We start from the raw sequence: 108,954 nt of genomic DNA, 5'->3' as shown, positions 1-108,954 counted from the left end.
AGTTCGCTATCACGCGCACATGCATCGCGGTCCTGACAAGCCGCTACTTGCTGGGACCGGTTTTTTTGCTCGGTCCGGCACGGCGACGCCGCGCGTCCTTCGGATCCAGCAGCAGCGGCCTGAGCAGTTCGACCCGATCGCCGTCGCGCAGCACCTGATCCGCGCGCGCAATCAGCCCATGGATCGCCTGCGCCGCGGGCGGTCGGTCCGGTGCCAGACCGGACGCGGCAATCGCCTCGGCCACGGTGGCGCCCTCGGCCAGGTCCAGCGACACCGAACTGCAGCGGTCCGGCCAGGCCAGCACGACGTCGACGCGCATGCTCAGGTGTCGCCGCGATCGGCGACCCGCACGAAATCGTTGACCATGCGGTCGGCCAGGCCCTGAAAGCCCAGCGCCAGCGCCGGACCCAACAGCCGCGAGCTGGTTTCCACTTCCAGGGTCAGGCTGACCTTGCAGGCGTTCTCGCCCAGCGGCTGGAATTCCCACAGGCCTTCCAGCCGCTTGAACGGCCCGTCGCGCAGATGCATGACGATGCGCTCGGGGCGTTCGAGCATGTTTTCGGTGGTGAACCAGGTGCGGAACGATCCCAGCCCCAGATCCAGCCGCGCAACGATGTGCGCCTGGTCCTGTTCAAGCACCTGCGCAGCATCGCACCAGCCGAAACGGCGCGGATAGGCGGCAACATCATTGACCAGGTCGAACATGCGGGTGGCGCTGTGTTCGACCAGGGCGCTGCGACGGATGGTAGGCATTCGCTAACTTGTGAAAGACAGAAGATCGTTTGATGACGCCGAATCGGCGACAATAGCGGCATGAGCAAGAAACCAGCCAAGGATAAAGCAAACGGCGCGACGGCCACGAAAACCATCGCGCTGAACAAGCGTGCGCGCTACGAATACCACCTGGAAGAGCGCTACGAAGCCGGCTTGGCGCTGCAGGGCTGGGAAGTCAAGGCGATCCGCGCCGGTCGCGCCAACATCATCGACGGCTACGCCTACGTGCGTTCAGGCGAGATCTTCCTGATCGGCGCGCAGATCACCCCGCTGATCCAGGCCTCCAGCCACACCGTGCCGGTGGAACGCCGCGACCGCAAGCTGCTGCTGCACCGCCGGGAGATCGACAAGGTGTTGAGCAGCGTCGAACGCGACGGCTACACCCTGGTGCCCACCGCGCTGTACTGGAGCAACAACAAGGTCAAGCTGGAAATCGCACTGGCCAAGGGCAAGCAGAACCACGACAAGCGCGACGCCGCCAAGGATCGCGACTGGCAGCGCGACAAGCAGCGCGTGATGCGGCGGCATAACCGCGACGCGTGAGTGGGGAATCGGGAATAGAGAATCGCAAGAGCTGGGCAGGCTCACTGCGTTGATCTCAGCTGCGTTGACCTCACGTTAGTTAAAGACGCGGGCATTGCTGGATCCGTGAGAAGCATCGCGCTTTTACGATTCCCGATTCCCCACTCCCGATTCCTCACGTCGCCCCAAGCATCCGCATCAAATTCGGCACCCCCCTGCCCTGCACATAGCGATCGCGCTGCAGGTCGGTGCAGGTGTCCAGCATCAGTTGCTTGACCCGGTCCGGGAAGCCGATGAACTCGCGGCGTGCGGAGAGGAATCCGGCCAGCACGCCGGAGACGTGCGGTGCGGCCATGCTGGTGCCGCTCATCTCCACCATCAGGCTCGCCGGGTCGTCCGGGTCGAAGTCGTAATAGGCCGACAGGATCTTTTCGCCCGGCGCCACGACGTCCGGCTTGCCGCGACCATCGGCGGTCGGTCCGCGCGAGGAAAAATACGACACGCCGTAGTTGTGCGGGCTGCTTTTGTGCACCGAGCCGACCACGATGGCGTCTTCCAGATTGCCCGGGTCGCTGATCGACAGATCCATGTTGGCCGGATACGCATCGCCGTCGTTGCCCATCAACCACGCCAGGCCCTCGTTGCCGGCGGCCACCACCACCAGCACGCCTTGCCGCCATAGCCGCCGCAGCTCGTTGCACAGCGGCGTAAAACCGCAGCCATAGCTCTCCGGATCGAAGTAACCGCCAAGGCTCAGATTGACGCCGTGGATGACCAGCTCGCCGGCGCGCTCGTTGATTGCCGCCACCTGCTGCACCGCCTTGATCATCCACGAATCGCGGCCGTTGCCGGCGTCGTCCAGCACCTTGAAACCGTAGAGCTGGGTGTCCGGCGCCATGCCGGCGAACTCCAGCGGCTTGCCCGGGTTGCCCTGCGCGTCGGCAATCACCGCGCGGCTCTGGCCGGCGATGATCCCGGCGATATGCGTGCCGTGCCCGTGCCGATCCAGCCGGGCGAAGGCATCGCCGTCAGCGCGTGTCAGTCGCTTGGCTGCGCCGCGGCGCGTGCAATCCCATTGCGCCACCACCGTGTCGCGCTCGCCCTTTGCGAAGAAATGCGGATGACTGGCCGCGATACCGGTGTCCAGCACTGCCCAGCCGATCTGCTGGCCGCGTGCGCGATACGCGGTACGCGCCGCATCGGCATGCAGGACGTTGCCGGACACGTTGATCAACGCGCGCTTGCCGGCATCGCGCCACATGCGCCGGAATCCCAATGCCCGGTAGCGGTCCTGCAGCGATTCGATCTCGAACCGCGTCAGCCGTGCCGACACAAACCGCTGCAGGCCATCTTCCAGCGCGATCGCCTCGTCCAGCGCTTCGCCGCTCAAGCCGGTGGTGCCTGCAGCGGCCTGGCGCAGTTGCGCCAGCAGCAGCGCACGCGTGCCGGCCGGATCATCGCCCGACACCCGCCGATCCAGCTCGATGAGCACCTCGTGCCGGTACTCGGCGCCATGCGCTTCCAGTTGCTCGCTGAGATCCTTGATCAGCACGGCATTGGAGACCGGTTGATCGAACCCGACGCCCACCGCCTCGCGCACCGCCGCACGCACCTGCGGGATCGACAGGTAGCCCGAACCCGAATGCGCGTTGTGCTGCCAGTCCGGGTTCAAGCGCGCGCCTGAGAGGTTTTCGAACCGTCCCTTGGCATTGGCGATGTCGTCGCTGAGATCCGGATCCAGCGCGATCGGATCGCGCGTATCGGCGACGTTGATCCAGCGCCGCACGCACGGAGGAAACGGCAGCTTGCGCGTGCCGGTCCAGCGCTTGAACATGCTGCGCACCTGCGGCAGGCCCAGGGGCGAGCCCAACGTCAGGAACAGGCTGACCTCGCACTCGGCAGCCTGGAGCTGACGCAGCACGTCGAAAGCGATCATTGACCCTTGGCTGTGCGCGACCACCACGAACGGCCCGCCCCCCGAGCGCAGGCGCTGCATCAGGCTGTCGCGCATCAACGCTGCACGCTCGGGCACGAAGAACAAATCGTGCACGTCCTGCAGCAGTGCGGCGGAGATCAGCCGCAGCAGCACGCGGTTGATTGCATCGATCGGACCTTTGGCCTGCACCTCGCCGGCTGCCGGCATGGCGGGCGCGGCGTCCAGCTCGTCCAGCAACCGATGCAGATCGCTGCGCTCCTGCTCGCTCTGCGCCAGGGCGTCGGCGAGCAGATGCAGGTCCTGCTCGCCTGGCACCAGCCCAAGCGTGCTCAGGGCGCGCTGCACGCTCTGATTGAGTGCCGGGCCGACATCGCGCGCATCGCAATTGCCGGGTTCGGCAACCGGATAGCGCTCGCGATTGACCCAATACGCCAGGCGCGTGCGCTCGCCCATCGGCCGCCCGAACAACGCCTTGTCCCACTGACAGCGCAACACCTCGGCCGGCGGCTTGTTGCCGATGCCGTGGATATAGATCACCGTGCGCGCCTTGCCCTGCACGCGTGTCAGCGTGGTGTCCTGCGCCTGCTGCTGCGGGGCCGTGGCTGCGCGCCGAGGCTTGGCTGCGTCGACACCTGGTGCGCGCTTGCGGGGGACGCTACGTGCCTGCCGCGAACGGGGGGGCTTGCCTGTCGCCATCGCTCTCTCCTTGATTACCAGACCATTCCGTCCGATAGGACTGAAGCCACTGTAAGCGCCGCACGTCTCACCACTTGTGACAGGGCGCCCCGATCCCTACACTGATCAGGTCAGCGTTTTGATGCTTTCCCCGGGGGTGCACTGGTTTCGACGGGGGTCGCGAAGTCGCTTGGCGCATGCCGAGGGGGCAGCTTTCCTCGTTAATCCAGCAGCAAACTTTTAGTTGCCAACGATGACAACTACGGTTCGGACTTCGCTATCGCCGCTTAATTGGCTTTAGTTGTAGTTCTACAGCCGCCTAAGGCGAACCCCCGAACCTACTTGTGCCCGTGCTCGTAGGTGTAGGGTCATTATCACGGAACCATCGGTAGTGGCTGCCTGTCAGCTACCGGTTAGATAAAGCAGGCTGGTTTCCAGGTGCGCTTTGCCAACCGTGCTGCCTGGGAATGAGATCTAACGGAGGGCTAAGCATGTAGTGCTGGGGATGGAGTGCTTCCGGACGGCGGTTCGATTCCGCCCACCTCCACCAATGAGTGGACCGATGAGGTCCTGGAAAGGCCGGGAACCCCCGTAAAACAAGGGTTCTCGGCCTTTTTCATGTGCGACGCAGTGCGTACGTGAACGTATCAGGCCCTGCGACGTTGGGGGTACATATTGGGGTATCTCGCCATTCGGCTGACCTTGATACCCCCAATGCCCCTGACCGACCTCGCAATACGCCGCGCCAAGCCCTCCGACCGACCGCAGAAGCTCTCAGATGGCGGCGGCCTGTATCTGATGGTCGCCGTGAACGGTGGGCGCTACTGGCGCTGGAAGTACCGGTTCGCAGGCAGAGAGAAGCTGTTGGCTGTCGGTGTCTATCCCGAGATTCCACTGGCTCTCGCTCGGCAGCGCCGCGATGAGGCGCGCCAGCTGCTGGCCCGAGGTATCGACCCAGGCGAGCACAAGAAAGCTGCCGCCGCTGCGCGCGCAGTGCTCGGTGCCAACACCTTCGAGGTGATCGCCAACGAGTGGCTGGACAAGCGCAATTGGGTGGATGGGTACCGCGTGAAGGTCGTCGGATGGTTCACGAACGACGTGTTCCCGTACATCGGCGCGCGGCCGGCGGCGGAACTGGATGCCCCCGAGTTCCTGGCGGTGGCCAGGCGTATCGAGAAGCGCGGCGCCTTCGAGTCGGCGCATCGGATCATGCAGAACTGCGGCCAGGTCATGCGCTACGCCATCGCCACCGGGCGCGCCAGCCGCAACCCCGTCGCTGACCTGCGGGGCGCGCTGAAGCCAACGCCCGAGCGCCATCTGCCGGCAGTGACCGATCCGGACGAGCTGGGGCCGCTCCTAAGCGCCATGGACGGCTACAAGGGCAGCCATGTCACGCGCTGCGCGCTGGTGCTCGCTCCGCTGCTGTTCGTTCGTCCTGGCGAGCTACGGCAGGCCGAGTGGTCGGAATTCGACATTGAGGCCGCCCGGTGGAACATCCCCGCCGAGAAGATGAAGATGCGGCAGCCGCACGTCGTGCCGCTCTCACGCCAGGCGCTGACTGTCCTGGCTGACCTGCAGCGGCTCACCGGCGCCGGCCGCTACCTTTTCCCCAGCACCAGGACGAAGCTGCGGCCGATGTCAGACAACGCGGTGAACGCAGCTCTGCGCCGCATGGGCTACGAGGTGGGCACGGTGACCGGCCACGGCTTCCGCGCTACGGCCCGCACGATCCTTGACGAGATCCTGGGCTTTCGGCCGGACATCATCGAGCACCAGTTAGCGCATGCGGTGAAGGATCCCAATGGCCGCGCCTACAACCGCACCACCCATCTGACCGAACGTGTGCGCATGATGCAGCGATGGGCTGACTACCTTGACGAATTACGCATTAACCAAGTCGGCAGCACCAATCATGCTGGGCGGGATTTCAGCCGATGAAAGGTGCGTAGCATCTTTGGTGGCCTCTCGCTGCCACCTCACGCACCACCTACCCGCACCCATCTTTCAATGAACGACGCTTGCAGCCTCTGTATCCCATTTAAAATGCTTAAGCCTTTCCCAAGCACGCTCAATATGCTCAGTCTTCATAAGGCGAGCTTTTCTATTATTCCAAGACCAAACCTCTTTAACAGCCACCTCGGCCGACTCAGCAGCAAGAGGCGATTGCATCATGACCCAGTGCACCGAGCCCAGCAACTCAAGACCAAAAGGGTCTTCATAGCCCTCTATCAATGCAGCCACCCTTTCCATTCTTTCTTCGGTAGCCAACCTACCAGAGAGAAAACTGGAGGCCTCCTCCGCAGAGCCGGGAATCAATTCTATTTGCTTTAGCGGAGTTTCATCACCATCCCCAAATCCTTGAAGATAGTGCCCTTCAAGCTTATTGAGGACAAAGCGTAGATTATTGGAATAGGGGCCGTACGTTCCTTTCGTATATTTGAGCCTCAATGGCTCACCAGCTTGCTCAAGAAAGTACATCAGTTTATGCACTTCTACCAGACGCACCATCGGGTCCAGCAAAGCTGATCTATATTTGTCGACTAGAGCCACTACCGCAGCACCACCTGGCGTAAGCGGCTTCTTGATAGTACGGTTCGGCATGTCTTCTGCAGGAGGAGCCCCATCTGGAGAAAAGAGCTCAACACGAACGTTTTCAAGATGCCCCAAGGCGCGCTCTATCAAGGGGCGAACATCGCTCCATGCCAGCCCGCCATATCCACATCCGAGCGGCGGAACGGCGATAGATTTCAATTCGTAGCGCCTAATCACGTCCACCAAATCTACAAGGCCATTCTTGATGTCCTCGATCTTGCTCTTCGATTTCCAGTGTTTTTTCGTTGGGAAATTAATGACAAATCGCGGCCCGCCGCCCAACTCGCCAAGTTCGACAACTTGCATTTTACCGAGCTGCATTTGACCCAAGTCGCAAGCCGCCCTGTAATGATCATACATTTTTGGATACGCGCGCTTGAATTGAAGAGCAATGCCCTTGCCCATCACTCCTTCCGTGTTGACGGTATTGACAAGCGCATCAACGTTTGCCTTTAGGAGGTTGCCTGTCGCGATTGTAATCATTAGTAATACCAATTCGGAAGAACTTTAACTTCAGGCCGATGAGAATGCCGACCAACTTCTATGATTTTTCCAACCTTCGATGCTATCGATTTGTTTTGACAACCTATACCTATAAACGCTTCCCACGGCACCAGATCTCTAACTAAAAATTCAGCTGCCTTTTGGTGTTGCTGCCCACTCCAAGAGGTCGCCTTTATCGCTGCCCAATTTAGCTGCTTAAAGCCAGCTTTGCTATTGTAAAACAATGCATGAGCAGCTGAAGCATTCCCGTCGCTAATAGCCCATTCCCGTCCAAGGTTCATGAGAGCAGAGCTTCTAGTCACAAGATGCAAAATAGTCTCTTGACAACCTTCAGGACGCCCTGTTTTTCCTTTGTTTATGGTGTACAGCATCACTGACCTTGGGCAGTAGTAGAACGGCACGAACTCTCCCACGAAGGCCTGACCTTGAGCACAGCTCACTCTACATACCTCAAGCCGCCTTTGCTTGATGTGCGAGTATCCAACCACAGTAGGCTCGTGACCGTTGCGAGCCAGATATCCATCCGAGTACAGCGCGCCGGTCTGAATGATGGCGGGCAGGTTCTCGATATCCGTAATGTGATATGCAGCCGGATCATCAGGGATGAGATTTTCGTTTGCCATAAGTACCTTCGAGACCGTCTGCTATGTATAGTCGATTACACAGACAACGCAAGCTCGGCCCGTGCCCCGCGGTCGTGTCGCTTGGCCACTGAACTGGTCCAAACTCACAAACGTCAGCATCCGCACGTTTGCTAGAAGGTATCGTGACGGCTTCCAGCTGCCTGTTGCGCGCTCGGGCCGGGCGAACTAATTGGATGAGTCGCACGCAAACTCGGCCGCCACCTCGAAAGCCTGAGCGATCGGCAGCTTAACCGCTGGCAGAATCACTGGGCTTCCCACGGTCTTCAGCGACACATCGGCGTCACCCGCGCCGTTGCGCCTAACTCTTGCGAGGACATCTGCACCTCCCGGACCCACGCGCAGTATTTCCCAGTCGTCCCTATCGATTTCATGGCCGACGATCGGATTGTGCCAGTTCATGCCAGCAGGCAGATCCGGCAGCGTTAGGCCTTCGGGAGCAATGACGCTGGGCTCTTTGGAGCGCTGTAAAGCTGCGCGGTGTGCAGATCGTGACGGCATAGCCCGCTATTCCTGTTGTGGTTGTGGATGGGTCATGCGGCGAGCCGATGCTCATAGAACGGATGCCGCTTGTCGTCGAAGATGGCCTGCAATGCCTGAAGGTTGGCGGGATCCGGGTTGAGCCAGGCGTCGACGTGCTCGGGCTTGATGTTGATGATGGTCCGGTCGTGCCCCACAGCGGCCACCTCGGGCTCCGGCTCGTCGGTGATCGCGGCGAAGCTCAGCAGATCAGGCTGCTCGCCGCTCGGATCCGTCCAGCGCGACCATAGGCAGGCCACCAGCATCGGCTCGCGATCGCTGGGTTGGAACTGCACCACGCGATTCTTGCCGTCCGGCCCTTCCACGTTCTCGTAGAAGCGGCCGACAACCAGCAGGCCGTGGGTGTAGCCGAACTGCTCGCGCCAGAACCCCTGAAGGCTGTCCCGGCGGGCATTGTAGGTACCCGGGTATTTCGTGTCGTAGATCGGCGGCTTCCCGGCCGGACGGCACTGGTAGCGCATCGGCTTGATGACGCGCTGGCCGCCCTCGGAGATGATCACCGGCGCGTAGTAGCCGGGGAAGATGCGGTAATCCCGCGCCTTCGGTTCGGTCCGCTGCAGGTCAGCGATGCGGCCCTTGATCTGCTCGATCTTGGTCGTGGCGATGCGCTGGTCGTTCGCCGCCTTCTTGGTCGGCTTGGCGCTGGCCAGCACCCGCTCTGCATCTGCCAGGCGTCGGGCCTGCTTGAACAGTTCCTGCTCCAGGGCCTGACTGTCCTCGGCGTCCCATACGGCAAGCTCTGCGGCGATCGCGGCCACGCCGCCCTCCCCGCCCGCGCGAAATGCATCGTCCATTGCCTTCGGGGTCTTGGGCCGCTTCTCCGCCTCACCCTGCCGCAGCCACAGCTTGGAAAACTCCTCGATCGACATGATCGCCCCGAAGTTGCGCACCAGCTTTCGGTAGTCGGCCTGGATCTCAGCGGAGTAGCACATGGCGGACCCTCAGCAGTCGCGGTCGCTGTTCTCCAGGCCATGCCAGGCCAGGATCTCATCGAGCCGCCGGGAGACGAATTGGGCATCCTCCCCCGTGACGGCGCCGTCGCCGACGATGTCCGCCATGCCGGCGAACGCTTGCCAGAAGTGGCAACGGTCGGGGCTGTTAGCTAGCAATGACGGGACGGCCGCGTCCAGGTTGTCGAGGTGGGTTCGAAGCTCGGATCTGTCCATGCCTGCAGTATCGGCAGCACCGTCTCAGGGCATGAGACGGGTGGCCGTAGACTGCTGGCATGGACACCACCACCCCCAGCCTTTTCGAACAGCTGCAGCAGCGCCTGGCGGCCACGTCCGAACCGCTTGAAGTCCTCAACCAGTTCGAGGCGGAGCTGCTGTTTGCCTTCCCTGGCGAGGCGGCCGTGATCGTCGAGTTGGTCACATCCTGGGGTCATCGTCTGGGCGTACTTACACACGACGAGCTTGAGGGTTACGTCTAGGGTGCCGGCTGGGCGCTGCTCAGGCGCCCCCGGGTTGAGCGACCAGCGGTCCCGGGTCCGGCAGCTGCATATTGGCAGCGATGTCGGATTTCCGACATCGGCGTGGCCCCCACAGCCGCGTCGGATTTCTCCGACCGCGCGCGGCGTGCAGGCATAGCTCAAATGAACGTTTTTTTGCATGTGCGGGCCAAGCATCTTGGCGTTGCGCCGAGATGACCTCGCGCCGCCGGCAGCGACCGGCGCAGCACATTCGGAGAACCCAATGCACGCACTGCTGATCACCGCCGCCGCGGCGCTTCTTGGCGTCGCCCTTCCTGCCGCCGCCGGCGAACCCAGCCAGTTCGGCCACGCCGCCCAGCTGTATCAGGAGACGTCGGTCACCGGCGAGACGCTGGACGCCTTCGTCACTCGGATCGCGCCGCGCGCCTGCGCAGCCTCGGTGAGCAACAGGTCAGTTGTCTGCGGCGAGATCCTGGGCGCGGGGCCGTATAGCCTGACGCTCAAGACCGATGGGCGGCAGGATTGGTGCGAGGTCCCGAAGACGGCGGCCCCATACGTCCTGGTCAACGGCATCGCCAAGGATGCGCGCGCCGATCATTTCTCGATCGCCAACCGGTTCCGCCCCGGCTACCTGGTCACTCCCTGGAGCATCAAGTTCCAGGACCGTAGCGGCGTCCGCGAGGTTGCGGCCTCCGGCTTCTGATTCGCCTCACGCCGCTGCCGCATCGATGGCGGACAGGCTGGCGGCGATTGCACGGTTGGTTGCCGCCTTAATCAGCTCCTGCAGCTTCCACCCCTGAAGCTGCTGAGTGGTCGCGGCGTCCGGGTAACGGATGGCATATGTCGGCGCGATCAGGTCGGCGATAGGCGCCGCCAGCACGCCCAAGGCGGTGCCGCGGTCTTCGACCTGAAACGTAACGGTGCCGGTGTCGTTGGTCGGGTTCCAGACGATGGTGATCTGCCGCGCAATCGGGTCAGCATCTGCGTCAGGCGCGGCGACGTTGGAATCGTAGGCGGCGCGCGTGGCCGCCTTGATGCCCAGCAGCAGATGCACGCCGGGTTCGGTCACCGTGTCGCCGGGCACCTTGATCAATTCGCCTGTCGCCGGGTCTGGCTCGGTCGTTGCTGGTGCGGTGATGTCGTAGCTGCGGCCAATCAGGTCGCTGATCTGCACGGTCAGCACGAGCAGGAAGAAACGCTCCAGCGTCTGGGTCCAGCCGTCGGGGTGTGGCTTGGTGGTCATCTGCTCGAGGTGGAACTCGACAGGTCCGTCATTGGTGGTCGGGTCCCACCGGATCTCGATGCGCGGCGACACGATCCGGGTCTGTGTGCCGAAGGTTGTGTTCTCGTTGATGACCATTTCAGTATCCAGTGACGTCGAGGATGGGAGCGCGTACCCAGGCCTGGCCGTATTGGCCAGGAGCAGGGAATGGGGTGCCATTCGCGCCAGTCTGTGAAAATTCACCCGTGTTGATCGCACTAATGCTGGCAACGTTGGCGTTGATATTGACCACCCCCCTTCGCCACACGACGCTCACTAACCATTGCGGCCCACCGCCGACAACACCACCGGCGGCCACGATGGCGTTGCCTGCTGATCCGGCAAGCGACGCATACGTGCGTCCCGCCGGCAGCGTGATTGAACCACCTTGGTTGGCATTGCCCTGCAGTAGTCCGCGCACCCGCATGTATTTGAGAGTCGCGTCGAAAACGACCTGATTGTTCGCTGGATTGCGAATGACAAGGTAGTCGCGCCGCCCGAAAGTGGGCTCGTCGAAGACGTACGCTGTAAAACTTCCGCCAGTCGTGAAGCCCGTAAAGGTGAAGTTGCTGCCGCTCTGCGTCCGTTGCATCAGCGCGGCGTTGTTCTCGCCGAGAAATGCGAGCACCGGATTGGTGCCGCCGATCGTCAGGCTCCATGTCTTCAAAACGCCGGAGCCTGTTGGGTTGATCGTCTGCTTCGATGCTAGCGCCAAATTCTTCCAATCCTCCGAGATCGCAACGCGATTTGGGCCGGCGTTGATCCGCGCGAATGCCATCAAAACCTCCCGTAGTACAACGTTCCGCCGGCGCGCGGCTGGTTCGCCGAGTCGGGGGAACTCCAGCGGATCGCATTCCCGTTGTCGCTGAGGACCGGCAGCAACGTGGTGCCCGAGCCGCTATCGGCGACAAACCAGTAATACAGCTGGTTCGCACTGCCGGTAATTGGCACCGCCACCGATCCATTGGACCCGCTGGCGATGCCGATCGCTCCCATGTGCTGCGTAAGCAGATCCGAGTCGGGCTGGTCCGTCACTTCCAGCAACACCGCATTGGTCACCTCATCTCGAACGCGCAGAAACGTCGTCATACGCCTGGTCCCAGGGCGATCACCTGTACGCCGTTGGGCGCATAGCAGTAAATCTTGCCGTTGACGATCTCACTACGTCCCTGCCCGGCGTCCACACCGACAAATCTCACTTTGTCGAATGCGAAATCCAGGGTGGCACTTGTTCCATTGTTCAAGGAGCGCCAGCCGGCCACGCGGTTGTTTACGTCCAGTGCCAACGTGTAAGAAGCGGAGTAGCTCGCGAACCCGTTTTCGTTGACCGTCATCCGTGCTTCCAACGATTGCGTGACGGACGCCTGCTCCAAGACAGAGGTGTCATCGGTCCACAACGTAGCGACCAGCCCCGGCTCCACCTTGAGCTGCCTGAAGTACGTTGGACCCGGTGTTCCTTCGACGATCAGCCGCACCAATAGCCGAGTCGTGCCCGAAGGTGCGTTCACGCTTATTTGAAATCTTTTCCAGACAAGCCAGCTGCCAGAATCGGCAGCAACAGACACGGCTCCGATCAAGCCCGACGCGTTGTAGGCGCCAATCTCCAGTCTCGCAACCCCATTGCCGTTGGTTTTTAGGATGTCTCCGGACAATGTGTAGATGCCGGCCGGCGTGTCGTTTACAAACTGCTCTGCCGCGGCCCCGCCAGACGTGGCAGGCATCACCAGATAGGGACCGTTCAACGCGTTATTGAACAGGACCGCTCCCGCAGGTAGCACCCAGCTGGAAGACCCTCGGGCAAAGGTGGGATTCTTCAGCATGTTGGCGTTGATGTTGGTCTTCGCCACCACGGCCGTGACTGCGGTGCTGGTGGCGTTGGCCTGATTGCCCACCTGCTGCACCTGCGAGCTCAGCGCGTTGAGCGCCGCGGTCTCTGCTTTGCCAGCAACCGCGGCGTTGGTTGAGTCGATCCGCTGCCCCAGCGCCTGGTCACGGGTAACACTGGCCTGCTCCACAGAAGTGACGCTCGCGGAGGTCGCAAGCCCGCCGCTTCCGGCCGGCATGCGCCCCTCTACCACGCCGACCCGCTGCGCCATCGCCTCATTGCGTCGGACCGCCGCCTCATCCACTGCCGTGACTCTTGCCGCCGTCTCCAGGGCGCCGTTACCGGCAGGCATGCGGGCCTCTACAGTTCCGACGCGCCGGCCTAGCGCAGTGTCGGCGTTGGTCAGTGCCGCGAATCCCTCAGAAACCCATGCGGATGGAGCCAGCTGCCCGTCGCCCGCAGGTAGCCGGGCATACACCGCTGATAGCCGGGTGACCTCGGCCGCCAGGTCGTTCGCCGTCTGCGTTGCCATATCGACTGCGGCGGCCATGGCCTCGCCCGCGCTCGCGTAGTTGCCGACGTTCTGCCACATGGCGTCGTTGCCCGCTGGCACTACGCCGGAGTTTGGCACCCGCGCCCGGTACAGCCGCCCGTCGTGACGCACGAAGTCGCCCTTCGGATACTGCGAGGCCGCGTTCCATTCGTCAGCGTTGACCAGGTCGCCCAGGGTGGCATTGAGCGCGTCCGCATGTGCGATCGCGTCCTCACGTGCCTTGTTGGCTGCCGCCAGGGCGGCCTCGGCGATCTGGCGGTCGCGCGCCGCAGCTTCCAGGAAGCCCTGCCGGACCTCTTCGGTGGTCTGGTCGATCGCCTGCCTCATTTCCTCCTGCAGCTCGCCCAGGTTCTTGCCGAGCGACTTGGTGACGTACTTGGCCGCCACCGACAGCGTGCCGTTGGTGTTACGGGCGCGGATGGCGAACGTCCACTTGCCCGAGGCCGGGATGGGCGAGTCGAACGCACCGGTGTGGTAGCCGCCGTCACCAACCGGCGTCATGGCATCCCACGCTGGCACCGGCGCGCCCTGCTCCGGTGCCTGGGCATAGCGGATCTCCGCGCCGGCAAGGTTGGCGGAGCGGATGGTGTCGTTCCAGAAGCCCCAGGTGTAGCGCCGGATGCCGCCAGAGATCTCCTCCACGTCGAACAGGTCGTAATTGACCGGCGGTGCGTCGGCGCCGATGGTCGTGAAGATCAGCGAGGCACCGATACCCATCTGGCCCTCCGGGCCGAACGGGCGCACGTTGATCGTGTAGGTGCCGGCGCGCGGGATCCGCCACCGCGCCGTGCGGGTGCGCGTCTGCGCCACTTCCTGCAGCTCGCCGTTGCCGTCTGACGCCGAGGCATAGACCACCGCGTGATCGAAGGGGCCGGTGATATCGAAGGTGGCCACCAGGTCCGTCGCCGTGACGTCACCGGTGGTGATCTGGTCCTCATTGATCGCCAGGTTGCTGAGGATAGGACGCGTGGCCAGCGACGAGCCGCTCTCCGGCCGGATGTACTGGCCGGTCTTGACGAAAATCCAGAACTCTTTCGATTCCGGTACTACGTTGATGCTCGCGCCCTTGAGATCGCTCTCCGGCTGGATCACCACCACGCGCGCGCGCAGGCCCGGCGTGGCCTTGAAGTCGTAGATCCAGATCGTGTCGTGTGCGGGATTGTCCTGCCAGCCACTCTTTACCATCGAGTCCGCATAGGCTTCGCCAGGCAGCGGCGCATCTTCCGGCCATTCCTCGACCAGTTGGATGGTGTCGGTTGGTTCGGTAAAGCCCCGCACGCGGAACGTACGGTAGACCGCCTCGCCCGGAATACGCAGGCCGATGAAAGCGCTGCGCGCGTCCGGCGGTGGCACTGGCTCGTCCAGCGTCAGCGTGACCGTGCCCAGCAGCGCGCTCCGCTCTGCCGCGACGATGCGCCCGCCGAAGCCCCACTGCGTGAGATCGTGCGAGATCGATAGCATCGACATGCGGCGATAGGACAGGTACTGCAGATCCTGGGCGAAGCCGATGTCCTTGTACTGGAACAGGCTCTGCGCGAGGTGGTAGCGCGCCATCTCGGCCGCATGTGCCTCTCGACTGATGCCCTCACCGGTGAGCCGCGCAGGGCTGAGCATATCTTCGACCTTGATGCCAGGTGCCGGCACGCGCAGCATTTCGACCTTCTTGGTCGTGCTGTCGAAGTAGCTGTACTCGATCCCGTCGGCAGAGCTGGCCAGCGTGTAGTCCACGCTGAAGCTGCCCTTCTTCATCTCGGCCATGTTGACCACGCCGGAGAGCGGCTGCTCGTCCGCTGCCCACACCACCGAAAGGCGACCGCCGGCCCAAGTCGTCTGGCCCATGCCAACCAGAGCGATCGCCTGCAGCACCTCGTCGTGGTTGCGCTCTTCGGTGAGCAAGTAGTCGTAGGTGTAGCCGTTCGCCTCGCAGTGACCCATGAAGCCCTGTAGCGACTCGATGTCGATCTCCTCGTCGCTCTTGCCCATGCCGGCGATGAGCTTGCCGTTATGGTCGTAATAGCCGCGCACGTACTTGAGGATGTGCGCGCCTGGGTTGCTTGACTCTTCCGCCACCCAGCTGCCATCGCGCCAAACCGGGATCGGCTCGGCGATGTGCTCGGCCAGCAACTCATCGGGCTGGCCATTGAGCTGGCCGGTGGCCTTCATCAAGATGCCGGTGCGCGCCAAGCCGGCATAGGTAGCGGTGTCCGCCTGCACGCTGCCCATCGTCGACCACTGGAAGTCGTTGCGCTGGGTGTTGTCGCCCTCGTAGTTGCCCTGCCCCAGGATGCGCACGCGCACGTCGTACTGGCCCTTGGCCACATCCGCCGACACCGTGGCGCGCTTGCTGACGTCCAGCTTGTCGCCGGTGAACGTCTGCGTGACCAGCGTGGCCCAGATGCCGGTGCCGGCCGGCGCGTATTGGACCTGCACGGTTTCGGAGACGTTGTAGGTCTTGCCCGAGGTGCCCACGCCGCCCAGCACGTACTCCAGGTTGATCTGGATGCGCACGGTGTCGGCGCTGGTGGTGCGGGTGACGAAGTCGGCCGTATCCGGTAGCTCGCCGCCGTCGGTGGTGTCCACATTGCTGTAAAGCGGGATGGTTTCATCCGGCATCTGGCTATAGCCGGAGTGGTAAACGCTCACGCCCTCATAGCTGGACAGCTGCGTGCCTGCATTGGTGAAGGCGCCCACGCGGCCAACGCCGATGCCCGGCGTGAGCACCATGCCGATGTACTGATCGTCGCCCTCGTAGAAGGTGTAGGGCTTGCTGGCGAAGTCGGGGGCGATCAGCATGCGGCCGAACAGCAGGCCCACCGGCTCATTGGGGCGCAGACGGTTGCGCGGCGCTGCCAGGCTGTAAACCGTGCCGGCGGTACTCGGGCCGGTCGGACTCTCGACCTTCGGACCCAGCACCTTGTTGATCACCAGCGAGCCGGCCACGAAAACCGCAGACGCGGCTAAGCCGCCCCAGGCGCCCGCCACGGCACCGCCCGCACCGGCGATACCGAAGGTGAAATAGGTCAGCGCAACCATCGCCACGATGTACAGCGCGCTTCTGCCGACCGCGCCGCGCACCTCGATGACCTGGCCATCCTTCGGAAAGACATAGGCCCATAGGTGCCGCGGCACGACGCGCCCGCCAATCGACACCGACCAGTCGCCCTGGTCCAGGTCAATTACGTGCCGGTGCAGGAACTCGCACAGGCGCTCGCCCGGCTGAAGGTCCATCGCAATATGGCGCTGCCCTTCCAGGGTAACCGGGTGCGGCGTCAGAACCAGCTGGCCATCATTCGCAGGCGTGGTCATCAGACCCATGTGTAATACCCCTCGATCCTTGCGCCGAAGTCCGGCAGCTCGCGCGCCCGATGCAGCCAGCTGCTGCCGAGCGCGCTGGTTGTGTGAAGCACCCAACCCTCATGGGCCAGGTAGAAGAAGATGCCGACGTGCCCAGGCCGGCTCTGGCCCTTGTCGAACATCAGCACCATGTCGCCGTCGACCGGTGCAGCTGTCGGCACCGCATAGGAGCGCGACAGCTCGCCAAGGGCCGCCTGCCCGGCGGCACCGCGCGGGCGCCGCGCCGGCATCTGCACCTCGCGACCGAACAGCTCACGCTGTACCTGCACCACGAGGTCTGCGCAGTCGTAGCTGTCGGCGTCGTACGGGATGTTGAGGAACCGCTCAACCTCGCTGGCGCGCATCAGAAAATCCCCGGCAGCGTGTGCGGGTTGGCGCGGAGCTTCACTGCTTGCTGCCGCATGAAGAAGTCCGCGCCGATCTGCGCGGTGATCAGCGGGCCGGCAGCACGCACCCTCGTCATTGGCAGGTAGAACCGCCGAGCAATAACGTCGGGCTGGGTACGGTCGGTGATCAGGACGCGGCACATCACTACCTCATTGGGCTGCACGCGCTCCAGATCGTCGGTGATGCCGCGGCCCACGTTGTCCACCTCGAGCTGCGCCCGAGGCGTCTCGCCAGCTGATTCGGCCGGCGGCGCAAAGCGGAATGGATACCCCATATACGTGTTGCCATTGCTTACCCAATCCTCCGTGTCGTTGGCGATGCGCAACACGGCGCCCATGGATGGCGCCGTCATCTCCAGCAGCTCCAGCGGCCCGTCCGGATCCGTCACGCGCTGCCGGCGTTCAAGGAAATTGCTCATCGGCGGAACTCCAGAACAGCCTGACGCGTGCCCTGGGTGAACTCGGCGTTGGCGGACTGCAGGCGGCCAACGGCACCACCCTTGAAGCGTGCCGAGATCTGCTTACGCGTCCGCGGGTGCACCATGTCGAAGTAGCCGACACGGCCGATTTCGTCGAAGTAGAAGTCGTCGAACGCGGTCATCGATTCGGCCGTCAGGAACACCATGGTGACCGGCAGGTCCACCATGACGCGCGTGTTGATGATTGCCTGCTTGGCCGGCCCACGTTCCATCTCGGTGCGCTGCACGGACGGATCTGGCTCTTCGCCGAGATCGGTCGCAAGCAGCCGCACCCCTACGGGGAGACTGGCCATCAGCGCTGCTCCCTAAGTCCGAACCGAGACTTCGCAGCGACGGCCGTTCGTCCACCGCTTCCCATGTCATCAGCGATGATGTCGACGACGAGTTTCCGTAGCTCTCTGCCGTCAGGCGTCGTTGTCCGCTGCTCTCGCGTCTGCACCTGCCCACCTCCGTAATTGTTGATCTCGATCTTTGTCTCGGGGCTCGCAGAGCTGCCGCCTCCCGAAGCCATCGGCGCTGCCGGCACCACCTGGCCGCGGTTCCCCGGAATCAGGTAGCTGCGGCCTCCCTGCTGGAACAGCTCCGGATCCCCGCCTTCGCCCACCTCGTACAGCGAGCGCGGCGCAACCGGACCACCATTCGCGCGGCCGCCGCCGAAGCTCATCCAGCCACCGCCGGCAAACGACCCGGCATTGCTGCCGAAGTTGAGGTTGCTGCCGGCGCCTGCCGAAGTACCGGTCCACGATCCACCTGCACCGCCGCCAGTCAGCCCGCCCATGACGGTGCCGAGAAGACCGACCGCTGCCTGCTTCGCGGCATAGCGCGCGAGGTCGGCAATCATCGAGTCCACCAGGCTGCTGAAAGAGAACTTGCCGGTTTGCGCAAACTGCACAAAGGCGTCCTCCCACGAACTCAGGCTGTTGGCGAAGAACGACCCCGCCTGCTCCGATGCGTTCTGCGCGGCGAAGACGTAGTCCTCCCACACGCGGGTGAAGCCACTGCGCCAATCACCGAGCAACTGCATGCGCTGCTGCTGGTATTCGCGCTCAATGTCGAGCGAGCGCGCGAGACTCCCATCCAGTTCCGCGATTTGGGAGTTGTACGCACCGGGGCTTAGCGCAGTGTTCTTGTCCAGCTGTGCCTTTTCGAGCTTCTCCCGCTCGCGCAAGTACTCGCGCTGAATCTCCAACTGACGCTGCAGCATTTGGGTGGCGTCGGCGCCGCGGCCGATGCCCATGAGATCGACATTGGACTGCTCCTGTCGCTGCTTCTCAAGCTGTTTTAGTCGCTCGGTGAGAGCTGCCTGCGCTGCCAGCTCGCGCTGAGTGCGGAGCGATTCGTCGTTGATCTTCTCCTGCGTCACCAAGTGAGCAAGTTTCGCGTCGACCAGGTCCTTTTCGGCCCTCGTGGCTTTCCGGTACGTATCCCCAGCCCGTGTCCTTTCGGCAAACTTCTCTGCTGCAGTCAGCTTGTCCGTCGACAACGCCTGAGCATCTATCGCAGCCGTCTGCTGGTTGATCTGATTGATCAGCGTCGCGAACGACGTGTCCTTTCTTCCGATGCCCTCACGCTGGTTGAACTGCTTATCGATCTGCGCGTTGGATTGCGCGATGAGGCGTTGCATGGAGCCGTCGGACAACCGCGAATCGGGGTTGCCCTTCGCATCGCGCGCGCCTTCCAGCTTGTTGTAAAGCTCAATGATCTTGTTGCGGGCAGCGAGCTTGGCCGATTCACGGTCGAGCCCAGCCAATCGCGTGGTGAGCGCCTCCGATGCTGCCTTGGCCGCTACATCCTGCTCTTGGTAGACCTTTGCCAGATCTTCAATCGCTTTGCCTCCATTTACCTCCACCTCGAAAACCGGCGTGGGCATGCGGCCTCCGCTGATCAATGAGTTCAGGCGCTGCATCTGAGCCTTTGGCGACGCAAGCGTGGCGAGCATGTCGAACTGCAGGCCAGACGCTGGGAGCAGGTTCTTGAGCCTCCCGCCCAACTTCTCCAGCTCCGTGCTGAAGGTCATCACCTCGCCCCACGCGCCACCAACCTCGTCCTTTACATCACGCCACCATTTTACGAGGCTCGGCATTGCTGCCTCGGCCTGATTGGCGACATTGATCGAGCGCTCGTAGTAGATCTGCAGCGCTTCAGCAACAGCCTGCTGCTCGTTGCCCTCATCCTGCAGCGTGCGGATGCGCAGCAGCTGCGCCGCGGTTAGGAAGCCCTCCTGCTTATTGAGCTCGACCAACGCATCCACAGGATCACGCGCGATACGCTGGAACGCCTCGACGGTCTTGCTGCTGGCCTGGCCGGTGGATGACTCCATGCGGGCAGCCGCCTCGGCGACCATCAGGAACTGCTTGCCGGCGAACTGGCCGGATGCAGCAACGGCGGTGAGCGCGTCCACAGCGCCGCCGCGCGTCACACCGGCGAGCTTGTCCAGGTCCGACACCAGGCCGCGGAACTGCGTGCCGCTGATATCCGCATTGCGACCGGTGAGGATCAGGTTCTTCTGGAAGTCGAACAGCTCGTCCTGGCTCTGCTTCAGCGCGACCGCCAGCGCGACCGCGCCTGCTGCGGATAGCGTCAGCGGGTTGACCATGCCCAACACATACGAGGACACGGCCTTCGCCGCGGGGCCGATGCCGCCGAGCTGGTCCTTCAGCTGGCCGCCCTGCTGGATCGCCACCATCCAGATCGGCTGCCCGCTCACGATGCTGGTGACGATGTCCGTCATCTGCGCCGGGATCATGCGCATGGCCGCCGCGGTCTGGCGCGCGGTCATGCCGTACTGCTCGGTGGTGTTCTTCGACTTCAGCAGCGCCTGCCGGCTCGCCTCGATCTGCGCCTGGTACTGCTGCATCACCTGCGGCTTGATGAGGCCGAGGTCGCCGGCGCGCTCCAGCCGCTCCTCCATCTCGGCCAGGCGATTGAGGCCGGCCACGGTGGGATCGATCTGCGCGAGCAGGCGCTTGAGGTTGAGCTCCTGCACCTCTGCCGCACGCGCCGCCTCCCTGGCCTGATTGGTGGTGCGTGCCTCAGCCTCCTGCAGTGCGCGTGCCCGCGCGACCATGCGCTCCTGCTCGGTGCCAGCGCGGGCCAGTGCCGCCGCCTGGTGATCGATGCCGGCAGCCGAATCCCGCGCCGCCTCTGCCAGTGCACGGTCCGACACGTTGGCCGTGCTCTGCGCCTGCGCATACGCCATGGCCTGCTGCGCAACGCTGCGATAGCGCGCCTCCTGCTCGGCCAGCTGACGCTCCAGCTTCTCCGATGCGCTGGCGGTTGCCGTGGCACCGGCGGCGGCGTCCTTGCCCGCAGCGCTGTACGCCTGCAGGCCGGCAGCGGTACCGGTCAGCCTGCTCTCCATCGCTACCAGCGCGCTGACGATCTCGGCCTGGGCGCGGTTCATGCCCTGCAGCTCGGCAATGACCGTGCCGGTACCGGCGCCGATGCGATCCAGCGCGCCGCCCAGGCGGTCGCCCAGCACAACCGCAGAGCGGTCGATCGAGCGCGACATGGACTGGAAGTAGCGCTCCAGCCGGTCTGCCGATCCGCTGGCCTTGTCGGCTGCGGCGGCGTTCTGGTCCAGCGCTCTGGTGCTTTCGACCAGGCCGCTCGAATCGACCTTAAAGCCAAGTTCGGCGATATCCATCAATCAGCTCCAGGTGTTGCCAGGTTCGGGCGGCCGCTCGCGCGCCGCTGCTTGTTCTTCGCGCACGGCGCGCAGGTAGGCGTCGTCCATCGCCATGAGCATCTCCACCTCCTGCGGCAGCACGTCTCGGCATGCCAGCTGCTGCCACGCACTCAGCTCGGCGTAGGACAGGGCCTCGGGACCGCTGCGACGGCGGCCGGAGAGCAGCCAAAACCATTCCCATACGTGCGCGGCTTCTTCCGGCATGTCCACGTCCGGCGTCGGTTCCTCGAAGCGCGTGTTGCGCGCGCGTCGCGTCTCGCCCTTCGCGTCCGGCATGTCGTACCGGACGGTCAGATACGTGGCGTCAGAGATCCGCGTCTTCAGCGCTGCGAAAAAACTCGGCGCGGTTGCCCAGCTCCACCTCCAGCTGGTCGCCGATCCAGGGCAGCTCCTTCAGTACCTTGCGCAGGGATTCGTCGGTGAGCGCGGGCTTGTCACCATGGAATGTGAGGTCGCCCTGCCACTCCCAGGCGCCCACAGAGGCGACCAGCATGTCGGTGCGGCCCTGCTCCATCTTGGCGGCAGTGACCTTGCCCTTGCCCTGCAGGCGGTCGTCCAGTGCCTTGCGGCTGGCTGCGCGCACCTTCTGGTGGCTGTCGGGCAGCAGCGTGATGCGCAGGCCCACAGGGGCCTCGGTGGCGGGATGCTTGATGTCGATGGCGCGCTCGGCGGCAACGATGGTGGTCAATTCGGTCATGGGTGATCCTTTGCGATCGATCCGGGAGGTGGAGCAGGGGAAGCCGGCCGGATCAGATCCGGCTTATCAGGCGGCCGCCCTATCCCCTGCTGTTCGGTTACGGGGTGACGGGCGCCGGAACCTCGATCGGTTCCTGGTTCAGGGCCAGCGAGTAGACGTGCAGGACGAAGTCCTCATTGCGGCCGCCGGGCGTGCGTGGGCCGGCGACCAGGCCGCGCATGTACTCGGTTTCTCCGCTGGGGCGCTCGACCTTGAATGCGTAGGCGCTGGCGACATTCGGACGGCCTGCGGCGCGCATGGCGATCTGTCCCGGGTCCGCCAGATTGCGGGCCATCTCCACCTCGGGATCGCCGGCGTTCGAGATGCCCTTCCCCTTCAAGGCCACCGTGGTGTCCCAGGTGTCGTAGGTGACGATGTTGGTATTCAGACCACGCTCGCCGACGCTGCCGACCTTTGCGACAGGAACATAGGTCAACGCCTTGAACTGGGCCTCCGTGAGGTCGTTGTCCTGCGGCGTGACGCAGATGTAGAGCTTGGAACCGCTGTTGGTTTGTGCCTCAGCCATTGCTGATATCTCCTCGCGTTGGGCATAAAAAAACCCGCCACGGGGCGGGGTTGGGGAACTGCTGCTGGGCGGCTGCTACACGAAGCCGCGCCACATGATGGTGACCGGGTGCATGTGCCGCTCCGGGTCTTGGATGATGGTTGAGGTCCAGGGCATGCGGTACACGCGCATGCCGGCGAAGGTCGTGCCCTTGGCGAAGGCGGCGATGATCTGATCGGTGATGCGCGTGCCGGCCATGATCCCGCCGCCGGGGCGGTAGCACGCTGACAGCTGGCCGAAGCCCTGCAGCAGCGACGGGCCATCATCGGCCATGCCGTAGTTCTGCGTTTCGTTCGGGAACCACTGCAGCTCCAGCCATGCGCCAGCCGTCGGCGGGGTGAAGGCCAGGCCCGGGTAGGAGCACGGCAAGCCCTGCGCCGCGGCGAACGCACCGACCAGGCCCGCGAAGGCGTCGTAAATCTCGGTGTCGATCATGGGATGCGTGCCTTCACCTTCGCGGTGACCTCATCGACGATGAAGTCCCAGTTCTGCGCGGCGGCGCGCATGAAGCCCTTGCCGGCCTGCTCGTATTGCCTGCCCAGGCTGTCCTTGCCGCTGAAGCCGTGTTCCATGCGCAGCGCATAGGCTGCGGTCCAGCCGGCCCACACCGACTCGCCCAGCTGTAGGGCGGCGAAGACAAGCGCGGGATCGCCGCCCTCTGATGTGGCTGGGCCATCCTTCGACGCCACTGCCGAGTTGCGTAGGAAGCCGGTATCCACGGGCATGCGCCCGCCCCTGCCCTCGGGCGTGTTCGCTTGATCCATCACCGCCTGCGCGGACTCGCGAAAGATGGCCTCTTGCCGCTGCTTCGCCTTCTCCGCGAATGCCCGCACCTGGTCACCGAACTTGCTTGCCACGTAGCACCTCTGCCGTCATGTCGATCCGGTACTGCTTCGTGCAGCGGCAACCGACGATCTCGTCTGCGCCGGCGCCGAGGCTTGTGTCTCCCGGGTAGTTCATCCGCGCGCCGCTGGGCGATTCGAACGGCTCACCGAACATCCGCCGCTGCCCGTTCATGGCCTTATGCGTGTGTCGCGTGCGCTTGTCGCCGGTGTCCGACCAAGTGCCGATGACGTTCTCGGCAGCCAGCGCGCCCGATTCGATCTGCTGCCGGTAGGCCTCTTCGCGCCCAGCGTTCATGCTGCTGATCGATTCGGTGCGGGCGATCATCTCGCCGCGCAGCTGCAGCAGCCGGTCGGCATAGCGCCCTGCGATCTTGTCGATGTCGGCCTGCGACACCGGCTTGCCGGCGGCGATGGCGCGCTTGACGATGCCGTCCAGGCGTTTGTCCCTGCGCTGGCGCCTGAAGTACTTCGCCATTTCCCGTGGGTCGCCGCTGGCCAGCTGCTGCCGCATGTTGATGACGAACTGGCCCTGCTGCGCCGTCAGCCCGACCATGCCGCCGCTGCGCCTGCCGTTGGCGCCCACGCGTCCCACGATGTCCAGGGCGCTCTGCCGAGGGTTCTGCCCCGCCGTCATGCCCTGCACCAGTACGCCGCGTATCAGCTCCCGCTGGTCGTTGACGATGCCGGTGACCAGCTTGGACGACGCCTCACGCAGCCACCGCTCCGCTGCTGGGTTCCGCAGGTCGAACTTCGGGCGCAGCGCCGGCGACTGCACGGCTGTCCTCGGGCGGTAGTTGCCGGTGATGATCGGATCGAGCGACAGGCGCATCCGGGGCATCTCCGAAACGCCCTGCTGCCCGCCGGCGCTGTACGCGCTGCGCAACGCCTCGGCCAGATCGGCAAACCGCGGCTCGTCCAGCCCCATGACCGTCAGCACGTCATCTACCCGCCCGGCCTGCAGTAGGTCGGTGATGAGCTGGACGCCCGTCTGATTGGTCACCTCACGGATGGCACGCAGGAACGCATCGCGGATCGCCGGCTCCAGCCGCGTCGCCAGCTGGTCAAGTTGGCGGGCGGTCGTAGCAGCCATCAGCGTCTCGCATGGAATTCGTAGAGCAGCACCTGCCCACCAGGGGACAGAGGCTGCAGGTCAATAAAGGTAAACAGATCGTTACCCAGCACGATGCGGTCGCTCAGGGTGGGCACCGTATCGATCGCGGTGCTGATCAATCCCAGCTTGTCGCCCTTGAGCACCAGGGTGGCGTCCCGATTGGTGAGGCTGTATTCCAGCTCCACCACCTTGCAGTCGTGCTGCGTGGCTGGGCCCGGCTGCGGGTTGTGCGGCGGTCCCGTCGGTGCACCTGCGCGCTGCAGCTGGGCGGCGAAGCCGTAGCGATCGATCAAGCGCGTGGCCGTGGCCTGCAGCCGGTCATAGAAGGCGCTCATACGACGAACACCGCAGGGCCGATGGCTGGCATCCGCAGCAGTGGCGCCACGATCTCATCAATGGCCGGCACCAGCGGCCGGTTAGCAGGCTGCCCAGCAGCTCCGCTGTCGGCGTAGGTCACCTCGATCGGCCCCACCTTCTCCCGGGTCACCGCCTCGGATGCCACGAAGTCGGGGGATAGGCTCCCCGGCCTGGCCAGCTCCCGCAGTGCCGCCTCATACGTTGCCCGCTCCACCTCGCCCGGGATCTCCTCCGGACCGATGAGCGCGCCTGCGTTGTCGGTTGCACCGGTGCGGGGCCACTCGTTGGGCTGGCCCCGCCCTGCGGTACGCACGCCAGGGAACATGGACTGCCACCGGCCCGAAAGCAGCAGCACCCGGTACCGGCCGTCGATGTAGTCGGTCCCGCGCACCAGGGCTGCCGTGCGCGCAGCCTCGCTGCCTGCTGCCCAGGCGGAATTGCCCCGGGCCAGGTGATAGTCGTCTGCTCCTGCCAGCGTGCCGTACATGGTCAATCCTCGTCGGGAGCAGGCGCGGTTGCATCGGTGACTGCCAGAACGCCTTGGTCGATCCAGGCGCGCACGGCTGCGTTTTTGCTGTGCACCTCCCAATCCTTCACGGTGGTCGGCACGCCTGGCTCGAGCGGGGTTCCGTCAGGGAAGTGGAACATCGCACGAGACGTGTTTGTGATCTTGATCATGCCTTCTTCTCCTGTACGTTCTTCAAGGCGGCCTGCAGCGCTTCGACCGATGCCCGCCGATCCTTCTTGATACCAAGCGCAGCAAGTTCAGCAATCAGCGCATCCTTGTCGTCAGGCGCAGTGCCCTCCCCCGTGGATTCACCGGTGTTGGTGTCGCTGTCGGCATCCCTATCGGGCAAGCCCTCGATTCCTTCGCTGCTTGTCGCCAGATCTGCCTTCATCTGCGTGATCGAACCCAGCAGCCGCGCTTCGCGCTGGTCTTCCGGAAGAGCATTCCACTCGTCTGCAGTCAGATTGGAAGCCTCGAATGCATGGCGAACCACGTCGCCCAACTGGACGTTGTGCGCATCGTCGTCCGTCAGCGGGATGAGGGCGGGCAATTTGTCACTGGCATAGAGCATCGGTGGAACTACGGATTCGAGCTTGAGGAACCCACACCGCTGATAGAAAGGCAGCATCTTGGGATCCACGTCGAACTCACCCTCACCGCGCGCCGGCAGGCGGCCCTTGGATCCGTCGGCAAGCTGAATATGGTGCGGCGAGTTGGTGTGGTTTTTGATCTTGTGCACGTCTGTTTCCTTGTCAGGGGTGGCCCCGCGCTCAGCAGGGCCACCCGTCAGGTCAGGCGGCCGGAACCGGCGTGATGCCGTCCAGGTAACGGATACCGGGCTTCTTGATATCCAGCTGCCCGATACGGCCCATGCCCGGGACCACGAAGTTAAACGGGCCGTCCTGGTAGATCGGCCAGAACCGATACGCCATCGGCATCGGTAGCTCCAGCACGTCGGCGGTGTTGCGGTAGGCGACCAGACGACCACCGCCGGCAACACCGACCGTTGCGGCACGCGAAAGCGCCGGAAGCTCGCGCAAGTTCAGTGGACGACCGGTGCGCCGCGTGTAGGCGTTGCGCGTCTGGACGTAAGAGGCGATGGTCTCGTTCGGCGAGGTGACACCGTACGGAGTCTCCTCGATGTACTTCATGGCCAAGGGCGGCAGGAGCACCGTGTCAGCCAGGAGCGAGGTCAGGATGCCGTTGCCGGCGTTGACCGGACCGATCACCGCGTTGTTGATGTCCGCGACGATCTCTTCGGGAGTCTTGTTGCCGGTGCCGTCGTTCAACACCCATGCCGAGCTCGGTGCGCCAGTTCCGTTGGCCGCGGCCGCAATCGGTGTAACCGCCGCAGAGTTGATGAGACCCGTCCAGCCCTTGAGCTGCGCGCCGATCAGTGCCGATTCCCAGATAAAGACTTCCGAGGCGAAGCGTGCAGCTTCAGCGCGGCGCGCAGTCAGCGGGAAGTTGGAGAACTGGGCCTTGCCCACCTCGCCGATGTTCCACTGGTAGCCCACGGCGTATTCCGCGAAGGTGCTGGTGACGATGTTGAGGTTAACATCGGCCAGCGGGATGTCCTTGGCATACGTGGACTGGAACTTGGCCTCACCGACCTTGTCCATGATCAGCGTGTCCATGCCCGCCGCCCACTCGGGAATGTTGGTGTTGATAGGGATGAGCGAACCGTAGTCCATCTCGGCGTATTCGATCTCGTACACCTGCGTGTTGAGAACGTGCGACTGCTGGCGAGCGAAGCTGAGCACCGCCGCCTGATCACGGATATCCATTGTGTTCCTCCTGATTACGCGGCCGGAGCTGCGGGGGTGCGGCGCAGACGAATCTTCACCACGCCGTTGGCGGCAGCGGTGCTATCGAACTCAGCGCCAGGGATGAGGGTGCCGCTTGCGGTGTTGCTGTAGCCCTTCGCGGCGTCGTCCCAGTAGACGAGGCCGCCGGCCGTGCACGCACCGCTCGCCTTGGCCCAGATGGTGCCCATGTCACAGATGGGCAGGTTTGCACCGAGCGGGTATTCCTGAGCGGCGTCGACCGGGCCGTCCACCACGGTCACGTCCTGCTCGGTGATGCCAAGGAACTTGCCGGTGGTGAACTTGTTGGCCTGGTCGTCAGCAGTGCCGCGCTGTACAGGGTGGCCGAACCCGATGCCGGCAACCTGCGCAATGCGGGTGATGGTGTTCCACTCTTCCGAGTTGGCGCGGCGACCGGCGGTGCCGGGCAAGGGCTTTTCGGCCCAAGTGGTCTGGAGCATGGGCATGATTAGGCCTCCTTCTTGCGGTTGAAGCGGTCCAGGGAGCGCTGGTAGGCCTTGTCTTCGAGAGACTGGGCGTCGTTGGCGGAGATGCGTGTGGCGCCATCGCTCAGCGCACGCGCCACCGGGTCGGTGGCTTTAACGCCGTCCGCGAGGATGTCGAAGCGCGCCTCGATGTAGGCGTCACCCTTGCCGGCGATGGCGGCGTCGCCGAGCTTGCCGACGACGGCCGCCTTGCGGACGTCCGCATCGCTCTTGCCGCGATAGTCAGCGTCGTGGATCGACTTGGCCGTGGCCAGCAGGTCACCACGCGCCTGCACGCGTGCATCCAGGGCAGCGGCGTCCAGCACCTTGCCCTTCAGGTCGTCGATCGCGGCGTCGCGCTTGGCAATCTCCGCATCCTTCACCGCGAGGGCTGCGGTATGGTCGGTTGCCTGGCGCGCGGCAACTGCGTTGGAGTCGGAGAGCTGGCGCTGCAGCTTGTCGATGGCGATGGCGCTGGCGTCGGTGCATTCGACCGGCAGCCCATCGACCATGACGGTCCGGGTGTTGGTGTTGCTCATGGTGTTGTTCCTCGTTGGGTTGTCGGCGCGATCCTTTCCACCGGGGGCGCGCCCATCCCCGATGCGAAGCTCTTCCGCAGTGGGCGTTCCCCAATGCGCGTCCCCGATGCGGGTGTTGCCCGCCCGGGGGTTGTTGTCTGGCAGGTAGGCCACGTGGTTGAAGCGCAGTGGGCTGGCCTGGCGGTACTGGTAGGGCGTGCCGTCGGGAGCGATGCCCTGGTCAGCTACGACCTGCACCGAGTAGCCGGCGGACAGCGAGCGAGCGCCGGCGGACACCTCCTTCGCCGCGGCTGCATCCATGACTGCCATCGGTGCCACGACATGCTCGCCATCGCGCACGACCCGGCCGCCTACCTGGCCGACCGTCAGTTCCTTCCAGTTGTCCGCGGTAACGCCGTTCGGCGGATGGCCGCGGGTGACCGGGCGCCCGACGAGCGAGCGCATGCTGTCCTCCTCGAACACCGTGTTCGGGTCGCGGTAGACGCCGTACACAGCGGACGCCTCGTCGCCAGTGAGGCCAAGCTCCCGACCGAGGTAGTGCTGCACGTTGCCCGCCCGGCTGACCTTTGCGTCCCCGACCAAGAAACCGTCACGCGTGTAGGAAAGACCCGACGCGTCGAGCGTCAGGCTGTCGAAGATCTCCATGGTTCATTCCTCTTGCTGCTGCGACTGCTGCTTCGCGCTGCCCTGCTGCGCCGTCTCGGCGGCCAGCGTGGCGGCCGCCATCTCTTCCTCGGCCTGCTCTTCCTGCCAGTCGGGGTTCGCCTTGATGAAGTCGTCCATCGCCGATTCCAGGCCAGGCGCTACGCCCGCCTCGGTCAGCATGTTCACCGCCACCTCGGCCAGCACCTCGTCGGGAATGAGCTTGGTGTCGGCCAGGGTCTTGATCGTGTCGGCCGTGGTCTTGCCGTTGGTGGCGCGCTCGGTGTCGCTGGTCTGCCACAGGCTGCGCCAGCTGTAGAACACGTCCTTCGGTCGGCTGCCGAGCGCCGAGTAGATCAGGCACTCATCCAGCACCGACATGGCCGGCGTGTAGATGAGTTCCTGGCCTGACTTGATGCGGTCGTAGTAGTTGCGGATGTCGTTGTCGCCGGTGCTGTTCAAGCCACCGGGCGACTGCCCCAGCAGACGCGTCAACGGGATATCCGCCGCGCCCGAAACCTGCTGCAGGAAAGCCAGCATCACGTCGACCAATCCGCTAAAAGACGCCGACTTCTGCGTGTACGTCTCCTCCCCATCCAGCACCAGCATGCCGTTGATGCCCTTGGCCATCGCCGCGAGCTGAAGCCGCTGGAGCAGCTGCGCCTCATACGCTGGATCTGCCAGCTGCGACATAAGGTTCGGGATGTTCAACACATCGACCTTCGCCTCGAATACCAGGCTGGCGATGTTGGCGCTCGTGCCGTCCGCCTGCTTTACCGCGTCGCTGATCGACATCAGGACCGAGTCGCCCCAGCCGTCACCGTGATCGATATCCGGATCCGGCCGATGGGCACCGTGCAGGATGACCAGCCGCGAGGGATGAATCTCGACCTGGCCGGCGCGGGCTGAGGTGAGCCTGTAGAACGCAGGACGACCGAAGGTTGGCGACTCAGCGTCGCGATCCAGCTCGCCTGCGGTCAGGATGCGCTTGGTCAGCACGTTGAGGTGCTTGATGCCCTCCTTCCTCAAGCGCGCCGGGTCCAGGGGCTTGCTGACATCCGACTCGCCGGTGCCGATGTAGATCGCAGCGCCACCGAACAGCCGCGCCTTGGTGTGCGCCTCCAGCAGCTTCACCTGCAGGCCCAGGCGCTTCTCCTCCGCCTCGAGGTCGCTTATCTGAGTCTGATCGGCATTCCACGTCCGCCAGTTGCGGCAGCCGTCGAGCGCAGGGATGTCGATGATCTTCCGAGCGAGCCACGTGCCGCGGTAGGCGTTGCTGGCGTCCAAATCACTCAGCGGCGCGAGCGCGTAGTGGCTGTGCACCGCCTTGTCGCGCCCAGTGCCCAGGTTGGCCACGAGATTGACCAGCCCGTCTTTAAATTGTGCGAGCTTGCCCATCAGAGTGCGTTTCCAAGGTTGTAGGTGCTGCCGGTGACCAGCTCAGCGAATGCGCCAGAGAGCGCGTCCACCTGGTCGTCGTGTTTGGCGTTGGGGAACTCGGCGATCTCCTCGAGGAAGGCCGCAACCCAGGGGCCGCTCACCAGCTTGATGTTCCCGGCCTCGGCCTGTGCTTCCACCGGCGTCGCTCGGACCTCCTTCGATCCGGATTCGAGCGCAGCCTTGATATCCCAGCCCGCCAGCAGCTTGACCTGGTGCGCGGCATTCGACTTGCCGGCGGCGCCGGGATCCTGCGGGATGCGCACCTTGATCGTCCGACCGTCCTGCCGGGCCGTGTTCGTCAGCATCCGCTCCACGCCGGCGGGCGACACCTGGTCGCGGACGACATCGAGCACGTAGTAGATGCCGGCGACCTCCCCCAGCAGCAGGCCGACCGTGTAGTCCGGGTCGCTGCTGGTCTTCTCCTTCGGATCGGTCGCCGCGAAGTCCCAGCGCCGAACCTTGCGCGCCGCCGAGATAGCCGGCGCTGCTTCCACAACCTCGAACCATTCCCGCTTGAACGTGCCGCCATCGCGCGGCGTCGGCCGCTGCTGGTACTGGCCGGCATATGCGTAGCTGCCTTTCGCGCGCTTCAGTCGATCGACCTCGGCGCGCGGGAAGCGCTCCGGAAACAGCAGCTCGCCTTCCTGCGTGCGCGGATCCTCGAAGAACAGCTCCCCGTCGATGTACGTCCGGCACGGCCCGCCCGTCTTCTTGCCGTCCTTGTCTATCCGCTCCTCTTCGAACTCCATCGGGAGGTTGAGGTGGACGAAGCCCAGGTCCAGCTCCATCGCCACCGCCGCAATATCCCGCTGGTGCAGGCGCTGCATGATGATGACCATGGCCGACGACGTGATGTCGTTGAGGCGGTCGGTGATGCCCTCGCGGAAAATGCGGACTGCGGTCTTGCGCTCGGCCTCGCTTTCGGCGGTTTCGGTCGAGTGCGGATCGTCGACCTTGACCCGGTCGCCGCGGCCGCCGGTCATTGAGCTGAAGGGGCGAGCCTCGCTGAAGCCGTTGCCGGTGTTCTCGAACTTGCCCTTGGCGTTCTGGTCGCCGCGCAGCTTCATCGGCCAGGCGGCCTGGTACTGAGCGCTGTCGATGAGGCGCCGCAGCTTGAGGTTGTCGCGCAGGACGTTCGGCTGGCTGTAGGAGGTGGCCAGCGTCTGCAGGTCCGGGCGACCGCACGGCCCCCATTCCCACGCCGTCCAGAACACCAGCACCAGCGACTTCATCATGCCGGGCGGCACGGTGATCAGCAGGAACTGGATGCGCCCTTCGGTGACAGCCTCCAGGTGCTGGCACATCGCTCGCAGCGCCCAGCCGATCTTCAGCGGCCTGGTCGGCTCCAGCACCCGCCAGTGCTCGCGGATGAAACCCTCCAGCGACTGCGAGCGCGCCCTGATCCCCTCGACATCCTCGGCAATGCGCTGCCGCTCGCGCTCAGCTGCCCGCCTGGCCCGCTCCGCCCGGATCTCCGCCAGCGTCGGCAAGCGGACCGAGGATCTGTTCAAGGCGGTCGAGTTCATCGTCAGTGATCTTGCTCAGGTCGTAGGTGCCGATCGCGCCGGTGTGATGCCGCTTCTCGACCAACAGCCCGGCGAGCTTGCCCTTGCCCATGGTCGCGGTAACCGCGGCGCTCAGCTGCTTCTCCTTCAGCGCCATGCGGCGTGCCTGCTCAAGCTCAGCCATCAGGCTGTCGACGGTCACCTCGGCCTTGGCCGCCATCCGCTTCTGCCCCGCGCGCACGGCTGCAGCGACTGCAGGAAGCTTCAGCAACCGCGAGCCCTGTTGCTTGGCGGTCTTCTCGCTGTACCCGGCGCGGATGGCCGCCTGGGCTGCGTTCTGGTCTTTCAGGTACTCGGCGACGAAACGCTGGATCCTGGGCGTCAACTTGGCCGATGCACGCGTCTCGGGCTTGGGTTTCTTGTTGGGCATGGGTTTGGCCCTCCGGGTCGGGCCGAGATCAGGTGAGTCGATCGCTACCGCCGACTGGGCGCTCTGGGAGGATTCGGCGGTGGCGCAGGCCTGGCACCCTTGGGTGGTGGATTGCTGCCCTTGCGGCCAGCTTCCGGATTCCAGTAGGACAGGCTCACGGCATCACCTCGGCTGGTTGTCTGAGGGCTTGATATCGGTCAACGGCTTCGTCGCGCTCGGATTGGGCGAGCTCACAGGCTCGTACAACTCGCGCCGCGCTTGCCCCGCGTAGTCGGTCTTGTTCAGCAGCTTCTGCGGCAGCGGCGGCACCACCGGACAGACGGTCGGTTTCACAACCGGCCCACAGCCGCCGAACCCGGCCAAGCTCGGAGTCACGGCCAGCAACAGCAGCCGCAATGCGCGCGTCGTAGTCAGCATCGATCTTGTCCTCTCGGGTGGCGGCCTTGTCGCCGGCTTGCTGTGCGGATGCGGCCTGCTGGTGTTCGGTCGCCCGAGCTGCCTGCTCACCTTCCAGGGCGCCGAGGGCGGCCCCTGCCTTCTGCTCGCTGGTGGCTGCCTCGGCCTTATCACCGCGCCAGGCCCAGCCGGCGCCGATCATGGCGGCCGACCACAAGAGTGCGGCGATGATGGCGATCGCTATGCGATTCATGGCTCAACCGGCCAGCTTGTCGCGCAGCCGGAAGCCCAGCAGCGGCCAGATCTTCGCCACGGCGTTCTGGCGAGCGATCTTGCGGCCGATATCAGGGTCGAAGTTCTCCGGGCTGGCGCAGGCCGACTCACCGGTGACAGTGAAGCCATTGCGCAGCCGCAGGACGCAGAAGGTAAGCAGCCGCAGCTCACCATGCACCCCGGCTACGACAGCCTCCGGATTGCAGTGCGCGGCGGCCTGCACGCCTTCCTCGGCGGTGAAGAAGTACTGGCCGCTGATCTCCGCCTCGATATCGATCGGCGTCACGCGTGGCGCGGTCAGGCCCTTGGCCTGGATTTCCTGCTCGATGCTCTTGTCGTCCATCTCAAACCCTCGTGTTGGTGTAGGTGATCCAGATCCATGCCAGCGCGGCCAGCAGCAGGCCGCACAAGGTGGCGATCAGCCAGCCGGGTGGATCGCGTGGAGGCGGCAAGCCGCGGTCCCAGTGGTCGGCCATGTCAGGAGCCAGCCTCTCGCTGCGCCCGGTAGTAGTAGCCACCGATGGCACCCATCAACGGCCCCAGATTGCCCAGGAGCAGCATGAGCACGTCTTTATTGCCCGCAGGGATCTCAGAATTGACGAGCACAGCGATGGCCAGGCCGTAGAGCAGGAAGACGATCAGCGCGATACCCAGCCGGGCTGTGCCCATATTCCTGGTGATGAAGGTCATGGCGAACCCGCCGATGCTCCCATCACCAGCTTCATGACCAAACGGCTCACCGCCCGTTTGTCGCGGTCGGTGGACAGGCTGAAGTAGTCCCACCGGAACTCCTGGATGATCGAGCCGAATTCCACCCAGTCACCTTTGCGGGCCGCCGCCCATAGCTCGCTGCTGCCGCGCACTGCCTCGGCGCCGATGATGTCGGCGATCGCGATGATGTAGGGCAGCGAGGGGCGCATCTCCGGGTGGACCGTCAGCAGCTCGAAGAAGCGCCCGCGCAGCATGTGCTGCGCGACCATCAGATCCTCCGTCAGCTCCAGGGTGGCCACCTGCTCACTCTGGTCGCGCAGCTCGATCGCTCGGCCGTAGCCGAGCCGCATCACGTTGTGACCGTCGCGGCGCGGGCGCTGCGTCAGGCCCCACACCTCTTTCAGCAGCACGACCGCCTCGTCGCGCGATTCGCGCTCGACCTGCAGCAGGCCTGCATCGTCCAGGTCCGGCATCGTCATGCGCTCCCGACCTTGCCGCCTGCCTTCGTATACGCGGCGATGAGCTTTTCGATCTTGTGCTCCGGCTGGCCGTAGCCGGCGCCCGGCAGGCTTGCCCACAGGTTGCGGACCTTGGCCACCGCTTCAACGAAGCGACCGGCCTGGATGTCGGCGATCGCGCGGCGCTCCTTGATCAGCTGCAGCGCCCAACGGTCCTGCGAGAGCGGGCCGAAGTCCGGCAGCTTCAGCAGGTCGCGGTAGTGCGCGTAGTCCTTGAGCATGAACTGGTAGCGGCCGGACGCGTTGCTGGTCAGGCCCTTCGAGTTGATCGCCTTGGACTTCCGACCACTGGCGAACGGATGCCGGGAATAGTCGGTGAAGATCTCCGGCTTGCGATCGGCGCCGGTGACGATGACGTCATACCCGGCGTTCTTCGTGGCCGGGCTAGTGGACGTGCCCTCGGAATGCGCGAGCATGTCCAAAAAGGCCACGACATTGCGGCCACCAGCTTGCTCAGGCGTGATGACCGGCATGGTCACATCTCCAGGTTGAATAGTTGGCCGGTTACGGCTCCGGCAGCTGCCTTACACAGCCGATTCCCGGGCGTCTCACGACGATGCCGGCAGGCTGCCGCGCAGCCGGATGGCGGCGCAGCAAACGCGAATAGGTGCCCGTCCCGCGGTCCAGCGAGGCGCATTGCTTGATCTGGCGAGGGGATCGGGCGAACTGGCGCGGGCCACCGGCAGGTTCCGGTGCTTGCCCCGAATCAGCCCCCGTTTGGCTGATCCGGACCCGCAGAAACGCAAAAACCCGGCGCTTGGCCGGGTTTTCGAGAGGGAGTTTTTGACAGTTGCAGAATTAGGTCATTTGAGTGTGCAACTTGTCAAGCATCTTGATTCGGTTGGAAGTCAGCCAGCTCCCACTCACGTCGGATTATGTAGACCGCCGGCGTTCCATTCGAAAAGTTACGTCGCGCGCATTTGTACACCTGAGGCTGGACCGGACCCCACTCCCAAAACTCCGAAAAATAGTGCTCGGCGTCGGTGCCACTGAGCTCTAAGAACTTGTCCAACCTCATCAGAAGCGAGACGTGTCCCCCCTCGACTCGCCAATCGCCGATTGGCAGTCTGTTTAGCCAGCTGAAATCTGCCACCGCTGCTCTCCCTAGGCCGCCAATCGGCCGCCCATGAAGTCTATCCCGCGCTGCAGCTCCCGGCGGTACTGCCAGATCGAAAGCGAACCTTGGTACTGCTCAGCCACAACCCTGGCCTTCACCGCCTGGCTCGCCGCCATGGTGAACTCTGTGCGCACCACCAGCACGCGCAGTGGGAACTGCCGAGACATCGAGGCCAGGGCGCGGTCGATCCAGCGCAGGTCGTCGGGGATGCCGATGTCGACGGCAACCTCCGGATTGTCGTGCGGCCTGTCGGCGTCGTTCCTTGCCCGGATCGGATCGACCGCCCAGGACGGGATCTCGCCCAGCCCTTTCAGTCCAGCCTGTTCGGCCATGAAGCGCCGGCGCTGGCGACCGTCTCGCTCGACCAGCTCGCAGAATGCCTGCTCCACCGTCTTGGGTGCATAGTCCTTGGCGTTTTCAAGCACGTGCCGACTGCGGTCAGCGCGGCTCAGGGTGTACCGGTTTGCGTGGGCGTATCCCCAACGGCGCAGCTCATCGAGCAGCGGATCTTCATTACGCCGCATGGCGAAATTCCTCCAACGTTTCATCATCCAGCCGGAACTGGGGCAGCCTGCCGTCGTCCTGGCACATCCCCATCTGCCGGCTCTCGTTGCCCTTGCAGTGCACGATCGCCAGCGTGCGGTCGCGGCAGCTGCAGAATGCGCACAGGCCGCGCTTGCGCACCGCGGCGCTGTAGCGCTTGCGCAGCAGTTTTTCGTAATACGCCTCCGGCCGGCTCAGGTTGGTCGGGTTGAGGGTCATGCAGCCAGGGCTCCTGGCTGCGTCTTCTGCTCGTGCCACAGCGCCAGCAGCAGGGCTTCGGCGCGGCCGTCGTCCTTCTTTCGCTGCAGCTGCGCCGCGGCAGACGGGAACCGGCGGATAGCCAGCTGCCGCGATGCGTCCTTGTTCTGACCGATCAGCCCGAAATGGCGCTTCCAGCTCTGCGGCTCGGCCAGGCTGAAGGGGATGCCCATCACCTCGAGCACCGCCTTCGCCTTGGCGTAGCTCTCGCCGAAGTTCATCGACGACTGCGCGCCGGCCTGCCGGCCGTCCTTCGGCGGCATCGCGCGCACCCGCTCCACGCAGCCGGCGAATGTCGCGCCGGGATGCTGGCTGCGGATCTCTCGGATGAAGACCGCGATCGCACGCGCATCCACTTCCTGCTTCTTGCCGACCGCCATCGTCGGCATGTCGATGATCGGCCCAGCCTCACCATCGATCAGTGCGGCAACAGCGCCCGACATGCCGGGGTCGATCCCGAACACCACGCGCAGCGTCATCGTGCACCTGCCTTCAGCGCATAGGCCTGCTGCGCCCGCTCGCGTGTGCTGGCGATCGCCTTCTGCTTGCCGGCGGCGACGCGCCGCTCCACCTCGGCAATCGTCTCGGCGCCGTCGCGGATTGCATCCAAGCAGCGCGCATAAGCCGGATAGGCTCGCGAGAACTCGGCGGCGCTGGCAAACACCTTGCCTTCGAATCGGATCGGGGTTGCAGTCATGGCTGCTTCTCCAATTCGGTCAGCAGCGCGTCGCCCTGCTTCACCGACTCGTGCGCGATCCACTCGCTGACCTTCATGTCTTTCACGGCCGCGTGCCGCGCCAGACGGTTGTAGCCGTCCTCGCTCTGGATGCTGCCGACGATCCCCTGCATTGCCGCCTTGGCGAACTCCTCGCGCTTGGTCAGACGCTCCACGCGCTGATCGCCGTTCGAGATCAGCTTCGCTGATTGCTGGATGCTCATGCCGCCCTCCTCCGCTCTTCATCGGCTTCGTCCCAACCCTCGCGCCACGCTTCGCGGAGCAGCGCGCCCTCCTCGCCCATGGCGTACTTCGGTGAATCGTCTCGCCTCTTGCTGGCTTGACGTGCGCGGTGGCCGGCGAGCCGGGCGTTCTCGTACGTTTGCTGGTTCAATTTTCTGTCTCCTGACGTGGTACTGGCTGGAATTTGTGGTGGCATTGCTTCGCAGCTAGGTAGGCGTCTCGGGCGCCCTCCTCGCTGTCGAAGTAGCCGAGGTGGTGTGGCATCCCATCGACCCGAATCGAGGCGACCCATCTGCCGTCTCTGAAGCGGTAGACCCCAACAAACTTGGAGGAAACTCCGTTTCCACTTCGCTGGATCTGCTTGGCCCGGTTCTGCTGGTTTTGACCCGGAGATGCCTCGCGCAGATTGGCGACACGGTTGTTGCGTCGATCACCGTCGATGTGATCGATCTGCTGCGTTGGCCAAGCTCCGTGCACGTACAACCAGGCCAGCCTGTGAGCTAGATAAATGCGACCATCAACCTGGATCTGGATGTACCCGCGCGCCTGAGGGGTTCCGGCTCTCTTTCCGATCAGCTCTCGTCGTTTGGCAAATCGCCACACGAACTGGCCGGTTTCCAAGTCGTAGTCCAAGAGCTCCCGCAGTCGCAGCTGCGTCAGTACGCCTTCAGTCATGCCGCCCTCGTGATGTTGAGTAGTTGGTCCTGGTAGTCCTGCCAGGCTTCAGTGCCGCGGCCGCCCAGGACGTCGAACGTCCAGGCACGGAACTCGCGGGCGTGGTGCTTGAAACTTGGTCCGAAGACCTCGCGCATGCGGTCGCGGGTCATGCCGGGCATCTGGTCGCCGTCGTGGTGCCAGGCGCCGAGCGCGACGACTGCGTGCTGGCCGATCTGCTTCTGGCCGTGCAGGTCGCCGAGGTTGCGGTGGTGAATCTGGGTGTGGCCGCACTGGATGGCGCGCTGGAGGCCAGCAGCGATGCGCCAGCGGCAGACGACGCAGCCGAGTGCACGCGCGGCGTCCTGGTAGGCCTGCTCGGTTCGGGTAGCGGGCTTGATCGCACGGCGCATCAGCAGTCACGACAGTTGTGCGGCATGGAACGTCCGGGCATGCTGCGCAAAAAAGATTGAGGCACCATCGAATGGCATCCCGAGAGCTGTGCTTCCCCGCGATTTGGACATTCTGCGAACGGCCTGAGGCCTGGGCAGTCTGGGCCGCAATAATCCAGGCCATCCTCTCTGCAGCCGCTATTTTTTTCGCGGTTCGGATTGCTACAACCCAAGAGCGCCGAAATCTCAGCAGAAAAGCGGATGTCCTCGTTCATCTCATTGATCACGCTGAGGCAACCGCGGCCGCAGTGCTTAACGCTGGCCGCGATGGGTTCATCCAGGCTCGATCGCTTGCCGCAGCAGCCGGACAAAAATTTGGTCAGATCGGGCAGGCACTCGATAGTGTCCAACTCCAGGACCTGCCGGATTACCGACTTTTGGCACCAATCCAAACCACCGCTCGAACATGTCATCACCTCAATCGGGAGATGCAGAAAATCTCTGCTATGTCGACAACTCCTGAACCGACATCCGACTATCTCCACGCCGTTCGTCGTGCTAGGCCAGAACTTGAAAAGTTCTACGACGAGGCTGCGGAAGTTGCGAATGAACTCGTTGTACGCAGCCCAAAACAGTGGTTCTACTGGGCCTTTATGAAGCTCGGCTGGAGCGGGAGCGATCACTAGGCAGCCCTCATTGATTCTGTGCGCTGGACTCTCTGCCCCTGCGCCATCAACCAGAACTCGCCGACCACCTCGTCAAGCATTACGTGCGCATACGCCGCGCCGATATGGCGAGTGATGCCTTCGAACAGCCGCCGGAACTCGTCCTCTTCCATCGAATCGAACGCCAGCGACCGCGCGACGGTGACGGGGATCGTTTCGATCCTCGGCAGGACCTCGCGCAGCAGCTTCGCGGCACCAGGACCGAAGGCTGCATCTGACGCGGCAAGCACTGCGGCGACAACCGGCGTGGCGTCCATGTCGATCTGCTCGCAGCAGACGTTCGCTTCGCGCTGCAACTGCTTGATCGCCTCGTGGCTGTCCAGACCTTCCCAGCCTTCGACGTTCTCGACCATCAGCTGGCCGATCTTGTGCAGTAGCCGGTGGCGCCAAGCGTCGCGCGGCGCCTTGATTTCCAACCGGACCTCCTGCCCGCGCCGATAGCCGCGCTGCTTCATCAGCTCGCGGTCGACCGGGTGCTCGGCGAGCATGGCCAGCCTCTCCTCGCCGGTGTCCATCACCACCACGCGCTCGATCAGCGCATAGATGGGGCGCGATGCGCGCTTGGCGCGGATCTTCTTCGCTGCTGCGGTCATGGTCATGCGTCGACGTCCTGCCGCTGTGCGCGGGGCTTGAGACTGCGGTAGCCGCGTGCGCGTGGCGCCGGCTTGCCGTCGTCGCTCTCGATCGGCGCCGGCTCCCAGTACTCGGGCAGGTTCTGGAACTTGAAGCGCTCGGGCATGTAGAGCGCGCGCACCTCGCCAGGCGGTCCACTGCGCTGCAGCGGAACCAGCAGCTCGGCCGTGCCCTTCCAGCGGCTGTCGCGGTGGTACACCTCGTCGCGGTAGATAAAGATCACCGCATCGGCGTCCTGCTCGATCGATCCGGAGTCGCGCAGATCGGCAGGCTGCGGGCGCTTGTCCGGGCGGTCCTCCAGCTTGCGATTGAGCTGCGACAGCAATAGCACCGGCACGCCCAGCTCACCGGCCAGCAGCTTCAGCCCGCGGCTGATATCGCCGACGCCATTGGCGCGGTTGTCGCCCTGGATCTCCATCAGCTGCAGGTAGTCGATAACGATCAGCCCCAGCGGCTTGCGGGCGTGCTGCCGGCGTGCCTGCGAGCTGACGTGCTCGACGCGTGCGCGGCGCGGCCGGCTGACGAAGATGTCCGCCGCGCGCAGCTTGCGCATCGCGCTGGTGACGTTGGTCCAGTCCACGTCGTCCAGATCGCCGGAACGGATCCGGTTGCCGTCGATGCCGCCGACTGACGCCAGCATGCGGTCGCCGAGCTCCTCGGCCTGCATCTCGAAGCTGAAGACCGCGACCGCCTTGCGCAAGTGCAGTGCGACGTGCTCGGCGATGTTCTGGGCCAGCGTGGTTTTGCCCATCTTCGGGCGTGCCGCCAGCACGTACAGGCCACCTGGCTTCAGCCCGCCGAGCAGGTCATCGAGGCCATCGATGCTGGTGGTGATGCCGTGGATGCCGCCGCCGTCGCGTGAGCGCTCGCCCAGGCGCTCGAACACCCGATCCATGACCGGCGCCACCGCTTCGAGTTCGCAAGGCTGGCTGTCCATCAGCGAGCCGATGCGCGACTGCGCGGAGCCGATCAGCTCGATGCTGCTTTGCCCCTCCGGGTTGAAGCCAGCGTTGGCGATATCGGTGCCGACCTGGATCAGGCGGCGCAACCGCGCCTTATCCGCGACGATCTCCGCGTATGCGCGGATGTTGGCCGCCGACGGTGTCGTGTTGGCGAGCTCGATCAGATACGCGCCCTCGCCCACCTGGTCGAGCAGCCCCTGGGCCTCGAACCAATCGCCCAGCGTTACCACGTCAAAGGGGCGCCGCGGCTGTGCAACGGCCATCTCGCGAATGGCGCGAAAGATCAGCCCATGGTCACGGCGGTAGAAGCAGCCCTCCTCCACCAGGTCGGCAATGTCGTCCCAGGCCCGGTTGACCAGCATCAGCCCGCCGAGCACAGCCTGCTCGGCTTCCACGCTGTGCGGCGGCACGCGCAGCTGCTGGAGCTGATCAGCGCGGTCGCCGCGCTCTGCGCCGTATTCGGCGGCCATGCGCTCGATGTCGTCGTGCATGCTCATGCGGCCACCTGCCCTGCTTGCGCCTCAGCGTCGCGCACACGGCGGTATTGCTCGCCGATGGTGGTCAGCGTGTAGCCGGTCGCCGGGTGCAGGAACCAGATCTTCTGCCAGTTGCCGCGCACCGCGTTGCGGAAGACTGCGCGCCAATCGGTATAGCGCTTTGCTGCACCGCTGTAGCGGTCGGCGAACGACAGCCAGGCCAGCTCGATGAACTCCTCGGGGATAGCCGCCTTCTCCGCCCAGCTGAACACCGGGTCGTCAGCACAAATTGCGTCCTCGTCACCGAGCGATGCATTCCAGCTGTCGAAGGTCAACAGGCGGTTCTTCGGCGAAGCGCTGGCGGGTGCTTCGCTGTTGTTGCTTTTAGGTTCTTTACGGTTAGACCGCAGCTGCTGCGGGGGTGACTGCGGCATTTGCGGTGGTTTGTGCAAATTTTGCGGGGGTTCCCCCGCAGCTGCTGCGGGGGTGCAGCCACTGCGGGGGTGCAGCTGCTGCGGTGGTTGGTAGGCGTCCGGAGTGATGACGTACCGGGTGTGTCGGCCGTTCGCGCGGTCAGCGGTGACCAGGCCAGCCGACTCAAGCCAGCGGATGGCGCCGTGCACTGTTCGCTCGCTCAGACAGGTGCGCTCGCAAATGGTCGGAATCGACGGCCAGCAGTGGCCCTGGTCGTTCGCGTTGTCGGCAAGCGAGATGAGCACCGCCTTGGGCGACGGCGGCATGGTCATCGGCCAGCACTGGGACATGATCAGCGTGCTCATGCCAGGCGCCCTGCCCGCTCCATGCGCTTCACCTGGCCGGTGCTGCGGCTTTCGCATTCGCGCTTCATGTCGAGCCAATAGGCGCGCGCCAGGTTCGGCTTGCCGGCCTGGGTAGCCGCGCGCATGGCAGAGGCGATCCGCCGGATGCGGCGCTCCCGACGCCAGTCTTCGAGTAGCTGAAGGATCATGCCGCGGCCCTCTGGTTCGCCGCCGACCAGGCCTGCTGCGCTACCTCGGCCACCATGGCCTGCAGGTCACCGCACAGTTCGGCGATGCCTTTAGCCTCGTTCGGGGTGATGCGCCCGTCTTCCATGGCCTTGCAGATGAGCGCGGACAACATGCCCTTGAGCGACGACGCCTTGAGCATTGCTGCGATGACATCGCCTGCGACGGGTGAGTCGGCCCGCTGGACGATGAAGTCGTGCTCTGCGGCTAGCGCGTGCAGGATCCGGAAGTCGGCCGTCAGCCCCATGATCTCGCTGGCTTCGGCCAGGGTCAGGTGGTGCGTGCGCGTGTTCGGGTTGACCTTGCTGCGCAGAACGGCCGCAGACATCGGCTTCTCTTCGCCGCGGTCGTTGGTGGAGATGAGGCGGGTGGCCAGCGCCACGCTGCCACCTGGATAGTCGAGAACGGTTTTATGTGCTGCGTCAGCGATGTTCACGGGCGGGATACCTGAACGTGGTTTAGGACACCTGCCCTGGCCAGGATGTGCGCCATGGACGCACTACAGAAACGGCTCAGAGCAGCGAGGAAACGGGCGCCGAATGTCACAACGATCATTCGGTGGAAGGGCAGCGTCTTCGCGCTGCGGTGGGTCAACGAACGGATGGACGTTCGGCTGCTACGGAAGGTTTGAGACATGAAGCGAAGAGGCGTCGCCCCCCTTGCGGTAGGCTGCTGTTTCCACACGAGCAGCCCGCAAGGAGGGCGACATGGAAGAGGTCAAAACGACGTCTCATCCGTTGGAAATCGGGAAGGCGTACAACATCAACAACCACCATCCGATCGCAGTTGTGGTGCGTTTGACCTGCGAGCGAGGCTCAACCATCCGGGTTGTCCTCCCTCCCACCGGTACGGTCACGGTCGTCAGCCAGGGGGACATCACCAAATTCGATGTCGACATCGTTGGAGGCGATCCCCTCGGCCCCCGCGCGCTCGACTAAATCGACGTGGGTGGTCCCGTCGGCTGCTGTGTGCCGGCGGACTTCTACGCCCTCGGGCAGCGAGAAGTTGATGTCCGTGCCCCCAAGGAACCGGGTGCACACGGCACGGCCGCTGCACGGATCTACGGCTACCGTGAACCGGCTCCGGAGTACTGAATTGATGCGGCCGGCGACAGCGATGTCGTGCGCCACCGTCGAAATGATCACTTCTTGGAGCGACGGGCGCGCCGACTCTGCGCGGCTGGGCTTGTTGAGCCAGTCGCGCACCCGCAGGCGCGGATTGAAGCGGTCAGGCAGCATCGGCCACCTCCCCTTCGGGGTTGGCTGGCGGCCAGATGTCGGGCCGCAATTCGGTCAGGGAGACGGCCCCCTGGCTCTGAACGTGCAGCTGGCGCACCAGGCCGCCATCGAAGCGCTGGCCTTTGCTCATCGCCTTGCGGAGATAGCCAATGGAAGTGCCAGCGCGAACGGCGTAGTCGGCCTGCTCGGCTGGGGTCAAGGTCGTGAGGTAGCTGCGCAAAGTGTCCATGCGCAAACAATACCCTTGGGTAATCTTCAAATCAATACCCGCAGGGAATTTACTTATAGGTAAGTGACGGCTGCAATAGGCGCATGGACAAATACGAAACGCGTCGCCTCGCCCTCAAGGCCTTCATCGACTCACTGGGCCGTGGCGGAACAGCTCAGGTGGCATCGCGTATCGGCAAAGATGCGAGCTACGTGTCTCGCATGCTCTACGACGAAGGGAAGCCAGGAAGGAAGCGCATCGGCGAAGACACCCTTGAAGCCCTAGCCAGGGCGTATCCGGAAAAATTCGGCTCGTCGATTTCTGTCTCACCAGTCCCAGCGACTGAGACAGGTAGAGATTACGTTCGTGTCCAACACTTGGACGCAGAGGCAAGCATGGGCGAAGGACGCATCAACGACGACTATCCTGAAGTGATCCGCTCTATGGATTTCGAGCCAGCCTACATCCGCTCGGTCGTGGGATTCGTACCTCCGCCTGGCCGCTTGATTCTGATCACTGGTCGAGGGGATTCAATGATTCCGGTAATCCAGCCGGGTGAGTCGCTGATCGTTGACACAGGGGTCGAGGCGTTCGACGGTGACGGTATCTACCTCATCAACACCGGGAACGGGCAGCAGATCAAGGCACTTCAAGATAGAGGTGATGCCATATACGTCGTCAGCGCCAATGCCGGACTCTACCCCGCTTTCCCTCTTCCCGCTCATGCTCTGGTAGCCGGCAAGGTTTACCTGCGCAACCGCATTGATCGTTTGAACTAGGGGTGCAAGAGATGAAGCACTCATGGGTAACCGTCGCCCTGCTATCAATGCTGCCTTTACATGTAGCAGCAGAGGATCAACCTCCTGCGCGGACCTTTTTACAGGAGGTCAACGGCTCTTTTGTGAGCTGCCCCCGATTGCTGGGGGAAGATGAGCTCAGCCGGCGTCTGTATGGCCGAGCGGCTCCAAGCAATACAGAAGCAGTTGGCGACTGCGCAAACGAGGGGCGTGCGCGCTTACGTCAAGCCTATGACGCGTATGTCGCTTCCAACCCAGACGCTGAGGCCAAGTCCTCTGCAAAGAGCCTGTACGCGGCATCCCTCGCTTACGGCGAGGCGATCATCAAAGCCACATCTAGGCGCGACTTGGACAACGGCATTGCACAGGCGGAGCTGAGTAAGGCTAGGTCGATTTTCATCATCGACGCTGGGTTGTAGTCGGCCGTGGCGGGTACAGACGAAGCGTTTCAAACAGCGCTTATCGAAGTGCAGCAGCTGACAGCTTTTTTGAACAAGAAGCCCTTGGTTCCATTCGAGGTAAGTCTTGCGCTATCGCGGGAATACTCCCGATCAATGTGGGACAAGGTGCTTAATACGGGCTGCACCTCCGGCAAAGCATCGCGAACGCCGGGGACTGCAATGGTGGCCGGGGATCACGCGGACTTTGTTTCCTATATGCGGTCAATTTCGGATGACCTTGCGACGCAAATAGAGATCGTGAGGGAAGGCGTTGAGCATTATTTCGAGAATGGCGAATCTCCGGCGCCAGCGTATGCGTTGCGCGTGGGGGTGATCCTGCGAAAGCGCAGGCTTTACAGAATAGAGGCTGACTTCCTGGAGGCGTTCGCGGCGCACTTTAGCCGGGAGCGCAGTGGCAGAACAGAGATGCAGATCGCCGCGAGGGCGATCAAGGCAAGAGCGCTAGCGACGCGGGTCGAAGCGGGATAGCCCCTCCTCGAAGCCTTCCTGATTACCTAGACCAAGCCGCTGCCCCCGTGCAACGGCCATTGTCGTATGCATGCCGAAAATACTTACCCGCGGGTATTGACACTAAAGATACCTATGGGTAACGTACATCCATCGCAACGAAACACCCGGATCCCGCCGGGGACGTGCGACGGAGAACGCAGATGTCCAGCACCCGCTGCCACCCGTACCACCCGCAATGCGGCTGCGCCACCTGCAGCCGGCATGAGCTGTCGGACGAGCGCGCCGACGTCTTGGCCGGTGCCCTGCACCGCTCTGGCTTCGTTCTGAGCGAAGCGCTGGGCGAGCTGACGACCGAGCAGCTGGCTCTGATTGCCGGCCACCTCGCGGACGGCAACGATGCCGGCGCGGCAGAGATCCTGCGCAACGCCGTCGGCGACTACCTGTCGCAGCTGATCAGCGACCGCATGGACGACGTGGACTGCTCGCGCATCGAGGCGGTGCAGCACTACCTGACGGTGTACGAAGCCAAGCCGGCGCCGGTAGCCGTGATGCCGTGGCGGATGGCGGCATGAAGACCATCCCGCAGTGCGGCCCGAACGGCATTTGGGATCACCTCGGCTATTCGATCAACCGGTGTGCGCGTGGCGGCCGAACCATCACGCGCCCGGACGGATCGGTGGTCGACACCATCACGCGAGCACATGAGCGCGAGGACGGTTATGCGCGCGAGCTGCGTGCTGGGAAAGCCGAGCTGGCTTCTCATGGCTTCGAGATGGAGGCAGAGGCATGAGCGCCCCTGTCGATGTGCTGGCGGTGATTCGTCGGTTTGACATTGCGCACCACACCGCGCTGTGCGCATACCCCACACCGGCCGAGTGCGTAGTGGCCCACGCTGCCGTAGCCGAGCTGATCGAGGCAGCGTCAGGGATTGAGGGGCTTGCGCGCTTGCGAGCCGCCCCGCTCCGGGATTACCGAGCCGCGGTTGATCGGCTTACCACCGCCCTGGCCCGCGTAGGCGGTGCCGCATGAGCGCCGTCATCCCCTTCCCTGTTTCTGCCCGCGGCGCCGACTTGGTCCGCGCCATCGCCACGGAGCGCGGCTACGGCCCGGTGGTTGCCGGTCAGCTGGCGCGGACCTTCCGACCCGACAACTTGCGCCCTTTGCGGGTGCAGGCATCGCAGCACGTGCGCGAGCCTGACGAGTCGGCGACCGCGTTCGGCGACGGCCCGGAGGCTGCGTGATGGACAAGATGGACGAGAAGGAATTTCAACGCCACATGCTGCGCGAGGACGTGCCGTTCGCCCTGATCTGCATGGCCGTGGGCGCTGTGCTGACGCTGCTCGCCCAGGCGGTGTTCTCGTGACGGGCCGCCACTACTACCGCTTTCTGTTCCTGGTCGAGTCGATTCTATTTCTGGCCGCGCTGGCGATCTTTACTTACGAGCAGAGCGCGCACCAGATCTGCTCTGCCCTGCTGGTTGTCGTCTTCGTGCTGTCGCTGCACGTGCCGCAGAGCTTGCGGAACGCCCGTGCCCGAGCACGTGCACACCGCGCCCAGCCGCAGCCGGCCACCGACATCACGACTGATTTCCCGGAACAGCCGCGCCGCGGTATCCGCTGATCCCCGCCGGTACGCCGGCACCACCGACGAGGTACCCCATGTTTCATCTGGAATCCAACGACGCCGAGTACTCGCATCTGAATCTCCGCAAGGAGAAGCACGGCGAGGACAAGGTCCCGGCTGCAACTCTCACTTTCAAGCTCGGCGCGAGCGCGCTGATCCTGGACAGCATCGACCCGAAGCTGCGCCCCTCGTTCTATGAGAAGCCGGGGAAAGGCGCGCAGCAGGCACTTGCCATTGACGGCAACGACCTCACGGCCTTGAAGCTGCCCTACCTGAAGCCACAGAAAATCGGCCTCAAGGCAAAGGGCTACGAACTGACCATCGCGTCGCTGCTCGAGCACATCGAACCGCTGTTCTTCGCTGATAGCGAGTTGGTGCTGGAAACGGTGGGCTTCATTGAAGGCGGAAGCTGTGAGTTGGTGATCAAAGTCAACACGACTATCGAAAGCGAGGACTACCAGCCCCTTCTTGAGGCATGGGACCGCGAACAGGTGGTGTTGACGTTGACGCCGCCCAAGCGCGCCGCGCAACAGTCGGACCTCACCGAGGGCGACACGCTGGACGACCAAGACTCGGCAGATGCCGCCGCCGAACTCGCACGCCTGGCCGAAGCCGGCCAGAAGGCTGCCGCGTGAGCGCGCCTGCCCGCATTCCGCTGATTGATGTCGAGAGCCGCCAGATCGCGGCAATCGGCCACGACGCCGCCAGCCAGACGTTGGCCGTGCGCTTCAAGAGCTGGAAGGGCGAGATCACCTCGCTCTACCACTACGACAACGTCACCGCCGAGGACTACGCCGCGCTGCAGGCGGCCGAGTCGAAGGGTGGCCACTTCAACAAGGTGATCAAGGCCGACCCGGTGCGCTGGCCCTACCGCAAGGTCGAAGACCGCCCGCTCGCCGACGCGGCCTGATCCCGAACCCTGATCCGTGGCAGGTGTCCACGGACGCGATCGCACCGCGCATTGACCCTCGAAGGTCAGACGTTAAAGGCAGGAAGGGAACCGCCCGCACCGCCGATACGTGCGCAAGAAGGAGCGGGAGGCGAAAGCCTATGCAGTCGGGAAAGACCGGCCGTCCGGAAGCCCTTGGGTAGTTTCGTTGGACGTAAAAGCACAGCAAGGGACACGGTTGGCAAGGCGCTATAGGCCTTGTTTTCCCTGGACAACACGGCGGTGAGAGTCCCGCGCCGGAGACGTACCCGGCACCTATCCATCGCGGAGCGGCTTGCGATCAACGAGCGTCCATGTCTTGCGTATCGAAGACCAGGCCGCTCCGCAATGGAGGGAATGCGCAGGCTGATGCGCAGCTACGGTCCGCCTGATTTGCCCCCGGCAACAGATTGAGCCGGGCCACTGCCGAAAGGGTGACGTCCCTCCGGTCAGGACCAAGAAAACACTGCAGGCAAGTCGGAGATCAGCACCGGCCCCTCCACCACACACCGACGCGTAGGGCGCGAGCGAGCCCAGCGTGGCCCCGGCTTGACGGGGCACCTCATTCATCGCCAGCCGGCGGCGCCCATGCCGGCACCTCTTCAACCCAAGGACCGCCCATGAACGCAGTCGCCACCATTCCACAGCAGCAGGGCACGCAGATTGCCCAGCCGCGCCAGCAGTTCGACCTCAGCCCGCAGACGTTCGAGCAGGCGCTGACCTTCGCCGATTACCTAGCCGATAGCGACCTGGTCCCGAAGGACTTCAAGGGCAAACCCGCGAATTGCCTCATCGCCATGCAATGGGGCGCGGAGCTGGGTTTGAAGGCGCTCCAGGCGATCCAGAACATCGCCATCATCAATGGACGCCCAGCGTTGTGGGGTGACTCGGTCCTTGCGATCGTGAGGGCGTCGCATTTGTGCGAGTACGTCACTGAAACCGACAACGGCGACACCGCGACCTGCCGTGTGAAGCGCAAGGGCGAAGCAGAGGAGGTTCGCACCTTCAGCATGGCCGACGCGAAGACGGCGGGACTGCTCGGCAAGGCCGGCCCATGGACGCAGTACCCGAAGCGCATGCGTCAGATGCGTGCACGCGCCTTCGCCTTGCGCGACGTCTTCACCGACGTGCTGCGCGGCATTGCGATTGCCGAGGAGATCATGGACTTCCAGCCCGTGATCGCTGCCGCTAGTGAGCAGGGCCGAGCGGCGATCGAGGGCCAAGCCGACAAGCAGCTGCCGGCGTATTCGGAAGCTGACTTCGCAGCGAACCTGCCGAAGTGGTGGGACATCATCGCCAGCGGCAAGAAGAGCGCCGATGACCTCATCACGATGCTGCAGACCAAAGCGACCTTCACTGCCGAGCAGCTGAAGGAAATCCGCAATCCGCCAACTGATGTGGATGAGGGCGACTCGCAGAACGACGTCCAGGCCGCTGCTGGCGGCATCACCCAGACCGCAGTGGAGCGCTAATCATGGCAGAGAACATGCAATTCCCGATTCCGAACAGTGTGCTTGAGCCATACATCAAGCAGGCGGTCAGCACAGCGATTACGGCTGCGCTCGGCGACGGTGCAAAGCTCGTTCAGATGGCTGTGCAGCAAGCGCTCTCTCAGAAGGTCAATTCCGAGGGCAAGGTCGATTCCTACAACTCCTACAACACCCACCAGTTGGTTGAGGTAATCGCCCGCAACAAGATCCAGGAGATCACGCGCGACGTTGTAGGGGAAATGGCTGAAGGCATGCGCCCAAAGATCAAGGAAGCCATCGAGAAGCAGCTGAAAACCAAGCACACGGCGATAGCACAGGTGTTGGTGGACAGCCTCATTGGCAGCCTCGCGTCCAAGTGGAACGTGAGCGTCGCGATCGAAGCACCGAAGGAGCGCTGAGCATGAAGACCGTCAACCTGATCCAAGGCACGCCGGAATGGCATGCCCATCGCGCTCTCCACCTCAACGCCAGTGAGGCGCCAGTGATGCTGGGCGAGTTCCCATCCGTCACCCGTAGCGAGTTGCTGAAGGTCCGCTCGACCGGCATTGAATCGGAGATCAGCTGGTTCCTGCAGCAGATCTTCGACGACGGCCATCGCTTTGAGGCGCTCGCGCGTCCGCTTGCAGAAGCGATTGTCGGCGAAGACCTGTACCCGTGCGTCGGCGTGGATGGAAAGCTGTCTGCGTCGTTCGACGGCCTGACATTGCTTGGCGATGTGCTGTTTGAGCACAAGATGTTGAACGCCACGCTGCGCGCGTGCATGACCGACGGCTGCACCGGCACCGATCTGCCGCTCTATCACCAGATCCAGATGGAACAGCAGCTGATGGTATCCGGTGGCGAACGTGTGCTGTTCATGGCATCGGAGTGGGACGCGGACGGCAACCTCATTGAAGAACGCCACTGCTGGTACGTGCCCGACCTTGAACTGCGTGAGCGCATCGTGGCTGGCTGGGAGCAATTCGAGCGGGATGTCTGCGGCTATGAGGACAAGCCGCTGCCGGCACCTGTCGTCGGCCGTGCCCCGCAGCATCTTCCGGCCCTGCATATCGCGGTCACCGGCATGGTCACGGCATCCAATCTGGCCGAGTTCCGTGCATCGGCAATGTCTGTCCTCTCCCGCATCAACCGCGAACTGCAGACGGATGAGGATTTCGCCGACGCCGAGCAGACGGTGAAGTGGTGCAAGGGAGTCGAGGAGCGGCTGGAGGCAACGAAGCAGCAGATCCTGGGTCAGACCGCCGACATCGACGCGGTGTTCCGGACGATGGACGACGTCGCGGCCGAAGCGCGCCGCGTGCGCCTGGAGCTGGACAAGTTGGTGAAGGTCGAGAAGGACAACCGCCGCACGCAGATCGTCGCGAATGGCGTGCAGTCGGTGCGGGATCACTACGCGTCCATAAACGCAGGGCTCGACGCGCATGCGCTGACGGTACCTGCGTCGCTGCAGGCCGACATCGGGGCGGTGATCAAGGGCAAGAAGTCGATCAGCAGCATGCAGGATGCCGTCGGCACCGCTGCAGCCAACGCCAAGATCGCCGCCAGCCAGCAGGCCGAGCGCGTGCGCGCCAACGTGCGCGTGCTGGAGATGGAGATGGGCACCTTCGCCGGCCTGTTCCATGACCGCGTGCAGTTGTGCGCCACGAAGTCGCCGGAGGATCTTCGCAACCTGATTACCGCGCGCATCACGGAACAGAAGCGCGTGGATGAGCAGCGGCTGGAAGCGCAGCGCGAGAAGATCCGTCAGGAAGAAGCCGACAAGCTGGCACGCGAGCAGCGGGAACGTGAGGACGCACAACGTCGCGCCGATGCTCCGGCCGAAGCAGCACGTGTCGCCGCTGTTCCCCCGCCGGCGGCCATGTCGAAGCCAGCGCCGGTTGCGGCGGCTCCTGCTGCCCTCTCCCCCGCTCTGTCGCAGGCGGTGAAGTCGTCGGCTGCGCCAGCGCCGGCCCAGGTCGTGCGCATCAAGCTCGGCGACATCAACGCCAAGATCGCGCCGCTGACGATCACCGCCGATGGACTGGCGCAGCTGGGCTTCCTGCCGCTGACCATCGAGCGTGCCTCGAAGCTGTACGACGCCGCGCAGCTGCCGGCGATGTTCACCGCTATGCAGCAGGTGTTCGCGCGTGCCGCCAACAACAGCTATCAGCAGGCCGCCTGATGTCGCGCGTCTGCACCAGCTGCGAGAGGTCGCTCAGCGAGTCGGCGTTTCCGACTCAGAACGGCCGTGTGGTCAACGTCTGCTTGCTCTGCCGGAACGACATCAAGCGGGCGCAAACACGGTTCGCACCGATCCGGCGTGATCCCGAGCAGATCCATCTCAACAACGTCGCTGCGCTGTGGCATGGCCCGGTGCGGCGCACTCACCTGCTGAGGAATGCGGCTTGAATTTTCCGCACACACGCTCTGCGCAAAAGTATCCAACGAGCAGCTACCAAAGCGGTCAGACACTAATCCTTTTCGTTATATTTTCTTCCGCGATCTGCACGTGCACGATTAAGCAATTCAAAGTGCACATTTATTTGATGCGGGAGGGGCTCAGCCACGATCCCAGTAACGGATGGATGGCCTTCGTAATACACCGCGAGTCGGTTAATCAGCGACTCGATTGCGTCCAGAAGCTCGAAACCGAATTGGCTACGCGATTCCGCTGCCCGCATCCGTTGGACGCGACCCATTGCGGAAATCTCTTCGGCGTTGATGCCCGGTCCGCTGTTGTAAAAATCCCAGGACGCGAGCACGCCGAGAATCGCAAAAGCATCCTCGTCGGAAAAGCCTTCAAGCCGGCCGGAAAAAGACGTGAGAAGTCGCAAATCAGGGAATGGCTTTTCGCTTGCAAAGAACTGCATATCAATAGGCGTGGCGTCGCCAAACCGAGCGGGTTCCCAGTTTATGAGGGCAACAATCAAATGACGTCTTGCATAGCTCAGTTCACGCGTGAATGCGTGAGCAAGCCTGATGGCCCGCTGCTCCTCCATCTCGCGAGCCTGCCGATCCTGAGCTGCTTGCACTTGAAGAGCAGTTTCCCGCTCACTTGCTGCAGCATCACGTGCCACACCAATCTGCTCGTCAGCAATCCACAAGGCGGCTACCACCGCGACCGTAGTCGCGATTGCAGACGCCCATCCTGCGGCCTCCTGAGACCAGAGCTTAGGCACACCAACGATTGCTGCGGTCGCAGTGGCCCCGAAGCCAGCAGCGATGAGACACAACGGCACGGGCCGCTTAAGCGAGATGCCCTTCAGCATGATTGGGTTCTCTTTCCTTTTGGGACGATTCTGCCATGACCGATCTCCATCCGAACGACAAGCTCGCCGCGCTGGACTGGGCGCTGAGCCGCGCGCGCGAAGCAGCCGCAAGCGATGAACTGATCCGGCTCACCCATCTGCCGGCGCTGCAGCAGCTGCGCGATCAGGCACAGCGGGAGGCGCGTGGTGGCTGATGGCTCCTACCCCGCACGTATCGAGCTGCAGCCGCGCGGGCGCACGCGCCCACTGTTGGTGGCCGATCTGTTCTGCGGCGCCGGCGGCATGAGCAACGGAGTGGCGCGCGCGGTGCGCGAGCTCGGTCTGCGCATGAAGCTGGTGGGCGTGAACCACTGGGATGTCGCGATCGAGACGAACCGGCGCAACCATCCGGAGCATGCGGCGCGCATCGCCTGCGCGAATCTGGAAACGGCGCTGCCGCTGGATCACGTGCCCGAGGGCTATCTGGATCTCCTCATCGCTGCGCCGTCATGCGTGTTCCATAGCCGCGCTCGAGGCGGCCGGCCAGTGCATGACCAGCAGCGCATGGATCCCTGGCACGTGGTGCGCTGGTGCACCGAGCTGCGGGTCAAGCGCCTGGAAGTCGAGAACGTGCCCGAGTTCATGGATTGGGGTCCGTGCTCGCTGGTGACCGGCAGACCGATCCCGAGCCGGAAGGGCGAGTACTTTCGCGCGTGGGTAGCGGCGCTCGAAGCGATCGGGTTCCGCCTGGATTGGCGCATCCTCTGCTGCGCGGACTATGGCGACCCGACCACCCGGCGCCGGTTCTTCCTGATTGGACGCAGCGATCGCGGCCCGCTCGAATGGCCAGAGCCATCGCATGCCCGAGCAGCTTCTTCGGACCTGGTCGGTACACGTGCGAGGTGGCGCGGCGCGCACGAGGTCATCGACTGGAACATGACCGGCGCCAGCATCTTCGCTCGCAAGAAGCCGCTGAAGCCCAACACGATCCGCCGGATCCTGGCGGGCGCAGTGAAATACAGCTGGCCAGCACCCTACGTTGAAGCCCTCCAGACGTTGATCGACGGAGGCGTGCCGCGCCTGACATTCCCGCGCGCCGAGGCGATCGAACGCGGCTTGGTCGCGCCGGACGGCATGGGGATCGTGCTGGCCACGGCCAGCGGTGGCGTTGCGCGAGATCTCGATCAGCCCCTGCCAACCATCACCACGGGCGGCGCCGGCGGCGCGCGTCCAGGCTGCGCACGCCCCCAGCTCGTTGAGCCGTTGATCGTCATGCGCACCAACAGTGATGGCGGGCGCACCTCGCGCCCCATCGATGAGCCGCTGCCCACGATCTGCACTGCCGGTGGCGGCTTCCTCGCTGATCCGCTGATCGTGCCGCTGTCGAACAGCAGCAACAAGGCGCCGCCGCGCAGCGCCGAGGATCCGCTGCGCACAGTCACCACTGCGAAAGGTGGCGACCAGGCGGTTGCTGTGCCGCTGGTGGCGCCCTACTACGGCGGCGGCTCTGGACTGAGCGCTGCTGCGGTGAGCGAGCCTGTGCCCAGCGTGACCACGAAAGCGCGCTTCGGGTTGGCCGAGCCCGTCCTGATGCGCGCCGGCCACGGCGACAGCGATGGTCGCGACCCGGCCAGCCGCATCCTCAATGCCGACGCACCAGTGCCCGCTCTAACCGGCTCCAACGAGGTGGCCATCGCGCAGCCGATCGTCATGCGGGGCAACGTGGGTATTGGCCGCACGCGGGACATGCGCAGCGCGACAGATCCCCTCCCGACAATCACCACGCCGGAGTCGCTGGCCTTTGCACTCCCGGTCACGCATCACGGCGACACGCGCACCCACGACATAGACGCGCCGCTGCCCACCATCACCGGCGCCAACCGCGGCGAATTGGGCCTGGCCCAGCCAGCGGCGCAGTTCTGCGACGAGGTACGCATCGACATCAACTACCGGATGCTGCATTGGCGGGAGCTGGCGCGAGCAACTTCCTTTGACGACGAGGGCCAGGTGTACGACTTCGCCGGAAACGCCACCGAGATCACCAAGCAGATAGGCAACGCGGTACCGAACCGCACTGCGAAGGCACTTGCCATGACGCTATTGAGGGACGCAGCGTGACTCAGTCATCCCTTCTCAGCCTGATAGGTCGCGTAGTCATAGCCGGGAGGAAGCGTTTTTGCGACTGCACGTGCCGCATCAATGCCCCCTCGATACGCGGCTTCGCGGCTCGGGAACTCAGTGCCGGCGGCAACTTGAGCCACATGGTTGCGTTCTTGCCCGTGATGCACGGAGCCGGCGGCATGCCAATGACCAGGACGTCGGACGTCCTCACCAACGACTGCCTCAAGCCTGAACTCTCCCTCGGTTTCCATAAGACGTCTCCTCGATCTGGAGATGTGAGGTTAGCTCAATGAAGCCCCAACTGTTTCCCCGCGAGCCGCGCCGGATGAAGCAGCCGGCCAAGGATCTGCTCCGGCAGCAGCTGGCCATGGCCGCCGACCACATCGAGCGGGTCACCGCCGAGAACCACGCTCTGCGCGCGACGTGCGCAGACCTCATCAACACCTGCCAGGGCAGCGCCGACCAAATGCGCGCTGCCCTGGCGAAGACGGAGAAAGCAGCATGAACGAACATTCCGGCAATTCCGGACAGTTGCAGGGCGAGCAGAGGGCGCGAGAGCTGTTGGCGGCGGAGGTTGATTTGGACGCTGTGTTAATGCCAGAGCGCGAAGGCGCCAAAGAGGTCGCGGACAGTATCCGTGATGGCGGTGATGGCAATATTCCTTTTGTGTCAACCGCGCTACGCGCCATCGTTGCCACCCTCGCCGCCCGCCAGCCGGTGGGGCAGGAGCCGGTGGAGTTCGATTACCCGGAGTTTCATCACGAAGGCATGGGCTGTGGCCTGGAAGACCGCGGCATCACTGATCGATACGAAGCAATGCGCTACGGCTTCAACGAAGCGCTGGACCAGATGGCAAGCATTCTCGAATCCATCGGGCCGCTCTACACCGCCCCGCCGGGGCCTGCTGCTGTGCCGGTGGCGCTTGGTGCAGTCGATACGATCCCGTGCAATTGGTCTGACGAGGACGAATCAAGCCTGATCATGTTGCGTGATTCACTCAGCAAGATCATTGCGGGCACCACCACCAAAGACGCTGCGCATTTTCTGAAACAACCGGGGCAGAGGCGCATGACGATCAAGGACGCGCAAGAGTCGGCCGCCGCGCACCTGCCCTATGTTCAATCGCTGGTGCATCGCGCGACCGGGCTCGCCACCCAACCCCAGCCGGCAGCGGCGAACACTGGGCACTTCACGCCCGATGAGCTGCTGGAATGCACCCGATTGCTGCGTGCCCAGCAGGCGGCGAAGGATGGTGAGGCGTGAGCGACCACCTTGTCACTAAAGAGCAGGCGGAAAGCCTGGCTGAGCTGTACACGTGGGAAGCGGTTGTTTCGATCTTAGAGGGGTCGAACGCCCCACGCAGTGAATCAGGGCAGCAAGTGGCGTCCGAAGTGATTGGGCTGGCGAAGGCCGAACAGTCGAAGCTGATACGCATATACGACCAGCAGGCCAAGCCGGCAGGCGAGGTGCAGCCGTGACTATTCCCGCATCCCCTTTGTCCTGGCCAGCAGGCTGGAAGCGCACACCCGCTGGCAAGCGCGATAAATCCCGGTTCCGCAAGTCGGCGCGTGTGCGCTATACCGGCCAGGGCGAAAGTGCCCGTGTGCTGAGCGTCGCCGAGGGCGTTGATCGCGTGCGCCGCGAGCTGCGGCGCATGGGCATCGACGACGCCGACCTGGTGATCAGCACCAACCTCGAGCTGCGCCTCGATGGCCTGCCGCGATCAAACCAGCGCGAGCCGGCCGACCCTGGCGTGGCGGTGTACTGGCTGGACCGCTTCGACAGGACGCAGCCGCCCAAGTGCATGGCAATCGACCGCTACGACCGCGTGGCCGACAACCTGGCCGCGGTGGCGGCGACGCTTGATGCCATGCGCGCCATCGAGCGCCATGGCGGCGCCGCGATTCTGGAGCGCGCTTTCGCTGGCTTCACCGCCCTGCCTGCGCCGGCGGCGCCGTCATGGCGCGAAGTGCTCGACCCCGCAGACCCCGAGGGCAGCTACCGCCGGCTGCGCTCGCAACATCACCCCGACCGCGCTGGCGGCGATGAAACCGAGTTTCGGCGCGTGCAGCGCGCATGGTATGCATATCAGCAGGAGACCTCACGATGAACGACACGACAAACAGCCCGGCCCCAGCGCCTACGCCCCGCCGATTCCTGAGGATCCGCGATGTGATGAGCCGCACCGGCCTGTCCAAGTCGACGATCTATACCAAGATCCGACTGAAGCAGTTCCCCGCACACGTCCCCCTCGGATCGATATCGGTCTGGGTAGAGTCCGAGATCAGCGAGTGGATGGACGAACAGGTGGCCGCCCGAGACAAGGCCGCATGAGCTGGGGGTATCTGTGGGGGCATCTCGCGGCAGTCATGTAGCTCGACCTCTTGGGATTCAAGACGTTACGGCGGTCTGCCGGTAGAGCCCACCTCCACCAAACAACGGTCCTAAGACGACCGACTAAGGCCGGGACTCCTCGATGCAGAGGGCTCCCGGCCTTTTTCATGGGCGATACCGAGACCGCCGGCTCTGGAGACGCGTGATCTGCCGCCAACTGGCGCTGACAGGCTGCCGCGCCAGCCGTTGCCAGATGCGGACACAAGACAGGCCGAAAATTGCGCCGGTGCTGGTGCACGCGTCGAACGCCTGCGGCGTGCGCCTACCCTCCAGCGCGCGGGTCTTTCAGGCCTCCTCCCTACGCCCGCCGGGAACTTGCCACGCATCGGCCACGCGTGAGTGCACGCCGGCAGGATGCGTCAATTACTGACGTGGGCGGTCTGTTCGGTGCGCCCGGCAGGTCCGTCCGCAACGACGTTGACTGGCTCGTGTGCCGGTGCCGCATCGCCACGCAGTTGGTCGAAGAGCGCGAGCAGTTCGGTGGCTTCCTGTTGCAACAGGACCAGGGCACTTTTGTTGGGTTCTTGCATGTCGCCTCCGTCCAAGACGCTCCCCAGCGTTGTCCAGGGCTGGAGCAAACCGCATGCCAGCCTGTCTGGTGCTGGCTTGGCCGATGCGACCATGCGCACCAGCACCTGCGCTCAGGCGGGTTCGAGCTCTCGTTGCGCTTTGGCGTGCATGGCCTCCAGCGTCACCATGCCGGCGACGCGAGCGGCCGCCATGGCGCTGCGGTGGTCGGGAAACGTGGCAGAAAGTGCGCTGCCTGCCCGGTCGCCGGCGCTTCCGGCACCGATCTGGGCGATCTGCCAGTCGGCAACCCAGCCCGGGCTCGGGCCATCGCCCCGGGCAGCGCGGCAGGTCAATTGATAGCTACCTAGAAAAATGACCAATCTGTTGCCCGGCTCGATGACGAGCGTAAAGCATATCGCCGTGCCGCCGCCGGAGCGACCTTGAGCCCGTCCCGCAGCTGACTGGCAAGCGAAGTGAAGCATAGGCACGCGACTTGCATCGGCCTCTACTAGACAATCAGTGTCGGGGAAACACGGTGTTGACCAAGAAAGCAAAACGCCACGCTGCCGGCGCCTTGTTGCTCGGCGGGATGATCTTCGTCCTGATCGGCATAGGCGGGTATTTGACCACGCAGCGTTCGCTGTCCGACGCCGGCTGGGTGACGCACACGCAGGAGGTGATCGCCAGCATCGACGAGATCCAGGCCGGAATGCTGTCGGCGGAGTCGTCGGTGCGCGGCTATGTCTTGACCGACAACGAAGCGTTTCTCGGGGTGTACGCCGATGCGATCGGGCGACTGCCCGAGCGCATCGTGCGGCTGGATGCCCTGGTGCAGGACAACCCTGTACAGCGGCGCCATGTCGTGGAGCTTGGACGCCTGGTGGACATTCGCCTGACGCAGATCGACGACTTGTTGCACAGCTACCGCAAGCAGGGCCTGGATGGGGCGCGCGCCTCGATCGCACGCGGCGTGTTCCAGACTTCGTCCTCGCTGCGCCGCCAGGTGCAGGTCATGACGGAACTGGAGCGCCAGCAACTGGTGAAGCGCAATGACACCAACACGCGCAGTGCGCAGTGGGTGCTGTGGGTCACGGTGGTCGGGATTTTCAGCGGCTTGCTGGTGATGTTGCTGGCCTACCGGCTGCTGTCACGCGAACTGGAACGGCGCGTGCGCGCCGAGGACGCCGCCAGCACGACCAGCGAGCGCCTGATCGAATCGTTCGCCACACTCGAACGCACGTCGGCGGGACTGGAGGCGCTGGCGCGTTACTCGGGGTTGCTGCAGAACTGCCGCGATGCCGAGGAAGCACTGGAAATCACCGCACGCACGATCGCGCCGCTGGTGCCGGGCGCGGCCGGTGCGGTCTATCTGCTGCGCGCCTCGCGCGATCGTGCCGAACAGGTGGTGGCCTGGGGCACGATGGCCGACGACGACAACGCCAGCATCGCGCCGGACACCTGCTGGGCCTTGCGCCGCGATCGCACGCATGTGGTGCAAGACGCCAGCCAGGGCATGCTCTGCCAGCACGTCGGCGCCAATCTTCCGGCGCACGCGAGCACCGTCTGCATCCCGTTGTCGGCACAGGGCACGCAGTTGGGGATGCTGGCGCTGCGCAGCGAGGATCCGCGCGACCTGGCCTCGTTGACCGTGGCCGAGGCAGCGGCCGAACAATTGTCGCTGGCCCTGCACAACCTGCGTCTGCGCGAAACGCTGCGGCAACAGTCCATTCGCGATCCGTTGACCGGACTGTATAACCGCCGGTATCTCGAAGAGGCGCTCAATCACGAACTGGCGCGCTGCACGCGACGGGTACAGCCCTTGTCGGTGCTGATGCTGGATGTGGACCACTTCAAGCAGTTCAACGACCTGCACGGCCACAGCGGCGGTGATCGCGTCCTGGCGGCGATCGGCGAATTCCTGCTGGCGCAGACGCGCGGCGAAGACATCTGCTGCCGCTACGGCGGCGAAGAGCTGACGATCATCCTGCCCGAAGTGGACCTGGCGACCGCCTGCCGGATGGCCGAGAAGCTGCGCGCCGGCATCGAGTCCCTGCAGGTCATGGCCGATGGCGTCTCGTTGCCGAAGGTCAGTGCATCGTTCGGCGCGGCCAGCTTTCCCGAGCATGCAGGCAACATGGCGCAGCTGCTGCGGCGCGCGGACGAGGCGCTGTACCGCGCCAAGCAGGCCGGACGCAATCAGGTGGTCAGTGCCGGCGCGCCGGCCACACGGTAAGCCAGGCCGTTACCAGCATTGGGGCTGCGCCTGCAGCCCCACCTTCGCGCCGCCCCGGCCGGCTGCAATGCAGGCGGCTCGCCGGTTGGGCAGAGCAGCAATCACGTGCAGCTCTGCCCATCCTCATCGGTAGGAATCAGGCCGGCGCCCGCCAGCATGCCGTCCACACGGGTCCGCACATGGGCTGCGTCCTCGGCCGCGGCGCTGCTCAGCAGGGCCTGGGCACGCGCCTGGAAATCGAGGTAGTCGAAATCCGCGTCCTCATCGGCGGACAGCTGCGGCAGTTCGTCCTGCAGCGCATCCAGGCGCGTGTCGAGTTCTTCGCGTGTGGGCATGGCAGACTCCGACGACAAAGACGCTACGGTTGCGGCACGGCCGTCAAGGATGTGCGAAGCCCGGCCCGGCAACGCTTCATTTTCCTACCCGTTGCCGCGGCGCGTGCACGCTCAACTTTCGCAAGGCTCCGCCGATAATGATGCCGACTCCTATAGAACCTTCCCTGTGATCCTCCACCTGCGGCGGGATTTCCGCCTCGGCATCGTCAAGACGCTGGGGCCGATCACCGCGCTGTTGCTTTGCCTTTATGCGGTGTACCTGGCCATCACCGGTCAGGCGCTGGCCTGCCTTATCACCGCCTCGCTCGGTATGTTTGCGATATGGCGGGGCTGGAGGATGCGCGATGCCGAACGCACTGGCGCTGGTGGCGTGTGGCTGGCCTCCATCAACGTCGGTGGCTGTCTCGTGGCCTGCTGGACCGGCGGCGATGGTGCCCTGCCCTGGCTGTTTCCGGTGTTGGCCACCAACTACTTCCTGTGCGGCCCGCAACGCGCGGTGCTGCTGAGCCTGCCGCTGCTGGCGGCACTACTGCTGTTGCCTGGCCTGATCGTCAGCCCCGGCCAGGGCGTGTCGACGGTCGTGGTGACGGTGGTGACGCTGGCGGTGGGCTATGCGTTTTCGTTGCGCATGCAGGACGACCGCGTGCATCTGGAAGAACTGGCCTCGCTGGATGCGCTGACCGGCCTGCCCAACCGACGCATGCTCGAGCGTGCGCTCACCCACCAGATCGATCGGCGCCAGCCGCATGAACGCCTCAACAGCCTGATCATCCTGGATCTGGACCATTTCAAGGAGGTCAACGATCTGTACGGGCATGCCGCAGGCGATGCCGCGCTGTCGGATCTGGCCACCATCCTGCGTTTCGAAGTGCGCGAGCCGCATCAGGTGTTCCGCTTCGGCGGCGAAGAATTCGTGGTGCTGTTGCGTGCCGGCTCCTTGCAGGAACTGGAAGCGGCCACCGAACGCCTGCGCAAGGTGATCCGCAACGGTCTGCGCGGCCCGGGTGGCCGTATCACGGTATCGCTGGGCGCGGCGCGCCACGATGGCGAGACGCATTGGCAGGACTGGTTCTCGCGGGCCGATGCCGCGCTGTATCTGGCCAAGAACGGCGGCCGCGACAGCGTGCGGGTGGCCGACTGAGCGCAGGCCGTCCTCTCAGCGCCCGGGCAGTGGGCACACCGGCTCGGTGCTGAGATCCCGGCACCGCGTTGGCCAACAGCCGACAACGCGTCGGCGCTGCTTGTCGCAGGCCGGCGCAGCTGACAGCAGCTCACACGGCTGGCGAACAGCCGTCAGGTAACCCGGCAACCGGCGGACACCGGTGATGCTTGCCGATGGCGAGCCCTGGCCGCATTCGCCCGCCGGCGGTCCATCAGGGAGTCAGCCGCGCCAGACGGTTACGTCTCCGAGTGAGACTGCGGGGCGACCTGACCGCCGCCCCGCATGCCTGCCTAGCGATCGAGCACTGCCAACGGTGCTGCAGGCGCCTGGTCCTGCTTCCAGCCGCCCAAGGCCTTGTACACACCGACCACACCGACATTGACCGCTGCTTCGGCCTGCGCCAATGCATCGTCGGCGGCCAACTGGGTGCGTTGTGCGTCCAGCAGGGTCAGGAAGTCTTCCGAGCCCTCGCGGTAGCGGATCTGCGCCAGTTGTTCGGCACGCCGCGCCGCATTGGCCTGCTCCACCACGATCGCCAGGCGCGCCTGCTGGCGGCCGTAGCCGATCAAGGCGTTCTCGGTGTCTTCCAGCGCCAGCAACACCGTCTGCTGGTATTGCGCCAACGCGCCGTCGGCCTGCGCCTTGCTGGCACGCAGGCGTGCCCGTACGGTGCCGAAGTCGAATGCCGCCCAACTGATCGACGGGGTGATCGACCAGGCCTTGCCGCTGCCCTCGGTCAGCCTGGCCGCGTCGCCGGACAGGAAGCCGACAAAGCCGCTGACGCTGATGCGCGGAAACAGGTCGGCCGTGGCTACGCCGACCTGCGCGGTGGCCGCCGCCAGCCGACGTTCGGCGCTGCGCACGTCCGGGCGCTGACGCAGCAATCCGGCGGTATCGCCCAGCGGCAACGCACGTGCGAACGCCGGCGTGGTGCGCGCCACCAGGGTGGCATCCAGGGCATTGGGCGGCTGGCCGAGCAGCACCGCCAGGCGATGGCGGTACTGCGCTTCGGCGGTTTCCAGCAGCGGAATGTCCGCCTCGATCGCCTTCAACCGCGCCAGGCTGCTCTGCACATCCAGCTCGCTGCCCGCGCCCAGGTCCCAACGCGTCTGCGTCAGCCGCTGGGTGTCATGCAGGTTGGTCAGTGTGCGCTTGGAAACCTCCAGCTGCTTCTGCGTGCCGCGCAACTCGAAGTAGTTGCGCGCCACTTCGGCGGCGACGGTGACCTGCACGTCGAGCAGGCCGGCCTGCTCGGCTTCCAGATCCGCGCGCGCCGCTTCGGAGGCGCGCCGCTGACGGCCGAACAGATCCAGCTCCCAGGCCGCATCCAGCCCCAGGGTGGTCTGCTCGGTGAGGAAGCGCTGGTTGCCGGCGACCACCTGCTGTTGCTCGCGGCGATCGAAGCTGCCCTGCGCGGTGAGGTGCGGAGCCTGGTCGAGGCGACGCTCGACGAACACCGCACGCGCCTGCTTGACGCGCGACACGGCGATGCGCAGATCGTGATTGGCGAACAAGGCATCGCGCACCAACTGTTCCAGCACCGGGTCGTCGAACTGCGACCACCAGTTGCCGACCGGCGATTCGGCGCTGAAGGCCGCATCCTGCGCGCCCTGCAAGGTCACCGCGGCCGGCGGGTCGGGCCGGTAATCCGGCCCGACCGCGCAACCGCTGAGCACCAGCGCGGCCAGTGCCACGCTCAGAAGGTTTCTTACCATGGCAGCACTTCTCCCAGATGCGTAAAGCTGCCAGTGGCGCCGTGCGCGTCGAGCAGCGCCATCTGCACGCTGCTGTGCGCGCCCTGCTCTACCTCGATCTCGCCGCCACCGCCGTTCATGTCGGTTTTGACGTAGCCCGGATGCACGGTGTTGACCTTGATGGCGGTGTCGCGCAGCTCATGGGCCAGATGCACCGTCCAGCTGTTGACCGCGCTCTTGGAGGCGTCGTAGGCGGGAATTTTGAAGTCGTAGATCGGCGAGCCGGGCTGGGTATGCAGGGTCAGCGAGCCGAGCATGCTGGACACATTGACGATGCGTCCGGCCAGCGAACGACGCAGCAGCGGCAGGAACGCCTTGGTGACGCTGACGACCGCGAACAGGTTGGTGTCGAAGGTCCGCTTCCACACCTCCAGGCTCTGCTGCGACGGGGTGCGCTGCATGTCCTCGATCATGATGCCGGCGTTGTTGATCAGGATGTCCAGGTGGCCGTGACGCTGTTCCACCGTGCCGACCGCCGCGGCGATGCTGATGTCGTCGTTGACGTCGAGCTGGATGGCTTCCACCGGCAGGCCTTCGGCCTGCAGCTTGAGTGCGGCGGCGACGGCATCGTCGCGCTTGCGGCCTGCCAGCAGCGTGTGCACGCCGGCCTGGGCCAGCTGCCGGACGGTTTCCAGGCCGATGCCGCGGGTGGCGCCGGTGACCAATGCGATCTTGTGGTTGCTCATTTCAATGTCCTTCTACTGCGAATGGGGGTTGGGAATGACGCACTCACGCCTTGACGTGATCGTGCGCAACAGCGGCCGGTGCGGCGGGTTCGCGACGCGTCACCCACTTGCGCAGGGCCACGTAGAACACCGGGGTCAGGAACAGCCCGAACAGGGTCACGCCAAGCATGCCGGCGAACACGGTGATGCCGGTGACCGAGCGCACTTCGGCGCCGGCGCCATGCCCGAACACCAGCGGCACGGTGCCGGCGATGAAGGCGATGGAGGTCATCACGATCGGACGCAGACGCAGGCGGCAGGCTTCCAGCGCGGCCTCGACGATGCCCTTGCCGTGCATTTCGAGTTCGCGGGCGAACTCCACGATCAGGATCGCGTTCTTGCACGCCAGGCCCATCAGCACCACCAGGCCTACCTGCACGAACACGTTGTTGTCGCCGCCGGTGAGCCACACGCCGAACAAGGCAGACAGCAGGGTCATCGGCACGATCAGGATCACTGCCAGCGGCAGCGTCCAGCTCTCGTACAACGCGGCCAGCACCAGGAACGCCAGCAATACCGCCATCGGGAACACGATCAACGCCGAGTTGCCCTGGGTGGATTGCTGATAGCTCAGGTCGGTCCACTCGATGTTCATGCCGTTGGGCAACACCTTCGGCGCCATGCCAGCCAGCGTCTGCATCGCCTGGGTGGAGGAGAGCACGCGCGGGTCCGCCTCACCGATCAGGTCGGCGGCCGGATAGCCGTTGTAGCGGATCACCGGATCCGGGCCGTAGGTCTGCCCCAGCGTGACCATGCTGCCGATCGGCACCATCTGCCCGCGATCGTTGCGGGTGCGCAGGTTGGCGATGTCCTCGACGCTGTCGCGGAACTGTCCATCGGCCTGGGCGATCACCTGGTAGGTGCGACCGAAGCGATTGAAGTCGTTGATGTAGGACGAGCCCAGATAGGTCTGCAGCGTGTCGAACAGATTGGTCAGCGGCACGCCCTGTGCCTTGGCCTTGTCGCGATCGACCTTGGCATCGAGCTGCGGCACATTGGCCTGATACGTGCCGATCGGGAACTGCATGCCCGGCGTTTGCGAGATCGCACCGGACATCGCATTGACCGCACTCTGCAACTGGCCATAGCCCAGGCCGGCGCGGTCCTGGATGTACAGCGAGTAGCCCGAGCCCTGCCCCAGGCCCAGGATCGGCGGCGGCATGAACGCAAACGCAAAACCCTGCTGGATCTGGCTGATGCGCGCGTTGATCTCCGCGTTGATCTGCGCCGCCGTGCGGCTGCGCTGACTGAACGGCTTGAGCGTCAGGAACACCGTGCCGGTATTGGGCGTATTGGTGAACTGCAGTGGATTCAGGCCCGGAAACGCGATCGCGTGGTCCACGCCTTCGGTCTGCAAGGCGATCTGGGTGATCTGACGGATCACCTCGTTGGTGCGTTCCAGCGAGGCGCCTTCCGGCAACTTGGTGCCGGCAATCAGGTACAGCTTGTCCTGGGTCGGGATGAAGCCGCCCGGCACCACCTTGAACATGAAACCGGTGACCACCAGCAGCAGCACATACACCGCGAACACCGCGCCACGCTTGCCCAGGGTCCGCGAGACCGCGCCCTGGTACTTGTGCGAACTGCTGTTGAAGAAGCGGTTGAACGGACGGAACAACCAGCCGAACAAGCGGTCGATCAACCGCGACGGGCCATCCTTCGGTGCGTCATGCGGCTTGAGCAGCATGGCGGCCAGTGCCGGCGACAGGGTCAGCGAGTTGATCGCCGAAATCACCGTGGAAATGGCGATGGTCACCGCGAACTGCTTGTAGAACTGGCCGGTCACGCCCGACAGGAACGCCATCGGCACGAACACCGCGCACAGCACCAGCGCGATGGCGATGATTGGCCCGGAGACTTCGCGCATCGCCTGATGCGCCGCGGCCAGCGGGGCCAGGCCTTCTTCGATGTTGCGTTCGACGTTTTCCACCACCACGATCGCATCGTCGACCACGATGCCGATCGCCAGCACCAGGCCGAACAGGCTCAGCGTGTTGATCGAAAAACCCAGCAGGTACAGCGCGGCAAACGTACCGACCACCGACACCGGCACCGCCAGCAACGGAATGATCGAGGCGCGCCAGGTCTGCAGGAACAGGATCACCACCAGCACCACCAGCAGCACCGCTTCCAGCAAGGTATGCACCACCGCGCTGATCGAGTCGCGCACGAACACGGTCGGGTCGTACGCAGCCGACCACGCCATGTCCTGCGGGAACTGCTTTTCCAGCTCGGCCATCTTGGCGCGCACCGCATCGGACAACTCGATCGCGTTGGCACCGGGCGACTGGAACACGCCCATGCCGACCGCGTTCTTGTTGTCCAGCTGCGAGCGCAAGGTGTAGTTGCCGGCGCCCAGTTCCAGGCGCGCCACATCCGACAGGCGCACGATCTCGCCGCTGTTGCCGCTGCGGATCACGATGTTGCCGAATTCTTCTTCGGTGGTCAGGCGGCCCTGGGCATTGATCGAGAGCAGGAAATCGCTCTTGTTGGGCATTGGCTCGGCACCGAGCTGGCCGGCGGAGACCTGCACGTTCTGCTCGCGGATGGCCGCGACCACATCGCTGGCGGTGAGCCCGCGCGCGGCGACCTTGTCCGGATCCAGCCAGATGCGCATGGCGTAGTCGCCGGCACCGAAGATCTGGATCTGGCCCACGCCCGGCAGGCGCGACAGCTCGTCCTTGACCTTCAAGGTGGCGTAGTTGCTCAGGTACAGCGAGTCGTACTTGCCCTTGGGCGAGGTCAGATGCACGACCATGGTCAGCGTCGGCGACTGCTTCTGCGTGGTCACGCCCTGGCGCCGCACGTCCTCGGGCAGACGCGCCTGCGCCTGGCTGACGCGGTTCTGCACCTGCACCTGCGCCTGGTCCGGATCGGTGCCCGGCTTGAAGGTCACGGTGACCACCAGCACGCCATCGGAGCCGGCGACCGACTTCATGTACATCATGTCTTCCACGCCGTTGATGGCTTCCTCAAGCGGCGTGGCGACGGTCTCGGCGATGACCTTGGGGTTGGCGCCCGGGTACACCGCACGCACCTGCACGCTCGGCGGCACCACTTCCGGGTACTCGCTGATGGGCAGCAGCGGCATGGCGATCAGGCCGGCGGCGAAGATGATGATCGACAGCACCGCGGCAAAGATCGGTCGGTCGATGAAAAAACGGGAAAAGTCCATGGGGGTGGTCCTGAAAGAGGTTGCCGCCGGGCGGCGGCGCGGCACAGCGGGCCCGAGCCGGCCTGGTTGCGAGGCCGGTGGTCACGGGTGCGATGCAGCGATGAATCAGTTCGACGCGGTGCGCTTGTCCGGTGCGGTGGCCATGGCAACGGGCTTGGCATCGACCGGCATGCCGGGCATGAAGATCTTCTGCACGCCATCGACCACCACGCGGTCGCCGGCAGCCAGTCCCTTGCGCACGATGCGCAGGCCGTCGGCATTGCGGCCAAGCTCGATATCGCGCCGTTGCGCCTTGCCGTCCTTGTCGACCACGTACACGTACTTGCGGTCCTGGTCGGTCAGCACGGCCTTTTCGTCGACCAGCATGGCCTTGAACTGGCCGCTGCCCAGCAACTGCACGTGCGCATACAGGCCTGGCGTGAACTGGCGCTGGGCGTTGTCCAGCACTGCGCGCACGCGGATGGTGCCGGTGCTGCGGGTGACCTGGTTATCCAGGAAATCCACGCGCCCGGTGTGCGGGAAGCCCTGCTCGCCGACCAGGCCGATGCGCACCGGCAACTCGCCACCGCGCGCATCCGGGCGCTCGCCGTTGCGCGCCATCTGCGAATAACGCAGGAAGGTGCCTTCGTCGGCATCGAAGTACACGAACACCTTGTCCAGCGACACCAGCGTGGTCAGCACGCTGGCGCTGTCGCTGGCGGTGACCAGGTTGCCGGCGGTGACCATCGCACGTCCGGCGCGGCCATCGATCGGCGCACGCACGCGGGTCCAGTCCAGGTTGAGCTTGGCGGTATCCAGCGCGGCCTGCGCGGCCAGCAGATCGGCGTCGGCCTGATCGGCGGCAGCGCGACGCTGCTCCCAGGTCTCGGTGGAAATGGCCTGCTGGTCGGACAATTTGCGCGCGCGTGCCGCCTCGCTGCGGGCCAGCGTGGACTGCGTGCGTGCACGCACCAGCGCGGCGTTGGCGCGGGCGAATTCGGCACGGTAGCTGCGGTCGTCGATGCTGAAGAGCACATCGCCCTTCTTCACCTCGGCGCCTTCGACGTAATTGACCTTGTCGATATAACCGGACACGCGCGGGCGCAGCTCGACGCTTTCCACCGGCTCGATGCGGCCGCTGAATTCGTCCCACTGGCTGATCTCCTTCATCAACACCGGGGCGACGCTGACGCTGGGCGGCGGCGGCGCACCGGTCTCGGCAGCCTTGCTACCGCAACCGGCCAGCACAACCGCGAGTACGGCGCCCGTCAATACAGTACGCAAGGGGAAACGGAACGGGGTGGCGTTCGGGGTCATGGGGAGATCTCTCGGGTGGGGATGGGAAAATGCAGACCGGCAAGCCGGTCGGCCGATGGAGCGGCGTGCGGGCGACGGCTGACGGTCACGATGGCTTGCCCGGGCTGGCCAGGCCCGGCGATCAGCGAGACTGCGGCGCGGCCGACATCCACGGCGCGGATCCATTCCGGACACGCATCCTTGGCACGGCCCGGCGTGCACACCGGCTGCTCGACCGACAGCAGATGCACGCGGACGCCGAACGGCTTGGCTTCCTCGTGCAGGACCTGGGCGAGCATGCGCGTGGCCGCGGCGGCAACGGAGGTATCGCCGTGTGCAGCCCAGGCACGCAGTGCGCAGGGGCTGCCCAGCAGCAGGTAGCGACCGCCGCCCTCGGCCTCGGCCAGCAGCGGCAGCAGATGCCGCGCGGCCGCCAGATGCGGCAGCACGTCGCGCTCCAGGCGGCGACGCAGCGCAGTGACCGGGCGGTCCAGCAGCCGGCCGGCCTTCAGCGGGCTGCCCAGGCTGGCGATCACCGCCGCCAGCGGACGCGGGCGCTGGGCCAGTTCGCCGGCCAGCGCCTGCGCCGAGGCGTCGTCGGCCACCGAACCCCGCAAGGTCTCCAGCAGCGGTGTGTTGCCATGCTGCGCGCGCAGCGCGTCGAGCTTGGCGGTGTCGCGTCCAATCACCAGCACCGGCATCCCGGCATCGAGCAAGGCGGCGACGATCCCGGCGCCGACATCGCCCGTACCGCCAATGACGGCCGTCTCGGATTGGACCATCCCGGTCATGGGACTTTCACTCCCGACATCGGGACAATGCCACGCTGCGCCAGACGCGCCGACAGTCCGGTCCGCTGCGCAGGCGCCCCGCCGGCCTGACGCCTGGGCGGCGCCGAAAATGCACGTGAAACACTGGCACGCGGGCTTCTCGCCGCCGGAATCACGGGATCGAAGGCGCCTTCGATGGCGCTACGGGAGGCGGACGACACGCCGAACACATTGCACAACCACATGGCCGTGCTCCTGGATGGAGGGGATGGCGCATAAGTTAGGCCTCAAACCAGCACTTGATTAGTCCGGATTTAGGGGAATAATCGTCCCGTAAGCGGTCTAATCCCTCCTGACCCTGGAAGGCAGTCCCATGACTCACGATCTCAACGACACCCTGATCTTCGTCAAGGTGGTCGAACAAGGCAGCTTCATCGCGGCAGCCAACGCGCTTGGCCTGCCCAAGACCACCGTCAGCCGCAAGGTGCAGGAGCTGGAAACCCGCCTGGGTGCCCGCCTGCTGCACCGGACCACCCGCCGCATCGGCCTGACCGAAGCCGGCTCGGTGTACCACGAACACTGCCAGCGCATCGCGCGCGAACTGGAAGAGGCCGAGAGCGCCGTCGGGCAATTGCAGTCCGGCCCGCGCGGCTGGCTGCGTTTCACCGTGCCCTACTCGCTGGGCATCACCTGGATCGCACCACTGCTGGGCGAGTTCCATGCGCAGTACCCGGAAATCCAGCTGGACATGCATCTGGGCAACGAGAAGCTGGACCTGATCGGCGGCGAAGCCGATCTGGCACTGCGCGTCGGCGCCCTGCCCGATTCCAATCTGGTCGCGCGCAAGCTCGGCAGCCTGCGCACGCAGGTGTTCGCCAGCCCGTCCTACATCGAGCGCTATGGCGAGCCGTTGCATCCGGACGAGCTGCAGTTCCATCGCACGCTGGCGCTGCGCAAGAACCGCAACGTGCACAACAACCGCTTTTTCTGGTCGCTCAGCGACGGCAGCGATGTGCGCGATTTCCCGGTCAATCCGTTGATGGTTGCCAACGATCCGGCTGCGCTCAATGGCGCGGTGCTATGCGGCGAAGGCTTGCTGCTGACCGGCGACGTGATGGCCAAGCCATTCGTGCAATCGGGTCTGGTCCGCCGGGTGCTTGCAGGTTGGACCGGACCGGAAGTGGACTTCAACGCGGTGTTCGCCGGCGGCCGTCTGGTCTCGCCGAAAGTGCGCGCCTTCGTGGACTTCCTGGTGACGCGGATGAACTTCGACGCGGATTACATGATGGCGCAGTGCCCTGCGCGTCTGGCGGCACAGAAGGCCGACAACGATGCAAAGATCGAAATCGGCGCAGACGCGCAATTGCGTGCAGAAGGCAAGCGCATCCTGGAAAACGTCACGGCGTAGTCAGCACTCGAATAGTCGCCTAACGGAGCACCCTCGCCCCCCTCGGGACAAGGTGCCCGAAGGGCGATGGAGAGGCGTTACCCGTACAAGCGAAACGTCTTGGCTGCTACAAATCTCGAATCCCGAATCGCTGCAGGAGTGTCTGTGCAATCCGGCGCCGGTACTTTTTGTCGTGGCGAATCACCGCTGTCGACCGATGCAATCTTGAAGCGACCGAACGCGCGAGCTTTAGCGTGGTCTGGAGATCCGAAGCTGCGTTGGTCAACGCCTAGCGATAGCGTCTAACTGCAAGTCAAAAGACCAGTTGGTCGAGTGCGCGGTGCCCTCACCGCTTGCGGGACACGCCGTGAATGCGTCCATGGAGGCTCCTCGGCGGCATCCATGCCGCCGAGGGTCCCGCAACCGGCAAGGACACCGCACCAGAGAGTTGGTCGGCTGCTTTCTCGAAGGCATGTCGCTCGGCTTGCGCCAGACAGGTGAGAAGTTTGCAGGTCACGTGTTGAAAGCCTGTCGGCCGCCCCGTTTGCGATGGGAAGGCGATAAAAAGCTGATGGGACCCAGAGTGACCGCCCAGCGCACCTCGTGCCCTGCTTGCAACCACGCACACCGACCATCCCGACAGGTCCTTGCCCGCCCACCGTCGCGGGACCTTACGCGGCATGGATGCCGCGTAAGAGCCTACACGGACGTACTTGCGGCGTGTCCCGCGATGGTGGGCGGGCAAGGGCCCTGCAGAAAACCCGCAGATCGGCAGCTTTGCACCCGACGCGCGCTTGATAAAAAAATTCGCAGCGCAAAAAAACAGGCCGCTTTCGCGGCCCGTCTTGTTTACTCATCGCGGCTCGTCAATCGACTCGTCACGATTCAGTGCGGCACACTCAACGCATGCCGGTGTTGTTCCCGGCACCTTCGGAGCGCAGCGGGATCAGGCGGATTTCGACGCGGCGGTTCTGCGCACGGCCGGCATCGGTGCTGTTGTCGGCAATCGGGTAGCGCTTGCCGGCACCCATGGTTTCCATCCGCTCGCGCTGCACGCCTTGTGCGGTCAGGTACTGCGCGACCGCACCGGCGCGTTCTTCGGACAGACGCTGATTGACCGCGTCGCTGCCCACGCTGTCGGTATGACCGACCACTTCCACCATGGTCTGGTTGTACTCGCGCAGTGTGGAGGCCACACCATTGAGCGCGCTGTAGAACTGCGGCTTCAATGCAGACTTGCCGAAGTCGAAGGTGATGCCGTCGGGCAGATTCAGGGTGATGTTGTCGCCCTGGCGCTGCACTTCGATACCGGTGTTGGCGGTGCGCTCACGCAGCGCGCGCTCCTGGCGATCCTGGTACTGGCCAACCGCCGCGCCGCTGAGCGCGCCGATGCCGGCACCCACCATCGCATGCTGACGACGCTCGGTGGCGCTGTCGCCGGTCAGCAGACCAGCGGCCACGCCGATCGCAGTACCGATCAGCGCGTTGCGGCCGGTGCGATTCTGCTGTTGCGTCTGCTCGCCATATTGGTCGCGCTGCACATACGAGCCGCCGGTGGCGCAGGCGGACAACGCGATGGCGCTGGCCAGGGCAACGGCAAGGCTCTTGGTGGCTGCTGGGGACATGGTGTTCTCCTGTGGCCGGACCATCCGGCACTCAATCGTGTCGGCGAGGATAAACAGGCCAACGCGACTGGCGCATGATGAAACCGACCGCCGGCTGCATCTGGCTAGTGCTGCATTCAGGAAAACGTTTTCTGTTCGAACTTCGCCTTACATATCTGCATCGTCTTCGTGCGCGTGCCACGCAAGCGACGCAAGCGACGCAAGCGACGCAGCGCAAGCATGCGACGGTTCAGCCCTGCAAAAGAAACGCGCGAAACTTGGGTCTCAGGTGAGTACGCAGCACCGTTGGCCTTCGCGCTGGCGCGCGTGCTTATCCGCGCGTTTTCGCATAGGCCGCCAACGCCGCGTCGCGGCCCTCGGCCAGACCGATGACCGGCGTACGCGGGTACTCCGGTGCCAGACGCGCCAGCGACAACGGATGCAGCCACGGCGCGAAGCGTTCCTTCACCGCAAGCTTGCCGAGTTCCGGTAGCCAGCGCGTGATGTAGGCCGCCTGCGGATCGAACTTCTCCGCCTGCGTGACCGGGTTGAACACGCGGAAATACGGCGCTGCATCGGCGCCGGTACCGGCGACCCATTGCCAACCCATCGTGTTGTTGGCCAGGTCCGCATCCACCAAGGTGTCCCAGAACCAGCGTGCGCCCTCGATCCAGTGCACGCGCAGATGCTTGCACAACAGGCTCGCCACGATCATGCGCACGCGGTTGTGCATCCAGCCGGTGTGCCAGAGCTGGCGCATGCCGGCATCGACGATCGGAATCCCGGTGCGGCCGCGCTGCCAGGCCTGCAACGCGACCGGGTCCACCTTTGCCCAGTCGAAGCCTTCGAAGCGCGGGTTGAGATTCTGGTTGGTGGTATCGGGAAAATGGTGCAGCAGGTGATACGCAAAATCGCGCCAGCCCAATTGGCGGATATAGCCGTCGATCTCCGCCGCGTTGCGTGCGTTGCGATTGGCTTCCAGCGTGCTGGCGATCCGCCACGGCGCGATCTCGCCGAAGTGCAGATGCGGCGACAGCTGCGAGGTGCCAACCCGATCTGGCCGGTCGCGGTTTTCGCGGTAGCCGGACAGCGCACCGTCGATGAAGATCTCCAGCATCTCGTGCGCGCCGGCCTCGCCGGGCTGCCAGTGGTCCCAGAAGCCCCGGTCCCAGTCCAGCGTCGGCAGCAACCCGAGCGTCTCCACCGCCACAGTCTTCAATTGCGCCGGCAACGGCGGCAGGCTGCGCGGCGCCGGCGCGGCAGCAGCAGGCAATTGCAGCTGCGTGAGTGCGTTGCGCCAGAACGGGGTGAACACCTTGTACGGGCCGCCCTGCTGCGTCGCCAACTGCCAGGGTTCGAACAGCAGTGCGGAGTTGCAGCTGTGCACCTCGATCCCGCGCTCACGCAAGCTGCGCTTGATCTGCGCATCGCGCGGCTGTGTGGCCGGCTCGTACTTGCGGTTCCAGTACACCGCCACCGCCTTGGTCTGCGCGATCACCTCATCCAGTACCTGCGCGCTGTCGCCGGCGCGAATGACCAGACCGCTGCCCAGCGCGCGCAAGGCCGCATCCAGTGCCGCAAGCGAGCGATGCCGCCAGCTCCGCGAGGCCGCGCCCGGTGTCCACTCGCCTTCTTCGTGCGGCGCATCGATATACAGCGGAATCGGCTGGTGCCCCGCATCCAGCGCAGCCTGCAAGGCCGGGTTGTCTTCCAGGCGCAGATCGCGACGGAACCAGACGATGGCGTATGACATACAAGCTCGGCAGCGACGATGAGGCGCGCAGGATAAGCCAGCCGCTGCAACGATGGCGCGATGCCGCAGCGACGGATTGCCGCCCGGCACCACGCGGGACGCTTACTCGAAACTGCCTACCGAGTCGTGGGCCAGATTGTCGAAACGGGTGTATTCGCCGAAGAACTTGAGCTTGCACGAACCGGTCGGTCCGCCGCGGTGCTTGCCGATGATGATCTCGGCCAGACCCTTGTCCGGCGAATTTTCCTTGTTGTAATAGTCGTCGCGGTAGATGAACACGATCATGTCCGCGTCCTGCTCGATCGCGCCGGATTCGCGCAGGTCGGCCATCACCGGGCGCTTGTCGGTACGTGTTTCCAGCGAGCGGTTGAGCTGCGACAACGCGATCACCGGCACGTTGAGTTCCTTGGCCAGGCCCTTGAGCGAACGCGAGATTTCCGAGATCTCGGTCGCACGGTTTTCGCTGTTGCCCGGCACCGACATCAACTGCAGGTAGTCGATGACGATCAGCCCAAGGTCGTGCTCGCGCTTGAGTCGGCGGCACTTGGAACGCAGCACTTCCGGCGACACGCCCGGCGTGTCGTCGATGAAGATCTTGGTTTCCTTCAGCATCTTGATCGCGCCGGTCACACGTGCCCAGTCCTCGTCTTCCAGCGCACCGGTACGCAGCCGCTGCGCATTGATGCGGCCATTGGACGAGATCAGGCGCATGGCCAGCTGCGATGCCGACATTTCCATCGAGAACACCGCCACGCCCTTCTTGGATTTGATCGCGGCGTATTCGGCGATATTCAGCGCAAAGGTGGTCTTGCCCATCGCCGGACGCGCGGCCAGGATGATCAGGTCGGTCGGCTGCAGGCCGGAGGTCATCGCGTCGAAATCGTTGTAGCCGGTCGGCAGGCCGGTGATGTTGCCGCCGTTTTCGAAACGGCTGCGCAATTCTTCGAAGGCGTCCTTCAATGCGCCCGGCATCGCCACGAAGTCGGTGCGCCCTCGCGCGCCGGCCTCGGCGATCTTGAACACCGCCTTTTCCGCCGACGACAGCAACTCCACGCTTTCGCGGCCCTCGGGCTGGAAGCCGTCGTTGACGATGGTGGTACCCACTTCGATCAGTTGCCGCAGCACCGCCTTGTCGCGCACGATCTCCGCGTAGGCGGCGATATTGGCTGCCGAGGGCGTGGTGCTGGCCAGCTCGATCAGGTAGGCGCCATCGCCCACCTGTTCCAGCTTGCCTTGCGATTCGAACCACTCGCCCAGGGTCACCGCATCGAAGGGGCGGTCCTTTTCGTTCAGTTCGCGAATCGCGCGGTAGATCAGGCGATGATCGCGGCGGTAGAAATCGTTGTCGGTCAGCTGGTCGTTGACCCGGTCGAACGCCTCCGGCGCCAGCATCAGCCCGCCGAGCACGGCCTGCTCGGCCTCGACCGAATGCGGCGGCACCCGCAACTGGTCAAGCCGCGGCTCGGGACGATCGTAATCGTCGTCGCGATCGCGATTGCGCTTGGAACGGAAACCAGGACGAGCAGACATGGACAAACAGACCTGACACGAGGGAGACGGAGGCAGGAAGCATAGTCATCGGCGACGCCGACGACCATGCACAACTCTGTGGATAACTGGTGGACAGCCGGTGCATCACCGTTCTACGCGGCAGCTGTCGCAACCGCCGAGACGCCTGCGGTGCCTGGGTTTTCGCCGCACCACCGGCCGCCATCGGCGGCCGCCTCCAGGCACAACACCGCTGTGGTCAACTCAGCGCTTGAACTGTTCGGTCAGGCCCAGGAAGGCGTCGACAAAGCCCTGCAGGAACTTGCGGCTGTCGGCGTTGGCAATCTGGTTGTCGGCCCCGAACAGCCCGTCCTTGTACTGCAGGAAGACTTCCGGCTGGCCGAGCACATGCATGTCCAGATACGACAACACATTGCGCAGATGCTGCTGCGCGGTGGCGGTGCCGATCGCCCCGACCGAGATGCCGACCACGGCGGCCGGCTTACCCGCAAAGGCGCTGTCACCGTAGGGACGCGAGCCGGTATCGAGGGCGTTCTTGAGTACGCCGGGAATCGAGCGGTTGTATTCGGGAGTCACGAACAGCACCGCATCCGCCGCCCGGATCTGCTGCTTCAGCCGCGTGCCTTCAGCCGGAAAATCACCGTCGCGGTCCTGGTTGTACAGCGGGATGTCGCCGATTTCCAGGTACTCGAACACCGCCTTGTCGCCGGCCAGATGCTCCAGCGCGTGCGCCAGCTGGCGGTTGTAGGACGCTGCACGCAGGCTGCCGACCAGCACGGCGATGGTGATCTTGCTCATGGGAACGCTCCATTGGGGAATCAGCGCCCGACTTTAGTCAGCCTGGCGCTCATACCCGGTGAAGCGCGGCCGCCTCAGCGGCCGATTGCGGCGCGTTGCGTGCGCCAGTGCGCCTGCCAGGCCTGAAACATCAGCACCGTCCACAGATGGGTATGCCATTTGCGCTCGCCGCCATTGAAGTCGCGCCATAGCCCGGCCACGGTGTCGGCGGCGAACACGCCGTCGCGCTCCAGCGTGGCGTGCGCCAGCAGATCGTCGGCCCAGCCATGCAGATCCCCGCGCAGCCAGGCGCTCACCGGCGCGCCGAAGCCGCGCTTGCCGCGGTAGACCATCGGCTCGGGCAGATAGCGGCACAGCACGCGCTTGAGCAGGTACTTGCTCACCCCGTCGCGGTACTTCAGCGACAGCGGCAGCGACCAGGCGAACTCGGCCACGCGCCAGTCCAGCAACGGCGCGCGCGCTTCCAGCCCCACCGCCATGGTGGTGCGGTCCACCTTGCACAGCAGGTCGTCAGGCAGATAGGCGGCAAAGTCGGCCAGCATCATCGCGTCGGCCGGGGTACCGGAGCCGTGCAGCGGGTCGGCCAGGCTGTAGAAACTGTCGGGCTCGGTCGCGCCCAGCACCACCGCGGCCGGATCGCGCCAGCGCGAAATGCGGTTGCGGTAGATGTCGCCGATGCCGCGTGCGCCGGCCTCGGCCACCAGCGCGGCCAGGCCACCGGTGCGCGAGGACTCGCCGTTGCGGCGCGCCGCCAGCGCCATCAGCCGCCGCAGCGGCCCCGGCACCAGCCCATGCATGCGCCAGTTGCGCAGCGCACGCTGGTAACGGCCGTAGCCGAAGAACAACTCGTCGCCACCATCGCCGGACAGCGCCACCGTCACCCCGCCACGCGCCAGCCGTGCGACCAGCGCGGTCGGCACCTGCGAGGCATCGGCGAAAGGCTCGTCGAACATGTCCGGCAGGGTCGGCACCACCGCCAGCGCATCGGCGCCGCTGACGTACAGCTCGGTGTGGTCGGTGTGCAGATGTGTGGCCACCTCGCGCGCCAGCGGCGCCTCGTCGTGATGCGAGCCTTCGAAGCCGATGCTGAAGGTGTGCACCGGCTGGGTGCTCTGCGCCTGCATCATCGCGGTGACGATCGACGAATCGGTGCCGCCGGACAGGAACACGCCCACCGGCACGTCGGCCACCATGCGCAGCGCCACCGCATCGCGCAGCACCGCATCGAGCTGTTCCTCGGCCTGCACGTCGCTGCCGGTGAACGGCGCCGCCAGTGCGCGCTGCATCGCCTCGCGCGCGTTCCAGAACGGCTGCTGCGCCTGGTCCGGCCGATGCGCCGCCGCGCCGGCCGCCACCATTTGCGCATCCAGCCGCAGCACGCGCCCGGGCATCAACTTGAAGGTCCGCTCGTGGATGCAGGCCGGCGCCGGGATGTAGCCCAGCCGCAGCAGCAGGGTCAGCGCATTGCGATCGACGCCGTTATCGAACTCCGGGTGCTGCCACAGCGCCTTGAGTTCGGAACCGAACACCAGCGTGTCGCCGGCCCAGCCGTAGTACAGCGGCTTCTTGCCGACGCGGTCGCGGGCCAGAGACAGGCAGTTGTCGCGCTCGTCCCATAGCGCCAGCGCGAACATGCCGTTGCAGCGGGTCAGGGTGTCGTCCAGCCCCCACTCCACCACCGCCGCCAACAGCACTTCGGTATCGGAATGACCACGGAAGCGGTGCCCGAGCGCGGACAGGGCCGCGCGCAACTGCGCGAAGTTGTAGATCTCGCCGTTGTAGGCCAGCACATAACGGCCATCGGCCGAGCGCATCGGCTGATGGCCGAGCGGCGACAGATCCAGGATGCTCAGGCGTTGATGGGCCAGCGCCACGCCGGCCTGCGCATCGCACCAGGTGCCGGCATCGTCGGGGCCGCGATGACGCAAGGCGGCGCCCATCGGCCGCACCAGGGCATCGAGTTGTTCGCCATGCATGCGTGGCGAGGCCAGCAGCAGTCCAGCCAATCCACACATCGTCAGTGCTCCTGCCGGCAGCGCATGCCACTCATGCCGTCACCGCGCCGGGTGCCGGTGCCGGCATTGCGATGAAACCAGGTACTGCCTGCACACGCTGCAGCCAGGCACCGATCGCCGGCCAGCGCTCCAGATCGAAGCCGCCGTCCTCGGCGCAATGGGTGTAGGCAAACAGCGCGATGTCGGCGATGCCGTAGTCGCTGCCGGTGAACCAGCGGTGCTGCTGCAGATGCTGTTCCATCACCGCCAACGCCTGCTCGCCGCGTGCACGCAGCTGCGGCAGTTCGGCGCGGCGCGCGGCATCGCGCGGCGTCCACAGGCTGATGAAACGCGCCACCGCCACATACGGCTCATGGCTGTACTGCTCGAAGAACATCCAGCTCAGGGCCTGCGCACGCTGCCACGCGTCGGTGGGCAGATACGGGGTGCCTTCGGCCAGCCAGAACAGGATTGCGTTGGATTCGACCAGCACGCGGCCGTCGTCGCGCTCCACCATCGGTACCTTGCCATTGGGATTGATGGCCAGATACGCGGGCGTGCGGGTTTCGCCGGCGACGCTGTCGACCTCGACCCAGTGATAGCGGCTGCCCAGTTGCTCCAGCAGCAGGCGCACCTTGTAGCAGTTGCCGGAACTGGACATGCCATGGACGGTCAACGGGGGACGCACGCTCGACATCAGGCTGGCTCCGCGGCAGCAACGAGGGGCTGGCAGTGTCACAGCCCCGGGAGTCTTTGCAAAGCCCTGCGCCGATTCTGCCGCAAGGCGTGGCCGCGGCTGCGTGCGCCGCGGGCGGCGCGCCTCAGCGCATCGCCACCAGCGCCACCGGCACCCCCAGCACGGCAATCAGCATGCCCAGCACCGACAACGTCAATGCCAGCGCACCAAAGGCACGCGCCCGTGTACCGCCGGTCGCACCGCCGACCGCCTGGACCGCCGCGATCGACCACCACAGCCCGCCCAGCAGCATCAGCAGCACCGCCATGGCCAACTGCGCCAGCCTGGCTGGATCATGCACGCCGGTGCCGAACAGGACGCTATCGCCGCCGAGCGCAGCCAGCGCCGCCAGCAGGCAGACCAGCCATGGCAATGCGCTGCCCAGCAGCGCCGGCAGCAACGCACCGACCTGTGCGACACCGCCCATCCAGCGCAATATCCGCTGCAGCAGCACGCAGCCCACCAGCGCGATGGCCAGCATGATCACCACGGCGATGGCGTGCACCCACAGCGGCCGCGGAGACACCCACATCCAGCTCGAGAGCACGACGACCAGGCCGAATACACACCACGCGCTCCAGCGCGCACCGGGCTGCGCGTGCAAGCGCTGCGCAACGGTGTGCGGATCGAACAGCATCCCGCCCAGGCCACCGCCGCGCCACCAGGCCAGGCATGCCAGCACCAACACGACCAGCGCCAGCAGCCCGGCCAGCGGATAGACGAAGACGTGCATCTCCAGCGGCTGTCTGCGCGGGTACGGCTTGAGATCGTGATTGAAGTACAGCAGGTCGCGGGCACGCTCCATGTCGGCGGCCGCACGCTTCACGCCGCTGGCGGGGATGCGGTCGGACAAGCGCTGCCACTCGCCGACGATGACGATGCGTCCCTGGTGCATGGAGACCGTGCGCGAGAAGCGGAACCAGGGGTTGGCGACCACCTGCGTATCGGCCTCCACCTGCACCGCCGGATCGACCCGCACCCGCACGGTCTGCCGCGCCCGCCGCGGGCCGTCCAGTGCCAGCGGGCTCTTGCGCGCCGCGGCGGGCAAAGTGTCCATCCATTCACCGAGCTGGAACAGCGGGAAGCCGACTTCGTCGCCCTCGTCGGCCGGCCACTCCAGGCGATAGGCCTCGTGCGTGCGTACGTTCAGTCGATCGGTCGCGTCGATGGTCGGCACGCCGACCTGGGTCAGCGCGGTGTAGTACTGCTGCATGAATTCCAGATAGTGTTCGCCAACCGTCTGCGCACCGTTGTCGTCGAAGCTGGTCGCCACGCGCTCGCCGCGCCCCTGCCGGTACGTCGTGTCCACGCTGAAGGTCGCCACGCGCTGCGGCTTGCGCAGCGACACCGCGATCTCCTCGTCCACCTCGATCTGCGGCAGCGTCGGCATCGGCGATGGCACCGCCACCAGGTCGCGCTGGCCGGCCATCACCGGCAGGCCACGCACGAACGGCAACGGCAGCCGTTGCGCAAGCGGGCCCTCTTCGCGATCGCGCGTGGCATCCACCCATACCTCGCCCTGCGGCAGGTGCGCGCGTACCACCACATGATCGAAGGCATACGGACTGGGCAAGCGCAGATCCAGTCCCTGGCCCTTGTCGCTGCTGACCAGCACCGGCTCGGCGCGGATGCTGGCCAGCTGCAGCAGCGCAATCAGCAGCGTGGCCTTGTCCTTGCAGTCGCCATAGCGGTTGCGCAGCGTCACCTCCGGCGTATGCGGCGCGTGCGAGTTCTCGCCCATGTCCAGGCCGACGTAGCGGATTTCGCCCTGCACGAAGGCCACTGCACGCAGCAGTGCGCCCTGCGGGTCGTCGCTGCGCAGCTGCAGGCTCTGCACCATGCCCTCGGCGGCGCGTGCGTCCTTGAACGCGCGCGGATACAGCTGCGCTGCCCACACCGCCACCGTTTCCCAGTTGCCGGCCGTGGAGACTTCGATCAGGCCATACGGATCGACATCCTCCGGGGCGTCTTTTTCCTCCTGCACCGCGGGCAGGTCGTGCGCTGCAATGTCCAGCGTCGCCACGTCGCCGGCGCGGCTGACGTTGCGGCTGAAGCCTGGCGCGCTCACCCGCCACTGCAATCCCATCCCGGCGGGATACCGCACGCGCACCCGGCGCTCGCCCAGCGATACGCCGTAGCGCGCATCGAACACGTCGTAATAACCCTTGCCGAACACCGGATTGCTGCCAGTGATGGTCACCCCATAGTCGACCCGGTCGCCCACGCGCAGGTCCGGCAAGGTGATCGACAGCGTCAGCGCGCCATCGATCAGGCCCTCTTCCAGTCCGCTTTCGCGGCGCAACCTGGCGTAGTGCGCCTGTGTGCGCATGTCGATGCGCCTGCCGTCGCGCCAGACCTCCAGGCTGTTGAGCGCCAGCTGCTGGTATTGCGGCTGGTAATCGATGGAGATCTGCCCGGCTTCGTCCAGGCTCTTCGCACGCTGCACGGTGTAACTGAGGCGGCGATAGGCCTGCGGCGCCGCGCCGGTCAGATCGACCTGATCGGATACCAGCTCATAGCGCAGCCCGCTGGCACCGGGCACCTTGTCGGGCACCGCATCGGCGATGACCCAGGCCGGTGGCGGCGCCATGCGCGGCGCCTCGCTGGCCTGTGCCGGTGCGATCGCGCTCGCAACCACCGCCAGCACGCAGAGCATCCAGGACACGCCACGCAGGCGCCGCCTTCCATCCTTGTCGATCAACACCCACCCACTCCTCGTCAAAACGCATTGAGTCCCGTCAACGCACGCCCGACCACCAACTGATGCACGGTCTCGGTGCCCTCGTAGGTGATCACCGATTCCAGGTTCAGCGCATGCCGGATCGCCACATGCTCGGTGGTGATGCCGGCCGCGCCGAGCAGATCGCGGCACTCGCGCGCCACGTCCAGGGCCATGCGGCAATTATTCCATTTTGCCAGCGAGATCTGTTCGGGCCGCAGCTGGCCGGCTTCCTTCAGGCGTCCGAGCTGCAGCGCCAGCAGCTGCGCAGTGGAAATCCGCCGGGCCATGTCGGCCAGCTTGATCTGCGCGCTCTGCGTGGCCGCCAGTGGCCGGCCGAACAGGATGCGCTGCCCGCTGTAGGCCAGCGCCTCGCGCAGGCAGGCCACCGCCGCACCGATCGCACCCCAGGCAATGCCGTAGCGCGCCTGATTGAGGCAATTCAACGGCGCCTTCAGACCGGCCGCGTTCGGCAACCGCATTTGCTCGGGCACATAGACATCGTCCAGGAACAGGCCCGAGGTCACCGACGCGCGCAGGCTCATCTTGTGCCCGATGTCCTGCGCACGGAAGCCGGCGCAGCCGGTCTCCACCAGAAAGCCGCACACCCCGTCATCGGTATGCGCCCAGATGATCGCAATGCCGGCGATGCTGCCGTTGGTGATCCACATCTTGGACCCGTTCAAGCGCCAGCCATCGCCCTGCCGTACCGCGCGCGTGGTCATCGCGGCCGGGTCCGAGCCACCCTGGGCTTCGCTCAACCCGAAACAGCCGATCAGACGCCCCGCTGCCATCTCCGGTAACCAGCGCTGGCGCTGTTCGTCGCTGCCGTAGGCATGGATCGGGTACATGCACAGCGAGGACTGCACGCTGACGAAACTGCGCAGGCCGCTGTCGCCGCGCTCCAGTTCCTGGCAGATCAATCCGTACGCCACCGCGCCCAGGCCCGCGCCGCCATCGCGTACCGGCAGGCTGGCACCCAGCAGGCCGAGCTCCGCTAGTTCCGGCACCCATTCGCGCGGGAAGCGCCCTGCATCGAAGGCGTCGCCGATCGCCGGCAGCACCCGCGTGTCGGTGAAGCGCGCCACCGCATCCTGCACTGCCCGCTCTTCATCGGTCAGCAGCGCGCGTACATCGAACAGGTCATCGGGGCGTACCGGCATGTCGGCTTCCACTGCAGGAGAAGCGACGATTATCAGCCAGTTGCCGGCCGGACATGGCGGCGCCCGTGCAGCGCATGGAATGCACCGCTGGCGCCTGGAAACGAAAAGAGCCGGCAATGCCGGCTCCTTTCTTGCTACTGCAGCGATCCCGGGTGGGTGGCTGCCAGCGATTTACTGGCGCGTGCTGCCCGCATCCACACGGACGCCGCGGTCACCGGCCGTCGAGGCGGTCTGGGTCACCAGCTGACCATCGACCACCGGCAGGCGGTCGCTGGCCGGCTTGTCGTTCATGCGTACGGTCTTTTCGAAACCGTCGTAACGGTAGGTCACGTCGTAGGCCACCACGTTGTCGGCATCGCCCAGCGAGATGCGCTCGCCCGGCTTGCTGTCCATGCGCATGGTGCCGGTGGTGCCGTCGGCATTGCGGTAGGTCACGTCGTAGCCCACCACCCGCGAGGACTGCGAATTGGCGTTTTCGGTATGGCACTGGCGCTCGGTGCGGTCCACCACGCGGCCACCGACATGGTTGCGGTCCACACGGTTACCGACCATGCCGCCACCGACCGCACCGGCCACCGTGGCCAGCTTGCGGCCGTTGCCGCCGCCGACCTGGTTGCCGAGCAGGCCGCCGATCACCGCACCGGCGACCGTGCCGCCGACATTGCCATCGCGCTCGGGCAGACGTTCCTGCACCACCACGTCGCGGCAGACTTCACGCGGCGAGGAGCTGGTGGTGGTTTCGCGGATGGCCGCGCTGTTGACGACCTGCGCGTACTGCGGCTCGCGCTCGGTGATCGGTGCCACCTTGACCACGTCGGCGTATTCCAGACCACGCGGTGCCGGCTCGCCGTTGGCGACGAAATCGCCGGATGACGGGCGATTGTTCATAAAGGCAGCAGTGGCCACGCCTCCGACCAGCAACGCACCAGCAGCGACCAGTATAGTTGTCGTATTGCTCTTCATGATCCAGCTCCGTGCGGACACGCCGCGTTGTTGACGGCGTGATTCCAGCACGTGAACCCTGAACAAAAACGCCCTCGCTCATGAACGCCGCAGTTAAGTTCAGCTAGCGGTTACTTCATGCGCTTCTAACAGCCGGAGCATTCGCATGCGCAACCCCATCACCTCGCGCGCCCTGGACTGGGCCAGCAAGCTGCGCTACCCCACCTTGTTCAAGCTGGCTGCGGCGCTGTTTCTGGTCGACCTGGTGCTCCCGGACCCGATCCCGTTCCTGGACGAGCTGCTGTTCGGCCTGACCACTCTGCTGCTGGCCAACTGGAAGACGCGCAAGGCGCCGCTGCCCGCGCCGGTGCGCCGCGATTGATGCAGCTGGTCGATAGCCATTGCCACCTGGATGCCGGCGAGTTCGAGCACGACCGCGCCGCGGTGATCGCGCGCGCGCAGGCGGCCGGTGTCGTGCAGCAGGTGATCCCGGCGGTCACCGCCGCCAGCTGGCCGCAGCTGCGCAGCGTCTGCACCCAGGCCCCCGGCTTGCACCCGGCCTACGGGCTGCACCCGATCTTTCTCGAGCAGCATCGTCCCGATCATCTGGAACTGCTGGCCGAATGGATCGAGCGAGAGCGCCCGTGCGCCATCGGCGAGTGCGGGCTGGATTTCTATCTGGACGGGCTGGACGCGCAGGCGCAGCGCGCTTATTTCGACGGACAACTGCAGCTGGCCAGGCGCTTCGAGCTGCCGCTGATCGTGCATGCGCGGCGCGCCACCGAAGAGGTCATCGCCCGCATCAAGGCCGTGGGCGGCCTGCGCGGTGTGGTGCACAGCTTCGCCGGCAGCCCCGAACAGGCACGGCAATTGTGGAAGCTGGACTTCCTGATCGGCCTGGGCGGCCCGGTGACCTACCCGCGCGCCAACCGCCTGCGCGGCCTGGCCGCGACGATGCCGCTGGAGTGGCTGCTGCTGGAAACCGATGCGCCGGATCAGCCCGACGCCAGCATCCGCGGACAACGCAACGAGCCGGCCTACCTGCGCACGGTACTGGACTGCATCGCGCAGCTACGCGACGAGCCGGCCGAGCGCATCGCCGCGCAGACCACCGCCAACGCGCGGCGGTTGTTCGGATTGCCGGGCTGATACCGGTGCGCGCTGCAGGCGAGGTGACGCAGCGCGGGTGACGTCATCAGCTTGCAGCGGCCTCGGCCGCCGGCGACGCGGTGGTGGCCCGCTTCGGCTTGAGCAACATCTCCAGGGCCTTGCCCACCGCGACAAACGCAAAGGTGCCGGTGATATGCGTGGCCGCGCCCAGCCCGGCGCCGCAATCCAGCTTGAGCGTGGCGTCGGCATCCAGCTGCGGGCGGATGCCACAGACGCTGCCATCGGCCTGCGGATATTTGACGTTCTCCAGCGAGTACACCGCCGGCACGCCGAAATAGCGCTGCGGATTCTTGGGGAAGTTGAACTCGCTGCGCAGCTTCTTGCGGATCAGCGCCAGCATCGCGTCGTGCTCGGTGCGCGAGACATCGCGTACACGCACCAGGGTGGGATCGGTGCGCCCGCCAGCGGCGCCCACCGTCAGCAAGGGCAGCTTGCGTCGGCGGCACCAGGCGATGGTTTCCACCTTCACCCGGAAGCTGTCGCAGGCATCGATCACCAGATCAAAGTCATCGCCGAGCAGCTGTTCGATATTGCCGGCGGTGAGAAACGCCTCCACCGCATCGGCATGGATCTCCGGATTGATCGCCAGGCAGCGCTCGGCCATCGCGCGCGCCTTGTTGCGTCCGTACTGCCCTGCCAACGCCGGCAGTTGCCGGTTGGTGTTGGACACGCACAGGTCGTCAGCATCAATCAGGCGGATATGCCCGACGCCGGTGCGCGCCAGCGCCTCGACCACCCAGGAACCCACGCCCCCCATCCCGACCACCGCCACGCGGCAGGCGGCCAGGCGCTCCACCGTGCCGACTCCGTACAGCCGGTCGATACCGGCAAAGCGTTCACGCCATTGTGCTTTCATATGTCTATTTTACGCGCGCCGCTCAGCGCGCGCCCATCGACATATTGATGTCCGCGTCCACCGGAGTTCCGTCCATGCCCGCCCCACCCACCGAACAATCGCGCGCCTCCCGCTATGCGTTCCTGCTGGTGCTGGGCATCCTGATCGGGCTGGTCGGCACGGTGATGGTGGCGCGCGTGCTGCAGGCCACACGCAATCCGGTGCCGGACAGCCTGATGCAGGTGATGGCTTACCAGCTGCGCGCCTTGCAATCCGACGCCAATGCCAGTTGCGATGCCACACGCCAGCGAGCGCGGCTGCAATCGCTGCGCCTGCTTGCCGACGAAGTGGAACCGGCGTTTCCGGACATCGGCGAAGACCGGCGCTTCGGAGCGCATGCCAGCGCCCTGCGCACCGTCCTGGACCAGGCACGGCGCACGCCCCCAGCCGATTGCGCCGCGCTTGCCGCAGTCAGGACACAGATCAATGACGCCTGCGAGGCCTGTCATCGCGACGTCCGCTGACCCGCCAGCGCGCGCCCAGGAGATACGCATTGCCGCGATGGTGAACTGGACGCTCGGGTTCGTTAAGCCTGGAGTGATGCAGTTGGCAGACCGTTCACCCAGACCAACACAGGATGACGTCGCCGCGGCCCTGACCGCTTTTTCGAACCACCCCGGAGAGACCTCATGAAGACCCGACTGCTCGTCATTGGCCTGGCTGCAACCGCGACGCTGGTTGGCTGTGCCACCTCCCAGCCCCAGTACGGCAGCTACCGCGGCGACCGCGGCTACGACCAGGGCTACTCGCAGCCGCAGGCACGCTGTGTGGATTGCGGCATCGTGACCCGCATCGATGAAGTCGGCCCGACCCGCAGCGCTCCCACCGGCACCGGCGCGGTGCTCGGCGGCATCGTCGGCGCGGTGGCCGGGCGCCAGATCTCCAAGGAGACCGGCGGCAGCAAGGGCAACAAGAACGTCTCGGCCGTGGCCGGTGCCGCCGCCGGCGCGGTGGCGGGCAATGCGATCCAGAACAACGTCACCAGCGAGAGCTTCGATGTGCAGGTGCGCATGGACGATGGCCGCGTCATCGTGGTGAACCAGCGCGATCTGGCCGGCGTGCGCGAAAACGCCTATGTGCGTGTGGTCAACGGCAAGGTCGTGCTGCGCTGATCGACGCAGGCAGCCGGAGCGCCAGCACAACGACGGCGCTCATCGTCAGGTGGGCGCGGTTGGCCGCCGGAACCGGCATGGACCACGCGTGCAATGCGATTGCTCCGCACCTGCCTGACGACTGCTCGCTACATTCGATTCGCCAGCGTTGGCGAGACGACAGAAAGGCCCGGCAACGGGCCTTTCTGCTGTCTGCACGATGGCCTGGCGTGTCGCGCTTCGCTCAGACCACCTGCACCGCGTCGGCCTGCAGGCCCTTCTGTCCCTGCACGACGGTGAAGCTGACCTTCTGGCCTTCCTTGAGGCTTTTGAAGCCCTGGATCTGGATCGCACGGAAATGGACGAAGACGTCCTCGCCGTTTTCGCGACTGATGAAGCCAAAGCCCTTGGCATCGTTGAACCACTTCACGACACCATTCTCGCGTTCGATATTGGACATCTCGACTGACTCCCTACGACACTGTGATGGACTGACGGTGGTGGCTGTGATTGCAAGGAGGAAGCGAGGTACAAGGATGTAGCGGATCGAACGATCTACCGCATCAGGCCACGATTCACGGTGACCGTTGCAAACAGCAGCGCTGGCAACTTAACCCGCACAAAACGAATTTTCAAGCAGGTCTTGCACAATTTTGTCAAGCCTGAAACGGGACATTTTTGAACCTCATGGATACGACCGTCGTCTACTACATCCTGGCTGGCGTGCTGGTACTGATCGGCCTTGCCGGGGTCGTCCTGCCGGCGCTCCCGGGCCTGCCGCTGGTGTTCGCAGGACTGCTGGTGGCCGCCTGGGCCGATGGCTTCGCCCATGTCGGCTGGGTGGCGCTGGTGATCCTGGGCCTGATGACGGCGTTGTCGTTTGCGATCGACTTCCTCGCCACGGTGTACGGCGCCCAGCGGGTGGGTGCCAGCAAGGCGGCACTGTGGGGATCGGTGATCGGCTCGGTCGCCGGCATCTTCTTCATGCCGATCGGCCTGTTCGTCGGCCCGTTCGCCGGCGCGTGGCTCGGCGAATACTGGCAGACCCGCAGGTCCGACCAGGCCACCAAGGTCGGCATCGGCACCTGGCTGGGCATCGTGTTCGGCACCGCGACCAAGCTGGCGCTCGGCCTGTGCATGCTGGGCGTGTTCGCCATCGCCTGGTTCTTCTAGCGGCTCGCGACGGCCCGACAACGAGCACTTGTTTGCGTGCAGGCTCGTCCTGACGAGGACGGCGCAAGCGTTCGTCGGCTGCCGACGTCCTTCAATTGCAGCACCGCCAGGATGTTATGCCACCGTGTACACATCGCGTATGCAGGCGCGACCGTTAAGCTTCGCATCTGACGCGCCTGCCTGGCGCCTTTTTCGGCCAGACTGCCCATGTCCAAGCACCGCACCCGTCCCCTGATGCTGATCGCCCTGGTGGCCGCGCCGCTGGCGCACGCCCAGGAAATCGCCCCCACTCCGGCTTCGCCGCAGGCCTGCACCTCCGTCACCTCGGATGCGGCGCGGCTGGCCTGTTACGACCAGGCGCTGGGCTACACGCCGCAATTGACCGCCGAGGCCGACGCCGCCGCGCAGATCGCCAAGCAGAAGGAGTCCAAGCCGCAGGATGAGCGCGCCATCAGCCGCGTTGGCGATTTCTTCCGCGCCGATGGCCAGGACCAGCCCAAGGCCGAGGCAGTTGCCAATGCCGGCCGCGGCTCGTTGCTGGATCGCCGCTGGGAGCTGGCCAAGGATTCCAAGCTGGGCACCTTCCAGCTGCGCGGTTACAAGCCGGTCTACCTGTTGCCGGCGTTCTGGACCAGCGATTCCAACCGCACCCCGCAGTCGCCGAATCCGGCCAACTCGGTGTCCACCCCGCAGCAACTGGACAGCACCGAACTGAAGTTCCAGCTCAGCTTCAAGACCAAGGTGGTCGAGGATCTGTTCGGCGACAACGGCGACATCTGGATGGGCTACACCCAGAGCTCGCGCTGGCAGGCCTACAACAGCGATGCCTCGCGCCCGTTCCGCGAAACCAATTACGAGCCGGAAGCGATGCTGGTGTTCCGCAACAACTACAGCCTGTTCGGCTGGAAGGGCCGCATGAGCGGCATCAGCATCAACCACATGTCCAATGGCCGCGAAGATCCGTTGTCGCGCTCCTGGAACCGGGTCATCCTCAACATCGGCCTGGATCGCGAGAACTGGGCGCTGACGTTGCGCCCGTGGTTCCGCATCAAGGAAGACCGTGCCGATGACAACAATCCCGATATCGAGGATTACATGGGCCGTGGCGATGCCACACTGGTCTACAACAAGGACGGGCACGAAGTGGCGTTGATCGCGCGGCATTCGCTGCGCGGCGGCGACCGCTCGCACGGCTCGGTGCAGCTGGATTACGGCTTCCCGATCACCAACCTGCTGCGCGGTCACGTGCAGGTGTTCGACGGCTACGGCGAAAGCCTGATCGACTACAACCACAAGGCCACCTACATCGGCCTGGGCGTGTCGTTGCTGGAGTGGTTCTAAGCAGGTCGCGTTGCTGCAGTGAGCAACGTCCAGCCTCATTGAAAAGCCGGCATGCGCGCATGCCGGCTTTTTACTTATGCGATTGCGGGTAGACAACAGCGCAGCAGACCATCCTGCGCCATGTACATGAAACGGCTTTGCTGGATGACGCGGTGTTGGCGGCGATCAGACGTCGAAGAAATCGACCTTGCCATCTTTCAAGGTGTAGTACGCACCGACCACGCGGACATTGCCTGCACGCAGCGGTTCGAGCAGCGCCGGTTCGGACGCGCCCCGCAGGCGGTCCACGGTGCGCTTGACGTTGGCCTTGACCGAGGCCGCCAGCAGGTCGCCGCCGCCCTTTCTCTTGGCGGTCAGTACCGCCGGGACGATGGGCTCGATCATCGCGCCGATCGCACCGGGGAAGAAGGCGTTCTGCTCCACCACCGACACCGCCGCAGCAACCGCGCCACAGCTTTCGTGGCCCATCACCACCACCAGCGGCACGCCGAGCTGGCTGACCGCGTATTCGATCGATCCCAACGCGGTGGTGTCGACGGTGTTGCCGGCATTGCGGACGATGAACATCTCGCCCAGGCCACGCCCGAACAGCAACTCCGGCGGCACCCGCGAATCCGAGCACGACACCAGGATCACGAACGGGGTCTGCCCCAGCGCCAGTTCCAGACGGCGCTTGCTGTCGGAAATGACCTTTTTGGGGCGGTTTTCCACGAACGCGGCATTGCCGTCACGCAGGATCTGCAAGGCCTGCTCGGCATTGAGATCGGTCTTCTTCGACGGCGCCGCGCCCGCGGCAAACGGCAGTGACGCGGCGGCGGCGGCAATCGGCGCACAACAGGCGCATTGCAGCAGTTTTCGACGGGATGCGGAATGCGACATGGACGAGCCCCTGCTCTCTGGTTGTCTCGCGATCGTACACCGGGCCAGGCGCGGCACCATGGCCCGGCGCGGGCTTATGTCGACACGATTTCGCAACCCGCGCCCCCGGGTTCAGGTCCAGTCCGTCAGACCCTCGCGGCGATAGGTTTCCTGAAATGCCGGGCGGACTTTCATTCGCTGCGCATGCGCCTGCAGGGCCGGCCAGGTGTCGCTGGGCCGGGGCATGTTGCGCGACCAACGCATCAGCATGGTCAGCATGAAATCGGCCGCGGACAGGGTCTGGCCCAGCAGATAGGGACCATTGGCCTGCAAGTGCGCGTCGACCTGGGCCCAGGCCGCTTCGAGCCTGGCGCGTGCCTGGGCCTGCACGGCATCGGCATGCGCGGCGCCGGCCGGCTCGTCCGGATAGAACCAGGCCCGGTAGGCCGGCTGCAAGGTGTTGGCGCAGAAGAACATCCACCGGTAGTACGCCGCCCGTGCCGGCGTCCCCGGCGGCGGTGCCAAGCCAGCCTGCGGATGCAGGTCGGCCAGGTGCAGCACGATGGCCGCCGCTTCGGTCAGCACCTGCCCATCCATCACCAGCGTCGGCACCACGCCGGCCGGGTTGAGTGCGAGATACGCGGGGGATTTCTGCTCGGCGCGCTCGAAATCCAGCGGATGCAGCACGTGCGGCACATCGAGTTCGATCAGCAGCCAATGCACGACCAGTGCGGCAGTGCTCGGGGCGTGGTACAGCGTCGTGGTCATGCAGACTCCCTCGTTAGTTGGTGCAGGACTAGTTGGTACAGGAACGCAAGCAGGCGAGCTTGTGCGGTTCACAGCGATTGACATCGCTCTGCTGGGTGCAATCGAACACCTGGGCCATGCAATTGGCCCGCTGCGCCGGATTCTGGGTGGCGTCGCAGCTCTTTCCGCGTGGTGCCACCGCCATGCGGCAGCTGCTTTCGCTGGGCCGGTCGGCGGCGCACTGCGCGGCGCGGCGGTTGCACTGCGCGATGCAGCGCTCCATCGCCGAGGGGCCGTCGAAGCGCGTTGCGGTGTCGCTGGGCTTGAGCGGCTTTTTCTCGGCAAACGGTACTGGTGCGGTGGCTTGCGGCGCATAGTTGCCGGACGGAAACAGCACGGTGGGCGGGGTCCTTTGTTGCGCTGCCAGCGGCAGGCTGGCGCACACCAGGACGGCGAGGCAGATGAGACGGAGCATTCCTGTTCTCCTGAGGGTGCCGGCATGTATGCCCCGAGCATAGCCCGTTCCTGCCGGGCCGTCCGCGACCGACGTGAGACACGCATGCAGGCGTTTTTCCAGGACCCAGGCACCGCGTGCGAACAGCAGGCACGCGCAGCGCCCAAACCGAAAACGGCGACGCAGTGCACGTGCGTCGCCGTTCCAGGTTTACTTATTCCACCACCACCGGAATCTTGCCGATGCGCGATTGCCACTGGCGCGGGCCGGTCTTGTGCACCGACTCGCCGGTGGCATCCACCGCCACCGTCACCGGCATGTCCTTGACCTCGAATTCGTAGATCGCCTCCATGCCCAGATCTTCGAAGGCCAGCACGCGTGCGGTCTTGATCGCCTTGGAGACCAGATAAGCCGAGCCGCCGACCGCCATCAGGTAGACGGCCTTGTTGTCGCGGATCGCATCGATGGCGGCATCGCCGCGCTCGGACTTGCCGACCATGCCCAGCAGGCCGGTCTGCTCGAGCATCTGGCGGGTGAACTTGTCCATGCGCGTGGCGGTGGTCGGGCCGGCCGGGCCGACCACTTCGTCGCGCACCGGATCGACCGGGCCGACGTAGTAGATGAAGCGGTTAGTGAAGTCGACCGGCAAGGTTTCGCCGCGATTGAGCATGTCGATCATGCGCTTGTGCGCGGCGTCGCGGCCGGTCAGCAGCTTGCCGTTGAGCAGCACCACTTCGCCCGGCTTGAAGCTGGCCACGTCCTCGCGGGTGATGGTGTCCAGGTTGACCCGGCGCGCATTGGTCGGGTTGTAGGTGAGCTTGGGCCAGTCCTCCAGCGACGGCGGATCCAGCATCACCGGGCCGCCGCCGTCCAGGGTGAAGTGCGCGTGCCGGGTGGCCGCGCAGTTGGGGATCAACGCCACCGGCAGGTTGGCGGCGTGGGTCGGGTAATCCTTGACCTTGATGTCCAGCACCGTGGTCAGGCCGCCCAGGCCCTGCGCGCCGATGCCGAGCGCGTTGACCTTTTCGTACAGTTCAAGCCGCAGTTCCTCGGCGCGGTTGGAGGCGCCGCGCGCCTGCAGGTCGACGATGTCGATCGGCTCCATCAGCGCTTCCTTGGCCAGCAGCATGGCCTTTTCCGCAGTGCCGCCGATGCCGATGCCAAGCATGCCCGGCGGGCACCAGCCCGCGCCCATGGTCGGCACGGTCTTGAGCACCCAATCGACGATGGAGTCGGACGGGTTGAGCATGGCGAACTTGCTCTTGGCCTCCGAGCCGCCGCCCTTGGCCGCGACGATCACCTCGACATGGTGGCCGGGCACGATCTTGGTGTTGACCACCGCCGGGGTATTGTCGCGGGTGTTGGTGCGCTTGCCGGCCGGGTCGGCCAGCACGCTGGCGCGCAGCTTGTTGTCGGGGTGGTTGTAGGCGCGGCGCACGCCTTCGTTGACCATGTCCTCCACGCCCATCGTGGCGTCGTCCCAGCGCACGTTCATGCCGATCTCGAGGAACACGGTGACGATGCCGGTGTCCTGGCAGATCGGGCGGTGGCCTTCGGCGCACATGCGCGAGTTGATCAGGATCTGCGCGATGGCGTCCTTGGCCGCCGGCGACTCTTCGCGCTCGTAGGCAGCGGACAGGTTCCTGATGTAATCGACCGGGTGGTAGTAGCTGATGTACTGCAACGCGTCGGCGACGGACTGGATGAGGTCTTCCTGCTTGATCGAGGTCACGGCTGGCTCTACGGCTGGCGGGGGCAATCCGGCCATTTTAGTCGAAACTTCCGGCGCGTCCGGGCGTTGCGTCAATCGAGGCGATTGATCGGGCCATCGATCGCGCAGGGTCGGCCCGCGGCACGGGTGCGCCGCCAGACACCGATCGCGTTGCCGTGCAAGCGTGCAGCCAGCGCCGCAGCAGCGATCGCGCGCCACTGCCGCAATGCGCACTGCTGCGCTCCACACCCCGCGCCCACGCAAAGCGCTGCACACTGTTGCGATGTCAGCTTCCCGTTCCGGCGCCACCGCGCCCACCGTTCCCCGTCCCGGCCCCACCCTGCGCGAGCGCCTGGATGCGCTGCGCAACCTGCCCCCGTTCCTGCGCCAGATCTGGCAGACCAGCCGCTGGCTGAGCGCCAGCAGCATCGGCCTGCGCGTGCTGCGCGCGTTGATGCCGGTGGCCTCGTTGTATATCGGCAAACTGATCATCGACGAGGCGATCCACCTGGTCGGCCAACCACCGGCCTTCGACTCGCTGGCCCAGGCGCTGGGCAGCGGGCGCCTGAACCGGCTGCTGGAATTGCTGGCGCTGGAACTGGCCCTGGCGATCGGGTCGGACCTGCTCGGCCGGCTGGTCGGCTATGCCGATGCATTGCTGTCGGAACTGTTCAACAACGCCGCCAGCGTGCGCCTGATGGAACACGCCGCACAGCTGGATCTGGAGGATTTCGAAGACCCCGACCGGCAGGACAAGCTGGATCGCGCGCGGCGCCAGACCATGAACCGCATGAACCTGATGAGCCAGCTGTTCGGCCAGGTGCAGGACGCCATCACCGTGGTCAGCCTGGCGGTGGGCCTGGTGGTGTATGCGCCGTGGTTGATCCTGCTGCTGGCGATCGCCCTGATCCCGGCCTTCATCGGCGAGGCGCATTTCAACGCATTGGGCTATTCGCTCAACTTCCAGTGGACGCCGGAGCGGCGCCAGCTCGACTACCTGCGCCAGGTCGGTGCCAGCGTCGAGACCGCCAAGGAAGTCAAGATCCTCAACCTGCACCGGTTCCTGATCACGCGCTATCGCCGGCTGGCCGACAAGTTCTTCCAGGCCAACCGCGCACTGGCGCGCAAGCGTGCGTTGTGGGGCGCGTTGCTGGCTGCACTGGGCACGCTGGGCTACTACATGGCCTATGGCTACATCGCCTGGCGCACGGTGCGCGGCGATTTCAGCATCGGTGACCTGACCTTCCTGGCCGGCAGTTTCCTGCGCCTGCGCCAGTTGCTGGAAGGCCTGCTGATCGGGTTCTCGCAGGTCGCCGGCCAGGCCTTGTATCTGGACGATCTGTATTCGTTCTTCAACATCGTGCCGGAGATCCGCTCGCGCCCGAATGCGCTGCCGGTGCCGCGCCCGATACGCCAGGGCTTCGTGTTCGAGGACGTGGGCTTCCGCTACCCGGATGCCGAGCAGTGGACGGTGCGGCATCTGGATTTCGAACTGCGTGCCGGCGAAGTGCTGGCGCTGGTTGGCGAAAACGGCGCCGGCAAGACCACCCTGGTCAAGCTGCTGGCGCGGCTGTACGACCCGGACGAAGGCCGCATCCTGCTCGATGGCCAGGACCTGCGCGATTACGACCTGGACGATGTGCGCGCCAACCTGGGCGTGATCTTCCAGGACTTCGTGCGCTATCACCTGAGCGTGGGCGAGAACATCGGCGTCGGCCAGGTCGATGCGATGGACGATGCGCCGCGCATCCGCGCCGCTGCGCAGCGTGCGATGGCCGGCGAGCTGATCGACAGCCTGCCCGATGGCTACGACCAGCTGGTGGGGCGCCGTTTCAAGAACAGCGTGGACCTGTCCGGCGGGCAATGGCAGAAGATCGCCATCGCGCGCGCCTACATGCGCGATGCGCAGCTGATGATCCTGGACGAACCCACCGCCGCACTGGATGCGCGCAGCGAGTTCGAGGTGTTCCAGCGCTTCAAGGAGCTGTCGGACAACCGCACCGCGGTGCTGATCTCGCACCGCTTCTCCAGCGTGCGCATGGCCGACCGCATCCTGGTGCTGGCCGCCGGCCGCATCGAGGCCAACGGCACCCACGCCGAACTGATGGCGCAGGGCGGGCGCTATGCGGAACTGTTCGAGTTGCAGGCGGCGGGGTATCGGTGAGGCTGGGAATGGGGAGTCGGGAATGGGGAATCGTTAGAGGCGGCTTCGCGGCTGCTGACAGGCACTCAACCTCCCGATCCTGAAGGGGCCCAGATCTTTCGGCGCTGCACTCCATTCCCGATTCCCGGTTCTCCATTCCCAGCCAAATGAGAGTTCATCTCATTTGGCCGGCTTGAGGTAGAATTGGCCGGTACTCTTCCCACGACACTTACCGGTATGTCTTCCGCTTTCGGCGCCGAAACGGTGCTTGAGGTCCGTCACTGGACCGATGCCTACTTCAGCTTCACCACCACCCGCGATGCCGGTTTCCGCTTCGAGAACGGGCAGTTCGTGATGATCGGCCTGGAGACCGAGACCCGCCCGCTGCTGCGGGCGTACTCGATCGCCAGTGCCAATTGGGAAGAACATCTGGAGTTCTTCAGCATCAAGGTGCCGGATGGCCCGCTGACCTCGCGGCTGCAGCACATCCAGCCCGGTGACAAGGTGCTGGTCGGCAAGAAGCCCACCGGCACGCTGCTGATCAGCGACCTGCACCCGGGCCGCAATCTGTACCTGCTGGGCACCGGCACCGGCCTGGCGCCGTGGTTGTCGGTGATCAAGGATCCGGAAACCTACGAGCGTTTCGACAAGGTGATCCTGACCCAGGGCGTGCGCTTCGTGCAGGATCTGGCCTACCGCGACTACTTCGAGCGCGAGCTGCCGCAGCACGAATTCCTCGGCGACCTGCTGCGCGAGAAGTTGCTGTATTACCCGGCGGTGACGCGCGAGGCGTTCGCCAATCAGGGCCGCCTGACCGAACTGATGGCCGATGGCCGCATGCAGCACACGCTGGGCTTGCCGCCGCTGGATCCGGCCAACGACCGCTTCATGATCTGCGGCAGCCCGCAGATGCTGGCCGACCTGCGCACCCTGCTGGACGCGCGTGGCTTCCAGACCTCGCCACGCATCGGCACGCCGGGGCATTACGTGTTCGAGCGCGCCTTCGTCGAGAAGTGATGCGACCGGCGTGAAACGCCAGCGCAATGCGGCGTTTCACATCACGCCTTGGCGAAATCCGCTGCCGTAGGAGCGCACCCGGGCGCGACGAGGCATTACCGGGAATGCCTCGTCGCGCCCGGGTGCGCTCCTACGGTTCCAGCGCCATGCCCAGTGCGCGTTCGATGTCCGTTGCCAGGGCGTCCGGCTTGGTGGTCGGTGCGTAACGCTCCAGCACCGTGCCATCGCGGCCGATCAGGAATTTGGTGAAGTTCCACTTGATCGCTTCCGATCCCAACACGCCACGCTGTTCGTGCTTGAGCCACCGCCACAGCGGATGCGCGCCGCTGCCGTTGACCTGAACCTTCTCGGCCAGCGGAAAATCCACGGCATAATCGAGTGAGCAGAACTGGCGGATCTGCGCGGCATCGCCCGGCTCCTGGTGACCAAACTGGTCGCAGGGAAACCCGATCACCACCAGCCCACGGTCGCGATAGCGCTGCCATAGCGCCTGCAGTCCGGCGTATTGCGGGGTAAAGCCGCATTTCGACGCGACATTGACCACCAGCACCACCTTGCCGGCGTAATCGCGCATCGACTGTGTACGACCGTCCAGGTCGGTGAATTCAAACGTGGAGATGTCGCTCATGGCCGCCCCGCTGTGTGCAAGCAGGGCAGCGTAACGCAACGGCCCGCAGCGCGGCATCGCGATCGCAAGCGTGTCAGCCGGGGAAAAAGGCGGTTTTCGACGGACCCGTTGCCGCAGCCACCTGGCCCTACCCGATGATCCCGACCGTGGCCGGCCGCTGGCACGGCGCGCTAGCGGCCAGCATCGGCCAGGCAGGCAGATCGGCAGCTCGCCGGGCAGCCGGCATGCAGCCGAATGAAAAACGTGCCGCAGCGCGTATCGGCAGCGCCCGTCCGGCGGCGGCGCACGCACGGCGGCAGCGGTCCTGGGCCCGCAAGGCCCGCACTGCTCGCGCCCGCCTGATGGCAAGGCGAAGACCTTGCAGCCATGCCTTTTGTCACACGCCTGTCCGGCCTGGCTGGGGTAGCCTCGGCGGTTCGCACTTTGGAGCAACCCTCTTGACCACCCGTCTCGCCTTTGCCCTGGCCGCTTCCCTGGGACTTGCCATGCCGTCCTACAGCATCGCCGCACCTGCCACCACGCAGGCCGCCACCCACGCCAATCCGTTCTTCGCAGACAGCACGCTGCCGCTGCACTACCCGCAGTTCGACAAGATCACCGACAGCGACTTCGCACCCGCCTTCGACGCCGGCATGGCCGAGCAGTTGAAGGAAGTGGACAAGATCGCCAACCAGAAAGCCAAGCCGAGCTTCGACAACACCCTCATCGCGCTGGAAAAAAGCGGCGCCACGCTCGATCGCGCCACCACGGTGTTCTTCAATCTGGTCGGTGCCGACACCAACGACGCGCGCAAGAAACTGCAGGCCGACTACTCGGCGAAGTTCGCCGCGCACCGTGACGCGATCTCGCTCAACGGCAAGCTGTTCGCGCGCATCCAGACGCTGTACGACCAACGCAACCAGTTGGGCCTGGACGCGCAAGGCGTGCGCCTGGTCGAGAAGTACTACAGCGACTTCGTCCGCGACGGCGCCAAGCTCTCCGATGCCGACAAGACCACGCTCAAGGCGATGAATGCCGAGCTGGCCAACCTGGGCACCACCTTCAGCCAGAACGTGCTGGCCGAAGTCAATGCCGCTGCCGTCGTCGTCGATGACGTCAAGCAGCTCGACGGCCTGTCCGAGGAACAGATCGCCGCCGCCGCCGAAGCCGCCAAGGCGCGCAAGCTCGACGGCAAGTACGTGATCGCGCTGCTCAACACCACCGGCCAGCCGCCGCTGACACAGTTGAAGAATCGCGAACTGCGCAAGAAGATCTACGATGCCTCGGTGTCGCGTGGCAGCCACGGCGGCCAGTACGACAACACCGCGCTGGTGTCGCGCATCATGAAGCTGCGCGCCGACAAGGCCAAGCTGCTCGGCTTCCCGACCTACGCGGCCTATTCGCTGGAAAACCAGACCGCCAAGACGCCCGAAGCGGTCAACGCGATGCTGGGCAAGCTGGCACCGGCGGCGGTGGCCAACGCCAAGCGCGAGGCGGCCGACCTGCAGGCGATGATCGACAAGGAACAGAAGGCCGCACGCAAGCCGAGCTTCAAGCTCGAGGCCTGGGACTGGGCCTACTACAGCGAGAAGGTGCGCCAGGCCAAGTACAACTTCGACGAATCCCAGCTCAAGCCGTACTTCGAGCTGAAGAACGTGCTGGAAAACGGCGTGTTCTACGCGGCCAACCAGGAATATGGCCTGACCTTCAAGCAGCGCACCGACCTGCCGACCTACCGCGACGACATCACCGTCTATGACGTGTTCGACGCCGACGGCAAGCAGCTGGCGATCTTCATCGCCGACATGTACGCACGCGAATCCAAGCGCGGCGGCGCCTGGATGAACTCCTACGTATCGCAGTCGGCGCTGACCGGTTTCAAGCCGGTGGTCGCCAACCACCTCAACATCCCCAAGCCGCCGGCCGGCCAGCCGACGCTGCTGACCTGGGATGAAGTGACCACCATGTTCCATGAGTTCGGCCATGCGCTGCACGGCATGTTCTCGGACGTCAAATACCCGTACTTCTCCGGTACCAGCGTGCCGCGCGACTTCGTCGAGTTCCCCTCGCAGGTCAACGAGATGTGGGCCGACGAGCCGTCGATCCTGAAGAACTACGCCAAGCATTACCAGAACGGCACGCCGATGCCGCAGGCCCTGCTGGACAAGGTGATTGCCGCGTCCAAGTTCAACCAGGGCTTTGCCACCACCGAATACCTGGGTGCGGCCATGCTCGATCAGAACTGGCACCAGATCAGCGCCAGCCAGGTGCCCGACGCCGCCGGCGTGATGGCCTTCGAGGCCAAGGCCCTGCAGCAGGACGGCATCGCCTACGCGCCGGTGCCGCCACGCTATAAGACCCCGTATTTCAGCCACATCATGGGCGGTTACGCGGCCGGCTACTACGCCTACATCTGGTCGGAAGTGCTCGACGCCAACACCCAGCAGTGGTTCAAGCAGCACGGCGGGTTGAGCCGCGCCAACGGCGACCGCTTTCGTCAGACCCTGCTCTCGCGCGGCGGCAGCGTCGATGCGATGGAGCTGTTCCAGAACTTTGCCGGCCATGCACCGCAGATCGAGCCGCTGCTCGAGAAGCGCGGCCTGAGCGCGCAAGGTGGCGATGGCGCCACACCGGAAGCGCCGCAGTCCAAGCCGTAATCGCACTGCAGTGAAATGAAGACGCCGCCCGGAGCGATCCGGGCGGCGTTTTTGTTGGTCGCCATCAGAAGACCTGCTGCAGTCAGCGCAAACGCCGCGCTCAGAGCTCGACCGAATCCACGCCGTCGAGCAGTTTCCTCAACAGCTTTTCCAGCCGCACCTGCTCGGCATCGCTGATGCCGGACGTCTCTGCATTGAGCAGCGTGCAGGCATCGGGCAGCAGACTGTTGATCAACGCCAACCCCGCAGGCTGCAAGGTCAGCATGATCTTGCGTCGATCGTCCGGACTGCTGCCCCGCGCGATCAATCCCTTCTCGCACAACTGATCGGTGAGGCGGGTGATGTTGGCCGGCTTCTCGCTGGCAGCCTCGGCCACCTCGGTGGGCGTGATCGCCTGCTCCGGGGTGCCGTAGAGCATCATCAGAATCTCGTACTCCGGCGGGCTGATGCCATAGGGCTTCAACCGCACACACCCTTGCGTGTGCAGCCGCTTGTAGAGATGCTTGATCAGCCTCACCAGGACGGCCGGTTCCCGCGGAAACGCCGGATAGCGCACACAGGTGTGGTCCACGCGACGTGCGGTTGGATCGAAACTACTCATATCACCCGTTTGATTACATTACTGAATGGCCAAGCCATTCAATCACATCGTCTGCCGGGTGACACCTCAGCGTGCGAAGAGATGTACATATTCCGGCGCGACCCACGCCAACAACGTCGAGGCAGCGACCTCGGCCGTCTGCGTGCCATCCGAGTACGGCCCCACCTGGTACGGCGGAAACACGAACCGAAGCGCGGTGATCTGCCCGGCAGCATTGAGCACCGGCACGAACTGGGCAAAGTTGTCGACCTGCGCCGCAGTGCCTTCGGCAATCATGCGATCGGCCGAGGCCACTTGCGCGGCCTGCTCTTCGACCGGCACACGCTCGGCTTCCACGCGTTGGGCGGCGGCGTTGTGCAATTGCACGGCAACCTCGCGCCCGATCGCTTCCCAGCCTGCCGGGTCCGGAATCAGGGCCTGCGCGGTCAATTGCCTGCGCTCCTTGACCAGCCAGACGACGCGCGCCACCAACGGTTCGCCATGCGCACCACCGGTGTAGCGGCTGCCGTCGGCGGACACGACGATCAGGTCCGGGGTCTGCAACACGGTCTCGAACGCCAGCGACAATTCGTAGGGCGCAGCCGGCTTGTCGTTGCCGAGCCCGGACACCGCCTGCATGAGTTCGGCACGCGCTGCCTGCGCATAGCTGCGGATCAGCGCGCTCAGTTCGGGAAATGCGTCCAGCCCGCGCGGATAACTGATACCCACCATATAGGCGGGCGCGTGCTCGATCACGTCTTCCAGCGGTCCGCTTTGCACAAGCACCGGCTCTGCCGGCGGTGCCGTCGCAACGCTCGCCTCGGCGGCCGGCTCTGCCGATTCGGCCGTCGTCGGCGCGCGCTGGCTACAGCCTGCCAGCACCGCCAGCACCGCCAGCATCAGCAAGCCCCGGACTGCATTCACTCCTGACAACCGCCCCATTCCCGCCTGCTCCCTTCGATACATCTGCAAAGACTCGCCGCCGCCGCTCAGGCCAGCAGATCCTGAAACTGTTGGTGCCGCCGGATATACGCCTCGGCGTAGCTGCAGGCAGGCACGACCGTGTAGCCCCGCTGCCGTGCATGGGCCAATGCTGCCTCGACCAGCGCTGCGGCGATGCCGCGGCCGGCGATCGCGTCCGGCACCTGCGTGTGGGTGATGGTCATGCGCTCGCCTTCCAGGCGGTAGGCCAGCTCGGCATGTTGTCCATCGGTGTCTACGCTGAAAAGCTGCTGCGCGGAATCGTGATCTGCCTGCACTTTCGCTGCCTCCATGGTGGTCTGCACGAGGCAGTGACGATGACGATCAGTGTGACCAGCGCGGCGCCGCGCCTGCGTGAAAATGAATCGATGCCGTGACTGCCCGCGCAGCCTGCCGAGCAGGCACTTAAGTTCGCTCGCGCCGCGCCGATAGCTCAGCCGAAGGCGCCCGTTGCCACTGGGGGCGGTACGACCTGCCAAGGCCTTCGCCTTACCTACGAGGAGTCACCGCATGCACAACGATTCGGCAGGACACAGCGCAGACAGCGATAGCTCGCTGCTGGAAGGCCTGTTCCAGTTCGCCATCAAGGGCGACACCCACAACCCCGACTTCGCGCAGCTCAACGACACGGTGTACCAGCGCCTGCAGCAGGCCTACGGCGCGGTGCCCACCAGCAGCGTCGGTAACGGGCAGAAGCGCGACGCGGCCTGAGCCGGCATCGCATCACTCGCCAGGACCCATCGCGCGTTGGCGCTGGTCCTGGCCCGGTCGCCCAAGGCGACCCGCTATTGCCACCACTTCGACCTAGCGCGCATGCCCGCCTGCGGCCAGCGGCGCGTGTGCCCGCCGCTATCAGCCGAAGCGCGGGTTGGACAGCTGCTCCAGGAATACCTGCAGCACGCGCGGCTCCATGATCAGCATGAACATCACGCCGAACGCGGCACCGGCCAGGTGCGCGCTGTGGTTGATGCGGTCGCCGCCGCGGCGGTCCATCCACAGGCTGTAGCCGACGTAGAACACCGCGTAGATGATCGCCGGCGCCGGAATGAACAGCACCAGGATGATGGTCCACGGCTGCAGCAGGATGAAGGCGAACAACACCGCCGACACCGCGCCGGAGGCGCCCAGGCTGAGATAGTTCGGGTTGTTCTGGTTCTTCAGATAGCTGGGCAGGATCGAGACCACCAGCGCCGCCAGATAGAACAGCGGATAGGTCAGCACGCTGCCGGTCAGCTGGGTCATCACGTTTTCGATCACCCGGCCGAAGAAGAACAGTGTGATCATGTTGAAGACCAGGTGGCCCAGGTCGGCATGGATGAAGCCGTAGGTGACCAGGCGGTCGTACTGCTTGTGCTTGTCCAGCGCCGGCGGCCACAGCACCAGCCGGTCGGCCAGCTTGCGGTTGTTGAACGCCATCCACGAGACGATGCCGGTGATGGCGATCAGGATCAGGGTAATCATGCGGACCTCAGGCAGAACGGTAATTGTCGACCATGCGATACCGGCGCGCGTACAGGCCGAAGGCCAGTGCCGCCAGAAACGCGAAGGCCGCGAAGAAGAACATCAGAAATGCCGCCTCACTGAGTCCAGTATCGGCGATGTGGGAGGTCACCGTCGCATTGCGTACCGCCACGTTCGACAGCAGCACCCATAGATTGCCCACCGTGGTGGTCAGGTACCAGAAGCTCATCACCACGCCCTTCATCGACGGCGGTGCCTGGCTGTAGGCGAACTCGATCCCGGTGGCCGACACCAGCACCTCGCCGAAGGTCAGCAGCGCATAGGGCAGGATCTGCCAGGCGATATGCATCGGCTCGCCGCCGTCCATGCTGATCTGGATGGCACCGACCGCGATCCAGGCCAGGCCGCCGAAGGCGATGCCGCAGGTCATGCGACGCAGCGCAGTCGGCTCCCAGCCGCCACGCCGCAGCAGCGGATACAGCACCAGATTGTTGAACGGGATCAGCAGCATCACCAGCAGCGGATTGAGCGCCTGCATCTGCGAGGCGGTGAACCAGGCCGGCATCGTCATCTCGCGCCCCTGCAGCACCCAGGTGGAGGCCTTCTGGTCGAACAGCGAGAAGAACGGCGTCACCAGCGCGAAGATCACCAGCACCCGCAGCAGCGCGCGCACGCCTTCGACCGCGGTATCGGGATGGACGCCACGCGCACGCTCTAGCTGCCACCAGGTGCCGCCACCGATGCCGGCCAGCAACAGCACCAGCGCCATGCACAGGCAGATGACGATGCCCAACTGGTCGACCAGCGCGACGCAGGCCAGCGCCAGCAGCACCGAGACGATTGCCAGCATCAGGCCCGGACGGCCCTGCCCCGGCGCCTGGGCCAGCAATGCAGTGCGCACCACCGTACCGAAGCCGTGCGGATCCTTCGGCGGCAACGGCACCCGCACATAGCGCCTGCGGCCCAGCCAGAACACCAGCGTGGCCACGAACATCAGGATGCCGGGAATGCCGAACGCCCACGCCGGGCCGAGATGCTTCAGCGCCAGCGGGATCAACAAGGAGGCAAACAACGAGCCGAAGTTGATGATCCAGTAGAAGCCGTCGAACACCACCTTGGCCAGGTGCTTGTTGGATTGGTCGAACTGATCGCCCATGAACGAGGCCACCAGCGGCTTGATGCCGCCCGCACCCAGCGCGATCAAGCCCAGCCCGAGGAAGAATCCGCTGCGGTTGCCTTCGAACAGCGCCAGGCAGGCATGGCCGGCGCAATACACCAGGCTGAACCACACAATGGTGTTGTATTTGCCGAAGAAGCGATCGGCCAGCCAACCGCCGAGCAGCGGGAAGAAAAACACCCCGATCATGAAACTGTGCAGGATGTGCTTGGCCTCGGCCTCACGGCCGGGCCCGCTGACTTCCTGCAACAGCAGCGAAGTGATCAGGAACTGCACCAGGATGTTGCGCATCCCGTAGAAGCTGAAACGCTCGCAGGCTTCGTTGCCGATGATGAAGGGAATCTGGCGCGGCAGCCGCGCACCGGCAGTGGGGCCCGGCAAGGTGGAAGTGGTCAAGGGCAGTCCGGTCGAGCGAAAAAACACGCGCTATCGTACCGGCGGCTGCCGGTTGGCCGCCATCGCGACCATGGGATAAGGCCACGGGCGCGCCGCTGCATGCGTCGAGCGCCGCGCCTGGCAGGCGTTGATTGCGGACCCGGCGGGCGGGTGGCTGCCGTTGCGGCACACCTGGCCAGTGACTCGGCCCAGGCGTGCCGTCCCCGCCGTCGATACACCGCAACCACGCCGATCACACGCAAGTCATGACGCAGTGCAGATTGGCCTGCTGCGCCGGCTCGGCTACATTGCAAACGTTTTCCTGGAACACTGGACCGCTGGATGCCCCGCTTCACCCGCCTGGCCCTGAGCCTGCTGCTGACCACCTGCCCCGCCGCACTGGCCGCCGAACCGCTGACCACCCAGGCCGAACGCAGCGGGTTCGCGCAAACCGGACGCTACGATGAAGTCATCGCACTCTGCGATGCCTTTGCACAGCGCTACCCGCAGGCGGTGCGCTGCATCGAATTCGGCACCACCCCGGAAGGCCGGCCGATGAAGGCGCTGGTCGTCTCCACCAGCGGGGCACTGGATGCCGGCAGCGCTGCGCAACGCACGTTGCCGGTGGTGCTGGTGCAAGGCGGCATCCATGCTGGCGAGATCGACGGCAAGGACGCGGGGTTTCTGGCCCTGCGCGAATTGCTGGACGGCAAGATCGGCAAAGGCGTGCTCGACAAACTGGTCTGGGTGTTCGTGCCGGTGTTCAACGTCGACGGGCACGAGCGCTTCGGCGCCTGGAACCGGCCCAATCAGCGCGGCCCCGAACAGATGGGCTGGCGCACCACCGCGCAGAACCTCAACCTCAATCGCGACTACCTCAAGGCAGACGCACCGGAAATGCAGGCGATGCTGCGGCTGGTGCAGCAATGGGATCCGCTGATGTATGTGGACCTGCACGTCACCGATGGCGCCAAGTTCGAACACGACGTGTCTGTGCAGGTGGAGCCCGTGCACGCCGGCGATGCCACGCTGCAACGCGACGGCACGCGCTGGCGCGATGCGGTGATTGCCGACCTGGCCAAGCAGGGCTCGCTGCCGCTGCCGTATTACCCCTCGTTCGTGCACGAGGACGACCCGACCTCAGGCTTTGCCGACGACGTGTCGCCGCCGCGTTTTTCGCATGGCTATTTCCTGCTGCGCAACCGCTTCGGCATGCTGGTGGAAACGCATTCGTGGAAGACCTACCCGGTACGTGTGCGCGTCACCCGCAACGCGATCGTGTCGGTGCTGCAGCAGGCCGCGCGCAACGGTGCCAGATGGCGCGCCGATGCACTGGCGGCCGATCAGCGTGCAACCAAATTGGCTGGCGAGATGGAGCCGTTGAGCTTCGCTGCCGGCCCCGCCGCACGCACCGTGGCCTTCCGTGGCTACGCCTACACGCGCACGCCCTCGCCGATTTCCGGCGCGTTGATGACGCGCTACGACGAGACCAGGCCACAGATCTGGAAGGTGCCGTTACGCGACCAGATCAAGCCCGACGTGGTGGTCGATGCGCCACGCGGCGGCTACCTGGTGCCTGCCGCGCAAGCGGCCCTGGTGGCGGAGAAACTGCGCCTGCATGGCATCGCCTTCGACACCATCGCCACCGCCGGCCCCCATCCGGTACAGAGCTTCCGTGCCGACACCGCCACGTTTGCCGCGCGCTCCAACGAGGGCCACCAGAACCTGGCAATCACCGGGCAGTGGCGCGATGACACCCGCACCGTGCCGGCCGGCTCCTTGTTCGTGCCGATCGCCCAGCCCAGGTCGCGCCTGGTGATGGCGATGCTGGAACCGCAGGCGCCGGATTCGCTGCTGCAATGGGGCCAGTTCAACACCGCATTCGAGCGCAAGGAATACATGGAGGATTACGTGGCCGAAGAGGTCGCGCGCGACATGCTCGAACGCGATCCGGCAGTGAAGGCGCAATTCGAACAGCGCCTGGCCAGCGACGCGGCCTTCGCGGCCGACCCGAAGGCACGCCTGGAATTTTTCGCTCGCCTGCACGCCTCCTGGGACGAGCGCTACCGCCTGTATCCGGTGTTACGCACCGCGCAGACGCAGTTCTGACGCGGCACCGACTCCGGCCAACACCTCGGCGCGCACGCGCGCCCTTCGAACACGGGCAGTGCGCTGCCCTCCCCTGATTGCAACCGCACCACAAGGACCACTCGTGCCACATCCCGATATGAAACCGTTTACAAATTCCCGGCCACGCCGTCTCGCGCTCGCCATCGCCGTTGGCGCCAGCGTCGCGTTTGCCGCCCCGCTCGGCGCACAGACCGCCGCTGCAGCGCAGCCGTGGATGGACACCGCCCTGACCGCGGACCAGCGTGCCGACCGCCTGCTCGCGCAGATGAGCGAAGACGAAAAATTCCAGATGCTGCGCAGCTACTTCGGCCTGGGCACCGACAAGATTCCCAAGCCCGAAGGCGCGCTGGGCTCGGCCGGCTATGTCCCCGGCATCCCGCGCCTGGGCGTCCCGGCGCAGCAACTGGCTGATGCCGGCGTGGGCGTGACCAATCCCGGCGGCATCCGCAAGGGCGACTTCGCCACCGCCATGCCGTCCGGCCCGTCCACGGCATCAAGCTGGAATCCGCAGCTGGCGTATGCCGGCGGCAAGACCATGGGCCGCGAATCCTGGCAACAGGGCTTCAATGTGCTGCTGGCCGGCAGCGTCAACCTGCAGCGCGACCCGCGCAACGGGCGCAATTTCGAATATGCCGGCGAAGACCCGCTGCTGGCCGGCACCATGGTCGGCGAGTCGATCCGCGGCGTGCAGAGCGAGCACGTGCTGTCGACGATGAAGCACTACGCGCTCAACGACATGGAGACGCGCCGCAATTTCCATAGCGCGGAGATCGGCGAGCAGGCGATGCACGAATCGGATCTGCTGGCGTTCGAGATTGCGCTGAAGATCGGCGACCCCGCCTCGGTGATGTGCTCCTACAACAAGATCAACGGCATCTACGGCTGCGAGCACGATTACCTGCTCAACCAGGTGCTCAAGCAGGAATGGAAATACCCCGGCTATGTGATGTCCGACTGGGGTGGCGTGCACAGCGGCTCCAAGGCGGCCCTGGCCGGACTGGATCAGCAATCGGCCGGCGAAGTGTTCGATGCGGCGGTGTTCTTCGACGCGCCGTTGCGCATGGCGGTGTCGGCCGGCGTGGTGCCGCGCGCGCGTTTCGACGACATGGTCAGGCGCGTGCTGCGCAGCCTGTTCGCGCATGGCGCGTTCGATCATCCCACCCAGCGCCAGCCGATCGATGGCAAGGCCGGGCTGCTGTCGGCGCAGCATGTTGCCGAAGAAGGCAGCGTGCTGCTGCGTAACGAGCAGGCCACCTTGCCGCTGTCCACGGACGTGCGCCGCATCGCGGTGATCGGTGGCTACGCCGACAAGGGCGTGATGTCCGGCGGCGGTTCCTCGCGGGTGGACTACACCATCAACGGCGGCAACGCCGTGCCCGGCATCACCCCGACCACCTGGCCGGGCCCGGTGATCATCCACCCGTCCTCGCCGCTGCAGGCACTGCGCGCCGCGTTGCCGAACGTGCAGATCGATTATGTCGACGGCAAGGATCGCGCTGCCGCGGCACGTGCGGCCAAGGCCGCCGATGTGGCGATCGTGTTCGCCACCCAGTGGTCGGCCGAATCGGTGGACCTGCCGGACATGCAATTGCCCGACAACCAGGATGCCCTGATCGAGGCGGTGGCCAGGGCCAACCCCAGGACCACCGTGGTGCTGGAAACCAACGGCCCGGTACGCATGCCCTGGGCCGAGCGCGTGCCGGCGGTGCTGCAGGCGTGGTATCCGGGCATCGGCGGCGGCGAGGCGATCGCCAACCTGCTGACCGGCAAGGTCAATCCCTCCGGCCATCTGCCGGTGACCTGGCCGGTGGACGAATCGCAGCTGCCGCGCCCGTCGATTCCGGGCCTGGGCTTCAAGCCGGCCAAGCCGGGCGAAGACACGATCGACTACGCCATCGAAGGCGCCAACGTCGGCTACAAATGGTTCGCCGCGCGCAAGCTGACCCCGCGCTACCCGTTTGGCCATGGCCTGTCGTACACCCAGTTCCGCATGGGCGGGCTGCGCGTGGACGCCAACGGCAGCCAGCTCACGGCAAACTTCGAGGTGGAAAACATCGGCCCGCGCGAAGGCGCCGCCGTGCCGCAGCTCTACGTCACCCTGCCCGACGGCCACGCCACCCCGCTGCGCCTGATCGGCTGGCAGAAGCTCACGCTCAAGCCGGGCGAAAAGCGCAACGTGCAGGTGATCGCCGAACCCAAGACGCTGGCCGACTTCGATGCCAAGGCACGCCACTGGACGATTGCCGCCGGCACCTATCGCGTGCAGCTGGCGCGTTCGGCAGGCGAACCGGTGCAGAGTGCGGAGGTCACCTTGCAGGCGGCGCAGCTGCCGTGATCGCGTGCCGCGGCGGGCATGCAGTGCGCGTGTCTGCCGCGCCGTCTTCTCCCGTGGCCGGCAGGCACCCGCCACCACGAAGAATTTGTGCCAGATGCGTTGACAGCGTCGCGCGTAACTTGCACAATTCTCCTCCTGAGTCGCCCAGGTGGCGGAATTGGTAGACGCACTAGCTTCAGGTGCTAGCGGGGGCAACTTCGTGGAGGTTCGAGTCCTCTCCTGGGCACCACGACTCACGGTAGATCGTAAAAAACCCCGCTCAGGCGGGGTTTTTTGCGTCTGGACCATGCGATGGGACGATGGGCTGTCGGTGGTGGCGCGCATGCCGATCGGCTGCGCTGCAAGCGTGCGCCGCGCGTGACTTTCGACACGCGACCACGTGTTGCGGCTGTGGCGACCATGTTCGACGCCTCCACGACGGCAGCACGCCCCATGCGCATCCTCCTCTGGCTTGCCCTGCTGCCGGCCGTTGCCAGTCTGCATGCACAGGCACAGCAGACCGACAAACAGGATGCCCCGCGCCATCGCGCGCAGGTGTCTTCGCAGCAATGCGGTCTCGGCACACCATTCAACGTGCTCGCCGACAGCGGCGGCATCTGGCTTTACCGCGACAGCGATTGGCCACGCGAAATTTTCTTCCACGGCGGCGAACTGAGCATCGACCACAAGCTGCAGCAGACCAGCACGGCCGATGCACGACGCCTCTGGGAGATGGAACAGCGCACCCGCGCACTGATGCCGCAGGTTGCCGGCATTGCACATCAGGTAATCGACCTCAGTTACGACGCACTCGGCGGTGTCATCGAGGTCATGACAGGCAGTG

The 108,954-nt window shown here is 65.1% G+C and carries 125 protein-coding genes, 1 tRNA gene and 1 other RNA gene (1 of these 127 cut by a window edge); 43 read left to right on the top strand and 84 right to left on the bottom strand.

The features are described 5' to 3' along the window. Positions 1-43: 43 nt before the first annotated feature. Entirely contained in the window at positions 44-319 is a 276-nt protein-coding gene (locus EO139_RS01375; protein ID WP_104583339.1) for an RnfH family protein, read from the bottom strand. Between the two features lie 2 nt (positions 320-321). Then, positions 322-753 carry a type II toxin-antitoxin system RatA family toxin gene (locus EO139_RS01370; protein WP_126969080.1) on the bottom strand — a complete coding sequence of 144 codons (432 nt, stop codon included), beginning with the start codon at positions 751-753 and terminating at the stop codon, positions 322-324. Between the two features lie 60 nt (positions 754-813). Between EO139_RS01370 and smpB the strand changes: the two genes are divergently transcribed. Then, a complete protein-coding gene (smpB, locus tag EO139_RS01365; protein WP_039520446.1) occupies positions 814-1,317 on the top strand; it encodes an SsrA-binding protein SmpB in 504 nt (167 codons plus the stop codon). Between the two features lie 154 nt (positions 1,318-1,471). Here smpB and EO139_RS01360 read toward each other — a convergent pair whose 3' ends face one another. After that, the gene (locus tag EO139_RS01360; protein ID WP_126969079.1) at positions 1,472-3,928 is read right to left on the bottom strand and encodes a S8 family peptidase; all 2,457 of its coding nucleotides are present in this window, start codon (positions 3,926-3,928) and stop codon (positions 1,472-1,474) included. A gap of 132 nt (positions 3,929-4,060) precedes the next feature. Here EO139_RS01360 and ssrA point away from each other — a divergent pair. Together ssrA and EO139_RS01350 are read left to right on the top strand one after the other, a co-directional pair. Next, positions 4,061-4,457: a transfer-messenger RNA gene (ssrA, locus tag EO139_RS01355) on the top strand. Between the two features lie 104 nt (positions 4,458-4,561). Further along, complete coding sequence (locus tag EO139_RS01350; protein WP_126969078.1) at positions 4,562-5,845, top strand: integrase arm-type DNA-binding domain-containing protein; 1,284 nt, start codon at positions 4,562-4,564, stop codon at positions 5,843-5,845. Positions 5,846-5,911: 66 nt separating this feature from the next. On the opposite strand, the gene EO139_RS01345 is transcribed toward EO139_RS01350, so the two are convergent. From EO139_RS01345 to EO139_RS01325, 5 genes are all read right to left on the bottom strand, one after another. Next, complete coding sequence (locus tag EO139_RS01345; protein WP_126969077.1) at positions 5,912-6,982, bottom strand: macro domain-containing protein; 1,071 nt, start codon at positions 6,980-6,982, stop codon at positions 5,912-5,914. Then, positions 6,982-7,626: a DUF4433 domain-containing protein gene (locus tag EO139_RS01340; protein WP_126969076.1), complete on the bottom strand. Its 645-nt coding sequence runs from the start codon at positions 7,624-7,626 to the stop codon at positions 6,982-6,984. The genes EO139_RS01345 and EO139_RS01340 overlap by 1 nt, the downstream gene beginning before the upstream one ends. Before the next feature lie 186 nt (positions 7,627-7,812). Next, positions 7,813-8,046: a hypothetical protein gene (locus tag EO139_RS01335; protein WP_126969100.1), complete on the bottom strand. Its 234-nt coding sequence runs from the start codon at positions 8,044-8,046 to the stop codon at positions 7,813-7,815. Between the two features lie 131 nt (positions 8,047-8,177). Further along, positions 8,178-9,116, bottom strand: a complete 939-nt coding sequence (locus EO139_RS01330) for an SOS response-associated peptidase family protein (RefSeq protein WP_126969075.1) — start codon at positions 9,114-9,116, stop codon at positions 8,178-8,180. Positions 9,117-9,125: 9 nt separating this feature from the next. Further along, on the bottom strand, positions 9,126-9,350 hold the full coding sequence (locus EO139_RS01325; protein WP_126969074.1) for a hypothetical protein: 225 nt from the start codon (positions 9,348-9,350) through the stop codon (positions 9,126-9,128). Between the two features lie 59 nt (positions 9,351-9,409). Here EO139_RS01325 and EO139_RS01320 point away from each other — a divergent pair, with 59 nt between their 5' ends. Together EO139_RS01320 and EO139_RS01315 are read left to right on the top strand one after the other, a co-directional pair. Then, positions 9,410-9,613 carry a hypothetical protein gene (locus tag EO139_RS01320; protein WP_123137206.1) on the top strand — a complete coding sequence of 68 codons (204 nt, stop codon included), beginning with the start codon at positions 9,410-9,412 and terminating at the stop codon, positions 9,611-9,613. A 262-nt stretch (positions 9,614-9,875) separates the two neighbouring features. Next, positions 9,876-10,316, top strand: a complete 441-nt coding sequence (locus EO139_RS01315; protein WP_126969073.1) for a hypothetical protein — start codon at positions 9,876-9,878, stop codon at positions 10,314-10,316. A 6-nt stretch (positions 10,317-10,322) separates the two neighbouring features. On the opposite strand, the gene EO139_RS01310 is transcribed toward EO139_RS01315, so the two are convergent. From EO139_RS01310 to EO139_RS01140, 37 genes are all read right to left on the bottom strand, one after another. Next, complete coding sequence (locus EO139_RS01310; RefSeq protein ID WP_126969072.1) at positions 10,323-10,973, bottom strand: hypothetical protein; 651 nt, start codon at positions 10,971-10,973, stop codon at positions 10,323-10,325. A gap of 1 nt (position 10,974) precedes the next feature. Then, positions 10,975-11,652, bottom strand: coding sequence for a hypothetical protein (locus EO139_RS01305; protein ID WP_126969071.1), 678 nt, complete (start codon positions 11,650-11,652; stop codon positions 10,975-10,977). Next, complete coding sequence (locus EO139_RS01300) at positions 11,652-11,963, bottom strand: hypothetical protein (RefSeq protein WP_126969070.1); 312 nt, start codon at positions 11,961-11,963, stop codon at positions 11,652-11,654. The genes EO139_RS01305 and EO139_RS01300 overlap by 1 nt, the downstream gene beginning before the upstream one ends. Next, positions 11,960-16,567 carry a host specificity factor TipJ family phage tail protein gene (locus EO139_RS01295; RefSeq protein WP_241235887.1) on the bottom strand — a complete coding sequence of 1,536 codons (4,608 nt, stop codon included), beginning with the start codon at positions 16,565-16,567 and terminating at the stop codon, positions 11,960-11,962. The genes EO139_RS01300 and EO139_RS01295 overlap by 4 nt, the downstream gene beginning before the upstream one ends. Further along, the gene (locus EO139_RS01290) at positions 16,558-16,950 is read right to left on the bottom strand and encodes a peptidoglycan endopeptidase (RefSeq protein ID WP_126969069.1); all 393 of its coding nucleotides are present in this window, start codon (positions 16,948-16,950) and stop codon (positions 16,558-16,560) included. Before EO139_RS01290 ends, EO139_RS01295 begins: the two co-directional genes overlap by 10 nt. Next, positions 16,950-17,411, bottom strand: a complete 462-nt coding sequence (locus EO139_RS01285; protein WP_126969068.1) for a DUF1833 family protein — start codon at positions 17,409-17,411, stop codon at positions 16,950-16,952. The genes EO139_RS01290 and EO139_RS01285 overlap by 1 nt, the downstream gene beginning before the upstream one ends. After that, a complete protein-coding gene (locus tag EO139_RS01280) occupies positions 17,408-17,764 on the bottom strand; it encodes a hypothetical protein (protein WP_126969067.1) in 357 nt (118 codons plus the stop codon). The genes EO139_RS01285 and EO139_RS01280 overlap by 4 nt, the downstream gene beginning before the upstream one ends. After that, positions 17,764-21,117, bottom strand: a complete 3,354-nt coding sequence (locus EO139_RS01275) for a phage tail tape measure protein (protein WP_126969066.1) — start codon at positions 21,115-21,117, stop codon at positions 17,764-17,766. The genes EO139_RS01280 and EO139_RS01275 overlap by 1 nt, the downstream gene beginning before the upstream one ends. A gap of 3 nt (positions 21,118-21,120) precedes the next feature. Further along, on the bottom strand, positions 21,121-21,435 hold the full coding sequence (locus EO139_RS01270) for a hypothetical protein (protein ID WP_126969065.1): 315 nt from the start codon (positions 21,433-21,435) through the stop codon (positions 21,121-21,123). A gap of 28 nt (positions 21,436-21,463) precedes the next feature. Beyond that, positions 21,464-21,856 carry a hypothetical protein gene (locus EO139_RS01265; RefSeq protein ID WP_126969064.1) on the bottom strand — a complete coding sequence of 131 codons (393 nt, stop codon included), beginning with the start codon at positions 21,854-21,856 and terminating at the stop codon, positions 21,464-21,466. 97 nt (positions 21,857-21,953) lie between these two features. Continuing rightward, positions 21,954-22,421: a hypothetical protein gene (locus EO139_RS01260; RefSeq protein WP_047130292.1), complete on the bottom strand. Its 468-nt coding sequence runs from the start codon at positions 22,419-22,421 to the stop codon at positions 21,954-21,956. 75 nt (positions 22,422-22,496) lie between these two features. Continuing rightward, positions 22,497-22,895: a phage tail terminator-like protein gene (locus EO139_RS01255; protein ID WP_126969063.1), complete on the bottom strand. Its 399-nt coding sequence runs from the start codon at positions 22,893-22,895 to the stop codon at positions 22,497-22,499. Further along, a complete protein-coding gene (locus EO139_RS01250; RefSeq protein ID WP_241235886.1) occupies positions 22,892-23,317 on the bottom strand; it encodes a hypothetical protein in 426 nt (141 codons plus the stop codon). Before EO139_RS01250 ends, EO139_RS01255 begins: the two co-directional genes overlap by 4 nt. Then, complete coding sequence (locus tag EO139_RS01245) at positions 23,298-24,395, bottom strand: phage minor head protein (RefSeq protein ID WP_126969062.1); 1,098 nt, start codon at positions 24,393-24,395, stop codon at positions 23,298-23,300. The genes EO139_RS01250 and EO139_RS01245 overlap by 20 nt, the downstream gene beginning before the upstream one ends. Then, positions 24,395-24,751 carry a hypothetical protein gene (locus EO139_RS01240; RefSeq protein WP_126969061.1) on the bottom strand — a complete coding sequence of 119 codons (357 nt, stop codon included), beginning with the start codon at positions 24,749-24,751 and terminating at the stop codon, positions 24,395-24,397. Before EO139_RS01240 ends, EO139_RS01245 begins: the two co-directional genes overlap by 1 nt. Continuing rightward, complete coding sequence (locus EO139_RS01235) at positions 24,748-25,260, bottom strand: DnaT-like ssDNA-binding protein (RefSeq protein WP_126969060.1); 513 nt, start codon at positions 25,258-25,260, stop codon at positions 24,748-24,750. Before EO139_RS01235 ends, EO139_RS01240 begins: the two co-directional genes overlap by 4 nt. A gap of 2 nt (positions 25,261-25,262) precedes the next feature. Further along, positions 25,263-25,451 carry a hypothetical protein gene (locus tag EO139_RS01230; protein WP_126969059.1) on the bottom strand — a complete coding sequence of 63 codons (189 nt, stop codon included), beginning with the start codon at positions 25,449-25,451 and terminating at the stop codon, positions 25,263-25,265. Continuing rightward, a complete protein-coding gene (locus EO139_RS01225; protein ID WP_126969058.1) occupies positions 25,448-26,020 on the bottom strand; it encodes a hypothetical protein in 573 nt (190 codons plus the stop codon). The genes EO139_RS01230 and EO139_RS01225 overlap by 4 nt, the downstream gene beginning before the upstream one ends. Before the next feature lie 52 nt (positions 26,021-26,072). Next, the gene (locus EO139_RS01220; protein WP_126969057.1) at positions 26,073-27,068 is read right to left on the bottom strand and encodes a major capsid family protein; all 996 of its coding nucleotides are present in this window, start codon (positions 27,066-27,068) and stop codon (positions 26,073-26,075) included. Between the two features lie 14 nt (positions 27,069-27,082). Further along, positions 27,083-27,553, bottom strand: coding sequence for a DUF2190 family protein (locus EO139_RS01215; protein WP_126969056.1), 471 nt, complete (start codon positions 27,551-27,553; stop codon positions 27,083-27,085). Positions 27,554-27,555: 2 nt separating this feature from the next. Further along, positions 27,556-28,755, bottom strand: coding sequence for a DUF2213 domain-containing protein (locus tag EO139_RS01210; RefSeq protein WP_126969055.1), 1,200 nt, complete (start codon positions 28,753-28,755; stop codon positions 27,556-27,558). A gap of 3 nt (positions 28,756-28,758) precedes the next feature. Beyond that, positions 28,759-30,150, bottom strand: a complete 1,392-nt coding sequence (locus EO139_RS01205) for a phage portal protein (protein WP_126969054.1) — start codon at positions 30,148-30,150, stop codon at positions 28,759-28,761. Further along, a complete protein-coding gene (gene terL / locus EO139_RS01200; protein WP_241235885.1) occupies positions 30,150-31,718 on the bottom strand; it encodes a phage terminase large subunit in 1,569 nt (522 codons plus the stop codon). The genes EO139_RS01205 and terL overlap by 1 nt, the downstream gene beginning before the upstream one ends. Continuing rightward, on the bottom strand, positions 31,633-32,127 hold the full coding sequence (locus EO139_RS01195) for a terminase small subunit (RefSeq protein ID WP_126969053.1): 495 nt from the start codon (positions 32,125-32,127) through the stop codon (positions 31,633-31,635). The genes terL and EO139_RS01195 overlap by 86 nt, the downstream gene beginning before the upstream one ends. A gap of 154 nt (positions 32,128-32,281) precedes the next feature. Next, the gene (locus EO139_RS01190) at positions 32,282-32,776 is read right to left on the bottom strand and encodes a hypothetical protein (RefSeq protein WP_126969052.1); all 495 of its coding nucleotides are present in this window, start codon (positions 32,774-32,776) and stop codon (positions 32,282-32,284) included. Positions 32,777-32,779: 3 nt separating this feature from the next. Continuing rightward, positions 32,780-33,139, bottom strand: coding sequence for a Gp49 family protein (locus EO139_RS01185; protein ID WP_126969051.1), 360 nt, complete (start codon positions 33,137-33,139; stop codon positions 32,780-32,782). A 1-nt stretch (position 33,140) separates the two neighbouring features. After that, complete coding sequence (locus EO139_RS21765; protein WP_277601014.1) at positions 33,141-33,272, bottom strand: hypothetical protein; 132 nt, start codon at positions 33,270-33,272, stop codon at positions 33,141-33,143. Position 33,273: 1 nt separating this feature from the next. Then, positions 33,274-33,486 (bottom strand): hypothetical protein, encoded by a 213-nt coding sequence (locus EO139_RS01180; protein ID WP_047130278.1) that lies wholly within the window; start codon positions 33,484-33,486, stop codon positions 33,274-33,276. Further along, positions 33,483-33,986 (bottom strand): hypothetical protein, encoded by a 504-nt coding sequence (locus tag EO139_RS01175; protein WP_126969050.1) that lies wholly within the window; start codon positions 33,984-33,986, stop codon positions 33,483-33,485. Before EO139_RS01175 ends, EO139_RS01180 begins: the two co-directional genes overlap by 4 nt. After that, on the bottom strand, positions 33,983-34,498 hold the full coding sequence (locus EO139_RS01170) for a glycoside hydrolase family 104 protein (protein WP_126969049.1): 516 nt from the start codon (positions 34,496-34,498) through the stop codon (positions 33,983-33,985). The genes EO139_RS01175 and EO139_RS01170 overlap by 4 nt, the downstream gene beginning before the upstream one ends. Positions 34,499-35,129: 631 nt before the next feature. Next, a complete protein-coding gene (locus tag EO139_RS01165) occupies positions 35,130-35,666 on the bottom strand; it encodes a hypothetical protein (RefSeq protein ID WP_126969048.1) in 537 nt (178 codons plus the stop codon). Next, positions 35,656-35,904, bottom strand: a complete 249-nt coding sequence (locus EO139_RS01160) for a hypothetical protein (protein ID WP_126969047.1) — start codon at positions 35,902-35,904, stop codon at positions 35,656-35,658. The genes EO139_RS01165 and EO139_RS01160 overlap by 11 nt, the downstream gene beginning before the upstream one ends. Further along, positions 35,901-36,422 (bottom strand): crossover junction endodeoxyribonuclease, encoded by a 522-nt coding sequence (locus EO139_RS01155; RefSeq protein WP_126969046.1) that lies wholly within the window; start codon positions 36,420-36,422, stop codon positions 35,901-35,903. The genes EO139_RS01160 and EO139_RS01155 overlap by 4 nt, the downstream gene beginning before the upstream one ends. Then, complete coding sequence (locus EO139_RS01150; protein WP_126969045.1) at positions 36,419-36,640, bottom strand: hypothetical protein; 222 nt, start codon at positions 36,638-36,640, stop codon at positions 36,419-36,421. The genes EO139_RS01155 and EO139_RS01150 overlap by 4 nt, the downstream gene beginning before the upstream one ends. Next, positions 36,637-36,882 (bottom strand): hypothetical protein, encoded by a 246-nt coding sequence (locus EO139_RS01145; RefSeq protein ID WP_126969044.1) that lies wholly within the window; start codon positions 36,880-36,882, stop codon positions 36,637-36,639. Before EO139_RS01145 ends, EO139_RS01150 begins: the two co-directional genes overlap by 4 nt. After that, entirely contained in the window at positions 36,879-37,052 is a 174-nt protein-coding gene (locus EO139_RS21350; protein WP_164739666.1) for a hypothetical protein, read from the bottom strand. Before EO139_RS21350 ends, EO139_RS01145 begins: the two co-directional genes overlap by 4 nt. Beyond that, positions 37,049-37,576, bottom strand: a complete 528-nt coding sequence (locus EO139_RS01140) for an HNH endonuclease (RefSeq protein WP_126969043.1) — start codon at positions 37,574-37,576, stop codon at positions 37,049-37,051. Before EO139_RS01140 ends, EO139_RS21350 begins: the two co-directional genes overlap by 4 nt. A 23-nt stretch (positions 37,577-37,599) precedes the next feature. Between EO139_RS01140 and EO139_RS21345 the strand changes: the two genes are divergently transcribed. Together EO139_RS21345 and EO139_RS01130 are read left to right on the top strand one after the other, a co-directional pair. Further along, the gene (locus tag EO139_RS21345; RefSeq protein ID WP_164739665.1) at positions 37,600-38,028 is read left to right on the top strand and encodes a hypothetical protein; all 429 of its coding nucleotides are present in this window, start codon (positions 37,600-37,602) and stop codon (positions 38,026-38,028) included. 11 nt (positions 38,029-38,039) lie between these two features. After that, positions 38,040-38,633: a hypothetical protein gene (locus EO139_RS01130; protein WP_126969041.1), complete on the top strand. Its 594-nt coding sequence runs from the start codon at positions 38,040-38,042 to the stop codon at positions 38,631-38,633. On the opposite strand, the gene EO139_RS01125 is transcribed toward EO139_RS01130, so the two are convergent. The 7 genes from EO139_RS01125 to EO139_RS01095 all read right to left on the bottom strand — a co-directional run bounded on the left by EO139_RS01125 (position 38,630) and on the right by EO139_RS01095 (position 43,214). After that, entirely contained in the window at positions 38,630-39,271 is a 642-nt protein-coding gene (locus tag EO139_RS01125) for a hypothetical protein (RefSeq protein WP_126969040.1), read from the bottom strand. The two genes, EO139_RS01130 and EO139_RS01125, sit on opposite strands and share 4 nt — an antisense overlap. After that, the gene (dnaB, locus tag EO139_RS01120; protein WP_126969039.1) at positions 39,268-40,764 is read right to left on the bottom strand and encodes a replicative DNA helicase; all 1,497 of its coding nucleotides are present in this window, start codon (positions 40,762-40,764) and stop codon (positions 39,268-39,270) included. The genes EO139_RS01125 and dnaB overlap by 4 nt, the downstream gene beginning before the upstream one ends. Beyond that, the gene (locus EO139_RS21520) at positions 40,761-41,522 is read right to left on the bottom strand and encodes a helix-turn-helix domain-containing protein (RefSeq protein WP_206515102.1); all 762 of its coding nucleotides are present in this window, start codon (positions 41,520-41,522) and stop codon (positions 40,761-40,763) included. Before EO139_RS21520 ends, dnaB begins: the two co-directional genes overlap by 4 nt. After that, on the bottom strand, positions 41,519-41,710 hold the full coding sequence (locus tag EO139_RS01110; protein ID WP_126969038.1) for a hypothetical protein: 192 nt from the start codon (positions 41,708-41,710) through the stop codon (positions 41,519-41,521). Before EO139_RS01110 ends, EO139_RS21520 begins: the two co-directional genes overlap by 4 nt. Next, a complete protein-coding gene (locus EO139_RS01105) occupies positions 41,707-42,183 on the bottom strand; it encodes a phage regulatory CII family protein (RefSeq protein WP_126969037.1) in 477 nt (158 codons plus the stop codon). The genes EO139_RS01110 and EO139_RS01105 overlap by 4 nt, the downstream gene beginning before the upstream one ends. Before the next feature lie 379 nt (positions 42,184-42,562). Then, a complete protein-coding gene (locus EO139_RS01100) occupies positions 42,563-42,985 on the bottom strand; it encodes a hypothetical protein (protein WP_126969036.1) in 423 nt (140 codons plus the stop codon). Continuing rightward, on the bottom strand, positions 42,975-43,214 hold the full coding sequence (locus EO139_RS01095; protein WP_126969035.1) for a hypothetical protein: 240 nt from the start codon (positions 43,212-43,214) through the stop codon (positions 42,975-42,977). The genes EO139_RS01100 and EO139_RS01095 overlap by 11 nt, the downstream gene beginning before the upstream one ends. Positions 43,215-43,297: 83 nt before the next feature. Between EO139_RS01095 and EO139_RS01090 the strand changes: the two genes are divergently transcribed. From EO139_RS01090 to EO139_RS01040, 12 genes are all read left to right on the top strand, one after another. Next, positions 43,298-43,972, top strand: coding sequence for a helix-turn-helix transcriptional regulator (locus tag EO139_RS01090; RefSeq protein ID WP_126969034.1), 675 nt, complete (start codon positions 43,298-43,300; stop codon positions 43,970-43,972). A 443-nt stretch (positions 43,973-44,415) separates the two neighbouring features. Further along, positions 44,416-44,919, top strand: coding sequence for a hypothetical protein (locus tag EO139_RS01085; RefSeq protein ID WP_126969033.1), 504 nt, complete (start codon positions 44,416-44,418; stop codon positions 44,917-44,919). Between the two features lie 182 nt (positions 44,920-45,101). Beyond that, a complete protein-coding gene (locus EO139_RS01080) occupies positions 45,102-45,473 on the top strand; it encodes a hypothetical protein (RefSeq protein WP_126969032.1) in 372 nt (123 codons plus the stop codon). Beyond that, complete coding sequence (locus tag EO139_RS01075) at positions 45,470-45,691, top strand: hypothetical protein (protein ID WP_029828539.1); 222 nt, start codon at positions 45,470-45,472, stop codon at positions 45,689-45,691. Before EO139_RS01080 ends, EO139_RS01075 begins: the two co-directional genes overlap by 4 nt. 235 nt (positions 45,692-45,926) lie before the next feature. Further along, the gene (locus tag EO139_RS01070) at positions 45,927-46,142 is read left to right on the top strand and encodes a hypothetical protein (RefSeq protein WP_126969031.1); all 216 of its coding nucleotides are present in this window, start codon (positions 45,927-45,929) and stop codon (positions 46,140-46,142) included. Then, positions 46,142-46,264 carry a hypothetical protein gene (locus EO139_RS21760; RefSeq protein WP_255618410.1) on the top strand — a complete coding sequence of 41 codons (123 nt, stop codon included), beginning with the start codon at positions 46,142-46,144 and terminating at the stop codon, positions 46,262-46,264. Before EO139_RS01070 ends, EO139_RS21760 begins: the two co-directional genes overlap by 1 nt. After that, positions 46,261-46,521, top strand: coding sequence for a hypothetical protein (locus EO139_RS01065; protein ID WP_126969030.1), 261 nt, complete (start codon positions 46,261-46,263; stop codon positions 46,519-46,521). The genes EO139_RS21760 and EO139_RS01065 overlap by 4 nt, the downstream gene beginning before the upstream one ends. A 38-nt stretch (positions 46,522-46,559) precedes the next feature. Next, a complete protein-coding gene (locus EO139_RS01060) occupies positions 46,560-47,159 on the top strand; it encodes a hypothetical protein (RefSeq protein WP_126969029.1) in 600 nt (199 codons plus the stop codon). Beyond that, positions 47,156-47,434 (top strand): KTSC domain-containing protein, encoded by a 279-nt coding sequence (locus EO139_RS01055; RefSeq protein ID WP_126969028.1) that lies wholly within the window; start codon positions 47,156-47,158, stop codon positions 47,432-47,434. The genes EO139_RS01060 and EO139_RS01055 overlap by 4 nt, the downstream gene beginning before the upstream one ends. Before the next feature lie 638 nt (positions 47,435-48,072). Further along, positions 48,073-48,924, top strand: coding sequence for a hypothetical protein (locus tag EO139_RS01050; protein ID WP_126969027.1), 852 nt, complete (start codon positions 48,073-48,075; stop codon positions 48,922-48,924). Between the two features lie 2 nt (positions 48,925-48,926). Continuing rightward, positions 48,927-49,340: a hypothetical protein gene (locus EO139_RS01045; protein WP_126969026.1), complete on the top strand. Its 414-nt coding sequence runs from the start codon at positions 48,927-48,929 to the stop codon at positions 49,338-49,340. Positions 49,341-49,342: 2 nt separating this feature from the next. Next, positions 49,343-51,103, top strand: coding sequence for a hypothetical protein (locus EO139_RS01040; protein ID WP_126969025.1), 1,761 nt, complete (start codon positions 49,343-49,345; stop codon positions 51,101-51,103). A gap of 289 nt (positions 51,104-51,392) precedes the next feature. Here EO139_RS01040 and EO139_RS01035 read toward each other — a convergent pair whose 3' ends face one another. After that, positions 51,393-52,190 carry a hypothetical protein gene (locus EO139_RS01035; RefSeq protein ID WP_126969024.1) on the bottom strand — a complete coding sequence of 266 codons (798 nt, stop codon included), beginning with the start codon at positions 52,188-52,190 and terminating at the stop codon, positions 51,393-51,395. A 35-nt stretch (positions 52,191-52,225) separates the two neighbouring features. Here EO139_RS01035 and EO139_RS21340 point away from each other — a divergent pair, with 35 nt between their 5' ends. Further along, positions 52,226-52,384 (top strand): hypothetical protein, encoded by a 159-nt coding sequence (locus EO139_RS21340; protein ID WP_164739664.1) that lies wholly within the window; start codon positions 52,226-52,228, stop codon positions 52,382-52,384. A 58-nt stretch (positions 52,385-52,442) separates the two neighbouring features. Next, entirely contained in the window at positions 52,443-54,287 is a 1,845-nt protein-coding gene (locus EO139_RS01030; RefSeq protein ID WP_241235884.1) for a DNA cytosine methyltransferase, read from the top strand. Between the two features lie 5 nt (positions 54,288-54,292). On the opposite strand, the gene EO139_RS01025 is transcribed toward EO139_RS01030, so the two are convergent. Continuing rightward, positions 54,293-54,541, bottom strand: a complete 249-nt coding sequence (locus EO139_RS01025; protein WP_126969023.1) for a hypothetical protein — start codon at positions 54,539-54,541, stop codon at positions 54,293-54,295. A 38-nt stretch (positions 54,542-54,579) separates the two neighbouring features. Between EO139_RS01025 and EO139_RS01020 the strand changes: the two genes are divergently transcribed. From EO139_RS01020 to EO139_RS01000, 5 genes are all read left to right on the top strand, one after another. Beyond that, entirely contained in the window at positions 54,580-54,795 is a 216-nt protein-coding gene (locus EO139_RS01020; RefSeq protein ID WP_126969022.1) for a hypothetical protein, read from the top strand. Beyond that, the gene (locus tag EO139_RS01015; RefSeq protein ID WP_126969021.1) at positions 54,792-55,553 is read left to right on the top strand and encodes a hypothetical protein; all 762 of its coding nucleotides are present in this window, start codon (positions 54,792-54,794) and stop codon (positions 55,551-55,553) included. Before EO139_RS01020 ends, EO139_RS01015 begins: the two co-directional genes overlap by 4 nt. Next, a complete protein-coding gene (locus tag EO139_RS01010) occupies positions 55,550-55,768 on the top strand; it encodes a hypothetical protein (RefSeq protein ID WP_126969020.1) in 219 nt (72 codons plus the stop codon). The genes EO139_RS01015 and EO139_RS01010 overlap by 4 nt, the downstream gene beginning before the upstream one ends. Positions 55,769-55,893: 125 nt before the next feature. Beyond that, the gene (locus EO139_RS01005; RefSeq protein WP_241235883.1) at positions 55,894-56,400 is read left to right on the top strand and encodes a J domain-containing protein; all 507 of its coding nucleotides are present in this window, start codon (positions 55,894-55,896) and stop codon (positions 56,398-56,400) included. Then, entirely contained in the window at positions 56,397-56,624 is a 228-nt protein-coding gene (locus EO139_RS01000; protein ID WP_126969018.1) for an AlpA family transcriptional regulator, read from the top strand. The genes EO139_RS01005 and EO139_RS01000 overlap by 4 nt, the downstream gene beginning before the upstream one ends. A gap of 419 nt (positions 56,625-57,043) precedes the next feature. Here EO139_RS01000 and EO139_RS21335 read toward each other — a convergent pair whose 3' ends face one another. Next, positions 57,044-57,214 (bottom strand): hypothetical protein, encoded by a 171-nt coding sequence (locus EO139_RS21335; protein WP_164739080.1) that lies wholly within the window; start codon positions 57,212-57,214, stop codon positions 57,044-57,046. 111 nt (positions 57,215-57,325) lie between these two features. After that, a complete protein-coding gene (locus EO139_RS00995; RefSeq protein ID WP_126969096.1) occupies positions 57,326-57,574 on the bottom strand; it encodes a hypothetical protein in 249 nt (82 codons plus the stop codon). A 155-nt stretch (positions 57,575-57,729) separates the two neighbouring features. On the opposite strand from EO139_RS00995, the gene EO139_RS00990 reads away from it, so the two are divergent. After that, on the top strand, positions 57,730-59,427 hold the full coding sequence (locus EO139_RS00990) for a diguanylate cyclase (RefSeq protein ID WP_104583342.1): 1,698 nt from the start codon (positions 57,730-57,732) through the stop codon (positions 59,425-59,427). Positions 59,428-59,528: 101 nt separating this feature from the next. Here EO139_RS00990 and EO139_RS00985 read toward each other — a convergent pair whose 3' ends face one another. After that, the gene (locus tag EO139_RS00985) at positions 59,529-59,834 is read right to left on the bottom strand and encodes a hypothetical protein (protein WP_126969017.1); all 306 of its coding nucleotides are present in this window, start codon (positions 59,832-59,834) and stop codon (positions 59,529-59,531) included. A 94-nt stretch (positions 59,835-59,928) separates the two neighbouring features. Between EO139_RS00985 and EO139_RS00980 the strand changes: the two genes are divergently transcribed. Continuing rightward, positions 59,929-60,903 (top strand): GGDEF domain-containing protein, encoded by a 975-nt coding sequence (locus EO139_RS00980; protein ID WP_104583344.1) that lies wholly within the window; start codon positions 59,929-59,931, stop codon positions 60,901-60,903. Between the two features lie 311 nt (positions 60,904-61,214). Here EO139_RS00980 and EO139_RS00975 read toward each other — a convergent pair whose 3' ends face one another. The 6 genes from EO139_RS00975 to EO139_RS00950 form a co-directional block, all read right to left on the bottom strand. Beyond that, positions 61,215-62,639 (bottom strand): efflux transporter outer membrane subunit, encoded by a 1,425-nt coding sequence (locus tag EO139_RS00975; RefSeq protein WP_126969016.1) that lies wholly within the window; start codon positions 62,637-62,639, stop codon positions 61,215-61,217. Then, a complete protein-coding gene (locus tag EO139_RS00970; RefSeq protein WP_016904913.1) occupies positions 62,633-63,364 on the bottom strand; it encodes an SDR family oxidoreductase in 732 nt (243 codons plus the stop codon). The genes EO139_RS00975 and EO139_RS00970 overlap by 7 nt, the downstream gene beginning before the upstream one ends. Positions 63,365-63,407: 43 nt before the next feature. Further along, a complete protein-coding gene (locus EO139_RS00965) occupies positions 63,408-66,578 on the bottom strand; it encodes an efflux RND transporter permease subunit (protein WP_104552982.1) in 3,171 nt (1,056 codons plus the stop codon). Between the two features lie 105 nt (positions 66,579-66,683). Next, entirely contained in the window at positions 66,684-67,874 is a 1,191-nt protein-coding gene (locus EO139_RS00960) for an efflux RND transporter periplasmic adaptor subunit (protein ID WP_115676633.1), read from the bottom strand. Beyond that, entirely contained in the window at positions 67,871-68,644 is a 774-nt protein-coding gene (locus EO139_RS00955) for an SDR family NAD(P)-dependent oxidoreductase (protein WP_126969015.1), read from the bottom strand. Before EO139_RS00955 ends, EO139_RS00960 begins: the two co-directional genes overlap by 4 nt. After that, complete coding sequence (locus EO139_RS00950) at positions 68,641-68,868, bottom strand: hypothetical protein (protein ID WP_104583348.1); 228 nt, start codon at positions 68,866-68,868, stop codon at positions 68,641-68,643. The genes EO139_RS00955 and EO139_RS00950 overlap by 4 nt, the downstream gene beginning before the upstream one ends. Before the next feature lie 128 nt (positions 68,869-68,996). On the opposite strand from EO139_RS00950, the gene EO139_RS00945 reads away from it, so the two are divergent. Next, complete coding sequence (locus EO139_RS00945; RefSeq protein WP_119132321.1) at positions 68,997-70,031, top strand: LysR family transcriptional regulator; 1,035 nt, start codon at positions 68,997-68,999, stop codon at positions 70,029-70,031. 878 nt (positions 70,032-70,909) lie between these two features. Here EO139_RS00945 and EO139_RS00935 read toward each other — a convergent pair. The 9 genes from EO139_RS00935 to EO139_RS00895 form a co-directional block, all read right to left on the bottom strand. Then, positions 70,910-71,635, bottom strand: a complete 726-nt coding sequence (locus EO139_RS00935; protein ID WP_016902719.1) for an OmpA family protein — start codon at positions 71,633-71,635, stop codon at positions 70,910-70,912. A 310-nt stretch (positions 71,636-71,945) separates the two neighbouring features. Beyond that, the gene (locus EO139_RS00930) at positions 71,946-73,367 is read right to left on the bottom strand and encodes a deoxyribodipyrimidine photo-lyase (protein WP_126969014.1); all 1,422 of its coding nucleotides are present in this window, start codon (positions 73,365-73,367) and stop codon (positions 71,946-71,948) included. Between the two features lie 102 nt (positions 73,368-73,469). Next, positions 73,470-74,897 (bottom strand): replicative DNA helicase, encoded by a 1,428-nt coding sequence (locus EO139_RS00925; RefSeq protein WP_104583351.1) that lies wholly within the window; start codon positions 74,895-74,897, stop codon positions 73,470-73,472. A 222-nt stretch (positions 74,898-75,119) separates the two neighbouring features. Next, on the bottom strand, positions 75,120-75,674 hold the full coding sequence (locus EO139_RS00920; RefSeq protein ID WP_104583352.1) for an NADPH-dependent FMN reductase: 555 nt from the start codon (positions 75,672-75,674) through the stop codon (positions 75,120-75,122). Positions 75,675-75,748: 74 nt separating this feature from the next. Continuing rightward, complete coding sequence (gene asnB / locus EO139_RS00915; protein ID WP_104648376.1) at positions 75,749-77,689, bottom strand: asparagine synthase (glutamine-hydrolyzing); 1,941 nt, start codon at positions 77,687-77,689, stop codon at positions 75,749-75,751. Positions 77,690-77,720: 31 nt separating this feature from the next. Then, positions 77,721-78,365, bottom strand: coding sequence for a glutathione S-transferase family protein (locus EO139_RS00910; RefSeq protein ID WP_164739663.1), 645 nt, complete (start codon positions 78,363-78,365; stop codon positions 77,721-77,723). Between the two features lie 124 nt (positions 78,366-78,489). Continuing rightward, complete coding sequence (locus tag EO139_RS00905; RefSeq protein ID WP_126969095.1) at positions 78,490-81,060, bottom strand: DUF3857 domain-containing protein; 2,571 nt, start codon at positions 81,058-81,060, stop codon at positions 78,490-78,492. Between the two features lie 62 nt (positions 81,061-81,122). Then, positions 81,123-82,298 (bottom strand): acyl-CoA dehydrogenase family protein, encoded by a 1,176-nt coding sequence (locus EO139_RS00900; RefSeq protein WP_181901154.1) that lies wholly within the window; start codon positions 82,296-82,298, stop codon positions 81,123-81,125. 159 nt (positions 82,299-82,457) lie between these two features. Beyond that, positions 82,458-83,249 (bottom strand): glycine zipper 2TM domain-containing protein, encoded by a 792-nt coding sequence (locus EO139_RS00895; RefSeq protein ID WP_006451921.1) that lies wholly within the window; start codon positions 83,247-83,249, stop codon positions 82,458-82,460. 145 nt (positions 83,250-83,394) lie between these two features. On the opposite strand from EO139_RS00895, the gene EO139_RS00890 reads away from it, so the two are divergent. Together EO139_RS00890 and EO139_RS00885 are read left to right on the top strand one after the other, a co-directional pair. Then, complete coding sequence (locus tag EO139_RS00890) at positions 83,395-83,610, top strand: DUF6116 family protein (RefSeq protein WP_023903489.1); 216 nt, start codon at positions 83,395-83,397, stop codon at positions 83,608-83,610. Then, the gene (locus EO139_RS00885) at positions 83,610-84,377 is read left to right on the top strand and encodes a TatD family hydrolase (protein WP_126969013.1); all 768 of its coding nucleotides are present in this window, start codon (positions 83,610-83,612) and stop codon (positions 84,375-84,377) included. The genes EO139_RS00890 and EO139_RS00885 overlap by 1 nt, the downstream gene beginning before the upstream one ends. A gap of 46 nt (positions 84,378-84,423) precedes the next feature. On the opposite strand, the gene EO139_RS00880 is transcribed toward EO139_RS00885, so the two are convergent. Next, a complete protein-coding gene (locus tag EO139_RS00880) occupies positions 84,424-85,254 on the bottom strand; it encodes a tRNA threonylcarbamoyladenosine dehydratase (RefSeq protein ID WP_126969012.1) in 831 nt (276 codons plus the stop codon). Between the two features lie 74 nt (positions 85,255-85,328). On the opposite strand from EO139_RS00880, the gene EO139_RS00875 reads away from it, so the two are divergent. Next, positions 85,329-85,757 carry a hypothetical protein gene (locus tag EO139_RS00875; protein WP_126969011.1) on the top strand — a complete coding sequence of 143 codons (429 nt, stop codon included), beginning with the start codon at positions 85,329-85,331 and terminating at the stop codon, positions 85,755-85,757. Positions 85,758-85,922: 165 nt separating this feature from the next. Next, on the top strand, positions 85,923-86,405 hold the full coding sequence (locus EO139_RS00870; protein WP_104583358.1) for a glycine zipper 2TM domain-containing protein: 483 nt from the start codon (positions 85,923-85,925) through the stop codon (positions 86,403-86,405). A gap of 223 nt (positions 86,406-86,628) precedes the next feature. Here the strand turns inward: EO139_RS00870 and EO139_RS00865 are convergent, their stop codons facing one another. Next, positions 86,629-86,844, bottom strand: a complete 216-nt coding sequence (locus EO139_RS00865) for a cold-shock protein (RefSeq protein WP_003483561.1) — start codon at positions 86,842-86,844, stop codon at positions 86,629-86,631. A gap of 227 nt (positions 86,845-87,071) precedes the next feature. On the opposite strand from EO139_RS00865, the gene EO139_RS00860 reads away from it, so the two are divergent. Next, a complete protein-coding gene (locus EO139_RS00860) occupies positions 87,072-87,557 on the top strand; it encodes a DUF456 domain-containing protein (RefSeq protein ID WP_104583359.1) in 486 nt (161 codons plus the stop codon). A 207-nt stretch (positions 87,558-87,764) separates the two neighbouring features. Then, the gene (locus EO139_RS00855; protein ID WP_119129040.1) at positions 87,765-88,898 is read left to right on the top strand and encodes a phospholipase A; all 1,134 of its coding nucleotides are present in this window, start codon (positions 87,765-87,767) and stop codon (positions 88,896-88,898) included. Positions 88,899-89,063: 165 nt separating this feature from the next. On the opposite strand, the gene EO139_RS00850 is transcribed toward EO139_RS00855, so the two are convergent. From EO139_RS00850 to EO139_RS00835, 4 genes are all read right to left on the bottom strand, one after another. Continuing rightward, a complete protein-coding gene (locus tag EO139_RS00850; RefSeq protein ID WP_206515103.1) occupies positions 89,064-89,702 on the bottom strand; it encodes a carbonic anhydrase in 639 nt (212 codons plus the stop codon). A 186-nt stretch (positions 89,703-89,888) separates the two neighbouring features. Continuing rightward, entirely contained in the window at positions 89,889-90,524 is a 636-nt protein-coding gene (locus EO139_RS00845) for a glutathione S-transferase family protein (RefSeq protein ID WP_104583361.1), read from the bottom strand. A 28-nt stretch (positions 90,525-90,552) separates the two neighbouring features. Next, positions 90,553-90,978: a hypothetical protein gene (locus EO139_RS00840; RefSeq protein ID WP_164739662.1), complete on the bottom strand. Its 426-nt coding sequence runs from the start codon at positions 90,976-90,978 to the stop codon at positions 90,553-90,555. Between the two features lie 193 nt (positions 90,979-91,171). Then, positions 91,172-92,689, bottom strand: coding sequence for a fumarate hydratase (locus EO139_RS00835; RefSeq protein ID WP_164739661.1), 1,518 nt, complete (start codon positions 92,687-92,689; stop codon positions 91,172-91,174). A 262-nt stretch (positions 92,690-92,951) separates the two neighbouring features. Here EO139_RS00835 and EO139_RS00830 point away from each other — a divergent pair, with 262 nt between their 5' ends. Together EO139_RS00830 and EO139_RS00825 are read left to right on the top strand one after the other, a co-directional pair. Next, positions 92,952-94,832, top strand: a complete 1,881-nt coding sequence (locus tag EO139_RS00830; RefSeq protein ID WP_104648554.1) for an ABC transporter ATP-binding protein — start codon at positions 92,952-92,954, stop codon at positions 94,830-94,832. Between the two features lie 216 nt (positions 94,833-95,048). Then, the gene (locus EO139_RS00825; RefSeq protein WP_104645084.1) at positions 95,049-95,828 is read left to right on the top strand and encodes a ferredoxin--NADP reductase; all 780 of its coding nucleotides are present in this window, start codon (positions 95,049-95,051) and stop codon (positions 95,826-95,828) included. Positions 95,829-95,958: 130 nt separating this feature from the next. Here EO139_RS00825 and EO139_RS00820 read toward each other — a convergent pair whose 3' ends face one another. Continuing rightward, a complete protein-coding gene (locus tag EO139_RS00820) occupies positions 95,959-96,456 on the bottom strand; it encodes a glutathione peroxidase (protein ID WP_126969009.1) in 498 nt (165 codons plus the stop codon). Positions 96,457-96,893: 437 nt separating this feature from the next. Between EO139_RS00820 and EO139_RS00810 the strand changes: the two genes are divergently transcribed. Continuing rightward, on the top strand, positions 96,894-99,092 hold the full coding sequence (locus EO139_RS00810; RefSeq protein WP_206513991.1) for a M3 family metallopeptidase: 2,199 nt from the start codon (positions 96,894-96,896) through the stop codon (positions 99,090-99,092). A 100-nt stretch (positions 99,093-99,192) separates the two neighbouring features. Here the strand turns inward: EO139_RS00810 and EO139_RS00805 are convergent, their stop codons facing one another. The 3 genes from EO139_RS00805 to EO139_RS00795 form a co-directional block, all read right to left on the bottom strand. Continuing rightward, a complete protein-coding gene (locus tag EO139_RS00805) occupies positions 99,193-99,693 on the bottom strand; it encodes a MarR family transcriptional regulator (RefSeq protein ID WP_104583365.1) in 501 nt (166 codons plus the stop codon). Between the two features lie 66 nt (positions 99,694-99,759). After that, positions 99,760-100,614, bottom strand: a complete 855-nt coding sequence (locus EO139_RS00800; RefSeq protein WP_126969008.1) for a DUF3298 and DUF4163 domain-containing protein — start codon at positions 100,612-100,614, stop codon at positions 99,760-99,762. Positions 100,615-100,661: 47 nt separating this feature from the next. Further along, complete coding sequence (locus EO139_RS00795; protein WP_126969007.1) at positions 100,662-100,946, bottom strand: N-acetyltransferase; 285 nt, start codon at positions 100,944-100,946, stop codon at positions 100,662-100,664. 217 nt (positions 100,947-101,163) lie between these two features. Between EO139_RS00795 and EO139_RS00790 the strand changes: the two genes are divergently transcribed. After that, positions 101,164-101,364 carry a hypothetical protein gene (locus EO139_RS00790; RefSeq protein ID WP_104583368.1) on the top strand — a complete coding sequence of 67 codons (201 nt, stop codon included), beginning with the start codon at positions 101,164-101,166 and terminating at the stop codon, positions 101,362-101,364. A 141-nt stretch (positions 101,365-101,505) separates the two neighbouring features. Here the strand turns inward: EO139_RS00790 and EO139_RS00785 are convergent, their stop codons facing one another. Both EO139_RS00785 and EO139_RS00780 read right to left on the bottom strand, forming a co-directional pair. Further along, positions 101,506-102,114: a rhomboid family intramembrane serine protease gene (locus EO139_RS00785; RefSeq protein WP_104532558.1), complete on the bottom strand. Its 609-nt coding sequence runs from the start codon at positions 102,112-102,114 to the stop codon at positions 101,506-101,508. A 7-nt stretch (positions 102,115-102,121) separates the two neighbouring features. Next, positions 102,122-103,687: an oligopeptide:H+ symporter gene (locus EO139_RS00780; RefSeq protein ID WP_126969006.1), complete on the bottom strand. Its 1,566-nt coding sequence runs from the start codon at positions 103,685-103,687 to the stop codon at positions 102,122-102,124. Positions 103,688-104,008: 321 nt separating this feature from the next. On the opposite strand from EO139_RS00780, the gene EO139_RS00775 reads away from it, so the two are divergent. The 4 genes from EO139_RS00775 to EO139_RS00760 form a co-directional block, all read left to right on the top strand. Continuing rightward, positions 104,009-105,775, top strand: coding sequence for a M14 family metallopeptidase (locus EO139_RS00775; protein WP_126969005.1), 1,767 nt, complete (start codon positions 104,009-104,011; stop codon positions 105,773-105,775). Between the two features lie 118 nt (positions 105,776-105,893). After that, positions 105,894-108,131, top strand: coding sequence for a glycoside hydrolase family 3 protein (locus EO139_RS00770; RefSeq protein ID WP_126969004.1), 2,238 nt, complete (start codon positions 105,894-105,896; stop codon positions 108,129-108,131). 142 nt (positions 108,132-108,273) lie between these two features. Continuing rightward, a tRNA-Leu gene (locus EO139_RS00765) sits at positions 108,274-108,360 on the top strand. 170 nt (positions 108,361-108,530) lie between these two features. Beyond that, positions 108,531-108,954, top strand: partial view of a DUF2884 family protein gene (locus EO139_RS00760; RefSeq protein WP_241235882.1) — the 5' portion only. Its footprint extends 482 nt past the window's final position; the window shows 424 of its 906 coding nt (coding positions 1-424); the start codon lies at positions 108,531-108,533; the stop codon falls past the right edge of the window.

The organism is Xanthomonas sp. BRIP62411, assembly GCF_003993525.1.
GTDB classification, from domain to species: domain Bacteria; phylum Pseudomonadota; class Gammaproteobacteria; order Xanthomonadales; family Xanthomonadaceae; genus Xanthomonas; species Xanthomonas euroxanthea.
This window is presented reverse-complemented; position numbering and strand designations above follow the sequence as displayed.

Excerpts from the sequence above, each read along its gene's own strand:
- EO139_RS00935 (WP_016902719.1), bottom strand. The coding sequence starts at position 71,635 with ATGTCCCCAGCAGCCACCAAGAGCCTTGCCGTTGCCCTGGCCAGCGCC.
- EO139_RS01285 (WP_126969068.1), bottom strand. The coding sequence starts at position 17,411 with ATGAGCAATTTCCTTGAACGCCGGCAGCGCGTGACGGATCCGGACGGG.
- EO139_RS01245 (WP_126969062.1), bottom strand. The coding sequence starts at position 24,395 with ATGGCTGCTACGACCGCCCGCCAACTTGACCAGCTGGCGACGCGGCTG.
- EO139_RS00840 (WP_164739662.1), bottom strand. The coding sequence starts at position 90,978 with ATGCTCCGTCTCATCTGCCTCGCCGTCCTGGTGTGCGCCAGCCTGCCG.
- EO139_RS00770 (WP_126969004.1), top strand. The coding sequence starts at position 105,894 with ATGAAACCGTTTACAAATTCCCGGCCACGCCGTCTCGCGCTCGCCATC.
- EO139_RS01370 (WP_126969080.1), bottom strand. The coding sequence starts at position 753 with ATGCCTACCATCCGTCGCAGCGCCCTGGTCGAACACAGCGCCACCCGC.
- EO139_RS01095 (WP_126969035.1), bottom strand. The coding sequence starts at position 43,214 with ATGGACACTTTGCGCAGCTACCTCACGACCTTGACCCCAGCCGAGCAG.
- EO139_RS00880 (WP_126969012.1), bottom strand. The coding sequence starts at position 85,254 with ATGAAAGCACAATGGCGTGAACGCTTTGCCGGTATCGACCGGCTGTAC.
- EO139_RS01210 (WP_126969055.1), bottom strand. The coding sequence starts at position 28,755 with ATGGAGATCTTCGACAGCCTGACGCTCGACGCGTCGGGTCTTTCCTAC.
- EO139_RS00800 (WP_126969008.1), bottom strand. The coding sequence starts at position 100,614 with ATGGGGCGGTTGTCAGGAGTGAATGCAGTCCGGGGCTTGCTGATGCTG.
- EO139_RS00920 (WP_104583352.1), bottom strand. The coding sequence starts at position 75,674 with ATGAGCAAGATCACCATCGCCGTGCTGGTCGGCAGCCTGCGTGCAGCG.
- EO139_RS01040 (WP_126969025.1), top strand. The coding sequence starts at position 49,343 with ATGAAGACCGTCAACCTGATCCAAGGCACGCCGGAATGGCATGCCCAT.
- EO139_RS00970 (WP_016904913.1), bottom strand. The coding sequence starts at position 63,364 with ATGAGCAACCACAAGATCGCATTGGTCACCGGCGCCACCCGCGGCATC.
- EO139_RS01150 (WP_126969045.1), bottom strand. The coding sequence starts at position 36,640 with ATGACTGCAACCCCGATCCGATTCGAAGGCAAGGTGTTTGCCAGCGCC.
- EO139_RS01080 (WP_126969032.1), top strand. The coding sequence starts at position 45,102 with ATGTCCAGCACCCGCTGCCACCCGTACCACCCGCAATGCGGCTGCGCC.
- EO139_RS01230 (WP_126969059.1), bottom strand. The coding sequence starts at position 25,451 with ATGATCAAGATCACAAACACGTCTCGTGCGATGTTCCACTTCCCTGAC.
- EO139_RS01330 (WP_126969075.1), bottom strand. The coding sequence starts at position 9,116 with ATGTGCTACTCCGCTGAGATCCAGGCCGACTACCGAAAGCTGGTGCGC.
- EO139_RS01180 (WP_047130278.1), bottom strand. The coding sequence starts at position 33,486 with ATGACCTTCATCACCAGGAATATGGGCACAGCCCGGCTGGGTATCGCG.
- EO139_RS00830 (WP_104648554.1), top strand. The coding sequence starts at position 92,952 with ATGTCAGCTTCCCGTTCCGGCGCCACCGCGCCCACCGTTCCCCGTCCC.
- EO139_RS01215 (WP_126969056.1), bottom strand. The coding sequence starts at position 27,553 with ATGCCCATGCTCCAGACCACTTGGGCCGAAAAGCCCTTGCCCGGCACC.
- EO139_RS00870 (WP_104583358.1), top strand. The coding sequence starts at position 85,923 with ATGAAGACCCGACTGCTCGTCATTGGCCTGGCTGCAACCGCGACGCTG.
- EO139_RS00805 (WP_104583365.1), bottom strand. The coding sequence starts at position 99,693 with ATGAGTAGTTTCGATCCAACCGCACGTCGCGTGGACCACACCTGTGTG.
- EO139_RS00790 (WP_104583368.1), top strand. The coding sequence starts at position 101,164 with ATGCACAACGATTCGGCAGGACACAGCGCAGACAGCGATAGCTCGCTG.
- EO139_RS01100 (WP_126969036.1), bottom strand. The coding sequence starts at position 42,985 with ATGCTGCCTGACCGCTTCAATCCGCGCCTGCGGGTGCGCGACTGGCTC.
- EO139_RS00890 (WP_023903489.1), top strand. The coding sequence starts at position 83,395 with ATGCGCAACCCCATCACCTCGCGCGCCCTGGACTGGGCCAGCAAGCTG.
- EO139_RS01020 (WP_126969022.1), top strand. The coding sequence starts at position 54,580 with ATGAAGCCCCAACTGTTTCCCCGCGAGCCGCGCCGGATGAAGCAGCCG.
- EO139_RS01050 (WP_126969027.1), top strand. The coding sequence starts at position 48,073 with ATGAACGCAGTCGCCACCATTCCACAGCAGCAGGGCACGCAGATTGCC.
- EO139_RS00885 (WP_126969013.1), top strand. The coding sequence starts at position 83,610 with ATGCAGCTGGTCGATAGCCATTGCCACCTGGATGCCGGCGAGTTCGAG.
- EO139_RS01300 (WP_126969070.1), bottom strand. The coding sequence starts at position 11,963 with ATGACGACGTTTCTGCGCGTTCGAGATGAGGTGACCAATGCGGTGTTG.
- EO139_RS01125 (WP_126969040.1), bottom strand. The coding sequence starts at position 39,271 with ATGACCATGACCGCAGCAGCGAAGAAGATCCGCGCCAAGCGCGCATCG.
- EO139_RS01015 (WP_126969021.1), top strand. The coding sequence starts at position 54,792 with ATGAACGAACATTCCGGCAATTCCGGACAGTTGCAGGGCGAGCAGAGG.
- EO139_RS00795 (WP_126969007.1), bottom strand. The coding sequence starts at position 100,946 with ATGGAGGCAGCGAAAGTGCAGGCAGATCACGATTCCGCGCAGCAGCTT.
- EO139_RS00865 (WP_003483561.1), bottom strand. The coding sequence starts at position 86,844 with ATGTCCAATATCGAACGCGAGAATGGTGTCGTGAAGTGGTTCAACGAT.
- EO139_RS00820 (WP_126969009.1), bottom strand. The coding sequence starts at position 96,456 with ATGAGCGACATCTCCACGTTTGAATTCACCGACCTGGACGGTCGTACA.
- EO139_RS01025 (WP_126969023.1), bottom strand. The coding sequence starts at position 54,541 with ATGGAAACCGAGGGAGAGTTCAGGCTTGAGGCAGTCGTTGGTGAGGAC.
- EO139_RS01060 (WP_126969029.1), top strand. The coding sequence starts at position 46,560 with ATGTTTCATCTGGAATCCAACGACGCCGAGTACTCGCATCTGAATCTC.
- EO139_RS01345 (WP_126969077.1), bottom strand. The coding sequence starts at position 6,982 with ATGATTACAATCGCGACAGGCAACCTCCTAAAGGCAAACGTTGATGCG.
- EO139_RS01035 (WP_126969024.1), bottom strand. The coding sequence starts at position 52,190 with ATGCTGAAGGGCATCTCGCTTAAGCGGCCCGTGCCGTTGTGTCTCATC.
- EO139_RS01360 (WP_126969079.1), bottom strand. The coding sequence starts at position 3,928 with ATGGCGACAGGCAAGCCCCCCCGTTCGCGGCAGGCACGTAGCGTCCCC.
- EO139_RS01275 (WP_126969066.1), bottom strand. The coding sequence starts at position 21,117 with ATGGATATCGCCGAACTTGGCTTTAAGGTCGATTCGAGCGGCCTGGTC.
- EO139_RS00905 (WP_126969095.1), bottom strand. The coding sequence starts at position 81,060 with ATGCTCTGCGTGCTGGCGGTGGTTGCGAGCGCGATCGCACCGGCACAG.
- EO139_RS00965 (WP_104552982.1), bottom strand. The coding sequence starts at position 66,578 with ATGGACTTTTCCCGTTTTTTCATCGACCGACCGATCTTTGCCGCGGTG.
- EO139_RS21335 (WP_164739080.1), bottom strand. The coding sequence starts at position 57,214 with ATGCAAGAACCCAACAAAAGTGCCCTGGTCCTGTTGCAACAGGAAGCC.
- EO139_RS01310 (WP_126969072.1), bottom strand. The coding sequence starts at position 10,973 with ATGGTCATCAACGAGAACACAACCTTCGGCACACAGACCCGGATCGTG.
- EO139_RS01190 (WP_126969052.1), bottom strand. The coding sequence starts at position 32,776 with ATGAATCGCATAGCGATCGCCATCATCGCCGCACTCTTGTGGTCGGCC.
- EO139_RS00825 (WP_104645084.1), top strand. The coding sequence starts at position 95,049 with ATGTCTTCCGCTTTCGGCGCCGAAACGGTGCTTGAGGTCCGTCACTGG.
- EO139_RS00925 (WP_104583351.1), bottom strand. The coding sequence starts at position 74,897 with ATGTCTGCTCGTCCTGGTTTCCGTTCCAAGCGCAATCGCGATCGCGAC.
- EO139_RS00975 (WP_126969016.1), bottom strand. The coding sequence starts at position 62,639 with ATGGTAAGAAACCTTCTGAGCGTGGCACTGGCCGCGCTGGTGCTCAGC.
- EO139_RS01265 (WP_126969064.1), bottom strand. The coding sequence starts at position 21,856 with ATGACCGAATTGACCACCATCGTTGCCGCCGAGCGCGCCATCGACATC.
- EO139_RS01130 (WP_126969041.1), top strand. The coding sequence starts at position 38,040 with ATGGCATCCCGAGAGCTGTGCTTCCCCGCGATTTGGACATTCTGCGAA.
- EO139_RS01270 (WP_126969065.1), bottom strand. The coding sequence starts at position 21,435 with ATGCCGGACGCGAAGGGCGAGACGCGACGCGCGCGCAACACGCGCTTC.
- EO139_RS01290 (WP_126969069.1), bottom strand. The coding sequence starts at position 16,950 with ATGCGCGCCAGCGAGGTTGAGCGGTTCCTCAACATCCCGTACGACGCC.
- EO139_RS01075 (WP_029828539.1), top strand. The coding sequence starts at position 45,470 with ATGAAGACCATCCCGCAGTGCGGCCCGAACGGCATTTGGGATCACCTC.
- EO139_RS01165 (WP_126969048.1), bottom strand. The coding sequence starts at position 35,666 with ATGCGGCGTAATGAAGATCCGCTGCTCGATGAGCTGCGCCGTTGGGGA.
- EO139_RS01090 (WP_126969034.1), top strand. The coding sequence starts at position 43,298 with ATGGACAAATACGAAACGCGTCGCCTCGCCCTCAAGGCCTTCATCGAC.
- EO139_RS00860 (WP_104583359.1), top strand. The coding sequence starts at position 87,072 with ATGGATACGACCGTCGTCTACTACATCCTGGCTGGCGTGCTGGTACTG.
- EO139_RS01255 (WP_126969063.1), bottom strand. The coding sequence starts at position 22,895 with ATGATCGACACCGAGATTTACGACGCCTTCGCGGGCCTGGTCGGTGCG.
- EO139_RS01340 (WP_126969076.1), bottom strand. The coding sequence starts at position 7,626 with ATGGCAAACGAAAATCTCATCCCTGATGATCCGGCTGCATATCACATT.
- asnB (WP_104648376.1), bottom strand. The coding sequence starts at position 77,689 with ATGTGTGGATTGGCTGGACTGCTGCTGGCCTCGCCACGCATGCATGGC.
- EO139_RS01195 (WP_126969053.1), bottom strand. The coding sequence starts at position 32,127 with ATGCCCAACAAGAAACCCAAGCCCGAGACGCGTGCATCGGCCAAGTTG.
- EO139_RS00855 (WP_119129040.1), top strand. The coding sequence starts at position 87,765 with ATGTCCAAGCACCGCACCCGTCCCCTGATGCTGATCGCCCTGGTGGCC.
- EO139_RS00785 (WP_104532558.1), bottom strand. The coding sequence starts at position 102,114 with ATGATTACCCTGATCCTGATCGCCATCACCGGCATCGTCTCGTGGATG.
- EO139_RS01205 (WP_126969054.1), bottom strand. The coding sequence starts at position 30,150 with ATGGGCAAGCTCGCACAATTTAAAGACGGGCTGGTCAATCTCGTGGCC.
- EO139_RS01155 (WP_126969046.1), bottom strand. The coding sequence starts at position 36,422 with ATGACGCTGCGCGTGGTGTTCGGGATCGACCCCGGCATGTCGGGCGCT.
- EO139_RS00845 (WP_104583361.1), bottom strand. The coding sequence starts at position 90,524 with ATGACCACGACGCTGTACCACGCCCCGAGCACTGCCGCACTGGTCGTG.
- EO139_RS01185 (WP_126969051.1), bottom strand. The coding sequence starts at position 33,139 with ATGGACGACAAGAGCATCGAGCAGGAAATCCAGGCCAAGGGCCTGACC.
- dnaB (WP_126969039.1), bottom strand. The coding sequence starts at position 40,764 with ATGAGCATGCACGACGACATCGAGCGCATGGCCGCCGAATACGGCGCA.
- EO139_RS00775 (WP_126969005.1), top strand. The coding sequence starts at position 104,009 with ATGCCCCGCTTCACCCGCCTGGCCCTGAGCCTGCTGCTGACCACCTGC.
- EO139_RS21520 (WP_206515102.1), bottom strand. The coding sequence starts at position 41,522 with ATGAGCACGCTGATCATGTCCCAGTGCTGGCCGATGACCATGCCGCCG.
- EO139_RS01175 (WP_126969050.1), bottom strand. The coding sequence starts at position 33,986 with ATGACGATGCCGGACCTGGACGATGCAGGCCTGCTGCAGGTCGAGCGC.
- EO139_RS01145 (WP_126969044.1), bottom strand. The coding sequence starts at position 36,882 with ATGAGCATCCAGCAATCAGCGAAGCTGATCTCGAACGGCGATCAGCGC.
- EO139_RS01305 (WP_126969071.1), bottom strand. The coding sequence starts at position 11,652 with ATGGCATTCGCGCGGATCAACGCCGGCCCAAATCGCGTTGCGATCTCG.
- EO139_RS01140 (WP_126969043.1), bottom strand. The coding sequence starts at position 37,576 with ATGACTGAAGGCGTACTGACGCAGCTGCGACTGCGGGAGCTCTTGGAC.
- EO139_RS01280 (WP_126969067.1), bottom strand. The coding sequence starts at position 17,764 with ATGGCCAGTCTCCCCGTAGGGGTGCGGCTGCTTGCGACCGATCTCGGC.
- EO139_RS01375 (WP_104583339.1), bottom strand. The coding sequence starts at position 319 with ATGCGCGTCGACGTCGTGCTGGCCTGGCCGGACCGCTGCAGTTCGGTG.
- EO139_RS21760 (WP_255618410.1), top strand. The coding sequence starts at position 46,142 with ATGGACAAGATGGACGAGAAGGAATTTCAACGCCACATGCTGCGCGAG.
- EO139_RS21765 (WP_277601014.1), bottom strand. The coding sequence starts at position 33,272 with ATGGCCGACCACTGGGACCGCGGCTTGCCGCCTCCACGCGATCCACCC.
- EO139_RS00910 (WP_164739663.1), bottom strand. The coding sequence starts at position 78,365 with ATGTCGAGCGTGCGTCCCCCGTTGACCGTCCATGGCATGTCCAGTTCC.
- EO139_RS01070 (WP_126969031.1), top strand. The coding sequence starts at position 45,927 with ATGAGCGCCGTCATCCCCTTCCCTGTTTCTGCCCGCGGCGCCGACTTG.
- EO139_RS01160 (WP_126969047.1), bottom strand. The coding sequence starts at position 35,904 with ATGACCCTCAACCCGACCAACCTGAGCCGGCCGGAGGCGTATTACGAA.
- EO139_RS00930 (WP_126969014.1), bottom strand. The coding sequence starts at position 73,367 with ATGTCATACGCCATCGTCTGGTTCCGTCGCGATCTGCGCCTGGAAGAC.
- EO139_RS01110 (WP_126969038.1), bottom strand. The coding sequence starts at position 41,710 with ATGATCCTTCAGCTACTCGAAGACTGGCGTCGGGAGCGCCGCATCCGG.
- EO139_RS00945 (WP_119132321.1), top strand. The coding sequence starts at position 68,997 with ATGACTCACGATCTCAACGACACCCTGATCTTCGTCAAGGTGGTCGAA.
- EO139_RS01295 (WP_241235887.1), bottom strand. The coding sequence starts at position 16,567 with ATGGGTCTGATGACCACGCCTGCGAATGATGGCCAGCTGGTTCTGACG.
- EO139_RS01315 (WP_126969073.1), top strand. The coding sequence starts at position 9,876 with ATGCACGCACTGCTGATCACCGCCGCCGCGGCGCTTCTTGGCGTCGCC.
- EO139_RS01000 (WP_126969018.1), top strand. The coding sequence starts at position 56,397 with ATGAACGACACGACAAACAGCCCGGCCCCAGCGCCTACGCCCCGCCGA.
- EO139_RS00950 (WP_104583348.1), bottom strand. The coding sequence starts at position 68,868 with ATGTGGTTGTGCAATGTGTTCGGCGTGTCGTCCGCCTCCCGTAGCGCC.
- EO139_RS21340 (WP_164739664.1), top strand. The coding sequence starts at position 52,226 with ATGACCGATCTCCATCCGAACGACAAGCTCGCCGCGCTGGACTGGGCG.
- EO139_RS01325 (WP_126969074.1), bottom strand. The coding sequence starts at position 9,350 with ATGGACAGATCCGAGCTTCGAACCCACCTCGACAACCTGGACGCGGCC.
- EO139_RS00895 (WP_006451921.1), bottom strand. The coding sequence starts at position 83,249 with ATGAAGAGCAATACGACAACTATACTGGTCGCTGCTGGTGCGTTGCTG.
- smpB (WP_039520446.1), top strand. The coding sequence starts at position 814 with ATGAGCAAGAAACCAGCCAAGGATAAAGCAAACGGCGCGACGGCCACG.
- EO139_RS01045 (WP_126969026.1), top strand. The coding sequence starts at position 48,927 with ATGGCAGAGAACATGCAATTCCCGATTCCGAACAGTGTGCTTGAGCCA.
- EO139_RS00875 (WP_126969011.1), top strand. The coding sequence starts at position 85,329 with ATGCCCGCCCCACCCACCGAACAATCGCGCGCCTCCCGCTATGCGTTC.
- EO139_RS01240 (WP_126969061.1), bottom strand. The coding sequence starts at position 24,751 with ATGAGCGCCTTCTATGACCGGCTGCAGGCCACGGCCACGCGCTTGATC.
- EO139_RS00960 (WP_115676633.1), bottom strand. The coding sequence starts at position 67,874 with ATGACCCCGAACGCCACCCCGTTCCGTTTCCCCTTGCGTACTGTATTG.
- terL (WP_241235885.1), bottom strand. The coding sequence starts at position 31,718 with ATGAACTCGACCGCCTTGAACAGATCCTCGGTCCGCTTGCCGACGCTG.
- EO139_RS01260 (WP_047130292.1), bottom strand. The coding sequence starts at position 22,421 with ATGGCTGAGGCACAAACCAACAGCGGTTCCAAGCTCTACATCTGCGTC.
- EO139_RS01335 (WP_126969100.1), bottom strand. The coding sequence starts at position 8,046 with ATGAACTGGCACAATCCGATCGTCGGCCATGAAATCGATAGGGACGAC.
- EO139_RS01235 (WP_126969060.1), bottom strand. The coding sequence starts at position 25,260 with ATGTACGGCACGCTGGCAGGAGCAGACGACTATCACCTGGCCCGGGGC.
- EO139_RS01170 (WP_126969049.1), bottom strand. The coding sequence starts at position 34,498 with ATGCCGGTCATCACGCCTGAGCAAGCTGGTGGCCGCAATGTCGTGGCC.
- EO139_RS01320 (WP_123137206.1), top strand. The coding sequence starts at position 9,410 with ATGGACACCACCACCCCCAGCCTTTTCGAACAGCTGCAGCAGCGCCTG.
- EO139_RS00955 (WP_126969015.1), bottom strand. The coding sequence starts at position 68,644 with ATGACCGGGATGGTCCAATCCGAGACGGCCGTCATTGGCGGTACGGGC.
- EO139_RS01220 (WP_126969057.1), bottom strand. The coding sequence starts at position 27,068 with ATGGATATCCGTGATCAGGCGGCGGTGCTCAGCTTCGCTCGCCAGCAG.